The organism is Streptosporangium sp. LJ11, from assembly GCF_051918945.1.
Lineage (GTDB): Bacteria > Actinomycetota > Actinomycetes > Streptosporangiales > Streptosporangiaceae > Streptosporangium.
In genome coordinates this window covers 346,030-459,024 of record NZ_JBPXMB010000003.1, presented here as the reverse complement: position 1 = coordinate 459,024, position 112,995 = coordinate 346,030, and the positions used below count along the sequence as shown (strand labels likewise).

Annotated in this window: 100 protein-coding genes, 8 tRNA genes, 4 pseudogenes and 1 riboswitch (2 of these 113 cut by a window edge); of the genes and pseudogenes, 52 read left to right on the top strand and 60 right to left on the bottom strand. The window is 71.6% G+C overall.

Going from position 1 to position 112,995, the window contains the following annotated elements:
* Positions 1-1,373, top strand: partial view of a tetratricopeptide repeat protein gene (locus tag ACTOQ3_RS06805; RefSeq protein WP_440082547.1) — the 3' portion only. The gene continues 469 nt to the left of window position 1, outside the view; the window shows 1,373 of its 1,842 coding nt (coding positions 470-1,842); its start codon lies off the left edge, out of view; the stop codon is at positions 1,371-1,373.
* A 330-nt stretch (positions 1,374-1,703) separates the two neighbouring features.
* Here the strand turns inward: ACTOQ3_RS06805 and ACTOQ3_RS06800 are convergent, their stop codons facing one another.
* Entirely contained in the window at positions 1,704-2,705 is a 1,002-nt protein-coding gene (locus tag ACTOQ3_RS06800) for a phosphotransferase enzyme family protein (RefSeq protein WP_440082546.1), read from the bottom strand.
* A gap of 34 nt (positions 2,706-2,739) precedes the next feature.
* Positions 2,740-3,735: a class I SAM-dependent DNA methyltransferase gene (locus ACTOQ3_RS06795; protein WP_440082545.1), complete on the bottom strand. Its 996-nt coding sequence runs from the start codon at positions 3,733-3,735 to the stop codon at positions 2,740-2,742.
* A gap of 280 nt (positions 3,736-4,015) precedes the next feature.
* Here ACTOQ3_RS06795 and ACTOQ3_RS06790 point away from each other — a divergent pair, with 280 nt between their 5' ends.
* The 4 genes from ACTOQ3_RS06790 (at position 4,016) to ACTOQ3_RS06775 (ending at position 5,449) form a co-directional block, all read left to right on the top strand.
* Positions 4,016-4,435 (top strand): GlcG/HbpS family heme-binding protein, encoded by a 420-nt coding sequence (locus tag ACTOQ3_RS06790; protein ID WP_440082544.1) that lies wholly within the window; start codon positions 4,016-4,018, stop codon positions 4,433-4,435.
* 145 nt (positions 4,436-4,580) lie between these two features.
* Entirely contained in the window at positions 4,581-4,724 is a 144-nt protein-coding gene (locus tag ACTOQ3_RS06785) for a hypothetical protein (RefSeq protein WP_329083413.1), read from the top strand.
* A gap of 34 nt (positions 4,725-4,758) precedes the next feature.
* Complete coding sequence (locus tag ACTOQ3_RS06780) at positions 4,759-4,974, top strand: hypothetical protein (RefSeq protein WP_440082543.1); 216 nt, start codon at positions 4,759-4,761, stop codon at positions 4,972-4,974.
* A gap of 310 nt (positions 4,975-5,284) precedes the next feature.
* Positions 5,285-5,449: a hypothetical protein gene (locus tag ACTOQ3_RS06775; RefSeq protein WP_440082542.1), complete on the top strand. Its 165-nt coding sequence runs from the start codon at positions 5,285-5,287 to the stop codon at positions 5,447-5,449.
* Positions 5,450-5,503: 54 nt separating this feature from the next.
* On the opposite strand, the gene rbsK is transcribed toward ACTOQ3_RS06775, so the two are convergent.
* The 3 genes from rbsK to ACTOQ3_RS06760 form a co-directional block, all read right to left on the bottom strand.
* Positions 5,504-6,400 (bottom strand): ribokinase, encoded by an 897-nt coding sequence (gene rbsK, locus ACTOQ3_RS06770; protein ID WP_440082541.1) that lies wholly within the window; start codon positions 6,398-6,400, stop codon positions 5,504-5,506.
* A gap of 69 nt (positions 6,401-6,469) precedes the next feature.
* Positions 6,470-7,117 (bottom strand): response regulator transcription factor, encoded by a 648-nt coding sequence (locus tag ACTOQ3_RS06765; RefSeq protein ID WP_350966815.1) that lies wholly within the window; start codon positions 7,115-7,117, stop codon positions 6,470-6,472.
* Positions 7,108-8,358, bottom strand: coding sequence for a sensor histidine kinase (locus ACTOQ3_RS06760; protein WP_440082540.1), 1,251 nt, complete (start codon positions 8,356-8,358; stop codon positions 7,108-7,110). Before ACTOQ3_RS06760 ends, ACTOQ3_RS06765 begins: the two co-directional genes overlap by 10 nt.
* Before the next feature lie 303 nt (positions 8,359-8,661).
* Between ACTOQ3_RS06760 and ACTOQ3_RS06755 the strand changes: the two genes are divergently transcribed.
* The 4 genes from ACTOQ3_RS06755 to ACTOQ3_RS06740 all read left to right on the top strand — a co-directional run bounded on the left by ACTOQ3_RS06755 (position 8,662) and on the right by ACTOQ3_RS06740 (position 14,015).
* The gene (locus ACTOQ3_RS06755) at positions 8,662-10,002 is read left to right on the top strand and encodes an acyltransferase family protein (RefSeq protein ID WP_440082539.1); all 1,341 of its coding nucleotides are present in this window, start codon (positions 8,662-8,664) and stop codon (positions 10,000-10,002) included.
* 73 nt (positions 10,003-10,075) lie between these two features.
* Positions 10,076-10,816, top strand: a complete 741-nt coding sequence (locus tag ACTOQ3_RS06750; protein ID WP_440082538.1) for an SDR family oxidoreductase — start codon at positions 10,076-10,078, stop codon at positions 10,814-10,816.
* A 127-nt stretch (positions 10,817-10,943) separates the two neighbouring features.
* A complete protein-coding gene (locus ACTOQ3_RS06745; protein ID WP_440082537.1) occupies positions 10,944-13,436 on the top strand; it encodes a DEAD/DEAH box helicase in 2,493 nt (830 codons plus the stop codon).
* 60 nt (positions 13,437-13,496) lie between these two features.
* A complete protein-coding gene (locus ACTOQ3_RS06740) occupies positions 13,497-14,015 on the top strand; it encodes a DUF2087 domain-containing protein (protein WP_440082536.1) in 519 nt (172 codons plus the stop codon).
* Here the strand turns inward: ACTOQ3_RS06740 and ACTOQ3_RS06735 are convergent.
* Complete coding sequence (locus ACTOQ3_RS06735; protein ID WP_440082569.1) at positions 13,982-14,944, bottom strand: helix-turn-helix transcriptional regulator; 963 nt, start codon at positions 14,942-14,944, stop codon at positions 13,982-13,984. The two genes, ACTOQ3_RS06740 and ACTOQ3_RS06735, sit on opposite strands and share 34 nt — an antisense overlap.
* Positions 14,945-15,007: 63 nt before the next feature.
* Here ACTOQ3_RS06735 and ACTOQ3_RS06730 point away from each other — a divergent pair, with 63 nt between their 5' ends.
* Positions 15,008-17,260 carry an excinuclease ABC subunit UvrA gene (locus tag ACTOQ3_RS06730; RefSeq protein ID WP_440082535.1) on the top strand — a complete coding sequence of 751 codons (2,253 nt, stop codon included), beginning with the start codon at positions 15,008-15,010 and terminating at the stop codon, positions 17,258-17,260.
* A gap of 48 nt (positions 17,261-17,308) precedes the next feature.
* Here the strand turns inward: ACTOQ3_RS06730 and ACTOQ3_RS06725 are convergent, their stop codons facing one another.
* From ACTOQ3_RS06725 to dusB, 4 genes are all read right to left on the bottom strand, one after another.
* Entirely contained in the window at positions 17,309-18,394 is a 1,086-nt protein-coding gene (locus ACTOQ3_RS06725) for a sulfite oxidase (protein WP_440082534.1), read from the bottom strand.
* A gap of 231 nt (positions 18,395-18,625) precedes the next feature.
* The gene (locus ACTOQ3_RS06720; RefSeq protein ID WP_440082533.1) at positions 18,626-19,597 is read right to left on the bottom strand and encodes a TAXI family TRAP transporter solute-binding subunit; all 972 of its coding nucleotides are present in this window, start codon (positions 19,595-19,597) and stop codon (positions 18,626-18,628) included.
* Entirely contained in the window at positions 19,594-21,564 is a 1,971-nt protein-coding gene (locus tag ACTOQ3_RS06715; protein ID WP_440082532.1) for a TRAP transporter permease, read from the bottom strand. The genes ACTOQ3_RS06720 and ACTOQ3_RS06715 overlap by 4 nt, the downstream gene beginning before the upstream one ends.
* 200 nt (positions 21,565-21,764) lie before the next feature.
* Complete coding sequence (gene dusB, locus ACTOQ3_RS06710; RefSeq protein WP_440082531.1) at positions 21,765-22,886, bottom strand: tRNA dihydrouridine synthase DusB; 1,122 nt, start codon at positions 22,884-22,886, stop codon at positions 21,765-21,767.
* 91 nt (positions 22,887-22,977) lie between these two features.
* Between dusB and ACTOQ3_RS06705 the strand changes: the two genes are divergently transcribed.
* The 4 genes from ACTOQ3_RS06705 (at position 22,978) to ACTOQ3_RS06690 (ending at position 24,055) form a co-directional block, all read left to right on the top strand.
* Positions 22,978-23,640 (top strand): amino acid-binding protein, encoded by a 663-nt coding sequence (locus tag ACTOQ3_RS06705; RefSeq protein WP_440082530.1) that lies wholly within the window; start codon positions 22,978-22,980, stop codon positions 23,638-23,640.
* A 155-nt stretch (positions 23,641-23,795) separates the two neighbouring features.
* A tRNA-Gly gene (locus tag ACTOQ3_RS06700) sits at positions 23,796-23,867 on the top strand.
* Between the two features lie 25 nt (positions 23,868-23,892).
* Positions 23,893-23,963: transfer RNA gene (locus ACTOQ3_RS06695), tRNA-Cys, on the top strand.
* Between the two features lie 17 nt (positions 23,964-23,980).
* A tRNA-Val gene (locus ACTOQ3_RS06690) sits at positions 23,981-24,055 on the top strand.
* Between the two features lie 266 nt (positions 24,056-24,321).
* On the opposite strand, the pseudogene ACTOQ3_RS06685 reads toward ACTOQ3_RS06690, so the two are convergent.
* The 5 genes and pseudogenes from ACTOQ3_RS06685 to ACTOQ3_RS06665 all read right to left on the bottom strand — a co-directional run.
* Positions 24,322-24,549 (bottom strand): annotated as a pseudogene (locus ACTOQ3_RS06685) (hypothetical protein); the annotation flags it as partial.
* A 477-nt stretch (positions 24,550-25,026) separates the two neighbouring features.
* The gene (locus ACTOQ3_RS06680; protein ID WP_440082529.1) at positions 25,027-25,656 is read right to left on the bottom strand and encodes a spore germination protein GerW family protein; all 630 of its coding nucleotides are present in this window, start codon (positions 25,654-25,656) and stop codon (positions 25,027-25,029) included.
* A gap of 99 nt (positions 25,657-25,755) precedes the next feature.
* Positions 25,756-26,616, bottom strand: coding sequence for a universal stress protein (locus ACTOQ3_RS06675; RefSeq protein WP_440082528.1), 861 nt, complete (start codon positions 26,614-26,616; stop codon positions 25,756-25,758).
* 83 nt (positions 26,617-26,699) lie between these two features.
* A pseudogene (locus tag ACTOQ3_RS06670) lies at positions 26,700-26,900 on the bottom strand (universal stress protein); the annotation flags it as partial.
* A 96-nt stretch (positions 26,901-26,996) separates the two neighbouring features.
* Positions 26,997-27,290 (bottom strand): annotated as a pseudogene (locus tag ACTOQ3_RS06665) (hypothetical protein); the annotation flags it as partial.
* A gap of 113 nt (positions 27,291-27,403) precedes the next feature.
* Here ACTOQ3_RS06665 and ACTOQ3_RS06660 point away from each other — a divergent pair.
* The 3 genes and pseudogenes from ACTOQ3_RS06660 to ACTOQ3_RS06650 form a co-directional block, all read left to right on the top strand.
* Positions 27,404-27,712 (top strand): annotated as a pseudogene (locus ACTOQ3_RS06660) (PEP/pyruvate-binding domain-containing protein); the annotation flags it as partial.
* A gap of 189 nt (positions 27,713-27,901) precedes the next feature.
* Positions 27,902-29,155 carry an alkyl sulfatase dimerization domain-containing protein gene (locus ACTOQ3_RS06655; protein ID WP_440082527.1) on the top strand — a complete coding sequence of 418 codons (1,254 nt, stop codon included), beginning with the start codon at positions 27,902-27,904 and terminating at the stop codon, positions 29,153-29,155.
* Between the two features lie 183 nt (positions 29,156-29,338).
* Positions 29,339-30,979, top strand: a complete 1,641-nt coding sequence (locus ACTOQ3_RS06650; protein ID WP_440082526.1) for a DUF885 domain-containing protein — start codon at positions 29,339-29,341, stop codon at positions 30,977-30,979.
* An 87-nt stretch (positions 30,980-31,066) separates the two neighbouring features.
* On the opposite strand, the gene ACTOQ3_RS06645 is transcribed toward ACTOQ3_RS06650, so the two are convergent.
* Both ACTOQ3_RS06645 and ACTOQ3_RS06640 read right to left on the bottom strand, forming a co-directional pair.
* Positions 31,067-34,201: an AfsR/SARP family transcriptional regulator gene (locus ACTOQ3_RS06645; RefSeq protein WP_440082525.1), complete on the bottom strand. Its 3,135-nt coding sequence runs from the start codon at positions 34,199-34,201 to the stop codon at positions 31,067-31,069.
* Between the two features lie 357 nt (positions 34,202-34,558).
* The gene (locus ACTOQ3_RS06640) at positions 34,559-34,708 is read right to left on the bottom strand and encodes a hypothetical protein (protein WP_440082524.1); all 150 of its coding nucleotides are present in this window, start codon (positions 34,706-34,708) and stop codon (positions 34,559-34,561) included.
* A gap of 250 nt (positions 34,709-34,958) precedes the next feature.
* On the opposite strand from ACTOQ3_RS06640, the gene ACTOQ3_RS06635 reads away from it, so the two are divergent.
* The 3 genes from ACTOQ3_RS06635 to ACTOQ3_RS06625 are packed head-to-tail and all read left to right on the top strand — an operon-like array spanning position 34,959 to position 36,840.
* On the top strand, positions 34,959-35,297 hold the full coding sequence (locus ACTOQ3_RS06635) for a hydroxyisourate hydrolase (protein WP_440082523.1): 339 nt from the start codon (positions 34,959-34,961) through the stop codon (positions 35,295-35,297).
* Positions 35,298-35,338: 41 nt separating this feature from the next.
* Entirely contained in the window at positions 35,339-36,178 is an 840-nt protein-coding gene (locus tag ACTOQ3_RS06630) for an AfsR/SARP family transcriptional regulator (RefSeq protein ID WP_440082522.1), read from the top strand.
* A complete protein-coding gene (locus ACTOQ3_RS06625) occupies positions 36,175-36,840 on the top strand; it encodes a hypothetical protein (RefSeq protein ID WP_440082521.1) in 666 nt (221 codons plus the stop codon). The genes ACTOQ3_RS06630 and ACTOQ3_RS06625 overlap by 4 nt, the downstream gene beginning before the upstream one ends.
* Before the next feature lie 126 nt (positions 36,841-36,966).
* Here ACTOQ3_RS06625 and ACTOQ3_RS06620 read toward each other — a convergent pair whose 3' ends face one another.
* The 13 genes from ACTOQ3_RS06620 to ACTOQ3_RS06560 form a co-directional block, all read right to left on the bottom strand.
* Positions 36,967-38,013 (bottom strand): FAD-dependent oxidoreductase, encoded by a 1,047-nt coding sequence (locus ACTOQ3_RS06620; RefSeq protein ID WP_440082520.1) that lies wholly within the window; start codon positions 38,011-38,013, stop codon positions 36,967-36,969.
* Between the two features lie 13 nt (positions 38,014-38,026).
* Entirely contained in the window at positions 38,027-39,334 is a 1,308-nt protein-coding gene (locus ACTOQ3_RS06615; RefSeq protein ID WP_440082519.1) for an MFS transporter, read from the bottom strand.
* Positions 39,331-40,569 carry an ATP-grasp domain-containing protein gene (locus ACTOQ3_RS06610; RefSeq protein ID WP_440082518.1) on the bottom strand — a complete coding sequence of 413 codons (1,239 nt, stop codon included), beginning with the start codon at positions 40,567-40,569 and terminating at the stop codon, positions 39,331-39,333. Before ACTOQ3_RS06610 ends, ACTOQ3_RS06615 begins: the two co-directional genes overlap by 4 nt.
* 1 nt (position 40,570) lies before the next feature.
* Entirely contained in the window at positions 40,571-41,938 is a 1,368-nt protein-coding gene (locus ACTOQ3_RS06605; protein WP_440082517.1) for a cation:proton antiporter, read from the bottom strand.
* Between the two features lie 5 nt (positions 41,939-41,943).
* Positions 41,944-43,749, bottom strand: coding sequence for an ABC transporter substrate-binding protein (locus ACTOQ3_RS06600; RefSeq protein ID WP_440082516.1), 1,806 nt, complete (start codon positions 43,747-43,749; stop codon positions 41,944-41,946).
* A complete protein-coding gene (locus ACTOQ3_RS06595) occupies positions 43,746-44,123 on the bottom strand; it encodes a hypothetical protein (protein ID WP_440082515.1) in 378 nt (125 codons plus the stop codon). The genes ACTOQ3_RS06600 and ACTOQ3_RS06595 overlap by 4 nt, the downstream gene beginning before the upstream one ends.
* Positions 44,120-44,968, bottom strand: coding sequence for a dimethylargininase (ddaH, locus tag ACTOQ3_RS06590; RefSeq protein WP_440082514.1), 849 nt, complete (start codon positions 44,966-44,968; stop codon positions 44,120-44,122). Before ddaH ends, ACTOQ3_RS06595 begins: the two co-directional genes overlap by 4 nt.
* A complete protein-coding gene (locus ACTOQ3_RS06585; protein ID WP_440082513.1) occupies positions 44,965-46,209 on the bottom strand; it encodes an ATP-grasp domain-containing protein in 1,245 nt (414 codons plus the stop codon). Before ACTOQ3_RS06585 ends, ddaH begins: the two co-directional genes overlap by 4 nt.
* 11 nt (positions 46,210-46,220) lie before the next feature.
* Positions 46,221-47,756 carry a class I tRNA ligase family protein gene (locus ACTOQ3_RS06580; RefSeq protein WP_440082512.1) on the bottom strand — a complete coding sequence of 512 codons (1,536 nt, stop codon included), beginning with the start codon at positions 47,754-47,756 and terminating at the stop codon, positions 46,221-46,223.
* Complete coding sequence (locus tag ACTOQ3_RS06575) at positions 47,753-48,118, bottom strand: cupin domain-containing protein (protein WP_440082511.1); 366 nt, start codon at positions 48,116-48,118, stop codon at positions 47,753-47,755. The genes ACTOQ3_RS06580 and ACTOQ3_RS06575 overlap by 4 nt, the downstream gene beginning before the upstream one ends.
* A gap of 30 nt (positions 48,119-48,148) precedes the next feature.
* Positions 48,149-49,447, bottom strand: a complete 1,299-nt coding sequence (locus ACTOQ3_RS06570; protein ID WP_440082510.1) for a SidA/IucD/PvdA family monooxygenase — start codon at positions 49,445-49,447, stop codon at positions 48,149-48,151.
* Between the two features lie 74 nt (positions 49,448-49,521).
* A complete protein-coding gene (locus ACTOQ3_RS06565) occupies positions 49,522-49,680 on the bottom strand; it encodes a hypothetical protein (RefSeq protein ID WP_440082509.1) in 159 nt (52 codons plus the stop codon).
* Between the two features lie 150 nt (positions 49,681-49,830).
* On the bottom strand, positions 49,831-50,199 hold the full coding sequence (locus ACTOQ3_RS06560) for a hypothetical protein (protein ID WP_440082508.1): 369 nt from the start codon (positions 50,197-50,199) through the stop codon (positions 49,831-49,833).
* A 284-nt stretch (positions 50,200-50,483) separates the two neighbouring features.
* On the opposite strand from ACTOQ3_RS06560, the gene ACTOQ3_RS06555 reads away from it, so the two are divergent.
* Positions 50,484-51,473: a LuxR C-terminal-related transcriptional regulator gene (locus ACTOQ3_RS06555; protein WP_440082568.1), complete on the top strand. Its 990-nt coding sequence runs from the start codon at positions 50,484-50,486 to the stop codon at positions 51,471-51,473.
* Between the two features lie 78 nt (positions 51,474-51,551).
* Here ACTOQ3_RS06555 and ACTOQ3_RS06550 read toward each other — a convergent pair whose 3' ends face one another.
* Positions 51,552-52,058, bottom strand: coding sequence for a hypothetical protein (locus ACTOQ3_RS06550; protein WP_440082507.1), 507 nt, complete (start codon positions 52,056-52,058; stop codon positions 51,552-51,554).
* A 295-nt stretch (positions 52,059-52,353) separates the two neighbouring features.
* On the opposite strand from ACTOQ3_RS06550, the gene ACTOQ3_RS06545 reads away from it, so the two are divergent.
* From ACTOQ3_RS06545 to ACTOQ3_RS06535, 3 genes are all read left to right on the top strand, one after another.
* Complete coding sequence (locus ACTOQ3_RS06545; RefSeq protein ID WP_440082506.1) at positions 52,354-54,027, top strand: fibronectin type III domain-containing protein; 1,674 nt, start codon at positions 52,354-52,356, stop codon at positions 54,025-54,027.
* 165 nt (positions 54,028-54,192) lie between these two features.
* Positions 54,193-54,846, top strand: coding sequence for a hypothetical protein (locus tag ACTOQ3_RS06540; protein ID WP_440082505.1), 654 nt, complete (start codon positions 54,193-54,195; stop codon positions 54,844-54,846).
* The gene (locus ACTOQ3_RS06535) at positions 54,813-55,625 is read left to right on the top strand and encodes a nickel/cobalt transporter (protein WP_440082504.1); all 813 of its coding nucleotides are present in this window, start codon (positions 54,813-54,815) and stop codon (positions 55,623-55,625) included. The genes ACTOQ3_RS06540 and ACTOQ3_RS06535 overlap by 34 nt, the downstream gene beginning before the upstream one ends.
* A gap of 73 nt (positions 55,626-55,698) precedes the next feature.
* Here the strand turns inward: ACTOQ3_RS06535 and ACTOQ3_RS06530 are convergent, their stop codons facing one another.
* The 3 genes from ACTOQ3_RS06530 to ACTOQ3_RS06520 form a co-directional block, all read right to left on the bottom strand.
* Positions 55,699-56,850, bottom strand: coding sequence for a CU044_5270 family protein (locus tag ACTOQ3_RS06530; protein WP_440082503.1), 1,152 nt, complete (start codon positions 56,848-56,850; stop codon positions 55,699-55,701).
* Entirely contained in the window at positions 56,847-57,386 is a 540-nt protein-coding gene (locus ACTOQ3_RS06525) for an RNA polymerase sigma factor (protein ID WP_440082502.1), read from the bottom strand. The genes ACTOQ3_RS06530 and ACTOQ3_RS06525 overlap by 4 nt, the downstream gene beginning before the upstream one ends.
* Before the next feature lie 155 nt (positions 57,387-57,541).
* A complete protein-coding gene (locus ACTOQ3_RS06520) occupies positions 57,542-58,111 on the bottom strand; it encodes a methyltransferase family protein (protein WP_440082501.1) in 570 nt (189 codons plus the stop codon).
* 250 nt (positions 58,112-58,361) lie between these two features.
* Between ACTOQ3_RS06520 and ACTOQ3_RS06515 the strand changes: the two genes are divergently transcribed.
* From ACTOQ3_RS06515 to ACTOQ3_RS06505, 3 genes are read left to right on the top strand one after another with little or no spacing between them, the layout of a single operon-like run.
* The gene (locus ACTOQ3_RS06515) at positions 58,362-62,486 is read left to right on the top strand and encodes a Pls/PosA family non-ribosomal peptide synthetase (protein WP_440082500.1); all 4,125 of its coding nucleotides are present in this window, start codon (positions 58,362-58,364) and stop codon (positions 62,484-62,486) included.
* A 25-nt stretch (positions 62,487-62,511) separates the two neighbouring features.
* Positions 62,512-63,804 carry a M1 family metallopeptidase gene (locus ACTOQ3_RS06510; protein ID WP_440082499.1) on the top strand — a complete coding sequence of 431 codons (1,293 nt, stop codon included), beginning with the start codon at positions 62,512-62,514 and terminating at the stop codon, positions 63,802-63,804.
* Between the two features lie 54 nt (positions 63,805-63,858).
* Positions 63,859-64,173, top strand: coding sequence for an L-rhamnose mutarotase (locus tag ACTOQ3_RS06505; protein WP_440082498.1), 315 nt, complete (start codon positions 63,859-63,861; stop codon positions 64,171-64,173).
* A 137-nt stretch (positions 64,174-64,310) separates the two neighbouring features.
* Here ACTOQ3_RS06505 and ACTOQ3_RS06500 read toward each other — a convergent pair whose 3' ends face one another.
* On the bottom strand, positions 64,311-64,742 hold the full coding sequence (locus ACTOQ3_RS06500; RefSeq protein ID WP_440082497.1) for an ester cyclase: 432 nt from the start codon (positions 64,740-64,742) through the stop codon (positions 64,311-64,313).
* 540 nt (positions 64,743-65,282) lie between these two features.
* Here ACTOQ3_RS06500 and ACTOQ3_RS06495 point away from each other — a divergent pair.
* The 4 genes from ACTOQ3_RS06495 (at position 65,283) to ACTOQ3_RS06480 (ending at position 68,538) form a co-directional block, all read left to right on the top strand.
* Positions 65,283-65,927 (top strand): SRPBCC family protein, encoded by a 645-nt coding sequence (locus ACTOQ3_RS06495; protein WP_440082496.1) that lies wholly within the window; start codon positions 65,283-65,285, stop codon positions 65,925-65,927.
* Positions 65,928-65,950: 23 nt separating this feature from the next.
* Entirely contained in the window at positions 65,951-67,120 is a 1,170-nt protein-coding gene (locus tag ACTOQ3_RS06490) for a zinc-dependent alcohol dehydrogenase (RefSeq protein ID WP_440082495.1), read from the top strand.
* 140 nt (positions 67,121-67,260) lie between these two features.
* On the top strand, positions 67,261-67,695 hold the full coding sequence (locus tag ACTOQ3_RS06485) for a DUF2809 domain-containing protein (protein ID WP_440082494.1): 435 nt from the start codon (positions 67,261-67,263) through the stop codon (positions 67,693-67,695).
* A 33-nt stretch (positions 67,696-67,728) separates the two neighbouring features.
* Positions 67,729-68,538 carry an Fpg/Nei family DNA glycosylase gene (locus ACTOQ3_RS06480; RefSeq protein ID WP_440082493.1) on the top strand — a complete coding sequence of 270 codons (810 nt, stop codon included), beginning with the start codon at positions 67,729-67,731 and terminating at the stop codon, positions 68,536-68,538.
* A gap of 76 nt (positions 68,539-68,614) precedes the next feature.
* Here ACTOQ3_RS06480 and ACTOQ3_RS06475 read toward each other — a convergent pair whose 3' ends face one another.
* Entirely contained in the window at positions 68,615-69,469 is an 855-nt protein-coding gene (locus ACTOQ3_RS06475; RefSeq protein WP_440063507.1) for a tryptophan 2,3-dioxygenase, read from the bottom strand.
* A gap of 149 nt (positions 69,470-69,618) precedes the next feature.
* Between ACTOQ3_RS06475 and ACTOQ3_RS06470 the strand changes: the two genes are divergently transcribed.
* A complete protein-coding gene (locus ACTOQ3_RS06470) occupies positions 69,619-70,044 on the top strand; it encodes an Lrp/AsnC family transcriptional regulator (RefSeq protein ID WP_440064739.1) in 426 nt (141 codons plus the stop codon).
* Positions 70,045-70,138: 94 nt separating this feature from the next.
* Here ACTOQ3_RS06470 and ACTOQ3_RS06465 read toward each other — a convergent pair whose 3' ends face one another.
* Together ACTOQ3_RS06465 and ACTOQ3_RS06460 are read right to left on the bottom strand one after the other, a co-directional pair.
* Entirely contained in the window at positions 70,139-71,419 is a 1,281-nt protein-coding gene (locus ACTOQ3_RS06465; protein WP_440082492.1) for an alpha/beta hydrolase, read from the bottom strand.
* A 28-nt stretch (positions 71,420-71,447) separates the two neighbouring features.
* Positions 71,448-72,134 carry a GntR family transcriptional regulator gene (locus tag ACTOQ3_RS06460; protein WP_440082491.1) on the bottom strand — a complete coding sequence of 229 codons (687 nt, stop codon included), beginning with the start codon at positions 72,132-72,134 and terminating at the stop codon, positions 71,448-71,450.
* 134 nt (positions 72,135-72,268) lie between these two features.
* Here ACTOQ3_RS06460 and ACTOQ3_RS06455 point away from each other — a divergent pair, with 134 nt between their 5' ends.
* From ACTOQ3_RS06455 to ACTOQ3_RS06435, 5 genes are all read left to right on the top strand, one after another.
* The gene (locus tag ACTOQ3_RS06455) at positions 72,269-73,642 is read left to right on the top strand and encodes an MFS transporter (RefSeq protein ID WP_440082490.1); all 1,374 of its coding nucleotides are present in this window, start codon (positions 72,269-72,271) and stop codon (positions 73,640-73,642) included.
* A gap of 234 nt (positions 73,643-73,876) precedes the next feature.
* A complete protein-coding gene (locus ACTOQ3_RS06450) occupies positions 73,877-74,896 on the top strand; it encodes an SPFH domain-containing protein (protein WP_440082489.1) in 1,020 nt (339 codons plus the stop codon).
* Between the two features lie 235 nt (positions 74,897-75,131).
* A complete protein-coding gene (locus ACTOQ3_RS06445; RefSeq protein WP_440082488.1) occupies positions 75,132-75,689 on the top strand; it encodes a GNAT family N-acetyltransferase in 558 nt (185 codons plus the stop codon).
* Between the two features lie 236 nt (positions 75,690-75,925).
* A complete protein-coding gene (locus tag ACTOQ3_RS06440) occupies positions 75,926-76,741 on the top strand; it encodes a sirohydrochlorin chelatase (protein ID WP_440082487.1) in 816 nt (271 codons plus the stop codon).
* A 66-nt stretch (positions 76,742-76,807) separates the two neighbouring features.
* Positions 76,808-77,215 carry a nitroreductase family deazaflavin-dependent oxidoreductase gene (locus ACTOQ3_RS06435; RefSeq protein WP_440082486.1) on the top strand — a complete coding sequence of 136 codons (408 nt, stop codon included), beginning with the start codon at positions 76,808-76,810 and terminating at the stop codon, positions 77,213-77,215.
* Between the two features lie 78 nt (positions 77,216-77,293).
* Here the strand turns inward: ACTOQ3_RS06435 and pgeF are convergent, their stop codons facing one another.
* The gene (gene pgeF, locus ACTOQ3_RS06430; RefSeq protein WP_362843411.1) at positions 77,294-77,980 is read right to left on the bottom strand and encodes a peptidoglycan editing factor PgeF; all 687 of its coding nucleotides are present in this window, start codon (positions 77,978-77,980) and stop codon (positions 77,294-77,296) included.
* 96 nt (positions 77,981-78,076) lie between these two features.
* Here pgeF and ACTOQ3_RS06425 point away from each other — a divergent pair, with 96 nt between their 5' ends.
* Entirely contained in the window at positions 78,077-78,442 is a 366-nt protein-coding gene (locus ACTOQ3_RS06425; RefSeq protein ID WP_440082485.1) for a PH domain-containing protein, read from the top strand.
* Positions 78,443-78,490: 48 nt separating this feature from the next.
* Here the strand turns inward: ACTOQ3_RS06425 and glgA are convergent, their stop codons facing one another.
* A complete protein-coding gene (gene glgA / locus ACTOQ3_RS06420) occupies positions 78,491-79,687 on the bottom strand; it encodes a glycogen synthase (protein WP_440082484.1) in 1,197 nt (398 codons plus the stop codon).
* A 48-nt stretch (positions 79,688-79,735) separates the two neighbouring features.
* On the opposite strand from glgA, the gene glgC reads away from it, so the two are divergent.
* Positions 79,736-80,962, top strand: a complete 1,227-nt coding sequence (glgC, locus tag ACTOQ3_RS06415; protein WP_350966885.1) for a glucose-1-phosphate adenylyltransferase — start codon at positions 79,736-79,738, stop codon at positions 80,960-80,962.
* Positions 80,963-81,105: 143 nt separating this feature from the next.
* Here the strand turns inward: glgC and ACTOQ3_RS06410 are convergent, their stop codons facing one another.
* Together ACTOQ3_RS06410 and ACTOQ3_RS06405 are read right to left on the bottom strand one after the other, a co-directional pair.
* A complete protein-coding gene (locus ACTOQ3_RS06410; protein WP_440082483.1) occupies positions 81,106-81,792 on the bottom strand; it encodes a CGNR zinc finger domain-containing protein in 687 nt (228 codons plus the stop codon).
* A 64-nt stretch (positions 81,793-81,856) separates the two neighbouring features.
* Entirely contained in the window at positions 81,857-83,074 is a 1,218-nt protein-coding gene (locus ACTOQ3_RS06405) for an MFS transporter (protein ID WP_440082482.1), read from the bottom strand.
* A 452-nt stretch (positions 83,075-83,526) separates the two neighbouring features.
* Here ACTOQ3_RS06405 and ACTOQ3_RS06400 point away from each other — a divergent pair, with 452 nt between their 5' ends.
* The gene (locus ACTOQ3_RS06400; RefSeq protein ID WP_440082481.1) at positions 83,527-83,874 is read left to right on the top strand and encodes a class I SAM-dependent methyltransferase; all 348 of its coding nucleotides are present in this window, start codon (positions 83,527-83,529) and stop codon (positions 83,872-83,874) included.
* 130 nt (positions 83,875-84,004) lie between these two features.
* On the top strand, positions 84,005-85,171 hold the full coding sequence (locus tag ACTOQ3_RS06395; protein WP_440082480.1) for a DUF5685 family protein: 1,167 nt from the start codon (positions 84,005-84,007) through the stop codon (positions 85,169-85,171).
* 79 nt (positions 85,172-85,250) lie between these two features.
* On the opposite strand, the gene ACTOQ3_RS06390 is transcribed toward ACTOQ3_RS06395, so the two are convergent.
* The 6 genes from ACTOQ3_RS06390 to ACTOQ3_RS06365 all read right to left on the bottom strand — a co-directional run bounded on the left by ACTOQ3_RS06390 (position 85,251) and on the right by ACTOQ3_RS06365 (position 93,433).
* Complete coding sequence (locus ACTOQ3_RS06390) at positions 85,251-86,369, bottom strand: mechanosensitive ion channel family protein (RefSeq protein ID WP_440082479.1); 1,119 nt, start codon at positions 86,367-86,369, stop codon at positions 85,251-85,253.
* 91 nt (positions 86,370-86,460) lie between these two features.
* Complete coding sequence (locus ACTOQ3_RS06385; protein WP_440082478.1) at positions 86,461-87,456, bottom strand: ribonucleotide-diphosphate reductase subunit beta; 996 nt, start codon at positions 87,454-87,456, stop codon at positions 86,461-86,463.
* A gap of 42 nt (positions 87,457-87,498) precedes the next feature.
* Entirely contained in the window at positions 87,499-89,709 is a 2,211-nt protein-coding gene (locus ACTOQ3_RS06380; protein WP_440082477.1) for a ribonucleoside-diphosphate reductase subunit alpha, read from the bottom strand.
* A 116-nt stretch (positions 89,710-89,825) separates the two neighbouring features.
* Positions 89,826-90,026, bottom strand: a riboswitch (cobalamin riboswitch).
* Between the two features lie 4 nt (positions 90,027-90,030).
* Positions 90,031-91,050 (bottom strand): tripartite tricarboxylate transporter substrate-binding protein, encoded by a 1,020-nt coding sequence (locus tag ACTOQ3_RS06375; RefSeq protein WP_440082476.1) that lies wholly within the window; start codon positions 91,048-91,050, stop codon positions 90,031-90,033.
* A gap of 243 nt (positions 91,051-91,293) precedes the next feature.
* On the bottom strand, positions 91,294-93,114 hold the full coding sequence (gene glmS / locus ACTOQ3_RS06370) for a glutamine--fructose-6-phosphate transaminase (isomerizing) (RefSeq protein WP_440082475.1): 1,821 nt from the start codon (positions 93,112-93,114) through the stop codon (positions 91,294-91,296).
* A gap of 43 nt (positions 93,115-93,157) precedes the next feature.
* Positions 93,158-93,433 (bottom strand): hypothetical protein, encoded by a 276-nt coding sequence (locus tag ACTOQ3_RS06365; protein WP_362843370.1) that lies wholly within the window; start codon positions 93,431-93,433, stop codon positions 93,158-93,160.
* Positions 93,434-93,586: 153 nt separating this feature from the next.
* Between ACTOQ3_RS06365 and ACTOQ3_RS06360 the strand changes: the two genes are divergently transcribed.
* From ACTOQ3_RS06360 to ACTOQ3_RS06340, 5 genes are all read left to right on the top strand, one after another.
* Complete coding sequence (locus ACTOQ3_RS06360) at positions 93,587-95,821, top strand: N-acetylmuramoyl-L-alanine amidase (RefSeq protein WP_440082474.1); 2,235 nt, start codon at positions 93,587-93,589, stop codon at positions 95,819-95,821.
* Between the two features lie 88 nt (positions 95,822-95,909).
* A tRNA-Gly gene (locus ACTOQ3_RS06355) sits at positions 95,910-95,981 on the top strand.
* 25 nt (positions 95,982-96,006) lie between these two features.
* Positions 96,007-96,077: transfer RNA gene (locus ACTOQ3_RS06350), tRNA-Cys, on the top strand.
* A 74-nt stretch (positions 96,078-96,151) separates the two neighbouring features.
* A tRNA-Gly gene (locus tag ACTOQ3_RS06345) sits at positions 96,152-96,223 on the top strand.
* A gap of 13 nt (positions 96,224-96,236) precedes the next feature.
* Positions 96,237-96,311, top strand: a tRNA-Val gene (locus ACTOQ3_RS06340).
* Between the two features lie 78 nt (positions 96,312-96,389).
* Here ACTOQ3_RS06340 and ACTOQ3_RS06335 read toward each other — a convergent pair.
* The 12 genes from ACTOQ3_RS06335 to ACTOQ3_RS06280 all read right to left on the bottom strand — a co-directional run bounded on the left by ACTOQ3_RS06335 (position 96,390) and on the right by ACTOQ3_RS06280 (position 103,859).
* Complete coding sequence (locus ACTOQ3_RS06335; RefSeq protein ID WP_440082473.1) at positions 96,390-96,902, bottom strand: hypothetical protein; 513 nt, start codon at positions 96,900-96,902, stop codon at positions 96,390-96,392.
* Positions 96,899-97,390 (bottom strand): MauE/DoxX family redox-associated membrane protein, encoded by a 492-nt coding sequence (locus ACTOQ3_RS06330; protein WP_440082472.1) that lies wholly within the window; start codon positions 97,388-97,390, stop codon positions 96,899-96,901. The genes ACTOQ3_RS06335 and ACTOQ3_RS06330 overlap by 4 nt, the downstream gene beginning before the upstream one ends.
* Positions 97,391-97,393: 3 nt before the next feature.
* Positions 97,394-97,906, bottom strand: coding sequence for a hypothetical protein (locus ACTOQ3_RS06325; RefSeq protein WP_440082471.1), 513 nt, complete (start codon positions 97,904-97,906; stop codon positions 97,394-97,396).
* Between the two features lie 48 nt (positions 97,907-97,954).
* Positions 97,955-98,107: a hypothetical protein gene (locus ACTOQ3_RS06320; RefSeq protein ID WP_440082470.1), complete on the bottom strand. Its 153-nt coding sequence runs from the start codon at positions 98,105-98,107 to the stop codon at positions 97,955-97,957.
* Positions 98,104-98,601, bottom strand: a complete 498-nt coding sequence (locus ACTOQ3_RS06315; protein WP_440082469.1) for a hypothetical protein — start codon at positions 98,599-98,601, stop codon at positions 98,104-98,106. The genes ACTOQ3_RS06320 and ACTOQ3_RS06315 overlap by 4 nt, the downstream gene beginning before the upstream one ends.
* Positions 98,602-98,606: 5 nt before the next feature.
* Positions 98,607-99,134: a hypothetical protein gene (locus tag ACTOQ3_RS06310; RefSeq protein WP_440082468.1), complete on the bottom strand. Its 528-nt coding sequence runs from the start codon at positions 99,132-99,134 to the stop codon at positions 98,607-98,609.
* On the bottom strand, positions 99,119-99,790 hold the full coding sequence (locus ACTOQ3_RS06305) for a hypothetical protein (RefSeq protein ID WP_440082467.1): 672 nt from the start codon (positions 99,788-99,790) through the stop codon (positions 99,119-99,121). The genes ACTOQ3_RS06310 and ACTOQ3_RS06305 overlap by 16 nt, the downstream gene beginning before the upstream one ends.
* A gap of 66 nt (positions 99,791-99,856) precedes the next feature.
* Complete coding sequence (locus ACTOQ3_RS06300; protein ID WP_440082466.1) at positions 99,857-100,606, bottom strand: AfsR/SARP family transcriptional regulator; 750 nt, start codon at positions 100,604-100,606, stop codon at positions 99,857-99,859.
* 23 nt (positions 100,607-100,629) lie between these two features.
* Positions 100,630-100,725: transfer RNA gene (locus ACTOQ3_RS06295), tRNA-Sec, on the bottom strand.
* Positions 100,726-100,738: 13 nt separating this feature from the next.
* Entirely contained in the window at positions 100,739-102,412 is a 1,674-nt protein-coding gene (locus tag ACTOQ3_RS06290) for a SelB domain-containing protein (RefSeq protein ID WP_440082465.1), read from the bottom strand.
* A complete protein-coding gene (selA, locus tag ACTOQ3_RS06285) occupies positions 102,403-103,689 on the bottom strand; it encodes an L-seryl-tRNA(Sec) selenium transferase (RefSeq protein ID WP_440082464.1) in 1,287 nt (428 codons plus the stop codon). Before selA ends, ACTOQ3_RS06290 begins: the two co-directional genes overlap by 10 nt.
* Complete coding sequence (locus ACTOQ3_RS06280) at positions 103,686-103,859, bottom strand: hypothetical protein (RefSeq protein WP_440082463.1); 174 nt, start codon at positions 103,857-103,859, stop codon at positions 103,686-103,688. The genes selA and ACTOQ3_RS06280 overlap by 4 nt, the downstream gene beginning before the upstream one ends.
* Positions 103,860-103,929: 70 nt before the next feature.
* Between ACTOQ3_RS06280 and ACTOQ3_RS06275 the strand changes: the two genes are divergently transcribed.
* From ACTOQ3_RS06275 to ACTOQ3_RS06250, 6 genes are all read left to right on the top strand, one after another.
* On the top strand, positions 103,930-104,955 hold the full coding sequence (locus ACTOQ3_RS06275; RefSeq protein WP_440082462.1) for a LacI family DNA-binding transcriptional regulator: 1,026 nt from the start codon (positions 103,930-103,932) through the stop codon (positions 104,953-104,955).
* 1,017 nt (positions 104,956-105,972) lie between these two features.
* The gene (locus tag ACTOQ3_RS06270) at positions 105,973-107,424 is read left to right on the top strand and encodes a lectin (RefSeq protein WP_440082461.1); all 1,452 of its coding nucleotides are present in this window, start codon (positions 105,973-105,975) and stop codon (positions 107,422-107,424) included.
* Between the two features lie 285 nt (positions 107,425-107,709).
* Entirely contained in the window at positions 107,710-108,981 is a 1,272-nt protein-coding gene (locus tag ACTOQ3_RS06265) for a YibE/F family protein (protein ID WP_440082460.1), read from the top strand.
* 172 nt (positions 108,982-109,153) lie between these two features.
* Positions 109,154-110,041 carry a hypothetical protein gene (locus ACTOQ3_RS06260; protein WP_440082459.1) on the top strand — a complete coding sequence of 296 codons (888 nt, stop codon included), beginning with the start codon at positions 109,154-109,156 and terminating at the stop codon, positions 110,039-110,041.
* Positions 110,042-110,084: 43 nt separating this feature from the next.
* Positions 110,085-111,146: a hypothetical protein gene (locus tag ACTOQ3_RS06255; protein WP_440082458.1), complete on the top strand. Its 1,062-nt coding sequence runs from the start codon at positions 110,085-110,087 to the stop codon at positions 111,144-111,146.
* Positions 111,147-111,252: 106 nt separating this feature from the next.
* Positions 111,253-112,995 carry the 5' portion of an endonuclease/exonuclease/phosphatase family protein gene (locus ACTOQ3_RS06250; protein WP_440082457.1) on the top strand. It continues 111 nt past the right edge of the window, so only the first 1,743 of its 1,854 coding nucleotides appear in the window; its start codon is at positions 111,253-111,255; the stop codon falls past the right edge of the window.

Sequence of the window (112,995 nt, the reverse complement as noted above, 5' to 3'; positions counted from 1 at the left end):
AGCCGCTCGGCGCGGAACGGCACGACGCCCTCGCCGACGAGCTGGAGAGGGAGGGAACGGTCGGCGCGCGGCTTGGAGCGATCCCGTACCACCGCGAGCGCGGCGGCGACCCGTCGAAGGCGGTGCGGGCGTTCCTGTTCGCGGTGCAGTGGTGCCTGGACGAGGGTTACCACGACGCCGTGGCGGATCTCGGCGAGCGTGCTCTCCGCCTCGCCGGCCCCGAGGACGACCCCGCGACCTGGTGGCGGCTCCTGCACAGCACCGCGACCGCATTGGCCGCGCTGGGCCGCGAGGACGAGTCGGAGGCGCTGTTCGACGTGGCCAGGAGGGAGAGCCTCTCCCCCACGGTCCACGCCTCGGCCGCCTACGCCACCGGGATGCTGAAGGTACGCCACCGCGACCGTACCCGGCGCGACCCCGAGGCCGCGCTGGCGCTGGTGAACCAGGCGATCGCCATCTCCTCGCTGCTGCCCGACCCGCGCGAGCGGGCGTTCAAGATGGGGTTCGACCTCAACGGCCGGGCACTGGTGGAGGTGCGGCGTGGCCGTCCCGCCAGGGCCCTGGAACTGGTCGAGGAGGCCGTCGCCCTGGCCGACCGCGACCTGCGGCCCGGTGAGCACCCGATACACCGGCTGGTGCTGCTGGCCAACAGGGCACAGCTCGCCGTGATGCTGGGCCGCCCCGAGAAGGCGCTGGAGGACCTGGACGCGGTGATCGCGGCCGACCCCGGCTATCCCGACTACTACATCGACCGGGGCAACCTGCTGCACCGGCTGGGCCGGATGGACGCGGCGGTCGCCGACTACGAGACGGCGATGCGGGTCGGCCCGCCCTTCCCCGAGCCCTACTACAACCGGGCCGAGATCCGCTTCTCCGCGGGTGACCACCGGGGCGCGCTCGCCGACCTGGACCACGCGCTGGAGCTGGACCCGGAGTTCGTGGACGGCCTGGCCAACCGGGCGGGGCTGCTGGCCGCGCTCGGCGAGTACGCCGCGGCCAGGGCGGACGCGGAGACCGGGCTGGCGATCGATCCCGCCAACCCGTACCTGCTGTGTGCGCTGGGCCAGGTGGAGACCGCGGAGGGCCGTTACGACAGGGCGCGCACCGCCTTCGACCGGGCCCTGGAGCTCGCGCCCTCGCTGGCGGCGGCCTGGGCGAACCGGGGGCTCCTGTCGTTCGAGACCGGCGACCCCGAAGGCGCCGCCGCGGACTTCACGCGGGCCCTCGGCTCCGGGGACGACCCCGCCCTGCTGTTCAACCGGGCGATGGCGCTGCGCGCCGCCGGACGCGACGGGGAGGCGGTCGCCGATCTCACCCGCGCGCTGGAACTGGCACCGGACGACGAGGACATCAGGCGCGAGCTGAAGTCCTGACCTCCTCCCGGCCGGGGCCGGGAGGAGGTCGCCGGAAAACATTCCGGATTCGGAAGGGCGGCCGGAAAAGCCACGGCCGGTAAGGTGGCGGCTCCGTCCGAGAAAATCCTGTTATCCGAATATCCGCGGCACACACGGTGATGCGCGCGACGTCTCGTATTCGCCCTCCCCGTATCCCCGGAGCCGCAGGCGATAGGAGTGATTTCCCGATGCGCGGTCACCGTGCGCCACGCCGTCGGACACGCTCCCTACGCGAATGCCGCGCCCGCCGGGGACGGGCGGAAACAGACGGAGACGGACGGAGACAGGCTGCGGGCAGCGGCCGGAGGGTCAGCCGAGTGAGCCGGCGAGATAGCGTTCGGCCAGTTCGCAGCTGCCCTCGGTGTAGCCGGAGCCGAGTTCCGCGGCGATGTCGGCGCCGGTGTGGGTGCCGATCCAGGCGACCAGCAGCAGGCGGCGGAACAGGATGAACGTCCAGATCTCGGCCTCGTCCTCGGCCGGGAGGTCCAGGACGGTCCGGTAGCCCCGCACCCACGCGTCGACCAGCTCGGGAACCTCGGGGCGGTGCTCGACGAAGCTGACCGCCGCGGCCAGGTCGTAGAGATGCCAGCCGAAACCGCAGTCGTCGAAGTCGATGACGCCGGGCGGGTTCTCACCCTCCACGAGCAGGTTGGCGGCGCGCAGGTCGGCGTGGATCAGGCCGTATCGTTCCGGACCGCGGCCGAAGCGGTGCAGCCGCTCGCGCAACTCCTTGTCCAGCCGTCCCAGCACGGTCCGCGCCTCTGCCTCCACCCCCAGGCCGTCCTGCCAGCGGCCCCACCGCGACTCGGTGCCGAGGGCGGCCTCGTGGTCCCAGTGGAAACGGGTGAACCCGCCGGGCCGGGACCACCCGCGCGCGTGCCGGTGCATCCGCGCCGTGAGGGCACCGAGCCGTTCGAAGCCGGGCACCGGGTCGTCGTGGGAGGGCTCGGCACCGGGCAGGAACTCGAACATCACGCAGTCGCGCGGCTCGGGGCCGGGGACGGTCAGCACCCGGGAGCCGCCGGGAGCCGGGATCACCCGGGGGGTGCGGATCCCGGCCTGCTCGCGGAGCGCCTCCAGCCAGGCCAGCTCGGACAGGATCGCCGGGGTGGTGTGGTAGCCGAGCCGGTGCACCCGCAGGATGGACCGCGTCCCCGTGACCGGGTCGTCCACCCGGTAGGTGGCGTTCTCGGACACGTTGACCAGGGTGACCTCGGCGTCGGCCAGGCCGTGGATCCGGGTCGCCTCGCGGGCCACGTCGTGCACGCGGTCCAGCACGTCGCCCCCGGCGGACAGGTCGTGGGCCCGCATCGGTTCCTCCAGGTCGGTCGCGCGAAGCGCCAGACTACATCCGGGATTCCTCCGCGAGATCCGGCGCCGCCGGCCCGGCTTCGCGGCCGAGGCGCCCCTGATGCCCCGCTCCGGGCCGGACGCGGCCTCTCTCACCCCCGGAGAGGGCGTGGTCCCGCTCGATCCCGGACGGGTCGCGGTCCCGCTCGATCTCGGGCCGCCCGTGGTCCGGTACGGCCTCCGCCGGGCGGCCGGCGTCCCGCACGGCGTGGTCCCCGGCGTTCTCCCGCCCCGGGATGGTGATGCGGATCTTGGACTGCCGGTGGGGAAGCCGCTCCCAGTCGTCCATGAAGGTCGCCTGGAGCCCGCACGCGGCGGCCAGGTCGAGCAGCGTCTCGGTGCGGTAGTAGAAGTCCTCGCGCAGGACGTGGTGCTCCCTGCCCTCGGTGCGGTCGAAGGTGAAGTCGAACCAGCCTCCCGGCCTCATGATCCGGCCGACCCCGCGGAAGCACTCCTCGATCACGTGGAGCGGGGAGTGGGAGAAGACGCTGTGGGCGTGGATGACGTCGAACGCCTGGTCGGGCAGGGCGGTGAAGCGCAGGTTCCCGACCGGCAGAAGGTGCGGGAACTTGTCGCGCAGGTCGTAGGAGACCAGGGTGTCCTGGGCGGCGATCAGGATGTCCGGGGAGATGTCGATCCCGTAGTAGTTTCCGGGGTCGAGGTAGCCGATGAACAGGCGCCCGGCCCGCAGGTTGCCGCAGCCGATCTCCAGCATGCGGTGCTCGGGCCTCAGCCCGTGCCGCACGAGATAGTCGAACTGCATCTTCCCCATGGCCACCCAGCGCCGGTACGACCTGCTGCCCACGGCCCCCTGGGGACTGCGCGCGGTGTCGGACCTCATGACCGCCCGGTAGTAGGCGACGTGATCGCGGTTGCCCAAACGCAACCACAGGTCCCTGGTCAGCCGTCTCAGGTGCCCGGGCACCCGCCCCGGATGGCCGAGGGCGTACCTGAGCTGGTGGACGACGCTCGCGCGGTTATGACTGTGCATGCCTCTCCCCACGTCCGGACGACACCTCAACGATCCCGCCAGTCACGAGATCGTAGCTCTAAGAAAGAGAAACATCACTCTTGGTGAGCATCCTCGGAATGTCGCCTCACGGTGCCACTTCCCTCGCGGGACGACGGTCCCGGCTCGTACCGGTCCTCCGGAGGGCCCGCGCGGGCGTCGCATCGTTATGACATCTCGCATCACCCGGACGGCGGCGCACGCGCACCCGGCCGCCCGCGCCGAAGACCGTCGGAACGGTTTCGAAACGGTGAGGAGACCGGTGAACCTGGAACTCGCGCTGCGCATGTGTGAGGCCGCGGTGCGGCAGGCCGCGCGGGAGGGCGCGCTCATCTCGGTGGCCGTGGTCGACGCGGGCGGGCACCTGGTCGCGTTCCAGCGGATGGACGGCGCGCGCATCACCGGGCCCGTCCTCGCCCCCGGCAAGGCCTACACCGCGGTGGCCCACCGCATGCCCACCGCCGACCTCGCGCCGCTGGTCCTGCCCGGAGGCGAGCTGTACGGCCTGGCCGGTGACCGGTACGTGTGCTTCGGCGGCGGCGTCCCGCTCGGGGAGCCCGGTGACGAGCGCGGGGTGAGCGGGGTGAGCGCGGTGGCGGGAGCGGTCGGCGTCAGCGGCGGCACCGTTTCCCAGGATGTCGCCTGCGCCGAGGCCGCCGCGGCCCTCTGGGAAGGGGCATAGTCGGATATATCAGCAAAAAATAGGGTCGGCGGAAATCATCTTCCCGACGAAACAGGGGGGCGACGTGTTACCTGCGAGGGTCGCGGGGCAGTGAGGGCTTGCCCCAGACGATGATCGTCTGGGGGTGACCCCCTGGAGGATTCTCGTGGACGTTCTCGTGCTGCTCGCCCTGGTCTGTTTCCTGGCCGCCACGATCTGGTCCGCCATCAGCCGGTCCTGGCCGATCGCGCTGCTCGCCGCCGGAGCCTTCCTGCTCACGCTGTCGGAGACGTCCCTGATCAACGGCTAGACGACCCCCGTTCCCGGCGCGCCGATGCCCCTGGGTGAGGGGCATCGCGGCCGCCCGCGAACGGGAGGCCGACGTCGAGAGGCCGGGCTCGAGCGGCATCCCTGAGCCGGACGTCTCCTCGGTGGCGGCGCTGGACGCGGTGCAGACCAGGTACGCCGCCCGCGGCAAGAAGGTCACCGTCATCGGCCTCAACGAGCCCAGCGCCCGCCTGCACGACAGCCTGGCCGGGCAGCTGTCCGGCGGCCACTGACAACAAGGCCCGGCACTCCCGAAGCGGCGACATGCGCCGACCCGGCGCTCATCGCCTCGCACCGGGCCACTACCAGGCGCTGCCGGCCGGCTCGGCCGGGCCGCGGACGTTCACGCGGTTCGCGGTCGCCGACCACAGAATGCGACTGCTGTTCGCAGAACCGAACGAGCGGGCTCGGAGACACTGATGATCGGCCGGATCCCGCTGCGACGGCTGCCGGCCCACGGCCTGGGTGACGCGCTGCGGCTGGGATCGGAGTTCACCCGGCACCGGACCCACCCCGTTGGCGGTACACCGTTTCCAGAACCGGATGGCCACCTACGCCGGCGAGGCCGTGCGCACGTCGACGCAGCCGTTGCGGTGGATACACCGGCTCGCCACACCCGCGGGAACCCGGACCGCCCGGATCGCGCTGCCGGCTTTCGCCGCCGCCGCACAGCTGGGCCGTACCCTCACCGGGACCCGTGGTGCGTGAGGCGCGGCCCGGCGAGGGGGCATGGGCCGGGCCGCGAGCATCCGCGCGCCGAGGTCAGGCACCGGCTACGGAAAGGCTCCGGTCGATCTCGGCGCGGGTGGGCATCGAGGTGCTGGCACCCGCGCGCTGGACGGACAGGCCCGCGGCCGCGGTGGCGAAGCGGACGGCCCGGCCGGCGGGCTGCCGCTCGACGCGGGCCGCGGCGAGGGCGCCCACGAAGGTGTCGCCCGCGGCCGTGGTGTCCACCACGGGCACCTCGAGGGCCTCGACGCGCACGGCGGGCCCGTCGCCCGAGGCGCTGAGCGCGCCGCGCGACCCCAGCGTGATGATCACCCAGTCGACCGTGCCCCTCAGCTCCTCCAGGGCGCGCTCGTGATCGGCCTGGCCGGTGATCGCGGCGGCCTCGTGCTCGTTGGCCACCAGGACGTCCACGGCCTCCAGCAGCTCGGCGGGGAGCGGCTGGACGGGCGCGGGGGTGAGGACCACGGTGGTCCCGGCCGCGCGGGCGGCCCTGGCGGCGGCGGTGACGGCCTCGACGGGGAGCTCCAGCTGGAGCAGAAGCATGTCGGATCGGGAGATGACCTCGATCTCGGCCTCGGAGGGGGCGGTCACGGTCCCGTTGGCACCGGGGACCACGATGATCGAGTTGCCGCCGTCGCCGTCCACCACGATCTGGGCGATGCCCGAGGGACCGGGAACCGTGCGCAGGTGCGTCACGTCGACCCCCGCCTCGGCCAGCGTGCGCCGCATCTCGGTGCCGAAGGCGTCGTCACCCACGGCCCCGAGAAAGGCCACCTCGGCGCCCGCCCGCGCGGCGGCGATGGCCTGGTTGGCGCCCTTGCCGCCGGGGACCGTGCCGAAGGCGCGGCCGGTCACGGTCTCGCCGAGCGCGGGGGCGACGTCGACGTAGGCCACGAGATCCATGTTGGCACTGCCGAAGACCGAGATCACTGTTCCTCCTCGCGGTCGGGAACGTGGCTGTGAGAGCGCGGGTGCGGGAACGCGGGGTGGGAGCGCGGGTCAGGAACGCAGGTAGGCCAGGACCGCGAGGACGCGGCGGTGCTGGTCGCCGTCCTCGGCGTACAGGCCGAGCTTGGCGAAGATGCTGCGGATGTGCTTCTCCACGGCCCCGTCGCTGACCACCAGCTGGCGGCCGATGGCCGGGTTGGACCTGCCCTCGGCCATCAGGCCGAGCACCTCGCGCTCTCGCGGGGTGAGCTGGGCGAGGGGATCGTCGCGGCGGCGTCGCACCATCAGCTGTGCCACCACCTGGGGGTCGAAGACCGTACCTCCGGCCGCGACCGTGCGCAGGCCCCCCATGAAGTCGTCCACGTCCACGACGCGGTCCTTGAGCAGGTATCCCACCGCACCCCTGGCGTCGGCGAGCAGGTCGTCGGCATAGGACACCTCCACGTACTGCGACAGGATCAGCACCGGCGTGCCCGGAACCCTCCGGCGCGCCTCCACCGCCGCCCGCAGCCCCTCGTCGGTGAAGCCGGGCGGCATCCGCACGTCCACCACCGAGACGTCGGGACGGTGCTCGGCGACGGCCTCCACCAGCCCGTCGCCGTCCCCCACCGCCGCGACCACCTGGCAGCCGAACTCCTCCAGGAGCCTGATCAGGCCCTCCCTGATGAGCACCGCGTCGTCGGCCACAACTACCCGCACGGAACCTCCGCCACTATGACCGTCGGCCCTCCGGCCGGTGAGTCGACCACCAGCTCACCGTCGACCGCCTTGAGGCGATCACCGAGCCCCGACAGGCCATGCCCCTTGGCGACATGGGCGCCGCCGACCCCATCATCCCCGATCGTCAGCATGAGGAAGTCCCCCGTCCTGCTCAGCGTCACGGTACAGACCGTGGCGTGACTGTGCTTGGCGACGTTGGTGAGCGACTCGGCGACGACGAAGTAGACGGTGTTCTCCACCGCGGCGGGGAAGCGTCCCTCGACCTGGACGTCCAGCTCGACGGGGATGGTGCAGCGCCCGGCGAGCGCGGCGAGGGCGGGAGGCAGGCCGCGGTCGCTGAGGATCGGCGGGGCGATGCCGCGCGAGAGGGCGCGCAGCTCGTCCAGGGTCTCGCGGGTGGAGGTGATCGCCTGGCCGAGCATCTGCTCGACGCCCGCCGGGTCGCGCCTGAGCTGGCGCTGGGCCCGCGACAGGTCCATGGCCAGGGAGACCAGTCGCTGCTGCGGCCCGTCGTGGATGTCACGCTCCAGCCGGCGCAGCGCGTTCGCCTCGGCCGACACCGCGGCTGCCCGGCCCTCGGCCAGGTCGTCGATGCGGTCGTGCAGCTCGGCGACCCCGGTCAGCATGGCCCGGCCGAGCCCGGCCTGGACGAGCGCGGCACCCCGCACGATCACCGGGAGGGTGAGGGCGAAGAGCACGCCGATGGTGGTGTTGATGATCACTTCGACCCACAGGCTGCCGCCCAGGCCGAGGAGCATGCCGAGGCCCCCGTCGTTGCCGGGGATGGCGTAGACGATCCACCCGTAGAGCGGGTAGGTGAGGCCGGCGATCGATCCGACCCACCAGACCACCGCCAGCACGAAGGTGACGATGGAGATCGGGAAGGCCACGATGCCGTAGAGCAGGTCGAGCCACGACTGGCCGTTGGTGAACGGGTTGATCATCCTGCGGAACCATCCGGCGTTCTCCGGAGCGGGCCGGTACCTCGGCCGGGAGACGGGACGGCCGAGCACCTCGGGCAGCCAGCGCCGCTCGACGTCCGCGAAGCCCCGGGCGACCAGGAGGGTCGTCGCGAGGATGGGCAGCCCCACGAACGCGACGGCCGAACCGGCCCCCGCGGCGAAACCGGCCACCATCAGGACGAACCAGATGACGGACAGCGGGAAGCCCACGACCAGGTAGCGGGTGTCGGTGCCGATGCGGCGCAGGAGGGTTCTCATGCCGCCCACGCTACGAGGACCGGCCGCGCCGATCGACCCTGCGTGCCCGCTTACGGGGGTGGGGCCAGCACTACCCGGGATGGTGAGGGGATCGGGCGAGAAGACTGCTGCGCGCGTCACTGTGCCGCCGGGGTCCTGGAGAGAGGCTTCTCCTATCGCCATTCCCGAGATCTTCTCTCTCCCTCCCTGAGAATCGAGCTCCTTTTGACCACCGTGATCCCCGGCCCGTCGGTGCGGCCGGCAGCGACCCCGACAGTGCCCTCGACGGTGTTTCCGACAGTGTTTCCGACGGTGTTTCCGACGGTGCCCCCGACAGCCCCCCTGGCGGCGATCCCGACCCCTCGCACGGCACCGGCGCTCGCCGGGCGCGACCCGTTCATCGACGTGCTCCGGGTGTTCGGCATGGTCCTGGTGGTGCTCCAGCACTGGAGCATGCCGCTGCTCTCCTTCGCCGACGGGCGGATATCCACCGGCAACGCGCTGGCCGCCGGGAACGGGTGGATGATCACGTGGATCAGCCAGGTGATGCCGCTGGTGTTCTTCGCGGGCGGCGCGGCCAACGCGATCAGCCGGCGCGGCGCGGCACGGCGCGGTGAGGCGACTCCCGCGTGGCTCGCGGGGCGCCTGCGCCGCCTGGCCTGGCCGGTCGTCCCGCTGGCGGCGGTCTGGCTGCCCCTCCCCCATCTGCTCCTCGCGCTCGGCGTGCCGGAGCAGCCGGTGATGACCGCCTCGCGGCTGGCCGGGCAGCTGCTCTGGTTCCTGGCGATCTATCTTGTCGCGGTGGCGGCGACCACGCCGATGCTCAGGCTCAACATGGTGTACGGCTGGCGGGTGCCGGCCGTGCTGGCGGCGGGGGCCGTGGTGGTGGACGTCCTGCGCTTCACCAGCGGCCTCGACGTCGCCGGCCTCCCCAACATCGTGCTGGTCTGGCTGGCGGTGCACCAGCTCGGCTTCCTGTACGCCGACGGCCGGCTGGGCCGCCCCTGGGCCCTGGCCCTGGCCGGATACGGCCTGGGCGCGGCGCTGACGGCCCTCGGCCCCTACCCGCTCAGCATGATCGGGATGCCGGGGGCCTCCGTCTCCAACATGGCGCCGCCCACGGTCGCGCTGCTCTCGATCGGGGTGGGCCAGGTCGGGCTGGCACTGGCGCTGCGCCGGTGGATCGTCTCCTTCGCGGGGTGGCCGGGGGTCTCGCGGGCGCTGGGCTGGGCCGGCGACCGGATGATGACCCTCTACCTGTGGCACATGAGCGCGCTGTTCGTCATCGTCTCGGTGGTCGTGGTGGGCCTGGGCATCTCCACCCCCGAGCCGGGCACCTCGGCCTGGCTGTCCGGCTGGCCGCACTGGTTGCTCATGCTCGCCCTGGCGATGTGGCCGCTGCTGCGGGGGTTCGCCCGGTTCGAGACGCCGCCCGCGGCCGGACCGTACACCGGCGGGACGGCCAGGGTCCTGGTGGCCGCCGCGCTGGTGGGACTGGGCCTGCTCACGCTCACGGTGACCGGCTTCGTCCCGGGGGCGGCCCCCCTGCTCGGGGCGGGCGCGATCGTGGCGGGCCTGGCGCTCACCGGCTCCTCCCGCGACACCTCGGCCGGCTCGCCGGGGCCGGGCGGGCGCGCTGGCCGGCTCCGCGTCGCCTCTCCGTGACATATATGGACAGTATGGTCATATGCGTGTATATGTACATAGTGTACACAAGTTCGCGGAGGGAGTATCGATCATGAGCACCGCACCGGCTCGCGTCGCCATCGTCACCGGAGGTTCCCGAGGCATCGGCCGCCAGGTCGTGGAGCGGCTCGCCGCCGACGGTTACGCCGTCGTCGTCAACTACGCGAGCAACGACGCCGAGGGACAGGCCGCGGCCAAGGAGGCCTCCACGGCCGGAGGCGGGGGCCTCGCCGTGCGGGCCGACGTCAGCGACCCCGCCGCGGTCTCCGCGCTCTTCGACACGGCCGAGGAGGCCTTCGGCGGCGTCGACGTCGTCGTCAACGCCGCCGGGATCATGGGTCCGCCCGTCCCGGTCACCGACCTCGACATGGAGACGCTGGACCGCATCCTGCGCGTCAACGTACGCGGCACCTTCGCCGTCGCCCAGCAGGCCGCCAGGAGGCTGCGCAGGGGCGGCGCCCTGATCACCGTCTCCACCTCGGTCATCAAGCTCGCCCATCCCGGCTACGGCGCCTACGCGGCCTCCAAGAGCGCAGTCGAGGGCCTCACCCTCATCCTGGCCCGCGAGCTGCGCGGCAGGGACGTCACCGTCAACGCCGTCGCACCCGGCCCCACCGCCACCGCGCTCTTCCTGGACGGCAAGGACGAGGAGACCATCACCAGGATGGCCGCCCAGTCACCGTTCGAACGGCTGGGCGAGCCCTCGGAGATCGCCGAGGTCGTGGCGTTCCTCGCCGGCCCCGCCCGCTGGGTCAACGGGCAGGTGCTTCGCGTCAACGGTGGCGCCATCTGATTTGATCAGCATTTATGCCGAAAAAAGCAGCCATAACTACACAAAGTCACGCACTTTACCTGGAATGTAAGGTGATCCGTGACCGCCTCCGGTCCGACCACCTCAAGTTCTTCGGCAGTATTGAACCGTGAGCCTCGTAGACCGCCTGCCAGAAGAGATCGACGCCGACCCCGACGCCATCTTCGACGCCTTCGTCGAATGGAACTCCGAGCGGGGACTGACCCTCTACCCGGCGCAGGAGGAGGCTCTCATCGAGGTGGTGTCGGGAAACAACCTGATCCTCGCCACCCCGACCGGCTCGGGCAAGAGCCTGGTCGCCGCCGGAGCCCATTTCACCGCGCTGACCAGGGACGTTCGCACCTTCTACACCGCGCCGATCAAGGCGCTGGTGTCGGAGAAGTTCTTCGACCTGTGCGCGGTGTTCGGCACCGAGAACGTCGGGATGATGACCGGCGACGCGAGCGTGAACCCCGGGGCGCCGATCATCTGCTGCACCGCGGAGATCCTCGCCAACGTCGCGCTGCGCGACGGCGCCGCGGCCGACATCGGCCAGGTGGTGATGGACGAGTTCCACTTCTACTCCGAGCCCGACCGCGGCTGGGCCTGGCAGGTGCCGCTCCTGGAGCTGCCGAACGTCCAGTTCATCCTGATGTCGGCGACCCTGGGAGACGTCACCAGGTTCGAGGAGGACCTCACCCGGCGCACCGGCAGACCCACCGCGGTGGTGAAGAACGCCGAGCGCCCGGTCCCGCTCGTCTACTCCTACCGGCTCACCCCCCTCCACGAGACGCTGGAGGAGATGCTCACCACCAACCAGTACCCCGTCTACGTCGTCCACTTCACCCAGGCCTCGGCCATGGAGCGGGCGCAGGCGCTGATGAGCATCAACATGTCGACCAAGGCCGAGAAGGAGGCGATCGCCTCCATGATCGGCCACTTCCGGTTCACCACCCGGTTCGGCAAGGCGCTCTCCCGCCTGGTGCGGCACGGCATCGGCGTGCACCACGCCGGGATGCTCCCGAAGTACCGCCGCCTGGTGGAACGCCTCGCCCAGGCGGGCCTGCTGAAGGTCATCTGCGGCACCGACACGCTCGGCGTCGGCGTCAACGTCCCGATCAGGACCGTGCTGTTCACCGCGCTGTCGAAGTACGACGGCAACAAGGTTCGGCGGCTGCGCGCCCGCGAGTTCCACCAGATCGCCGGGCGGGCCGGCCGGGCCGGGTTCGACACCATCGGCTACGTCGTCTGCCAGGCCCCCGACCACGTCGTGGAGAACGAGAAGGCCCTGGCCAAGATCGGCGACGATCCCAAGAGACGGCGCGGGTTCGCCCGCAAGAAGCCGCCGGAGGGTTTCGTCGGCTGGAGCGAGGAGACCTTCGAGAAGCTGCAGGCCGCCGAGCCGGAGCCGCTGAACTCCCGGTTCAAGGTCAGCAACGCCATGCTCCTCGCGGTGATCAACCGGCCCGGCGACTGCTACGCGGCGATGCGCCACCTGCTCACCGACAACCACGAGGACCGCAAGTGGCAGCGGCGGCACATCAGCCAGGCCATCGCGATCTACCGGTCGCTGCTGGCCGGAGGCGTGGTGGAGAAGCTGAGCGAGCCCGACGACCACGGCCGGATGGCCCGCCTCACCGTCGACCTGCAGGAGGACTTCGCGCTGAACCAGGCGCTGTCCACCTTCGCGCTGGCCACCCTCGAACTCCTCGACATGGAGTCGCCCAACTACGCCCTGGACATGGTCTCGATCATCGAGTCCATCCTCGACGACCCCCGCCAGATCCTGTCGGCGCAGCTCAAGAAGGCGCGCGGCGAGGCGGTGGCGCTGATGAAGGCCGACGGCATCGAGTACGAGGAGCGGATGGAGCTCCTCAACGACATCACGTACCCCATGCCGCTGGCCGACATGCTGCTGGGCGCGTACGAGACCTACCGGCGCGGCCACCCCTGGGTGGGCGACTACACGGTCAGCCCCAAGAGCGTCATCCGCGACATGTACGAGCGGGCGATGACCTTCGCCGACTACGTGCAGTTCTACGAGCTGACCCGCTCCGAGGGCACCGTGCTGCGCTATCTCGCCGACGCCTACCGCACCCTGTCGCGGACCATCCCCGAGCACCTCAAGACCGAGGACCTGGTCGACCTCATCGAATGGCTCGGCGAGCTGGTCCGCCAGGTCGACTCCAGCCTCCTGGACGAGTGGGAGCAGCTGCAGAACCCGACCGGGGAGGTGGAGGCGCCCTCGCTGGAGGAGAACACCAGGCCGGTCACCGCCAACACCCGCGCGTTCCGCGTGCTGGTCCGCAACGCGATGTTCCGCCTGATCGAGCTCGCCTCCGTGGAGAACGAGCAGGAGCTGGAGCAGCTCGCCCCCGACGTCGACTGGGGCGCCGCGCTCGACGCCTACTACGACGACCACGAGGAGATCGGCACCGGCCCGGACGCCCGCGGCCCCGGCCTGCTGCGCATCGAGGAGGAGAAGGAGTTCTGGCGGGTCCGCCAGGTCGTCTCCGATCCGGCGGGCGACGGTGACTGGGGCATCGACGCCCAGGTCGACCTCGCCGCCTCCGACGAGGAGGGTCGCGCGGTGGTCCACGTCATCGGCCTGAACCGCCTCTGACGACCTCGTCCGCCATCCTCCGGTGCGGAAACATCAAACGGGACCGACAAGAATGGCGAGATGAGCGACGACGCGATCAGGCAGGTGCTGGGCCTGCTGTACCAGGAAGACACGTTGAAGGTGCTGGCCGCCCTGGTGCTGGGCGGCAAGCCGGAGGAGGAGTCCGGCCTCGACAGGGAGGCGGTCAGGCGCGCGCTGGACCGCTTGGAACGCGGCGGGCTCGCTGTGCGGGGAGAGGGCGGCGAGTGGGAGGTCCGGCGCGAGCGCTTCCGTGAGCTGCTGCACGCCACCGCCAGGCCCGCCACCCCGGTCTCCCCCGAGGAGAGGGTGCTGCAGTCCTTCCTCGTCGAGGGACGGCTGCGGGCGATCCCCACCAAGCGCGACAAGCAGCTGGTCGTGCTCGACTACGTGGTCCAGGTCTTCGAGCCCGGGGTCCGCTACTCCGAGAAGGAGGTCAACGTCGCGTTGCGCGCCTTCCACGACGACTACGCGGCGCTGCGCCGCTATCTCGTCGACGAGGGCATGCTCAGCAGGGAGAACAACGTCTACTGGCGCAGCGGCGGCTCCGTCGAGGCCTGAAGGCGGGCGGCCAGCGTCCGGATGTGGTCGATCAGCTCGGGCGGCTCCCGTACGGTGAAGTCCAGGCCGAGCTGCCCGACGGTGAGCGCCAGCCACTCCAGCGAGTCGCCGCCGGTGCGCAGCAGGCAGCTGCGCCCGTCCAGCTCCTCCAGCACCCAGTCGGGCCCGGAGAAGCGTTCGGCGACCACGGCCAGGGGCGCGTGCACGACGACCACCGCCCGGTGGCGGCTGAGGGGGGCGACGATCGACTCCTCGACGTAGCCGGGGGGCGGCTCGCGCGGCGGGAAGCGCACGCCGGTGCCCAGCGGGGAGGCCAGCCGGTCCACCCGGTAGGTCCGCCAGTCCTGCCTGCCGGTGTCCCACGCCACCAGATACCAGCGCCGTCCGGTGCAGGCCAGCCGGTACGGGTCGGCGACCCGGCCGCTCTCCCGGCCGTCACGGCTGCGGTAGCCGAAGCGGATCCGCTCTCGGTCCCGGCAGGTCTGGGCCAGCAGCGCGAGGGTGGCCGCCTCCACGGTGGGGGCCGCCCCGATCGGCGCCACCGGCTGCGTCTGCGTCTGCAGGGTGTGCACGCGCAGGCGCAGCCGGGAGGGCAGGACCTGTTCCAGCTTCGCCAGCGCGCGGGCCGAGGTCTCCCCGATCCCGGCCACCGTGCCGCTCGCCGCCGTGCGCAGGCCCACCGCGATGGCGACGGCCTCCTCGTCGTCGAGGAGCAGCGGCGGCATGGCGGTGCCCGCCTCCAGCCGGTATCCCCCGGCCGGGCCGGTGGTCGCGCGCACCGGGTAGCCCAGCTCGCGCAGGCGGTCGATGTCGCGCCTGAGCGTGCGCGGGCTGACCTCCAGCCGCTCGGCGAGCTCGGGCCCCGGCCACTCCCGGTGCGCCTGCAGCAGCGACAGCAGTCTCAGCACCCGTCCCGTGGTGTCCGCCATGCCGTCCACGATGCCACCCATCGCGGCCAGGATCTGACCTAAACCGTGGCTAACGTGCTCGGCATGAGCCACATCGAGATAACGGGCGCCCGGGAGAACAACCTCAAGAACGTCTCGTTGAGGATCCCCAAGAAGCGGATCACGGTCTTCACGGGCGTCTCGGGGTCGGGCAAGTCGTCCATCGTCTTCGACACGATCGCCGCGGAGTCGCAGCGCCAGCTCAACGAGACCTTCACCTCGTTCGCCCGCAACCGCCTGCCCCACCACGGCCGGCCGGACGCCGACGCCATCGGCAACCTCTCGGCGGCCGTCGTCGTCGGCCAGCGGCGGCTGGGCGGCAACTCGCGCTCCACCGTCGGCACCGTCACCGACATCAACCCGCTGCTGAGGCTCCTCTACTCGCGCGCCGGCACGCCGTCCGCCGGTTACTCCAACGCGTTCTCCTTCAACGACCCGGCCGGGATGTGCCCGGAGTGCGAGGGCGTGGGCCGGAAGGTCACCCTGGACGTGGACCTGGCCTTCGACCGGTCGAAGTCGCTCAACGAGGGCGCGATCCTGCTGCCGGGCTTCCGGGTCGGCAACTGGCACTGGAAGATCTACGCCCATTCGGGGCTGTTCGACAACGACAGGCCGCTGGCCGACTACACCGACGCCGAGTGGGACACGCTGCTGTACGGGAGCGAGGCCGACGTCACCTTCGAGGAGCGGGGCGGGACGGTGCCGCAGAGGTACGAGGGCGTGGCCGAGAGGTTCGACCGGCTCCACGTCAGGCGGGATGTCGAGGGCAGGGCGGGCCGGGAGGCGATGGCGGCGTTCGCCTCGGCGCGGCCCTGCCCGCTGTGCGCGGGGGCGAGGCTCAACCAGGCCGCGCTGGCCTGCCGGATCGGCGGGCGCAACATCGCCGAGCTGGCCGCGATGGAGGTCCGGCACCTGGTGGACGTGGTCGCCGGAATCGACGCCCCGGTCGCGGCGACGATGGTCCCGGCGATCCTGACCCGGCTGCGGCACCTGGTCACCATCGGCCTCGGCTATCTCAGCCTGGACCGGCCGACGCCCACCCTCTCCGGCGGGGAGTCGCAGCGGATCAAGATGGTCAGGCACCTGGGCAGCAGCCTGACCGACATGACGTACATCTTCGACGAGCCGACCGTCGGGCTGCACCCGCGCGACGTGACGCGCATGAACGAGCTGCTGCGCGAGCTGCGGGACAAGGGCAACACCGTGCTCGTCGTCGAGCACGACCGCGACGTCATCGAGATCGCCGACCACGTGGTGGACGTCGGGCCCCGCGCCGGGACGAACGGCGGCGAGATCGTCTACGAGGGCGGCGTCGAGGGCCTGCGGCGGGCCCGTACCCTCACCGGGCGGCACCTGCGCCACAACCCGCCGCTCAAGGCGTCGTTCAGGGAGCCGACCGGCGCGCTGACCGTCACCGGGGCCACCGCGCGCAACCTCAGGAACGTCACGGTGTCCTTCCCCACCGGGGTGCTCACCGTGGTCACCGGGGTCGCGGGGTCGGGCAAGAGCACCCTGGTCAACGAGGCGCTCCTGGCCCGGCACCCGGAGGCGGTGGTGATCGACCAGGCGGCGGCCGGCACCTCGATCCGGTCCAACCCGGCCACCTACACCGGGCTGATGGACGAGATCCGCGGGCTCTTCGCCGCCGCGAACGGGGTGAGGCCCGCCCTGTTCAGCTTCAACTCCAAGGGCGCCTGCCCGGAGTGCCAGGGCCTCGGGGTCATCCACACCGACCTGGCGTTCATGGACGGGATCACGTCCAGGTGCGAGGTGTGCCGGGGGCGGCGGTTCCGGCCCGAGGTCCTGCGGCACACGCTGCGCGGCAGGTCGATCTCCGACGTGCTGGAGATGACGGTCGACGAGGCCGCGGAGTTCTTCGTCGAGCCGAAACCGCTGCGCGCGCTGCGGACGCTGCGGGAGGTCGGCCTCGGTTACCTCGGCCTCGGCCAGCCGCTCAGCAGCCTGTCGGGGGGCGAGTGCCAGCGGATCAAGCTGGCGGGGGAGCTCCACGAGAAGGGCGGCGTCTACGTGATGGACGAGCCGACGACCGGGCTGCACATGTCGGACGTCGAGCACCTGATCGAGATCATGGAAAACCTGGTGGACGGCGGCAACACGGTCATCGTCATCGAGCACAACATCGACGTGATCAAGAAAGCCGACTGGATCGTCGACCTCGGCCCCGACGGCGGCGACCGGGGCGGCACCGTGGTCTTCGAGGGCACGCCGCTGCGGCTCCTCGACGCGCGGGGATCCTTCACCGCCGAGCACCTCCGCCGCGACCTGGCCCGCCCGTAGCGGGGCGGCGTCCCCTCGGCGTCCCCTCGGCGTCCCCTCGGCGTCTCCTCAGGGGACGCAGGTGACGCGGACGCGGGACCACGAGGTGTTGGCGTACCCCTTGGGATTCCACACGTGCCGGGCCGACTCCGGCTGGGTGGCCCCGCAGCTGTCCCAGGCGCGGGCGGTGATCACGGTCTCGCCCTCCCCCAGTTCGGCGGTGGTGTGCCAGTGCCGCCACGCCCAGGGGCCCGCCTGCTCGCCGAGATCCGCCTGGACCCAGCTGTCGCCCCCGTCGAGGGAGACGTCGACGCGGGAGACGGTACGGCCGTCCCCGGCGTAGGCGTAGCCGGTGACGCGCGTGAGGCCCGGCCGCGGGCGGGCGCCGTCGGCGGGGCTCAGGATGGCGGTGTTGAGGACGACGGGTCCCAGGGAGATGCCGTCACCGGGTCCCGCCTTGGCGGGGTCGGCCTCGGGGGGCAGGAGGCGGTAGGCGGTGGCCTGGAAGTAGTTGTCCGAGGGGTCCTCCCGCGCGGTGACGCGCTGGAGCCATTTGACGCTGCGGGCGCCGACCCAGCCGGGGACGACGACACGGAGCGGGGCGCCGTGGGCCGGGGGCAGCGGCCGGTCGTTCATGGCCCAGGCCAGCAGGACGTCCCCGCCGGCGGCCTTGGCCACGGGTATCGAGCCGCCGTAGGGCTGGGCCGGATCGGCGAGCCGGGAGACGTCGGGAGCGGCGAAGGCGATGTGCGCGGCCTCGGGGAGCAGTCCGGCGCGGGCGAGGACCCCGGCCAGGCCGACGCCGCTCCAGCGGGCGGTGGAGGTGGCGCCGGCCCCCCAGGGATCCTCACCGGGAATGTCGCGCACCTCGATCAGACCGGCCCGCCGGTTGCCCGCGCACTGCAGGGTCGCCACCAGGCTGATCTCGGGGAACCCGGAGCGCAGGTCCTCCAGGGACAGCGTCAGCGGGCGCTCGACCAGGCCGTCCACGGCCAGGCGCCAGGACCCCGGGTCCAGGTCGGGGACGGGACCGTGGTTGCGGCTGTAGAAGGTGTCGAGCGGGGTGAGGATCTGATCGGCCAGGGCGCCCGGCGGGGGCTCGGCGTTGTACGGATCGGTCCCGTGGACCACCATGTCATCTCTCTTGCCCCACATGTTCACACGCTTCGGAATACCCGGGGACGGGGGCCCGACACGGCCCCCGCCCGAGACGGGAGGCAAACTTGGAGCTCACGGACGCCGCGCACGGCACGACACGGCACGCACCGCACGCGGCGCCGGGCGACGCGCGAGGCCCGCCCCGGGCCGGCCGCACCGCCTCCTCGGGTCGTCTCTCCCCTGGCTCCGCCCCCGGAGGCCGTGGGGAACCGGGAAACCGGGAACCCGTCAGCCGTAGTACTTCTTCGCACCGTCGTGCAGGGGCACCGGCTCGGTCTTCTGGGCGTTGTCGCGGGTGATGTCCTTGGCCGCGGGGTGGACCTTCTCCAGATCCGCCTTGCGGTCGAAGAGCAGCTTCGTCAGGCTCCCGGCCAGGGCGGGGTCCATCTTCTCGCTCACGACGAGCAGGTTGGGCACCGAGATCGTGGACACGTCGGCCGGGGTCTCGTAGACGTCCTTGGCGATCGTGCCCGCGGCGTACACCTGGCCGTGCTCGGCCTGCATCGCGGGCAGCACCCCGTCCAGCGGGACGAAGACGACCTTGTCCTTGAGCGAGGTCAGCAGGTCGGTGAGGCCCGGTGTGGGCAGCCCGCCCGACCAGACCAGCGCGTCGAGGTCGCCGTCCTTGACGGCCTGCACGCTCTCGGGCAGGCCCAGTGACTGCCGGGTGACGTCCTTGTCCGGGTCGAGACCGGCGGCCTTCAGCAGGCGCAGCGCGATCACCTCGGTGCCGGAGTTGGGCGAGCCGGTGGAGACCCGCTTGCCCTTGAGGTCGGCGACGGACTTCACCCCGGAGCCGGCGGTGGCGACCACCTGGGTGTAGTTGTCGTACAGGCGGGCGACGGCGCGGATCGGCTGGGGCGCGGTGAACGCGCCCTTGCCCGCGACGGCGTCGGCGGCGGAGTCGGCCAGGGTGAAGGCGATGTCGGAGTCGCCCCTGACGACCCGCTGGATGTTCTCCACCGAGGCGCCGGTCGCCTCGGCCGTGGCCTGGTAGCCGGGGAGGTTCTTGCCGATCTGGTCGGCCAGCCCCCCGCCGAGGACGTAGTAGACGCCGGTGGTGTTACCGGTGGCGATCGACAGCCGCTTGCCCGCGGCGCCGCTCTGGCCCGCGCCCTGCTCGGCCGACCGGTCGCCGCCGCACCCGGCGAGGAACAGGACTCCCGCCGCCAGCAGGACGGCCACGCGTTTGACGGTCAATGAACTGCCTCTCGTTTGCGCATCACCAGATGGAGGGAGACGGCCACGATCAGGAGACCCGCCCCGGCGAGGACGGGCAGCGGCGACAGGAACAGCAGCAGCACCGCCGCCACCGCGCACAGCACCCGCTCGACGGGCCCGGCCCGGCCGAGCAGCCGCCCGCCGGTGGCGGCGGCCAGCGCGGCGACCGCGAGCGCCGAGACCCCGGTGGCCGCCAGGATCTCCCCGATCGTGCCCTGGGCCAGCAGCCCGGCTCCGCCGGGGGTCAGCACGAAGGCGAACGGCACCAGGAACGCGGGAAGCGTGTACTTCCAGGTCGCCATCATGGTCCGGTAGGCGTTGCCACCGGTGATGGCCGACGCCGCGAAGGCCGACAGCGCCGTGGGCGGGCTGACCTCCGACAGCACGGCGTAGTAGAAGATGAACATGTACGCCTCGGCCTGGCTGACGCCGAGATCCGTCAGCGCGGGCCCGATGATGACCGCCGCGATGACGAACGACGCGGTCACCGGCACGGCGAGGCCGAGCACGAGCACCGCGACCGCGCACAGCAGCGCGGTGACGGCCAGGATCCCGCCCGAGGCCCCGACGATCAGCGAGCTCGCCTTGAGGCCGAGACCGGTGAGCGTGACGACGGCGACGATGAGCCCGGCGGCGGCGCAGGTCGCCGCGACCGGCAGCACCCCGGTCGTCCCCGCCGCCAGGGCCCTCGCCGCCCTGCGCGGGGTGAGGGCGTGCTCCCTGTCGAGGAAGGAGAGCGCGGCCGCCAGCAGCGTGGCGTACACCACGGCGCGGAACGGCGACTGGCCCAGCGCCATCAGGACGACGATCACGAAGAGCGAGCTGAAGTGGTAGCCGAACCGCCTGACCAGCGGCCAGAACCTCGGCGCGTCCACCTCGACGGCCCGCGTCCCGTATGTACGGGCGTCGATCTCGATGGCGAGGAAGATGCCCAGGTAGTACAGGATCGTGGGGACGGTGGCGTAGAGCAGCACCGTGAGGTAGCTGACCCGCATGTACTCGGCGATGATGAACGCCGCCGCGCCGAGCGTGGGAGGCGACAGGATCGCCCCGATGCCCGCCGCGGCGAGCACTCCCCCGCCCTGCTCGGGCGGGTATCCCGCCCTGCGCAGGATCGGCCAGGCGACGCTGCCGACGCTCACCGTCGTCGCGACGCCGGAGCCGCTCACCGTGCCGAGCAGGAACCCGGCGAGGGTGACCGTACGGCCCGGCGCGGAGCGCGAGCGGCGGAACGCGGCCAGGGAGACGTCCACGAAGAACTTCCCCGCCCCGGAGTGGTCGAGGACCGCTCCGTAGACGGTGAACAGGATGATGTAGGTGGCCGCGACGTCGAGCGGCACCCCGTACACGCCGTCGGTGCCCATCACGAACGAGACGACGATCCGGTCGATGTCGTAGCCGCGGTGCCCGATGACCCAGTCGAAGGGCAGGTAGCCGCCGTAGTAGGCGTAGAGGGCGAACGCGACGCAGAACGCGGGCAGTATCCATCCGACGGTGCGGCGGCAGGCCTCCAGGACCAGCAGCACGATGACCGCCCCGGCCGCCACGTCGAGTGCCGTCGGCTCGAAGGCGCGCCGGATGAAGTCGTCGAAGACCACCAGCGGGTAGAGGCAGGCCACCAGCGCGAGCAGGGCCAGAACCCAGTCCACGACGCCCGGCCGGTCGGTGCCCCGCCGCCCCGGCTTGTAACAGACGAAGGTGAGCGGCAGCACGACCGCGAGGAAGATCATCCGGTACGGGAGCACGGAGGCGGGCCGGAAGGCCCGGTACAGGACGTACAGCGACAGCCCGAGGGCGACCAGCGTGACGGCCCCGGCCACCCAGCCCGACAGCCGCCGGGCGGGCCGTTCCGCGTCGAACTCCGCGATCAACTCGTCCGCCGACGCGGCGCCCGTTGTCGTGTCGCCCGCCGATCCCGCCGATCCCGCCGATGTGGTGCCTGTCAAACCGCCGTCTCCACGTGTGAGCCGCGACCTTTGACCGCACATTACATAGATCACTGACGCCCGTCCGTCAGGGCGCGGTCACATTCGCGTCACACCTGCCGTGCGGAAGGCATCGGGCCGCACGGAACGTACGAAGAGAGTGAAATGTCCAGAGAGAAAGACCGAGAACCGAGCGGCCGAGAGCGGCCGCCCCGGTGCCGTCAGCCGCCCGAGGTGTCGTTCTCGGCGTCCGCGCTGGGAACCGCGAGATCGTAGGGGTCGTCCAGCCATCCGGCGGGCAGGTGGACGCGGTCGCGCGGGTTGGTCTTGCCCCGGGGGGTGTCCACGCCGTCGGGCCACGGCTGGGCGGCGTCGAGCTCGGCGAGCCCTTCCCGCAGGACGGCCAGGCTCTCCGCGGTGGCCAGGCGGCGGCGGAGCTCGGCGCCGACGGTGAAGCCCTTGAGATACCAGCCGACGTGCTTGCGGAAGTCGACCACCGCGTGCCGCTCGCTCTCGAAGCACTCGGCCATCAGGGTGGCGTGCCGGTCCATGGTCGCGGCGACCTCGCCCAGCAGGGGACGGCTCCGCTCGTCGCCGCCCTCGCACATGGCCGCCAGGTCCGCGAACAGCCACGGGCGCCCCAGGCAGCCCCGGCCCACGACGACCCCGTCGCACCCGGTCTCGTCCATCATGCGGCGCGCGTCGGCGGCGCTCCAGATGTCGCCGTTTCCCAGCACCGGGATCTCCGTCACGCTCTCCTTGAGCCGCGCGATCGCCTCCCAGTCGGCGGTGCCGCCGTAGTGCTGGATCGCGGTGCGGCCGTGCAGCGCGATCGCGGAGACGCCCTCCTCGACGGCGATCCGCCCGGCGTCCAGGTAGGTCAGGTGGTCGTCGTCGATGCCCTTGCGCATCTTCACGGTCACCGGCAGCGTCCCCGCGTTGCGCACGGCCTCGCGCAGGATCGCCCGGAACAGGTTCCGCTTGTACGGCAGCGCGGAGCCGCCGCCCTTGCGGGTGACCTTGGGCACCGGGCAGCCGAAGTTGAGGTCGACGTGGTCGGCCAGGTCCTCCTCGGCGATCATGCGGACGGCCCTGCCGACGGTCACCGGGTCGATCCCGTACAGCTGGATGCTGCGGGGGTTCTCCTCGGGCTCGAACCTGATCATCTTGAAGGTCTTGGGATTGCGCTCCACCAGCGCCCGCGTCGTGATCATCTCGCAGACGAACAAGCCGCCGCCCTGCTCCCGGCACAGGGTACGGAACGGCGCGTTGGTGATCCCGGCCATCGGGGCGAGGACGACCGGCGGCCATACCTCCAGCGATCCCAGCTTCAACGACTCCACCTGGCTTTTCTACCGCACCGCGACGAGCAGGACGAATCATCGCTGGGTATGGTGTCTCTGGCGTAGATCAACGTGACACGGGAGGCCGCGGATGCTACTGCGACTGCGGATCGCACTGCCCGACCAGCCGGGCTCCCTGGGGAAGGTGACCCGTGTCCTCGGTGTCGCGGGCGCGGACATCACCCAGGTGGTCGTCCTCGACCGCGGCGAGGGCCGGGCGCTGGACGACATCACCGTCTACTGGCCCGACTCCGCTCCCAGGGAGAGCCTGGTCGAGGGGCTGGAGAGCGTGCCCGGGGTGACGATCGAGGGCGTCTGGGGCACGCGCGAGGCGCCGGGAACCTACCCGGAGCTGGAGATCCTCAAGTACATCACCACCGCGGGCGACCGCGCCCTGGCCACCCTGCTCGACTCCATGCCCGTACTGTTCAGCGCCGACTGGGCGGCGGCGGCGACCGAGAAGAGCCCCCGCACGCTCGTCCACTCCAGCTGGCGCGCCCCCGAGCAGGTGCCCTTCCCCGACGAGACGCCCATCCGCCCGGCGGCCTTCACCCTCGACTCCGGCCTGCACGTGATCGCCGCCCCGCTGCCCCCGCTGGCCCTGACCTTCCTGCTGGCCCGCGCCGACGGTCCCGCCTTCCACCGCATCGAGGTGCACCGCCTCACCCGCATCCTGGAGATCTTCCTCACCCTGCCCGCCGTGGAGCGCGTCGTCGCCCGCCAGCTGCGCCGCCCACCCGAGCAGGACGGCTGAACGATCACCTGGCCGGACCCTCCGCACGGACGGCCGCGGGCGGGTCCGCGCGGGCGGCCAGTGGGTCCGCCGGCTGAACGCACGGTTACGCAACCGCCGGGAAAACCCGCTAGAGTTCTCTCGTCGCCACCGGGTGGGAAACCCGGGGGAAACACGCGGAAGTGGCTCAGTGGTAGAGCATCACCTTGCCAAGGTGAGGGTCGCGGGTTCGAATCCCGTCTTCCGCTCGAAGGGTCTTCGGGCTCTCACTCCGGTGGAGTGGCCGAGAGGCGAGGCAACGGCCTGCAAAGCCGTCTACACGGGTTCAAATCCCGTCTCCACCTCTGGTCCTTCCCCATGCGGACGATTAGCTCAGCGGGAGAGCACTTCCCTGACACGGAAGGGGTCACAGGTTCAATCCCTGTATCGTCCACCACAGTTTCCCCAGGCCAGCGGCCTGGGGTTTGCTGTTTCCCGGGTTGTCGGCCATGAGATCGGGAGCACGCCGCTCCGCGATGATCGTGACCTCCACCCGCCCCGGCGGTCCGGCGGGTAGAGGTCATCCGATCGCGGGCGTCTTCGGCGCGCCGCTGGAACACGGGCTTCAGTACCGGCTGCTGATCAGGCAGGTGGCACGTGCGGCTCCGGCATCGTGCGCGAGCCGTCGGTACTCGACCGTCGAGGAGCCGATGCTCACGACGATTACGGCCACGCCCAGTCGCGGATCTCTGCCGGGTCCTCGCCGTGCTCGCGGGTGTGGGCGCGGGCGCGCAGGCGGGCGTCGGCCATGTGCTGGCGCAGGTGCGCCGAGCGCCCGGCCAGCCCGGGGACCCGGTCGACGACGTCCATCACCAGGTGGTAGCGGTCGATGTCGTTGAGCATGGCCACGTCGAACGGCGCGGTGGTGCCCTCCTCCTTGCAGCCGCGAACCAGGCCGGCCCGTCGGTCGGCGTCGATGACGGTGACCGTGCCCACGGCGTAGCGGCCCATCGCCCGCACGATCTCGCTGAACGTCGCGTCCTGGTCCACCGCGATGGCCACGTGACCCATGACGTCCTTGACTTCGATTGACATGGTTTCCTCCTCGGGTTCTGCCTGCACACTCCCGCCTGTGCGGCGGGCGCGGCAGCGGCGAACGTCACCGGCCTCGCCGGCTTAGGTCCCGACCGCGGCGGAGGAGGAGCTCTCTTCATCGAGCAAGCGGCACTCTCCGGGAAGCCGGCTCGGCGGCGCCGCAAGCAGGTGTCCGGGAAGGGTCCACGCGTCGGGGACGAGGTCGTGGCAGGCGGTGGTACCGACGTCGAGCCGCTTCGTGCTCCCGGGGGGAGAACGGCACGCCGGCCACCGGCGGGCCGCCGGGCGGCGCCGCGCCGATCGGCGCGGCGCTGCCCGGCGGCGAATCGACGATCAGGAGCGGCGGGCACGCAGGCGCGCGAACGCCCGCAGGGTGAGGAGCGCGGCGACGGCCACGACCTGCCCACCCAGGATGATCTTGTTGTAGTCGATCGCGGGCTGCCAGCGGACCTCGCCGTCCTTGACGACGAAGACCCCCGCCGCGGTCGCGCTCGCGCCGAACCCGCCACCGGAGCCCTCGCCCGGCTTCTCGCCGCCCTCCTGCCTGCCGCCACCTCCCCCGCCGCCCCCGCCGACGCGGGCCACGGGGATGACGGTCACCCCGTCCCGCGTGATCGGCTCGCCGAAGACGCGGGTGACGGTGGCGGAGTCGCGAACCTTGTCGATCATTTCGATGACGTCCATGTCTTTCCCTTCATCACGGTGACGGCCGCGGCTGCGGCCGTCGTCGCGCTTGTCCTTGAGCCCGGCCTGCTCGATGACCTCGTCGGGGACCTGCGGGTGGGGGGAGAACCCGGCGAACATCCGCACCGGTTCGGCGACGCTGAACTCCTCTTCGGACCCGGCCTCCTGCAGCACGATGCCGATGCGTTCGCGGTAGGGGCGGCCACCGGTGGCCGGATCGAAGCCGAGAACCGAGACCGAACCGCCGTCGCGTCCCCTGTGTCCTTCCAGGATCTCCACAGCGGTGGTCTTGCCCGCGCCGTTCGGCCCACACCTCGCCCTCGGCCACGGTGAAGCCGACCTCGTCCAGCGCCTGGACGGTCCCGTAGCTCTTGCGCATCAATCGGTCGTGGAGCGCACGACGGCGACGGCGCTGCCGGCGTGCAGCAGCACGGCCCGGCTCACCGAGCCGAGTATCGCCGAGCTGACGGCACCCCGGCCGTGGGAGCCCACCACGACCAGGTCGGCCTCGGCCGAGGCGCGGGTGAGGGCGTCCACCGGGTGCGCGCAGACGACCTCGTGGACCACCCTCACCTGGGGGTGGCGCTCCTGCCGGCCGCGCAGCCTGTCGGCGGCGGCCTGCTGGTGGGCCTGGCCGACCTCGTCGAGGTCGTAGGTGATCTCCGGCGCGTAGACGTGCACCGGGGCCTGCCAGGCGTGGATGGCGCGCACGGTGGCGCCGCGCAGCGCGGCCTGCGCGAAGGCGTAGGCCAGGGCCGGCTCGCAGGCCGGGGAGTCGTCGACACCGACGACGATCTGACCGTGAACGCTCTGCTGCCCGGCCCGCACGACGACCACGGCGCCGTGCGCGTGCCCGGCGACGTGGACGCTCACCGAGCCCATGACCGCTCCGGCGAAACCGCCCAGACCCCGGGCGCCGACGACGAGCTCGTCGGCGTGCTCGGCCTGAGCACGCAGCACCGACACCGCGGTGCCCTCGATCGGCTCGGTGGTCACCTCGATGCCGGGCTGCCGCTTGCGCGCGACCTCCTCGGCCTCGGCCAGCACGCGCCGGGCGCCACGCTCCAGCACGTCGCCCATGACCGGGTTGGGGAACTTGGAGATCTGGTACGGCCAGCGATCGACCGCGTAGACGATGCGCAGCGGCCGGTCGGCTCGGGCGGCGTCGTCGGCGGCCCATTCCACGGCGGCGGTCCCCGCGGCCGAGCCGTCAGCCCCCACGACGATCACGTGAGTCATGATTCCTCCTTGTTTTCCTCCATCACACGCCGCGCCCGCGAGTTGCCGAAGGGCCATAGGTCCCGAGTTCCCGGAGCCTTGGGTCACCGGTGAGGCACGCGCACGACGGCCAGGGGGCAGGTGGCGTGGTGCGGCATGGCCTGGCCGACCGAGCCCGGCACCGGACCGGCGAAGCCGCCGTGCCCGGTGGAGGCCGGCACCGGCAGGTCCGCGCCCGCCGGCGTCTCACGCGGGACTTCTGCCGGATGCCCCCGAATGACCTGCTCGATCACCTCGGCCCCGGGGCGGAGCGCCCGCCGGGGGCGCCGGGCCGAGGTGTCCGCGGGAAAGGGGAACGCGTCGACGCCCGCCCCTGCGCGGGCGGGCGTCGACGCGTCGGGTCACCTCAGGTACGGGGTGCGCCGGACGATGGGCAGGTTGCCGAGCCCGAGCGTGGTGCCCGCGTCGGCCAGCGCGAGGCCGGCCAGCACGACGGCGTAGACGATGTGGTCGTCCATGAACGGGTTGGTGGTCAGCGGCAGTTCGGCCGCCCACATCAGGACCAGCAGCAGGCCGCCGGCCACCGCGGCGATCCGCAGGCCGACGCCGAGCACGAGAGCCAGGCCGATGCCCAGCAGACCGACCATGAACAGCCAGTCCACCCACGCCTGTCCCGCCAGGCCGGAGAAGCATCCTCAGCTCGCCGTGCTGGCCACCGCCGGCGTCCCCGAGGGCGCCCGCCCCGTACCGGCGGCCGGGCCCCGGGCCCGGCCGCGACACCACCCCCACCGGATGGAGGCCACCCGCGATGCGCACGAACTACGTGTACGACTTCGCCGACGGCGACATGGACATGGACATGAAGGACCTGCTCGGCGGCAAGAGGGCCAACCCGGCCGAGATGACCCGGCTGGGGCTGCCCGTGCCGCCGGGCTTCACCATCACCACCGAGACCTGCCGCTTCTACCTGGAGCGGGAGACGACCCCGCCCGAGCTGGACGCGGAGGTGGACCCGCACCTGCGGCGGGTCGAACAGGCCATCGGACGCCGCCTCGGCGACCCCGGCGACCCGCTACTGGTACCCGACCGGCCCGTGAGCCGGGGGTCGCCCGCGGGATGCGCTCACCTCAGGTTGGATCACCCGCGGATGGTGACATATACGGTGCCGCTCGGTTGGAATGGGCCTGTTCTCCAAAGACCACATCGATCCCGGACGGCGGAACACGCGGTATCCGCCCGCCGGTTCACCCGGGCGCGGGCACCGGCCGGAGCGCGGCGGAAGACGTCGAGGAAGGGCTGACCTCCCATGAACATCACCGAGTACGCCGACACCGTGTGGCGGGGCGAGGCCCCCGACAGCATCGTGCACACCGGCCTCGCCGGGCAGGGTTTCGTGGAGATCGTCGACGGCGTGGGCTTCCGCAGCGGCTTCGGCAACGTGATCGCGCTGCGGCACGGCGGGGAGGTGACCCTCTTCGACACGGGCAACCCCTTCGACGCGGACCGGCTCCACACCGAGCTGCGGGCCTGGACCGACGACCCGGTGACCGCCGCGGTCTACTCCCACGGCCACATCGACCACGTCTCGGGCGTCGGCCCGTTCGACGCCGAGGCCGACACGGCGCGACGGCCCCGGCCGACGGTGGTGGGGCACGAGGCGGTCGCCGTCCGCTTCGAGCGCTACGTGCTGACCAACGGCTACAACGCCATCGTGAACCGGCGGCAGTTCCAGGCTCCCGGCCTGACCTGGCCCACCGAGTACCGCCACCCCGACGTGGCCTACCGCGACGTGATGTCACTCGGCCACGTCGACCTCTTCCACGCCAAGGGCGAGACCGACGACGCCAGCGTCGGCTGGGTGCCCTCGCAGCGCATCCTGCTGCCGGGCGACCTGTTCATCTGGGTGACCCCCAACTGCGGCAACCCGCAGAAGGCGCAGCGCCACCCGCGCGAGTGGGCGATCGCGCTGCGCAGGATGGCCGAGCTGCGGCCGGAGATCATGCTGCCCGGCCACGGCGCCCCGATCTTCGGCGCCGACCGGGTCGAGCAGGCGCTGACCGAGACGGCCGAGTGGCTGGAGTTCATGGTCGAGCGCACCCTGGGGATGCTCAACGAGGGCGCCAGGCTGGACGACATCGTGCGTGCCGTGCGGCCTCCCGCGCGGCTGGCGGAGCGGCCCTACCTGCGCCCGCACTACGACGAGCCGGAGTTCGTGGTGCGCAACATCTGGCGGCTTTACGGCGGCTGGTACGACGGCAACCCGGCCCACCTCAAGCCCGCGCCCGAGGCCACGCTGGCCGCGGCGGTGGCGAAGCTGGCCGGAGGCGCCGCGAGGCTGGGCGACGCCGCGCTGGAGGCGCTGGCCGCGGGAGACCAGCGGCTGGCGGGGCACCTGGCCGAGATGGCCGTGCAGGCCGCACCGGACGACACGGCACTGCACGGGGTGCGGGCCGAGGTGTTCGCCGCCAGGGCGGAGTCTGAGGCGTCGCTGATGGCCAGGGGCGTGTTCACCTGGGCGGCCGAGGAGTCGCGCAGGGTCGCGGGAGACACCCCGGCCTGACCACCGGCCTCCGGCTCGGGTCCCGGCTCGGGCTCGGGCTCCGCAGGGGCGGGCCCTCCTCGAGTGCGGGCGAGTTCTCCCCGGGTGCGGGCGTGCCCCTCGCGGCGCCGGGTTCCCGGACGTCAGGGAGACCGGATAGCGAAGGGATAGGGGGTGGATGCCGGGCCGTCCTACGGTCCGGACATGAGCACTCCGATCTTTGCGCTTTGCGACGAGTACGTCACCCGCTGGGCGGCGCTCGACCCGATCGCGGCAGGTGCCGAGGGCATCGTGTCCGACTTCGTGGCCGCCACCGACCACAGCCCGGCCGGGAGCGCCGCCCGGGCCGAGCTGATCCGTTCGACCCTGAAGCGTCTCGACGAGCTGGTCCCGACCGGCGAGCCGGACGTCAGGGCGGCCACCCATCTGCGGGAGCGGCTGGAGGCCGAGCTCGCCTGGCACGACACGGGCGAACCGCTCCGCTGGGTGGCGGCGCCGTACGGGCTGCCCTACCGGGTGCGCTCCAGCGTCGTCCTCCTCCCCCACGGCAACGACGACGAGTGGCGTGACGTCGCCGCCCGCCTGGCGGCGATCCCGGAGATGCTCGCCGGGTGGCGGGAGAGCCTGGAGGCCGGTCTGGAGATGGGCCTGCGGGGTGCCCGCAGGCAGGCGCTGGCCATGGCGGACCAGGCCGACCAGTTCGCCGGCGCCGGCGGGACTCCCCCGGCGCACGACGCCTTCGTCGCCACCTACGGCGAGGGCCCGGTCAGGGAGGAGCTGCTCAAGGCGGCCTCGGCGGCCCACGACGCCTACGCCTTCGCGGGGCGCTACCTGCGCGAGGAGTACGCGCCCCGGGCGAGCGAGACCGACGCGGTGGGCCCCGAGCGCTACGCGGTCGCCGCCAGGATCAGCCTGGGCGCCGACATCGACCTGCGCGAGGCGTACAAGTGGGGCTGGGCGGAGCTGGAGCGCATCGGGGCCGAGACTGCAGCCGAGGTCGAGCGGATCAAGCCGGGCGCGACCATCGAGGAGGCGACCGCGATCCTCAACGAGACCCAGGCGGTCGGCTCCCTGGAGGAGTACCAGGCGTGGCTGCAGGAGCGTCACGACCGGGCGGTCGAGCAGCTGAACGGCACGCACTTCGACATCCCCGAGCCGCTGCGGCTCATCGTGGCCGAGGTCGACGTGAGCTCCACGTCCGGCGCGGCCTCCTACAACGCGCCCAGCGAGGACCTGTCGCGGCCGGGCCGCACCCTGTGGCCGGTCGGGGGGCGGACCCGCTTCGCCACCTGGAGCGAGCTGACGACGATCTTCCACGAGGGGGTGCCCGGCCACCACCTGCAGTTCGGCGCGATGCGCACGGCCGGGGACACCCTGTCCAGGTTCGCCAAGGTCTCCTGGGTGGACGGTCACGGCGAGGGGTGGGGCCTGTACGCCGAGCGGCTCGCCGACGAGCTGGGCTGGTTCACCGACCCGGGCACCCGGCTGGGCATGCTCAACTGGTCGGCCCTGCGTGCCGCCCGGGTGGTCATCGACCTGGGTGTCCACCTCGACCTGCCGCTGCCCGACGGCTCGGCGTGGACCTTCGAGAAGGCCTGCGAAGTGCTGCGCGAGCAGGGCCGCTGCGAGCCGCACCGGGTCGAGGCCGAGGTGGTGCGCTACTTCGGCTGGCCCTCCCAGGCCATCTCCTACAAGCTGGGCGAACGGGCGTGGGTGCAGGCCCGCGAGGAGGCCAGGCTGCGCCTGGGTGACGCCTTCGACCTGCGTGCCTGGCACACCGCCGCGCTGGAGCTGGGACCGGTGGGCCTGTCCAGTCTCGCGGAGGCCCTGCGCCGCATCTGCTGAGCACCGGCGGCCCCGCGACCGGTGGCACGGCCGGCGACGACCGCTCGGGGAGGTCCGGCTCCCGGACCTCCCCGGACCATCCGGTCCTCAGGACGCCGGGACCTTCCCCGCCCGTCCTCGCGGTTGTTCCAGGGCGGGTGGCGGAGGAGGCTCCAGCTGGGCGCGTACCCGGGCGGCGATCGCGGGGGGCATCGTGCCGGCCAGTTCGAGGGCCTCCTCCGAGACGCTCAGCGCCGCCTCTGCCTCACCGACGGTGGTGTACGCCGCGCTGAGCATGACCAGGACGCGCATCTGGTGGAGCGGCGCGTCGATCTTGTGGAACAGGCCGAGGGCCTGGTGGAAGCGGCCGATGGCCTGTTCGGTCTGGTCGACGGCGAGCGCCAGCTCGCCGAGCGCGAGCACGACCCTGGCCTCGGCGAGCCTCTCCCCCGCGGTGGTCGCCACCTCCAGGGCGTTCTGGAGGGTGAGCTCGGCCTCCTGGAGGTCCCCCTGGCGCAGCCGCGTGACGCCCAGGCCGTGCAGGGCGTACGCCTCGCCGGTCGGGTCGCCGATGTTGCGCACGGTCGTGAGCGTCTGCTCGAAGACATCGGCCGCCGACGCGAACTCCTCCGACCTGAGGTAGGTCTCGCCCAGCCGGTGCAGGACCTGCGCCTCCACCCGGCGGCTGCCGCCGACCCTGCTGAGTTCCAGTGCCTCGCCCAGCAGACGCTTGGCCTCGTCGAGCTCGTCGCAGTCGAGCCTGATCTGGGCCATGCTGTGGAGCACGTAGGCGGAGGCGACCTGGTCGCCGGTGCCGCGGAAGATGCCCAGCGCGCGGTCATAACGTTCCACCGCGTCGTCGAGCCGTCCGCTCATCCGGTCCAGGAAGGCGATGTTGCGGATGACGAGGGCCACCCCCAGGTCGTCCCCGGCCTCCTCGAACAGCTCGGCCGCCGACTCGAAGTCGCGCCGCGCGTCCCCGAAGCGCTGCTCGGCGATGTACAGCGAGCCGATCGAGTAGAGCATCGCCGCCTGCCCCCGGCGGTCGCCTGCCTGCCGGGCGGCGGCCAGGGCGACCTGGTGGGTCTCCCGCCAGTCGTCGAAGTAGATCCTCGACTCGAACAGGGTGACCGCGCTGATCGCGAGGTCCCAGCACAGCTCGACGAACCCGGCCTGCGCCGCCTGGCGGATGCCCGAGACCAGCGTCAGCCGCTCGCGCTCGTACCAGGGAAGGGGGGCCATCACCAGTTGCTCGACCAGCCGCCCGGGCAGCGGCCAGCGCGGCGCGTCACTGTGGACCTGCACGTAGTCTCCGCCGTACTCGCGGCGGTGCGCCTCGCCGGTCAGGAAGAGCAGGCCGCCGAGCACCCTCTCCAGCGCGGCGTTGCGGTCGGCGACCGCCTCCTCGCCGGCGAGGCGCTCGCGGGCGAACACGTGGATCAGGTCGTGGAAGCGGTACTGGCTGTGCACGCCGTACCCGGCGTCGGTCGTCTCGACCAGCTGGCTGTCGGCCAGGTCGTCGAGCAGGTCCTGCGCGTCGGAGGGATGGCAGTCGAGCAGCGCGGCGGCGACCCAGCCGGAGAAGTGCCGGGACTCCAGGATGGCCAGGCGCCGGAACAGGCGGCGCGCGTCCTCGCTGACGCTCTCGTACGTCAGGGAGATGCTCGCCCTGATGCCCAGGTCGCCGTGTTTGAGCTCGTCGAGCCTGCGGGTCTCGTCCTCCAGCCGTCCCACGAGCTGGTCGATCGTCCAGTGCGGGCGGGCGGCGAGCCTGGCGCCCGCGATGCGCAGCGCCAGCGGCAGATGGCCGCAGAGGTCCGCCAGCTCGGCCGCCGACTCCCGCTCGGCCTGCACCCGCTCGACGCCGGCGATGCGGGCGAGCAGGTCCACCGACTGCCTGGAGTCGAAGAGGCCGACGTCGAGATGGGCCGCGCCCGGCAGGCCCGCGAGCCGGCTGCGGCTGGTGATTATCACCGCGGCCTCGGGATTGCCGGGCAGCAGGGGCAGCACCTGGCTCTCGCTCCTGGCGTCGTCCAGGACGATCAGCATCTTGCGCCCGGAGAGCAGCCCGCGGTACATCTCCGCCCGCTCGTCCACCCCGTCGGGTATCGCGTTGCCCGGCACGCCCAGGGCGCGCAGGAACCGTTCGAGCACCTGCCCGGAGCCGACCGGATGGGACTCCCCTCCGTGCAGGTCGGCGAAGAGCTGGCCGTCCTCGTAGCGTCCGGCGACACTGTGCGAGACGTGCACCGCGATCGTGGACTTGCCGATGCCCGGCTTGCCGACGACGGCGATGACGGGGACGGCGAGCCGCTGCCGGTCCTCCGCGGCGAACGTGAGCTGGCGGCGGATCGCCTCGACCAGCTTGATCCGGCCGGTGAAGTCGGCGATGTCGGTGGGAAGCAGGCGGGGGACCGTCCGCCGGGCGGTCGGCTCCTCCTGCGTCTCCGCGTGGCGCTGGGGCTGATGCTGGTGCTGTTGCTGCCGGCCCGGCGGGTCGAGGCTCTCGTCGGAGGTGAGGATGGCGTACTCGAGCTGCTGGAGGCTCTCGTTGGGTTCGATGCCCAGCTCGTCGATCATCGTCTGGCGGGCACGGCGATAGACCGTCAGCGCCTCGGCCTGGCGTCCCGAGCGGTAGAGCGCGATCATCAGCTGGCCGCGCAGCCGTTCCCTGAGCGGGTGTTCCTCGACGAGCTCGCTGAGCTCGCCCACCAGCTCGTGGTGCCTGCCCAGTTCCAGCTCGAGCTCGACGCAGTCCTCGTTCGCGGTGATCCGGCGCTCGCTCAGCCTGCCGACCGCCCCCTGCACGAGCCGGCTCTCCTGGCCGTCGAGGGCGGGTCCCCGCCAGAGGGCGAGCGCGTCCCGGTAGTGCCTGACGGCGTCCTCCGGACGGTGGCCCTCGCGAGCCTGGCGGGCCTGGTTCAGCAGGCTCTCGAAGGTGTGGGAGTCGAGCTCCCCCTCGGCGACCCGCAACGTGTATCCCTGGGAGTGGGTCGCGATGACGTCGGGCCCGCCGTTGGCGGCGAACAGCCGCCGCAGCGAGGAGATGCAGATCTGCACCTGCGCGCGCGAGGTGCTGGGGAGGTCCTCACCGTAGATCGCGTCTGTCAGCCGCCCGATGGTGACCATCCGGTTGGCCTCCAGCAGGAGGCAGGAGAGGACGACCTGTTGCCGAGGTGCGCCCAGATCCAGGCGCCGGGCGCCGGCGACGACCTCCAGGGGGCCGAGGATCCGATACTCCACCGAATCTCCTTACAGAGTCGCGGCCTGTCCAGAAATTCACCGCACGGTCGGTGTAAGAGAGACATCAGGGATCTAAACGCTGCCTTAAAACCAGGCAACAATAGACTCAACCCCACCCTCCTTGATCTCTGGACATATAACCCAGCGATCACGGTGGGCAATTTATATGCATGAAACGTGGTCTGCCCGGGATCATACAACGTCGCTGGTGGGAGAACCAGTGGGGTTTGTAAAGGTCTGGCCCGATTTGCGACTAACGGGCGGGTTTGAGACATGAAGAAGCGGCCGGAGCTTGGACGGCTCCGACCGCTTCGGCGAACCCCCGCCGCCGGCGACCTCTCCGGGCGGGGGTGCAGTTCAGCCCCAGGGGGTGTTGCTGGCGAGCACGGTGGTCGTCGGAGCCCCGTCGGCGACCGAGGGGACGACGGCGGCGAGACCGAGGCACCCGAGGACCGCGACGGCGGAGACGATGATCCGGAGGGTGGTGAAGCTCGCGAATTCCCGCATTTCCTGTACCTCTTCTTCGTGTCTCGCAGGCCGTTCACTGCTGTCCGCCTGTCTGCTTCAAAACGTAAATAGCCCCCCTATCCGCCCCTTATCCGATCCCTTCTGATCCGGCATCCGAGCCGTCCGGCACGAAAGAATAGGCTCGGGTAGCCGATGGATAGCGGACGGATAGCCCTCCCCTGGAACCTGATGGGACCGAGGCCGCGCGATAAGGGTCACGCGGCCCCGACCAGCAGATGGGTAACCTCACATGAGCATCGCCACGCAGGCACTTGACGGCGTTTACGGCCGGTCCGCGGCCGGTGTCCGAGCTCGCCTGGAGCGCGCCTCGGGCACCGGCTGGGAGCCGGTCTCCGAGGGCGAGACCGACACCGATGGAAACGTCAAAGAATGGACGGACGAATTCATGGAGCGCGGGCTCTATCGTCTCGTCCTCGCCACCGACCACTATTTCGCCGGGCTCGGCATGACCACCTCCTACCCGGAGATCACGGTCATGTTCCGGATGCACGACGAGCGCATGCCGTATCACGTCCAGGTCGTGCTGGCGCCACACTCGTACTCGACGTGCTTCGGCGTCCGCGGGTGAGTCCGCGAGCGGCGGAGTCCGTCCTTCCAAGGGAAGCGAACATGCCCGTTCAACAATTGGCGAAAGCCGGCCCCTGCGACCCCGGGCGGGACGAGGGCACGCCCTCGGTCATCGCCCGATGCCTGAGCAACTTCCGCCTGGAGGTCGACGGGCGGGCCGTCTCGCACTGGCGGGCCGGCAAGTCGAGGGCCTTGTTCCAGTACCTGCTGGTCAACCGTGAGCGGTTCGTCCACGGGGACCGGCTGCGCGAGGTGCTGTGGCCGGAGCGTGAGGACCACCGCTCCAGCTCGCTCAAGGTCGCCGTGCACGGCGTGCGGCGGGTGCTCAACGAGTTCGAGGACAGGGACGGCTTCACCCTGCTCCACCAGGACCACGGGTACGTGCTGCGGACGAACAGCGCGTGGGTGGACATCGAGGAGTTCCAGCGCGCCTTCGACCGGGGCCGGAGCGCGTGGGTGGCCAAGGACCACGACACCGCGATCGCGTGGTTCCAGCGGACCGCCGACCTGTACGTCGGGGACTTCCTCTCCGGCGAGACCGGCGACTGGATCAACGAGCAGCGGCAGTGGATGCGCGGGACCGCGCTGCGCGCCCTGTCCGCGCTGCGCACCGAGGCGCTGGAGCGCGAGGACTGGCCGGCCGCGATGCACTGGTGCCGCAGGGCCCTCGACGTCGATCCCCACCACGAGACCACCTACCAGACCCTGATGATGATGCACGGCGAGCTCGGCGAGCTCGGCCGCGTCCTGAGCTGGTACGAGGTGTGCCGCCACCGGTTGCGCACCGACCTCGACGTGGAGCCGAGCGAGCGCACCGAGCGGCTGCTGGCCACGCTCATGCGGGGCCGGAACCGGCCGCCCCTGACCGGTCGGCGCCCGTGACGGCGCCCGTGACGCCCCCCGGCCGGGGGCCCGATCTGGAACGCCTGCGCGCGGCGGTCGGCGAGTTCGCCCGCTACGGCGCGGCCGACAGGTCGTGGGAGCGGCTGCTGCTGGCGACCGGCCCGTGGGTCGACCCCGCACTCGCCGCCCATCGCCGGGCCCTGCTGACCTGGTTGAACGCGTGGGGGTGCCGGCTGCGCTATCCGCGCGACGGCGAGCCCGACGTCTTCGGCACGGAGACCGCGGCCTGGTGGGACCGCTGGCGGGAGCGCCTCCCCGGCCGGGACGCCACGCTCGCGGCGCTGGACGACGCGGAGATCGACGTGCTGGGCGAGTGCTACGCGGACCTGTCGGCGATGCGCGCGGCCCCCGGGGCCAGGCCCCGCTCCCTGGGGCCGACCGCCGCGACCAAGATGCTGCACGCCCTGCGCCCGGCGGCGCTGATGCCCTGGGACGCGGCCATCGCCGACGCCCTGCACGGGTCCCGTACGCCGGACGCCTACCGCGCGCACCTGCGGCTGGGCCGGGAGTGGGCGCGGCGCCTGCTGGAGGAGGCGGGTGTCGGCGAGCGGGAGCTGGCGGCGCGGCTGGGCCGCCCCGGGCGCCCGCTGGCGAAGATGCTGGACGACTACTGCTACCTGGCGTTCACCGCGGCGACCTGACCGGTCGCCGGGCTCCGCCTTCACGGCCGCGGGGACGGACGACCCGGCCGGGCTCCCTCCGCACGGCGGCGTTCGCGACCGGCGACGGTCACCGGGACGCGACCCGGACGGGTCGCGTCCCCGCGCTCATCGCAGCGACCTGACCAGGCTTCGCGCGGCCGTGCGGCTCGCGGCGAGCACGGTCTTGCCCGCGCCGCCGCTCCCCCCGGTGAAGGTGTAGACGCCCTTGGCCAGGGGACGCAGCGACAGCCCTCCCGTGGGGTGGTAGCACTCGACCGCGGTGACGGCCCTGACCGTCCCGCCGGATGGCCGGTATCCGATCCTGGCCTCGGCGACGTCGAGGATCCTGCTGGTGAGCACCGGGTCGGTCGGCGTGGGTCCAGGGGTGATGTCCCATCTGTCGGTGGGCAGCCCGAGCAGGACCCGTCCTTCGGCGTAGGACCTGCCGTACAGCCCCGACGTCTCGTCCACGAACGCGTCGGGATTCTTCCCCGCCGAGGGACCGAGCACGTACTGGATCACCTTGGTGCGCAGCCCCGCGTCCGTCAGGCCCGTACGGGCGAGAAGTCCCTGGGTCCACGCCCCGGCGGCCACCACGACGGCGTCGAACCTGGCCGGACCGCCCTCGGCCGGCCGGACCTCGGCCTCGGCGGTGATGCCGTCCACCTGCCCCTCGGTGACGAAGGCGCCCGACCTGGCGAGCTCGACCAGGAGCCGGTCGCGGAAGGCGTTCGGGGAGAGGTATCCGGCGCGCTTCTCGACGACGGCCACGCTCCCCTCCGGCAGCTCGCGGAACGTGCCGCGGGTGCTGAGCTCCGCGCCGCTGACCAGGGAGATCGAGCCGGGCAGGCGGCTGCGTACCAGCTCGACCAGGCCCTCGGTGCCCGGTCCGAGGCCGGGCAGCAGGTACACCGAGCCGGTCTCCCGGTAGGAGGCCCACTCGCGCAGCTCCCGGTTCGAGTGGAGCTCGGCCAGGCTGTCGGCGGCCTCCAGGCACAGGGCGGGGTCGGGCTCGAAGGCCCTGGTCAGGCCTCCGGAGGCGGCGCTGGCGTCGGCCCTCCTGTGCGGCTCTCCGGTGTACAGGTGGACGGCGCTCCCCCTGACGACCTCGCACAGCCGCCAGGCCAGCATGGCCCCGGCGATCCCGCCGCCCACGACGGCGATTCTGATCATGGCACTCCTCCGTTCATGTCGCCGAGGCGGTCGCGGTCCGCGACTCGTCGGCCTTGTTCGGGTCCCGCATGCCGATCAGGCCCGCCACGGTCGCGATCGCGGAGACCAGGGCCGCCCACAGCCACACCGAGCGCCCCACCTGGAACCACACCAGGGTTCCGATGACCGGCCCGATCGCGGTGCCGAGCCCGAAGACGCTCTGCATGGCGCCGATGTAGCGCCCGCGGAGCCGCTCGGGACCCGCCAGGGCGGGGTAGGCGAACGTGGTGGGCCCGCCGATGATCTCCGAGAGCGTCCAGACCAGGGTGCCGAGCATGAACCAGATCGGCAGCGGGGAGATCGCGTAGATGGCGTAGCCGACCGAGACGAGCCCGAGGCCGAGCAGCGCGGTCAGCCGGATCGGCCACTTCTGCACGACCTTCGTCATCGCCAGCTCGCAGGTGATGACGATCAGGCCGTTCAGCGACACGGCAGCGCCGTACCACCACAGGCTGATGCCGGCGGCGGAGATGTCGAGCGGGAGGGTGGCCGTGTACTGGCAGTAGACGATGGAGGTGAGCAGCATCGCGACCAGGTAGACGCTGTAGCGCCAGTCGGCGAGCACCGCGAGGTAGCCGGAGCGGCCTTCCGATGAAGACGCCGCCGACGCCTCCGACGCCTCCGCCTGCCTGGCCGCGGCGCGCGCGGCGCGCGGGGCGCGCCGGGGCAGCGCGAACATCACGATGCCGCCGAAGATCAGTGCCGCGGCGGCCTCGCCCCAGAAGAGCGCGTTGTAGGAGACGGCGAGCAGCGCGGCGCCGATCAGCGGGGCGGCGGTCATGCCGAGGTTCAGGCCGAGCCGGTACATCGCCGTGATCATCACGACCCGGTGTCGCGGTGTCAGCTCGGTGAGCATCGTCTGGGCCGCCGGCCGGTAGAACTGGCCGACCGTGCTGACCATGAAGACGGCGGCCAGGATCATGGCGTAGGACGGGGCGTAGAGGATGGACACGATCAGGAGGGCCGAGCCGCCCATGCTGATCAGGGTGACCGTCCGGGCGCCGAGCCGGTCGGAGAGCGACCCTCCGGCCAGCGAGCCCACCACCGCGCCGGCCCCGTACACGCCCAGCGCGAGCCCCGCCTGGGTGGCGGAGAAGCCCCGGTCGGTCAGGAACAGCACCAGGTAGATCTGGATGAACGCGGCCAGCCTGCTGATGAAGCCTCCGAAGAGCAGCGCCTTGACCGCGCGCGGGGACTCCCTCAGGGTGGCGAACACCCCGTCGTCCGGCTTGTCCGGGGGTGTCGAGGACAGGTTGCTCTCGTTCTCGATAACGGCGGTCATGTGGCTGCCTTCACCTTCAGGTTCGCCTCGGCCGCGTCCAGCGCGGCCCGGCACTCGTCGACGGTCGGGGATAGCGCGGTGGCGTAGGCGATACGCCCCCACAGGGTGCCCTTGGGCGGTGGTGAGACGGTCGCGCCCGCGGCGACCACCGGGACGACCCGGTCGATCTCCGGGGGCAGGCCGGTCTCGTCGAACGCGATCGACTCGATCGTGGTGTCGTCCTCGGCGACGTAGAAGAAGCGCACGCCGCCGACGAGCTTGCGCTCGGGGGCGAGGTCGGGGGTACGGCCGCAGGCCACCGCGGCGGCGGCCAGGCCGGGGTCGATCCCGGTGGTGAGCATCCCGAGGTAGGGGATCATGTCCCCGCCCAGGCGCGCGTTCACCTCGATGACGCGCAGTCCCCTGGAGGAGAGCTTGACCTCGGTGTGGGTGAAGCCGTCGGTGAACCCGAGCGCGGTGTGCGTGTCCTGCAGGACGCGGCAGAACCCGGGATCCTGCAGGAGCTCGTCCTGGGCGTCGACGAAGTGGCCTATCTCCTCGCAGTAGGGCTCGTAGCCGAGGACCTTCCTGCCGAGGAAGAGCGGGGTCACCACGCCGCCCTGGACGACGGCGTCGACGCTGACCTCGGGACCGTCGGCGAACTCCTCGACCAGGACGGGCACCTCGAACGTCGCCCCGCCGGGGACCTTCAGGTCGTGGACGAAGGCGAACCGCTCGGCCAGCTCCGCGGGGTCCTCGACCCTGATGACGCCCAGGCTGCCGCCGAGGCCGCGCGGCTTGAGGATGGCCGGGTAGCCGACCGTCTCGGCGGCGCGCAGGGCCTCGTCGAGCGTGGAGACGGCCAGCGATCTGGGCTGCGGGACGCCGAGCGCGTCGAGCGCGACGCGGGTGAGGTGCTTGTCGCGGCAGCGGCGCACCATCTCGGGGTCGCCGCCCGGCAGGCCGAGGGCCGCCGAGACGTGCGAGGCGGCCAGGATCGTGGCCTCGTCCCAGCACAGCACCCCGTGCACGGGCTCGCGGGCGGCGAGCTCCAGGGCGGCGGCCGCCATCGCGGGGCCGTCGGCCAGGTCGGCGACGACGGTCCAGCCGGTGACGTACTCCCGCTCCCAGCCGGGCTCGGCGGTCACCATGAGGTGGACGCGGTACTCGGTGGCGATGGAGCGCAGCAGGTACTCGCGGTAGTGCCGCATCCCCGTCGCGACCACCAGGATCAGCGGTCTGGTGTCGATGGTCATGTCACGCCTCCTTGGCGGTGGTCACGAGCTGCCTGTCGGTGCCGTCGGTGCCGTCGGTGCCCTGCAGGGTGTCGAAGAACTCCTCGCGGACGGCCTCGTCCTCGGTGGGGGCGATCCTGGCGGCCGCGTGGCGCAGCAGCGGCGGCGCCATCATCGAGGTCACGACCGCGACCAGGACGATGACCGTGTAGGACGCCGTGGTGAGCACGCCCAGGCGCAGCCCCACCATCGCGATGATCACTTCGATCACGCCGCGGGAGTTGAGGCCGGCGCCGAGCGCGAGGGCCTCCCAGCGGGTACGGCGGGCGATGCGGGCCCCGAGGTAGGCCCCGGCGAACTTGGCGGCGATGGCGACGGTCAGCACCACGATCCCGGCGATGAGCACGGGCGGCTTGGCCAGCTCGGTCAGGTCCATGCGCAGGCCCGCCGTCGCGAAGAAGATCGGTGCGAGCACCGCGGCGACGAGCGTCTGCAGGGGTGCCAGCCTGGCGACCTTCAGGTCCGGCGAGGAGCCGACGAGCGCCCCGCAGACGAAGGCGCCGAGGATGGCCTCGAAGCCCATCGACTGGGTGGCGGCGGCCGAGAGCAGGATCATCATCGTCACCGCGGCGATCGTGGTGGCGCTTCCGCCCCGGTCGGCGGCGCGCAGCACCCTGGCGACCACCCTGCGGCCGAGCAGGACCGACACGGCCACGAGGCCGGCGAGCAGCGCGATCGCGGTGAGCGCGGCCTGCCCGGTGCGCGCCCCGGCGGTGGCGAGCGCGGAGACCACCGAGAGCAGGAACCAGCCGACCACGTCGTCGATGACGGCGCTGCTCAGGATGAGCTGGCCGATGTCGCGGTGGAGCAGGCGCATCTCCGTCAGCACCTTGGCGATGACGGGGATGGCGCTGACGCAGAGCGCGACGCCGAGGAAGAGGGCGAAGACGGTGTGGTCGACGCCTTCGGCGATCATCTCGGAGGGGGCGAGGAATCCGAGCCCGACGCCGAGGACCAGCGGGACGACCAGCCCGGCGCCGCTGATCCAGGCGGCGCTCCTGCCCTGGCGGCGGATGAAGCCCAGGTCGAGGTGCATGCCGGTCAGGCCCACCAGCAGCAGGACGCCGACCTGGCCGACCGCGTCGATCATGTGGAATCTGGCCGGGTCGGTGGGCAGCAGCCAGGCGGAGAACTCGGGGGCGACGTTGGCGAGCAGCGAGGGCCCGACCAGGATCCCCGCGCTGAGCTCACCGAGCAGGGCCGGCAGCCCGAAGCGGACGGAGAGACGGCCCAGGACGGTGGCCAGACCCAGGAGCAGCCCGAGCTGCAGCAGGAGGATCATCAGGTCGTGGGCGGGGATGACGGCGACGGGAGCCGCGGCGATCGGCATGGGGATCAGTCACCGCTCTCGACGTAGTACCAGTTCTCCGGGCTGATCATCCCGAAGGGGTTGATCGGCTCGAAGCCGCGGAGCCTGTTGGAGACCTCGAACAGCCGCAGGGAGAAGTTCGGGATGAAGATGACGGGCACCTGCTCGGCGATGTAGTCCTGGTACTCGTAGAGGGCGGCGGGGTCGTCGCTGGTCAGGGTGCGGTCGATGAGCTCGTCGGCCCTCGGGTCGGTGTAGTGGCCGAAGTTGCCGCCGGCGTCGGTCCGAAAGAGGATCTCGCCGCTCGGGTAGTGGTAGACCCAGCCGCCGCCCCAGGTGCTCAGTTCCCACAGGCAGGGGCTGTCGGGCCCGACGACGCAGGGGGCGTCCTCGGCCACCAGGACCGAGCCGTAGACCTCCTGCAGCCGCAGTTCGATGCCGGCCTTGGCCGCGTCGTCGCGGAACTGCTCCATCAGGCGGGTGAGGGCGGGGCGTCCCTCGGCGTACCTGAGGGAGAAGCTGAGTTTCGTGCCGCCGGGGATGTCCGCGCCCGCCTGGCCGGGGCCCTCTCCGGGGTTGACGCAGACGGCGGGCGTCGTGCTGGTGTCCCAGCCGTTGGCCTCCAGCAGCTCGCGGGCCCGCCCGGCGTCGAAGGGCAGGATCGGCGCGCCCTGCAGGGTGGGCGAGACCAGGTCGCTCACCGGGTAGCGGGGCACCGGCCCGTCCTGCCGGTAGGCGTAGCCGTGGTAGATGTCGCGGGCCGCCCGGTCCTGGTCGAGCGCGTGCTGCATCGCCTGCCTGATGTAGGTCTGGGCGAGCATCTTGCCGGCGACGGTCGGGTTGTTGTAGTTGAGCGGGATGTAGCGGATGCAGAAGGCCGCCTGCGGGACCAGCGTGTAGTGCTCGCCCAGCGGGTTGGGGCCGCCCTTGGTGGGGTCGTCGGTCGGCTCGGTGCTGAAGCTCAGTGGCAGGTAGCCGACCTGGATGCCGTCGGGCCCGTCCGGTCCCTCCAGCAGTTTCCGGTACTCCTCGCCGTCGGACATGAAGGGGACCTGCCGGAACTCGTCCAGGTGCGGCTTGTTCGGCCCGGAGTAGTGCTCGTTGGGGACGAAGGTGACGACGCCCTCCATGGTGTAGCTCTTCAGCCGCCACGGGCCGCTGACCACGCTCCACACCGGGCTCGTCGCCCAGTGCACGCGGTCGGAGTTGTCCTCCTCGATGACGCCGCCGTTCTCGCCCATCAGGAAGTCGTAGACCGCGGCGACGTTCTCCAGGCCGTACGAGGCGTCGGAGGGCCCGTCGGCGGTACGGTCCCAGGCCTTGGGCATCGGGGTGATGGTGCTGAGCTGGTTCATCAGCACCCAGCGCTTGGAGTACACCTTGTCGAAGGTGAAGTAGACCTTGTCCTCGGCGAGCTTGCCGTAGGAGACAAGGTTGTCGGGGAAGCAGCCCGGGACGTACTCGCCGTAGCGCTCACCCTTGACCGCCATCATGTTCACCCAGAACAGCACGTTGTCCGCGCAGATCGTCTCGCCGTTGGACCACTTCCAGGGCTTGACGGTGACGGTGACGGTGAGGCCGTCCTCGCTCCACTGCGGGGGCTCGCCGATGCTGAGGTCGTAGTCGACCTCGGGGGTGCCGTGCGTGCCGAAGAAGTAGAGCGGCCGGTACATCAGGATCTGGAACTCGAGCAGGTTGCGGGTGCCGAAGCGCTCGGGCGGGGTGAAGGGGAAGATGATCGACGGGGGGAATCCGGGGGCGCAGGCCCAGGTCACCGTGCCGCCCTTGACGGGCTTCTCAACGTTCGGGCGGGCGATGGTGTTCAGGGTCATGGTCGGCTCTCAATCCTCTGGTGGGGCAGCGTGAAGGTGTCGGGGTCGATCTCCTCAAGGAGGGAGACGCCGCTGCTCGCGTGGGCGCCGAAGCGCTCCCACGTCTCGTGGAGCAGGACCCGGCCGTCGGGGAGCAGTTCGGGGGTGCTGCGGCAGTGGCCCGACACGACGGCTCCGGTGTCGAGGACCATGGTGTAGGCGAAGTCGAGGGTGCCGTCGGGGGCGCAGAGGCCGGTGAGGCTGCCCCGGCGGGCGTGGCCGCCGGAGAACTCGCCCCACAGCAGGTCGCCGTCCTGGCGGTACAGGGCGACCGGGTGCCTCTCCCCGGAGGGGACGCCGCCGGTGGTGAAGCGGCGCCCGTTGTAGTCGATCATGAGTGGGCCGCCCTGAGTTCGAGGGTGCAGCACTTGGCGCTGCCGCCGGACTTCAGCAGCTCGGAGAGCTCGACGCCGATGGGCTCGTAGCCGCGCTCGCGCAGCTCGCCCATGAGGTGGGTGGCCGCGGGCGGCATCAGGACGTGGCGGCCGTCGGAGACGGCGTTCAGCCCGAACACCTCGGCGTCGGCCTCGTTGGCGATGATCGCGTCGGGGTACAGGACGCGCAGCACGCCCTGGCTCTCCCTGGAGAAGGCCCCCGGGTAGTACATGATCTGGTCGCGGTCGAGCACGGCCAGCGCGGTGTCGAGGTGGTAGAAGCGCGGGTCGACCAGCCGCAGCCCCGCCACCGGGATCCCGAAGAACCTCTCCGCCTCGCGATGCGAGCGGATGTCGGTACGAAAGCCGGTGCCGGCCAGCAGGTACCTTCCGGCGTGCAGGTAGTCGCCCTCGCCCTCGTTGACGTACACCGCCTCGCGGGTCTTGTAGCCGCGGGCGCGGAACCACTCCAGATAGGCGGGCCCCTCGGCGGCCCGCTCCTCGTACCGGAACCTGGCCGACAGCACCTTGCCGTCGATGACCGTCGCGCCGTTGGCGGCGAACACCATGTCGGGGTTGCCGGGCAGCGGCTCGATGAACTCCACCTGGTGGCCCAGGGCGCGGAAGGCGCGCAGCAGGCCGTCCCACTGGAGTCTGGCCAGCGCGCCGTCGACCGGTTTGCCGGGATTCATCCAGGGGTTGATGGAGTAGACGACGTCGAAGTGGGTGGGCGGGCACATCAGGTAGCGGCGGGTGCGGGCGACGCGCAGGGTCCGCGACGGCGCCTCCTCGATCAGCTGTGTCATGACACTTCTCCGTCCTGGGCGAGCGTGACGTTGATCTTGGAGGCGTAGTCGAGCATCGTCTCCCTGGCGTCCTCCAGGGAGGTGCCGGTGGTGCCCAGGAAGCCGAGGATGCTGTTGCCCTCCGGCGGGCGCCGGACGACGTCCCCGGGGCTGGCGGTGATCTTGAGGAAGAAGACCTTGTCGGACTCGGAGACCTCGGCCGGCACGTCGATCGCGGTGATCCGGCCCGCGTCGCACATCAGGCACATCGCGGTGACGTGGACGCCGGTCGGCCGGTAGTGACGCACCCGCGGCGCGGCGCCCCTGGCCACGTCCATGACGGCGCGGATCGGGTTGTGCGCGGCGGTGATCCCGGCGATGAGGTCCAGCCCGCCGCCGCCGGGCCTGATCGCGATCTCCAGCAGGTACGGCTCGCCCCGGTGGAAGCGCACCTCGGCGTGCAGCACGCTGCGCCGCAGCCCCTGGGAGTGCGCCCCGGCCCTGACCACGCGGTGGACCGCGGCCACCTGCTCGGTGGTGAGCGAGGTCGGCCCGTGGTGCACGTCGTCGTCGAAGGTGCCCCCCTCGACGGTGATGCGGTCCACGATGGAGCCGAGGTAGACCTCGCCGTCCCAGGCCACGGCCTCGATGAGGAACTCGTCCCCGTCGAGGAAGGCCTCGACCAGCAGGCCGTGCGGGCCGAGGTCGAGGCCGTGCGCCTCCATCTCGAACCACGACATCCCCTCGATGCCGGCCAGCGCCTGGGGGAACAGCTTCGCCATCTCCTCCGCGTCGTCGATCTTGAACACGAAGTTGCTCGCGGCACCCAGGGTGGGCTTGAGGATGACCGGGTAGCCGAAGTCGGCGGCGGCGCCGAGCGCCGCGTCCAGCTCGGTGACGAAGCGGAAGTCCGGGTGCGGCGCGTCGTGCCTGCGGTGCGCCTCGCGCATCAGCAGCTTGTTGCGGCTGGTCCTGGCCGCCTCGACGCCCACGCCCGGCAGGCCGAGCGCCTCGGCGACGGCCGCGACCGTGGTCACGCCCGACTCGGAGAAGGTGATGATCCCGTCGAAGCGCTCCTGCTCGTGCCACTCCTTGGCCTCGGTGATGAGGTCGTCGATGTTCTGCGAGCCCACGACGCGGTAGTGGTCGCCTGGCCAGAAGTCCGGGGTGCCGATGCCGTTGAGCACGTAGAGCTCGGCGCCGTAGTCCTGCACCTGCTGGTAGCGGGAGCGGTAGTAGGTGGCGTTCTGTCGGGCTTCCATGGCGAGGAGTTTCATCGGGGGCTCCCGGGCAGTCGCGGTAGCGGGAAGGCGTCGATCGTCTCGGCGGAGGTGTCGAGGGTGAGCTCGACACCGGCCGCCTCGGCCTCGGCCGCGACGTCGATGAGGATGGGAGCGGCGCAGGAGAGGAAGGCGCGCACCTCCATCAGGAGGTCGCCGGGCTCGTCGCGCTCGGCGGTCAGCAGCCTCGCGAGCTGGGTGACGATGCCGTCCGCCGCCCTGGTCAGGCTGAACGAGGTGAGGTCGTAGCAGAGCCTGAACCTCTCGACGACGACCGCGGCCCGGCGGCGCCCGGCGTCGGTGACCTTGAACTCCTCCTCCGGGTCGGTGACGAGGGCGTCGAGGCGGTCGGCGAGCGCGTTCCACGGCTCGCGCAGCCTGCGGGCGGTGACCTTGTCGAGCCCCTCCCTGGTGAAGTTGGCCCGCTGGTCCTCCGGGCAGGTCAGGGCGAGGTAGAAGCGGACGAGGTCGCGCGGCACCTCGGCGACCAGGTCGGCGCCGCGGATGAGGTGGCCCCGGCTGGTGGAGAACTTCTCGTTCTCCAGCTCGTAGAACTCGTTGCAGACGTTGGCGTCGGGGGTGAGGTAGCGGTCGCCGTGGGCGAGCAGCATGACCAGGTCGACCATGCCCCAGAAGTAGACGTTGTCGAACCCGTGGAAGTAGACGAGGCTGTTGCCGCTCTCCGCGCGCCAGGCCCGGTCGACGGGGCCCTCGGGCTCGCCGGCCGCCTTCCAGGTGCTGTAGATCGAGGCGGGCATCGCCTCGACCCACGGGTAGAGGATCTGGCCGGGCGTCTCGGCGAACGGGGCGTCGATCCCCCAGCCCGGCGACGGCACCGTGATCGGGATCTCCGGGAGCGGCCGGGCCAGGATCTCGCGGATGAGCTGCCTGCTGTGTCCCCTCCAGGTGTGCTCGCGGGCGGCGTAGTAGGCGGTGAGCTCCTCCCGGTAGTTCTCGATGGGCAGGACCAGGACGGTGACCTCGCGCGAGGTCACCGGGTCGGCGGGGTCGAGGACCGAGCGCGGGTCGCCCAGGTCGTCGAAGTGGTTGGGGTGGCCGCAGCCCTCGCACGACCCGCCGCAGCTCTCGGTCAGGCAGGCCGGGCACTCGCCCTTGACCAGCCCGTCGAACAGGTAGGTGCCCGCGTTCTGCGCGTACGGCATGCGCACGGTCCGCGGCTCGAACCGGCCCCGCTCGTGGAGGGCGGTGACGAAGTCGAGCACGGTCCGGCGGTAGGTGTCGTCGATGGGCGGCATCGGGGCCAGGGAGATGCCCATCGCCTCCACCGACCGCTGGATGGCGGCGGTGGACGCCGAGCACAGCTCGGCGGGCGTGGTGCCGTGCCTGCGGGCGGTCGAGATCATGTACGACTGGCTGTCGTCGGTGCAGGTGTTGTAGTTGACGGGGCGGCCGTCGGCCCGCAGGTAGCGGGCGTAGACGTCGCCGGCGACGTAGGGGCCGGCCATGTGGCCGACGTGCAGGTCCCCGTTGGGCGTCGGCGTCGCGGCGATGACGATCGTCTCCGTCATGTCTCCTCCTGGTGACGACTCTCGAACACGCGGGTCATGTCGTGGTCCCACCAGATGCCGTACATCTCGAAGGAGGCGGTGCCGTCGTTGACGACCCGGTGGTCGGTGCCGGGCGGGAAGTAGGCGACGTCCCCGGCGGAGAAGGGGGCGCGCTCACCCTCGCTCTCCAGGACCGCCTCGCCGGAGACGGCGATGAAGATCTCGTACTCGTGGTGGGCGTGCCGGGTCGAGGCGGTGCCGGGCTCGATGACGCACCAGGCGCCCTCGAAGGGGGCGTTCAGCGTCTGCCAGGGCATCAGCCGCTTGGCGAGCAGGCCGTTGTCCCGGCGCAGGTGGGCGGGGTCATAGGTACGGAGGTCCACGGGGGTTCTCCTCGAAGGGTTCGGAGAGGATCAGGAGGCGATCGGGAGGGCGAACGGCGCCAGGAGCTCGGCGGCGGCGGCGCTGTCCCGGATGTCGTGGACGATCTCCTCCGCCCGGTTGGCCAGCGTGCTGAGCAGGGAGTCGGCGATGCCGTGCGTGTCCTCGTTGACGCCCTGCAGGTAGCAGGAGGCGCCCGAACCGGCGGGCAGGGACAGCTTGTAGAAGCGGTCGACGCCGATCTCGCCGAGACCGGCCCTGGCGGCGAGGTCGCGGATCAGCGCGGGCATCCGGCGGTCGAAGCCGGTGCCGAGCAGCAGGACGTCGCAGGGCAGCTCGTCGTAGCCGCCGCTCTTCCTGTCCTGGAGGGTGAGGACGATCTCGTCGCCCTCCAGCCTGGCCCCGGCGATCTCGGCCATCGTGATCATCTGGATCCTCTCCCGTCCGGTGAGGCGCTCCAAGTAGATCTGCCGGTAGAGGTTTTCCAGCAGGCCCGGGGACAGGCCCGCGTAGTTGGTGCGGTGCATCTCGCCGAGGAGCTGGCGCCGCGCCTCGGGGCGCGAGCGGTGGAACTCGTCGACGAAGGAGGCGTAGAAGAGCTCGTTGGTGAACTTGCTGCTCTCGTAGCCGTTGAGGCCGATGGAGCGCATGATCATCGTGCACTGGGCGTTGGGCATGCTCTGGTGGGTGGCCCACAGCATCTCGGCCGCGCTCTGCGCGCCGCCGATGACCGCGACCCGGTGCGGAGCGTCGTGGTCGAGCCCGGCGATTTTCCGGCTGTACTCGGTGCTGTGGATGATCCGCTCGCGGGGGAGGGTGTCGAACACCTCGGGGACGTGCGCGTCACGGCCCGCGCCGACCACCAGGGTGCGACAGCCGATGGTCGAGCCGTCGGCGAGCCGGACGACCCACCGCTCGACGCCGCCGTCCTCGGCCATGACCGGCTCGACCGCCACGCAGCGCCGGCCGTACTCGATGCGCACCTGGGCGAGCGACTGCGCCACCCAGAGCAGGTAATTGGAGATCTCCATTCTGTACGGGGTGAAACTGCCCAGATTGACGAATTCGCTGAGCCTTCCCACGGAGTGCAGGTGGTTCACGAAGGAGAATCTGCTCTGCGGATTTCTCAGCGTGACCAGGTCCTTGAGAAAGGAGACCTGGCTCTGGGTCCAGGGCAGCAGCATTCCGCGCTGCCAGACCACGTCCCCGTGCTGTTCTATGATCAGCGTTCTGGTGGCCAGTTCCGGAGCGAGCTCTTCGAGGGCAACGGCGAGGGCGAGGTTGGACGGCCCTGCGCCGAGGGCGAGTAACTCGACTTCCTGGTGCTTCACGGTGGTCGCCTCCCGGACGACTTCTCGGGCGCGGTGCCCGTGACGAATGGTTTGCTGGGTTTCTCCTGGTCGGCTCACTGCCAGCCGGCTCCGCCGGCCGGGGCGAGGGCCGCGACGAGGGACGCGGTGGCCGCGAGGCCGGCCCTCCCTCCGGGCACGGCCGCGGTGACGGGGACGGCGGTGAGCGAGCGGACGCCGAGGGCGGGGGCGATGGATCGGACCGTGGTGCTCATTGTTCTTCTTTCCTTTCGACCGGCGATTCTCGGCGCCCTTTTCCTGTTTCGCAGGCGTGCCCCGGATTAACTTTTCCGGACATTTCCTGCTTCGTTCTGACACTTCGATTCTTGGTCGACCCAGCCGGATTCCGGAAGCCCCGGAGCCTGTCAGCGCGCTGCAATGGCAGGACGCTGACAGGCCTCCTCGTCGAACGTCTCGAGGCGCCCGAGCGCGAGGTCGAGATCGGTTCCGCAGGCCACCAGCGACCAGCCGGAGAGCTCGGGCACGCCGTCGAGGGCGCGCAGGCACAGCCGGGCCGCCGCGCTCTCGGCCTCGTCGAGGGTGGGCCTGCGGATGAAGAGCCCGAGACGGATTCCGGCGGGATGCTCCTCGCCGTAGATGTGCTCTATCCCGTCGGCGGGCTCCGCCAGCGCCAGGAGCAGGCGCCGGAGCTCACGCGCGGGTATCCGCCCGCCGGCCGGGGCCGGGCGGCCTTCGATCTCGGGGGCGCGTAGGCGCGCGTTGATGAGATACATGAATCGACCGTGGTTCGCGCGCGGCGAATCCACCAGGTGTTTCCCCTGGCAGGTCCATGGCGTGGCAGGATCATGCCATCGCGCCGCGCTTTCGCGTCCCGGCTCCGGCCGGCCCCCTGGCGACGCCCCGCGAACCCCCGTGAACCGGTGTGCCCCAAAGGGAGCGGGGGCGGTCGCGTAACCCGGTCATCACTGCGCCCGGTTAGTTTCAGACTGCGATCGTCGTGGGCCCCGCCCATCGGATCGCGTCTCGGTCATGCTCGAACCGTGGAGGGGTCGTGCTCATGCTGCTTGGCATCGGGTCCGCCGAGGAAACCGTCTACCGCACCATCCTGGAGAACCCCTCCTACGGGGTGACCGAGCTGAGCCTGGAGCTGGGATGGCCGGTCCACCGGATCCGCGCCACCCTGGACGAGCTGGCCAGGTTGTCGCTCCTGCGCCCCTCGTGGGAGGAGCCGGACGTGCTGCGCCTGGTCCGCCCGGAGGTGGGGCTGGCCGCGCTGCTGGCCAGGGAGGAGGCCGCGCTGCTCGCCAAGCAGCAGGAGATCGAGCGGAGCCGGACGGCCGTCGCCCAGATGATCGCGGCCTACGGCGACCAGCACCCGGCACGCCAGGACGACGGCTCCGAGGCGCTCGTCGGCATCGACACGATCCGCAGCAGGATCGAGGAACTGGTCGCCGAGTGCCGGCAGGAGCTGCTCGGGTTCGAGCCCAAGAGCGCCCAGACCCCGGAGAACATCATGGCGAGCCGCCCGCTGGACGAGGCTCTGCTCGACCGCGGCGTGGCGATCCGCATCGTCTACCCCGACAGCGTCCGCAACGACCAGGCGACCACCGGATACGCGGCCTGGCTCACCGGGAACGGCGGCCAGGTCCGCACCACCCCCGGCCTTCCGCTTCGCATGCTCATCTTCGACCGGCGAGCGGCCCTGCTGCCGACGGACCCCGCCGACAGCAGCGTTGGAGCGGTCCTGCTGCGCGGGGCGGGCGTCGTCGCCGCCCTGATCGCCCTGTTCGAGCAGACCTGGGGGGCCGCCGCCCCTCTCGGCGAGGAGCGCAGGCGCGACGAGAAGGGCCTCAGCGACCAGGAACGCGAGGTGCTCCGCCTGCTCTCGACGGGGCTGACCGACGAGGCGGTGGCCCGCAGGCTCGACGTCTCGGTCCGCACCCTGCGGCGCGTCACCGCCGAGCTGATGGAACGGCTCGACGCTCGCAGCCGGTTCCAGGCCGGATACCTCGCGACCGCCAGGGGATGGCTGCCGTCCTGCCTGTGACCACGCCGCGAGAACCCTGGGCGCTCCCTCGTCCGGAGGCGACGCGGCACGAGGGACCGGCTCCGGCGTGAACGGGGCTCAGCTCGCCGCGGGAAGTGCCGAGCCGTCCATCGGGCCGTCGGGACTGTAGACCACGCACATGACGTCGCGGTCACCGCCGGCCCAGGTCTCCCGGGTCGGCAGGACCGGGTAGAAGTTCAGCCCCGAGGCCGACTCGCCGCTCCAGTGGCTGTCGAATCCCCGCCGGCAGCTCCGCCACGCGAAGGCGCCCAGCGCGGCCGGATCCCATTCGCCGTCGGGAGCGTGCACGAAGCCGTACGACTGGTTGGCCGCCCGCTCGTGGCAGGGCGTGTACAGCACGACGACCTCCGCCGCCTCCCCGGAGTACGCCGGATCGGTGAAGCACTCCCCCGCCTCGATGTGCAGGATCCCGCTCGTCCGCGCGGTGACGAAGGTCTCGTCCTTGATCGTCGGCGCCGCCGCCGGGGTCGGCGGCGGGAACAGCGTCCCGAGCGCCACGAGGCCGAGAAGCAGGGTCCGGCGGCGGGCGGGCCGCCGGGTGCCGGCCTGGCGGGTGACGGTCAACGGGGCGTCCTCTTCCTCGGGAAGCGGCTCTTCACCCGGGGAGCGATTCCGCTGTTCGACGGCTGGTCGGCCACACCATAGGCGTGATCCGCGGAACGCGCGGGCAACGGAGGGTGGCGAGCGCGCGGACTTCCGGCGACATCGGCGGTACGGCCGGGTTCACAGGTTTCCGAGAGAGCATGTTCATCCGGGCGCAATGCTCCATATGGGCATTTGATGATCTTTTCTGGATCAATACGGACGTCCACCGCACTCCCTCGGTGGAATGTGATTCCTCCCCTGAAAAGAGCTCATGATGGGCGAAGTCAACATGCCCCGGCCCGCCGGACCCCGGCGAACGAAGCTGACGGCGGCGGGCGCGGGCGTGCTGCTCCTCGGCGGCCTGGCGTTCGGCCCGGTGGCGTTCGGCGCGGCCGCGCCGCCGAAGTATCCCGCCGCCGACATCCACAAGCCCTCCCCCATGCCCGACCGGGTCATCCTGACCCCGACCACCACCCCGTCGACCAGCCAGAAGGTCACCTGGCGGGCCGTGGCCGACGCCGAGTCGGCGCAGGCGGAGATCCTCGAGGCCCCGCGGGCGCTCGGCGAGGTCGCGCCCGCCGCGGGCGCGGTCGTCAACGTCAAGGCGGCCGTCAGCACCCCGGTCAACACCACCCTGGGGTACGCCTCCACCTACCACACGGTGGAGTTCACCGGCCTGAAGCCGAACACCCGGTACACCTACCGGGTCGGCGACGGCACCAACTGGGCCGAGTGGAGCGACTTCACCACCGCGGCGGCCGACCTGCGGCCGTTCTCGTTCATCTACTACGGCGACGCGCAGAACTACATCGACTCGGCGGTGCCGCGCGTCTTCCGCCAGGCGTTCGCCGACCGCCCGCAGGCCAAGATGATCGTCAACGCCGGTGACCTCATCGACTCCGCGAACAGCGAGGAGCAGTGGGGCCAGTGGTACAAGGCCGCCGGCTTCATCGACGGCCAGGTCAACAACATCTCGATCCCCGGCAACCACGAGTACAGCGGCGGGCTGTCCACCTTCTGGCGGCCGCAGTTCCCCTATCCGGACAACGGGCCGGGTAACCCGGAGCTGAAGCAGACCGCCTACACCGTCGACTACCAGGGCGTGCGCTTCATCGGCCTGGACTCCAACGTGCAGGGCAACCCGGCCCTGATGGCCGCGCAGGCCACCTGGCTGGAGGGCCTGCTCAAGGACAACCCGAACAAGTGGACGGTGGTGACCTTCCACCACCCCGTCTACTCCACCACCGGCACCCGCAACAACCCCGTCGTACGCGCCCAGTGGGGCCCGCTGCTCGAGAAGTACGGCGTGGACCTGGTCCTGCAGGGCCACGACCACTCCTACGGCCGGGGCAACGTGGCGACCGCCCGCAAGTCGGTCACGGTCAACAACGGCGTCGCCTACGTCGTGTCCGTCTCCGGCGGCAAGATGTACGACCTCAACAACGGCGAGAACTGGACCGGCAACGGCGCCGAGGTCGTCAGCCGGAGCCAGAACACCCAGCTCTACCAGCTGATCGACGTCGAGGCCGACCGCATCACGTTCGAGGCCCGCTACGCCAACGGCGAGCACCACGACGGCTTCGTCATCCGCAAGAACAAGGCGGGCGAGCGTACGGTCAACGAGATCCGCACGCCGGAGAACACCGTCGGCGAGCAGGTCACCGTCGACAGGACCACCGTCGAGACGCGTGGCGAGCTCAAGATCTCCGCGTACGGCTACGACCCGGACGAGCGCGTGTCCGTCTTCCTGAGGGAGGCCGGCGACCGCGACAGGGGGAACGGGCACGACAGGGACGACTCGATCGGCGTCCGGACCGCGGACGAGCTGGGCCGCCTGACCTACACCTTCAGGCTGCCGGGCAAGGCGAAGAAGGACGACACCTACGTGGTGTACCTGGACAGCGCCAACCAGAAGATCACCAGCCCGGTCATCACCGTCACCAGGTAGTGACCTCTCCGGGCGCGGGGCGGCCGTGACGGCGGCCCCGCGCCCGGAGGTACCGGCGCCACGCCAAGCCACGCCGGCGCCAGGTCGGCGCCAGGTCGGCGCCAGGTCGGCGCCGCGCCGAAGTCGTGCCGGAGCCGTGCCGAAGTCGTGCGAACAGGAGATCCGTTGAGAATCCACACCCGCGTGCTGGCGGGCGCGCTGCTCGTCTGCGCCCTGGGCGGCTGGGCCGCACCGGCCGCCGCCCACCCCTTCGGGCCGCCGTCCACCGCGCGGATCGGGGCCGACGGCTCGCGCGTGACCATCTCGTGGTTCGCGGCCGAGGACGACTGGGTCGCCCTCGGCCAGTCGATCGGGGCGTTCGAGGACCCGGCCGGCGGTGCCGTGTCGACGGAGCTGACCGGTGAGCAGAAACTCGAGCGGTCGCCGGCCCTGCGTGACTACCTGCTGGACCGGGTCACGGTCGCCCAGGGCGGCCGGCGGTGCGAGAGCCGGCTGGAGGAACTCCGGGCACTGGTCACCGACGGCGCCCGCTTCGTCTTCGACTGCCGGAGCCCGATCACGCAGGTGGACGTCACCGTCGCCGCCCTGACCGACCTCAACAAGGCGTACCGGACGATGCTCGTCGCCGAGACCCCCGCGACCCCCGGGCGGACGCTTCTCACCGAGGCCGAGAGCACCCGGCGCCTGACCTTCTCCGGCGCGGCCGGCGGTGGCATGCCCCCGGGGACGGCCGTCGTCGTCTGGGCCGCCGTACTGCTGGCCGGAGCGGGGGTGTTCGCCGCGCTGTGGAGGCGACGCGGGACGGGCGGGCGGTCGTGACGGAGTTCGGCGGCTTCGAGAGCCGGTTCGTCTCGCTCTTCGACGACAGGGGCGTCTTCTGGGCGGTCCTCGCCGTCGCGCTCGTCGCCGGAGCCCTGCACGCCGTCGCCCCCGGCCACGGAAAGAGCGTCACGGCGGCCTATCTGGTCGGTACCCGGGGCGGTTACCGCGACGCGCTGCGCCTGGGGGTCATCGTGGCGCTGATGCACACCTTCTCGGTGTTGGTGCTGGCGTTCGCCTGGGTGGGGCTGAGCGGCGCCGCGAGTTTCGGCACGAAGAACGTCACCGCCTGGATGCAGGTCGCGGCCGGACTGGTCACGATCGGCGTCGGAGCCCATCTCACCTACCGCCACCTGCGGGAACGGAACCGGCACCGGCCGCGGATCCACCACGGCCATGGACACGGGCACGGGCACGGGCACGGGCACCAGGTCGAGGCCGGGACGGATCCCTGGTCGCGCCGGGGCCTCCTCGCGCTCGCCCTCTCCGGCGGGTTGCTGCCCTCGCCGTCCGCCTTCGTCGTCCTGATGAGCGGGCTGCTCACCGGCCGGGCCCTCGACGCCGTCGTGCTCGTCGCCGCCTTCGGCCTGGGAATGGCCCTCACCCTGACCGGCGTGGGCGTCGCGACGATCCGGGGGTACGCGCTGCTGACCCGGAGGACCCTCGGCCGGTCCCGGGCCTCCACGGCGCTGGCCTGGGCTCCGGCCGCCGCCGGGGTCGTGGTCTCCTTCGCCGGCGGCCTCTATCTCGTCGCGGCGCTCGGCGCCGTGACCGGCTGACCGGAGAGACGGCGGCACCCCCCGAGGGGCGGACCCCGGCCGCGCGTCCGTCACCGCCGGGGTCCGCGCTCTTTCACCGGCCCTCCTTCTTGCACCCCTTCGGGGGGGAAGGCGGCGGCCCGGTCCATCCCGACTCGGGGCCGTCGGCGCTGTAGTTCACGACCTCGCCCTTGGTCACCCCCGAAGCCGTGCGGGACGCGTAGGTGACGGAGGAGAGCGTCCTTCCCGTCCCCGGGTCGAGGATCTGCCTGTAGTAGGCCGGCAACTTGCCGTAGTCTCCCCTCTCCCCGAAGTCCACGGACAGGCCCTTTCTGCCCAGCGGATCCGTCACCGTGCCCACGACCTTGACGGTCGGCAGGCCGGCCAGGACGCGGATGACGGCGGCGCGCTGGGCGGGGCTGAGCGACATGCCCAGGAGGTACCTAGTGGTGATGGGCAGGGACTTCTCGAAAGGCTGCTCCATCAGACCAGGGCCTTTCCGGCTCTCGTGGTAGGCGCGAAGCCGCTCCACGAGCCCGGCCGGATCGGTGGGGAGCGCCGCCAGATCCGCCATGGTGAGCATGCCGGCTTTTTTCTCGGGGTGAACATCCTTGGAATCCACCTTCAAGGAATACTGGCAGCCCTTCGGCTCGTCGACGATCGGAATCCAGCTGCACCTTCCGCCGTTCTGGCAGAAGGCCTTGACCCGGGTGGGAGCTCCCGCCGCCCGCCAGGCGCGCTCGTCCCTGGCCGTGGCCGGACGGGCACCTGGCTCCCACAGCTTCGTGAGCACCGGATCGGCGGGGTCGCGCGGCTGCCAGATCTCGATGCGTTCGACCAGCATGATCCCGTAGCCGTCGCTGGACACGTGGCCGCCGCGGATCGTCACCTCTCGCCAGTAGGCGCCGCTCTCCGCGGGGAGCTTCCCGATCCTGTCGGCCAGGTCGAACAGTTCCTGGTTGGTCCTCGGCGGATCGAGCACGGCGGGGGCCGATGCCAGGTTCGTCACCAGCGTGAAGACCAGGGCCACGATCGCCGCCGTGGCCAGCGGCGCCCACAGCGCCCACAGCCGGGGCCGGGGCCGCGACGGGGTCGGCCCCGGGCGCGACGGCCCGCGCGAGGATTCTCCTGGCGCCTCGGCTGTGGCCATGAGCAGTATGTCGTCGGCGGAGACGCGTGATCCGCGGTCCAGCGAAGCCGGGCGGGCCATGGCGAGCAGGTCCATCGCGTCGGGCTTGCGGCTCATCGCAGCTTCCTTCCTGGAACGGTCACGGATTTCTGGAATGTGCCGGTACCGGTGGCTTCGATCGCCGACCGCAGCCGACGACGCGCTCGATGCAGGCGGACGAAGAAGACGGCCTTGGTACAGCCGAGCACCTTGGCCGCTTCCACGGTGGACAGGCCATGCCAGGCGGTCAGGGTCAGGAGCTCCTTGTCGGCTTCGGACAAGCCGGCCAGGGCACGGAGGACGGCGACGCGCTCGGTGGCGTGTTCGCCCGCGTCGGCGACGGCCTCCTCCACCCACGTCCTCAGTTCGGTTTCCAGGGTTTCGCGCCGGGCGGCCCGCCGGAAGTTGTCGCGCAGGATGTTGCGGGCGACGCGGAGGAGCCATGGCAACTGCGCGTGGTCGGGAATGCCGTCCAGACGCCGCCAGGCCACCAGGAAGGTCTCACTGACCACTTCCTCCGCGAGTTGATGTCCGGCGCGACTTGCCGCATAGCCGTACACCCGCGCTTGGTAGGTGTTGTAGAGCGCGGTGAAGCGCTCATGGGGGGTTGGCACGCCGGTTCCTTCGGTCGGGGACAAACGTTCATAGAGCAAGTGGTCCGAAGGAAGGCTTACTTACATCTCGATTCCGCATTTTTTCCACCGGTCGGCTTCGGGCCCCTACCGGGGCCCACCCCCGAGCGGGCCGACCTGCCGACACCGCGTCCCGTCTACGGGCCCTCCGGGGCCTTGCCACCTTGCGGCCGGTGGCACGGACCCGAGCGCGGGGCCTCGTAGGCGCGCGGGCGGGGCCACCAGCCGGGCACCGCCGCGCGGTATCTCTCGTAGTCGGCGCCGAACGTGCGGCGCAGGGTCGGCTCCTCGTACCAGCGGACGAACGCGACGACCGGCACGGCCACGGCGACGGCGTACAGCAGGAGGACCGGGCGGCCCAGCAGGAGCACCTGCCCGACGATGATCGCGAGGACCGCCACGTACATCGGGTTGCGGACGTGCCCGTACAGCCCGCCGACGACCAGGTGCTCGGTGGGGGCGATCGGGGCGGGGGTGCCGAGGCCCTCCACGACGAACCGGACGAACGCCCTGACCAGCACCGCGGTCCCGGCGAGGGCGAGTGCCGCGCCGACGAGGCGCAGTGACACCGTGATCCAGGAGGGTGCCGCGGGCAGGAGGTCCCCCGCCTCCCAGCGGGTGATCCACCAGGGCAGGAGCCCGGCGACGGTGCCCGGCGCCAGTGCGAAGAAGATCGTGGTCCCGACGGCGGCGGGCGTCCTGCGCATCGCGTCACACTCCCCTGTCGTGGCCGCCGGAGGCGTACGGCCGTCACCGGAGACGATTAATTCATTGTGCGTTGAGTTTAGGTTCGAGCCGGAGGGGCGTCAACGGCGTGACGCCCCCGCCTGGCCATCCGGGTGAAAGGTGCCCGAAAGGGAAGGTTCATGGGGGTATGACGGCATGGGTGAATCGCGTTAACCCCGTGCACGTAGGCTGTCCCGGGCTCACAGGGGCGCCGTACACATGGGGGAGACAGTGATTCCGTTACCAGCCGACACCGGCACACCGTCGCGAGCACTCCTGCCGGGAGGTCCCGCGCCGCAGGCCAGGACGTTGCTGGACATTCTCGATCAGACCACGCGACGTCATCCTCACGCACTCGCCCTGGACGACGGGCGGACCCGTCTCGACTACACCGGACTGCGGGCCGAGGCGGGCCGGATGGCCCTGGAGCTGCGAGCGGCCGGGGTCGGGCGCGGCGACCGGGTCGGGGTGCGGATCCCCTCGGGCACCGTCGGCCTGTACGTCGCGATCGTCGCCGTGCTCACCGCCGGGGCCGCCTACGTCCCGGTGGACGCCGACGACCCCGACGAGCGGGCCGAGCTGGTCTTCGGCGAGGCACGGGTCCGCGCCGTCATCGGTGACGGCGGGAAGATCGCCCCCTACGGCGACCCGTACGAGCGTCTGGGCGCCTCCTCTCCCGGCGACGACGCGGCACGCGGGACCGGCCACGGCGGGCATCCCGGCGATCACGCCGCCGAATGTGAGATTCACCACCCCGGCACCCCGGACTCCGGCCCCGGGCGCCCCGTTTCGAAGCCCCCGTCCACCGGCGGGTCGGAACTCGACTACGCGGCGGAGCTGCACGGCGCGGGCCCGCGCGACGGGCGCGGCGGCGGCGCCCCCTGGAGCACCTTCGCGGCGGTCTCCCCCACGGCCCGCGGCGGGGAGGTCAGGGACAGGGAGCGGGAGCGGAACCGGGGCAGCGGCCGGCCGGGTCCCGAGGACGACGCGTGGATCATCTTCACCTCCGGGTCCACCGGCAGGCCCAAGGGCGTCGCGGTGACCCACCGCAACGCGGCGGCGTTCGTGGACGCCGAGGCGCGGCTGTTCCTCACCGGGGAGCCCATCGGGCCCGGAGACCGGGTGCTGGCGGGGCTGTCGGTGGCGTTCGACGCCTCCTGCGAGGAGATGTGGCTGGCCTGGCGGCACGGCGGCTGCCTGGTGGCGGCGCCGCGCGCGCTGGTGCGCACCGGCATGGACCTGGGGCCGTGGCTGCTGGACATGGGCATCACGGTCGTGTCGACCGTGCCGACCCTGGCGGCGCTCTGGCCGGTCGAGACGCTCGACGACGTACGGCTGCTGATCTTCGGCGGCGAGGCGTGCCCGCCGGAGCTGGCCGAGCGGCTGGCCGTGCCGGGGCGCGAGGTGTGGAACACCTACGGCCCGACCGAGGCGACGGTGGTGGCGTGCGCGGCGCCGCTGACCGGGGAGGGCCCGGTGCGGATCGGGCTGCCGCTGGCGGGCTGGGACCTGGCCGTCGTCGGCAAGGACGGCGAGCCGGTGGCCATGGGTGAGACCGGCGAGCTGGTCATCGGCGGGGTCGGGCTCGCCAGGTACCTGGACCCGGTCAAGGACGCCGAGAAGTACGCGCCGCTCGGCTCGCTCGGCTGGGAGCGCGCCTACCGCAGCGGTGACCTGGTGCGGGCGGAACCCGAAGGGTTGATCTTCGTCGGGCGGGCCGACGAGCAGATCAAGCTCGGCGGGCGCAGGATCGAGCTGGGCGAGGTGGACGCGGCGCTGCGGGCGCTGCCGGGGGTCGCCGGGGCGGCGGCGGCGGTCCGCACGACCGGCGGCGGGCACCAGCTGCTCGTCGGCTACGTCGTGCCCGGTGAGGGGTTCGACCAGGAGGACGCCAGGGACCGTCTTCGCCACTCCCTGCCCGCCGCGCTGGTCCCCAGGATCGCCCTGGTGGACGAGCTTCCGACGCGCACCTCCGGGAAGATCGACAGGGACGCCCTGCCCTGGCCGCTGCCCAAGAAGGCCGGGACGCCCGACACCGGGGTGCCGGACGTCGACCCGTGGGTGGCCGAGTGCTGGACGGACGTCCTGGGCGGCACCGAGGGTGACTTCTTCGCCGAGGGCGGCACCAGCCTCGCGGCGGCCCGGCTGGTCTCGGCGCTGCGGACCCGCTACCCGGCGGTCACCGTCGGCGACGTCTACGACAACCCGACGCTGCCTCAACTGGGCAGGCACCTGTCGGCGCTCGACGCGCCGGAGGTCGTGACCACCGACCGGATCGTCACGCCGATGCCGCGCCGCGCCGCGATCGCGCAGGCGGCGCTCACCGTGCCGCTGCTCAGCGTCGGCGCGCTGCGCTGGGTGGTGGCGTTGGCCGCGCTGAACAACCTGGTGGGCCTGCCCTGGGCCCCGGTCGTCTCGTGGTGGTGGGTGCTCGCGGGCGCGCTGCTGTTCGTCAGTCCGGCGGGGCGGATCGCGCTGGCCGCGGGCGGCGCCCGGCTGCTGCTGCGCGGCCTGAGACCGGGCACGTACCCCAGGGGCGGCGGCACGCACCTGCGGCTGTGGTTCGCCGAGCAGCTCTCCGAGCGGCTCGGGGTGGGCGAGGTGTCCACCGCCCCGTGGCTCACCCACTACGCGCGGGCGCTCGGCGCCCAGGTCGGCGACGACACGGACCTGCACTCGATGCCGCCGATCACCGGGATGCTCAAGCTGGGCCGGTACGCGGCCGTCGAGCCCGAGGTCGACCTGAACGGCTACTGGATCGACGGCGACCAGGTGCGCGTCGGCGAGATCAAGATCGGTGCCTCCGCCACGGTCGGCGCCAGGACGACCCTCTTCCCCGGCGCGAAGATCGGCAAGAACGCCCAGGTCGCGCCCGGTTCGGCGGTGGCGGGCTCGGTGCCGTCCGGGGAGCGCTGGGCGGGCGTGCCCGCGAGCCGGATGGGCAAGGCCCGTCCGCCGTCGGCCGGCCGCCCGCCGCGCTCGTGGCACTGGGCGACGGCCTACGGGCTGTCCGCGCTGGTCCTGAGCGCCTTCCCGGTGATCGCCGCGCTGCCCGGCCTCGCCGTCCTGCTGCGCGGCGGCGCGCCCTCCCTGACGTCCGTCCTGTACGGGGTGCCGGCGGCCACCGTCGCCTCGACGGCCACCCTCGCCCTGCTGACCGTGATCTCGGTTCGGCTGCTGTCCGCCGGCCTGCACGCCGGGCAGCACCCGGTGCACAGCCGCCAGGCCTGGCAGGCGTGGGCGACGGGCCTGCTGATGTCGATGGCGCGGGTCTGGCTGTTCCCGCTGTACGCGAGCATGGTCACCCCCGCCTGGCTGCGCGCCCTGGGCATGAAGGTCGGCCGGGACGTGGAGCTGTCGACGGTGCTGGCGCTGCCGTCGATGACCTCGGTCGGCGACGGCGCCTTCCTCGCCGACGACACGATGGTCGCGCCGTACGAGCTGGAGGGCGGGCGGCTGCGGGTCGACCACGTGCGGATCGGCAAGCGCGCGTTCCTCGGCAACTCGGGAATGACCGCGCCGGGGCGCAAGGTGCCCAAGGACGGGCTGGTCGCGGTGCTGTCGGCGGCGCCGAAGAAGGCCAAGGCGGGCTCGTCGTACCTGGGGATGCCTCCGGTGGAGCTGCGCAGGGCCGCCGAGGAGGGCGACCGGAGCCGCACCTACGACCCGCCGCCGAGGCTGAGGTTCGCCCGCGCCGCGGTCGAGGTGTGCCGCGTGGTGCCGGTGATGTGCACGGTCGCGGTGGCCGTGCTCGTCGCGGCGGCCCTGGAGTGGCTGGCGGGGGCGTACGGCTTCGCGGCGGCGGCGGCCCTGTCGGGCGTGGCGGTGCTGGGCGGCGGGGTGCTCGCCGCGGCGACGGCGACCGTGGCCAAGTGGGTCCTGGTGGGCCGGATCGCGGTGGGCGACCGGCCGCTGTGGAGCTCGTTCGTGTGGCGCAACGAGCTGGCCGACACCTTCGTGGAGGTGCTGGCCGCGCCCTGGTTCGCCCAGCGCTGGCTGGGGACCGCGCCGCTGAACCTGTGGCTGCGCTCCCTGGGGGCCCGCGTGGGCCGGGGGGTGTGGTGCGAGACCTACTGGCTGCCGGAGGTCGACCTGGTCAGCCTGGGCGACGGGGCGACGGTGAACCGGGGATGCGTGTTGCAGACCCACCTGTTCCACGACCGTGTGATGAGCATCGATACTGTCGTCATGCGGGACGGCTCCACCCTCGGACCCCACGGGGTGGTCCTGCCCGCGGCGACGATCGGGGAGAACACCACGGTCGGACCGGCGTCCCTGGTGATGCGCGGCGAGTCCGTGCCCGCCGGGACCCGCTGGTTCGGCAACCCGATCGCGGCGTGGGCCCGGCGGGGATAGCGCACGAAGAACAGAGGAAGCCGGTGTGACCCTGAGCACGACCTCCATCCCTCAGCTGTACTTCCCCATGCACGGCGACGACGGCTACCGGGTGGAGCACTACGACCTGACCCTCGACTACCGGGTGACCCCCAACCGCCTGGGCGGGGTGGCCAGGATCTCCGCGGTCGCGCTGCGGCGGCTCACCCGGGTCGCCTTCGACCTCGGCGCCCTCCGGGTGAGCGGCGTGCTGGTCGACGGCGCGCCGGTGCGCTTCACCCATCGCGGGGGCAAGCTGCACCTGTCGCCGCCGGGGCTGCGGCCCGGCCGGTTCACCGTCGAGATCCGCTACTCGGGCACCCCCCAGCCGGTGAGCAGCCACTGGGGCGGGCTCGGTTGGGAGCAGCTCACCGACGGCGTGATCGTGGCCAGCCAGCCGATCGGGGCGCCCTCGTGGTTCCCGTGCAACGACCGGCCCGACGACAAGGCCACCTACCGGATCTCGGTCACCACCGCCTCCGCGTACCACGTGGTCGCCAACGGGGAGCTGACCTCCAAACGGCGGGCGGCCTCGACGACCACGTGGGTGTACGAGCAGGCCGAGCCGATGGCCTCCTACCTGGCGAGCGTGCAGATCGGCCGCTACCAGCAGGCCGAGCCGAGCCCGGGGATGCGGCTGGTCTTCCCCACCAGGTTCGCCTCGCGGGTGCGCCACGACTTCGAGCGCCAGGGCCGGATGATGGAGGTCTTCCGCGAGCGGTTCGGCCCCTACCCGTTCGGCTCCTACACGGCGGTGGTCGTGGACGACGAGCTGGAGATCCCGGTCGAGGCGCAGGGCATGTCGATCTTCGGGGTGAACCACGTGGACGGCAGGCGGGGCGAGGAGCGCCTGGTCGCCCACGAGCTGGCCCACCAGTGGTTCGGCAACAGCCTGACGGTGGCCGACTGGAGCGGCATCTGGCTGCACGAGGGGTTCGCCTCGTACGCGGAGTGGATCTGGTCGGAGAGTTCCGGCGGCCTGTCATCCGATGACCACGCGCAGCGCTGGCACCGCCGACTCTCCGCGCTCCCCCAGGACTTCGTGCTGGCCGACCCGGGGCCGCGACGGCTGTTCGACGACCGGGTCTACAAACGAGGCGCGCTCACCCTGCACGCGCTCCGCCGCACCGTCGGCGACGAGTCCTTCTTCGCGCTGCTCAGGGAGTGGACGGCCGGGCACCGCCACGGGACCGTCACCACCGGCGCGTTCACCGCGCTGGCCGCGGGCCGCACCACGCGGCCGCTGGACGAGCTGTTCGCCGGCTGGCTGCGGGACCGCCGCCTGCCCGCCCTCCCCTGACCTTCACACATCGGATGACTGCTATAACGGTCTACAACTTCGTGGAGGTACGGCATGCGCGTCGCGTTGCACACCCGGGTCAAGCCGGGCAGGGAGTCGGAGTACGACCGGGCGCACCGGGAGGTGCCCGCCGAGCTGACCGAGGCCATCAGGAGGGGCGGCGCGCACGAGTGGACGATCTGGCGCAGCGGCCAGGACCTGTTCCACGTGATCGACTGTGACGACTACGAGGCGCTGCTGTCGTCGCTGGCGGACCTGCCGGTGAACATCACCTGGCAGGCCAGGATGGCCGAGCTGCTGGAGGTCGTGCACGACTACTCCGGGGAGGGCGCGGGCAAGGGCCTCCCGGCGGTGTGGCGGCTGCCCTGACGCCTTTCCGGAAAGCCCGAGGCCTCCCCTCGGGAAGGCCGGAGGCGCCCCGGGACCCCTCCGGATCTCCGGAAGGACCTGAGGCCTGTCCGGTCCGGATTCCCGGGAGGACCTGAGCCCCTGTCAGGGAAACGAGGTCACGCCGGCTCGGTCGCGAGACAGAAGCCCAGCTGGTTGTACAGCTCCAGCTGGTCGTAGTAATCCCGGTGAGTGACGACCTTGTCGTCCTCGATCGTGCACAGGCCGCACCCCCGAAAGATGATCTTACGGCCGGTTCCCTCCGCCACGTGACCGTCGGGCAGGAGGAAGGACCCCGTGTGGGTGCCCGTGAACGTCCACTCGGTGACGGCGGGGTCGCTGCAGTGCACCTTGTACCAGGGGGTGACGTGCATGTCCGGGAAACCTTCCAGCAAATGCTGGTAGTACCAGAAGATCTGTTCACGACCTTCGGCGATGCCCGCCGGTGTGACGAAGACGGCGTCCTCGCTGTAGAAATCCATCAGCTTGTCGATTTTATGCTCGTTGAGCGCGTCGAACAGCCTGTCTTTGATATCGCGAGCATCGGGCATGCCGTACCTCCCTGGCCGTCAGAACCACGGTATAACCGATTTTTTGGCAGCGGAAGGGTGGCGGCGGCATCCGCCACGAAGCCAGGGCACACGCACTGAGCAGCGACGATGTGAAGCACTTCGGAGGATCGCGGCGGGCTACGATACCCCTGAAGCCCGGAACCTTTCAAGGCACGGTCATCCCAGAATCGGCAAACACATACCCCTCGAACCGGCGGCGGATTTCCAGAGAATCCCTCATCGGCCACATCGGGCGGGCAGCGCGACGGTCTTTCATTGAATTCGCCTGAGGTGATCGTAGAACGATGTTTTGACGATGATGGCCGGCCGGTGACCCGGGCTGATCGGGCGGCACGGAACTTGAACAGATATCTCCCCCCGCCTCTTTTCCGTGCCCGGCATTGATGACAGCCTGAAAAGGCCGGATTTCTCACCGCACGCCGGGCATGGTCGCGGCGGGCCGAACGCCGGAGAGGCCCCGGGCGACCGGAACGGCCCCGGCGGGTGGGGCCGAGGGGCGGCCAACCCTACGGAGGCGAAATGAGCGGAAAGAACGATCGCACGACCAACCGGCTCGCCCGCGCGCTGGGCTGGGCAGGTCTGGGGCTGGGGCTGGGATACGCCGCGGTACGGATGAACCGGCACCGCCCGGATCGAGGGCGCGAGGGCCCGATGAGCCTGCGCGCGGCCATCACGATCAACCGTCCTCGCCCGGAGGTGTACCGGTACTGGCACGACTTCGAGAACCTTCCCCGCTTCATGACGCACCTGGACTCGGTGGAGACGACCGGCGACGGGCACTCGCACTGGAAGGCGAGGGGGCCCCTGAAGCCCGTCGAGTGGGACGCGGAGATCGTCGAGGACAGGTCCGACGAGCTGATCGCCTGGCGGTCCCTGCCGGGCGCCCTGGTCGGCAACAGCGGTTCCGTGCGCTTCGCCGACGCCCCCGGCGGGCGCGGCACGGAGGTGCGGGTGAACCTCGCGTACGACCCGCCGGGCGGCAGGGCCGGCCTGGCCTTCGCCAGGATTCTGGGCGAGCATCCCGAGCAGCAGGTGCGCGACGACCTGCGCCGGTTCAAGCAGGTCCTGGAGACCGGCGAGGTGGTCCGCTCGGAAGGCAGCCCGGAGGGCACCCGCGCGCTGCGGCAGGCCATGCAGCGTCCCGCCCAGCCCGTGCCGCTCTGAAGCCGTGACGTGAGGAGAATCCCATGAAGGCCAACTGCTGGATGGGCCGCAACACCGTCGAGGTCCGGGAGGTTCCGGATCCCAGGATCCTGAACTCCCGCGACGCCGTCGTCCGTATCACCTCGTCCGCGATCTGCGGCTCCGACCTGCACCTCTACGACGGCTACGTCCCGACCATGAAGAAGGGCGACATCCTCGGCCACGAGTTCATGGGCGAGGTGGTGGAGGTGGGCCCGAAGGTGACGACCCTGAAGGTCGGCGACCGGGTGGTCGTGCCCTTCCCGATCGCCTGCGGCAACTGCACCTCCTGCGAGCACGGCATGTTCTCGGTGTGCGAGAACTCCAACCCCAACGCGGGCATGGCCGAGAAGCTCATGGGTCACACCCCCTCGGGCATCTTCGGCTACTCCCACATGCTCGGCGGCTATCCGGGGGGCCAGGCCGAGTACGCGCGCGTGCCCTTCGCCGACGTGGGACCGATAAAGATCGAGGACGACCTGCCGGACGAGAAGGTGCTGTTCCTGTCCGACATCCTGCCCACCGGCTGGATGGGCGCGGAGATGTGCGACATCAAGCCCGGCGACACGATCGCCGTGTGGGGAGCCGGCCCCGTCGGCCAGTTCGCGGTCGCCAGCGCCTACCTGATGGGCGCCGAACGGGTCATCTGCATCGACCGCTTCCCCAACCGGCTGAGGATCGCCGAGCGCGCGGGCGCGGAGACGCTCAACTACGAGGAGGTCGACGTCCTCGACGCGCTGCGGGACATGACCGCCGGCCGCGGCCCGGACGCGTGCATCGACGCCGTGGGGATGGAGGCCCACCACCCCACCCCCGCCATGTACGCCTACGACCGGGTCAAGCAGGCGACCCGGCTGGAGACCGAACGGCCGTACGCGCTGCGCGAGGCGATCATGGCCTGCCGCAACGGCGGGATCGTGTCCGTGATCGGCGTCTACGGCGGCGTGCTCGACAAGTTCCCGATGGGCTCCCTGATGAACCGGTCACTGACCCTCAGGAGCGGTCAGTGCCACGTCCAGCGCTACCTGAAGCCCCTGCTGGCGAAGATCCGCGACGGCGACATCGACCCCAGCTTCGTGATCACCCACCGCATGCGGCTCGAGGACGCCCCGCGCGGCTACGAGATGTTCAAGAACAAGCAGAACGACTGCAACAAGATCGTCCTGACCCCGTAGCCGGCGCTCCGTCACCCCGGCCCACGGTGGGCCGGGGTGACGGAGCGGAACCGGCGGTGACGAGGGCGACGGGAGCGGGTGCTGGGTACGGGCGGCCGGGAGCACGGCTCGCGGAGCGGCGTGGTCGCTATCGTGGGCGGGTGCCTCCCGTCCCCGGTGACCACCCGCCCCGCGTCCTCCGCACCCGCCTGCTCGCCGTGCTCGCGGCGCTGGTGACCGTCGCCGCCGGGCTGACCGTCCGCGCGGTCACCGGCGGCTGGTTCGGCAAGTACGCGGGCGACGCCCTCTACACCGTGCTCGCGTACGCGCTGGTGGTGCTGGTGTGGCCCCGGGTCACCCCGGTGCGGGCCGCGGTCGGCGCGCTGGCGTTCAGCTGGGCGGTCGAGCTGGCCCAGCTGACGCCGGTTCCCGCCGCTCTCTCCGAGGCGAGCGTGGTGGCCAGGCTGGTGCTCGGCAGCACGTTCGGCGCGGCCGACCTCGTGGCGTACGCGGCCGGGGCCGTCCTCGCCGCGTCGGCCCACACCCTGGTCGGGCGCCGTTCCCGGCGGCGGGAACGGGCGTTCGCGGCGCCCTGAGCATCGCCGGGCGGATCATATGATTTTCAGACCATGCCTGAAGGACACACCATCCATCGCCTGGCCGGAGAGCACCGGCGGGCGTTCGGCGGGCGGGCCGTGCGCGCGGAGAGCCCGCAGGGGCGGTTCGCCGCCGGGGCCCTGCGGATCGACGGCCGGGTGCTCACCGAGGCCGACGCCCACGGCAAGCACCTGCTGCTGGGCTTCGACGACGAGCGCTGGCTGCACGTCCACCTCGGCATCTACGGCAGGTACACCTTCGGCCAGGCACCCGTGCCCCCGCCGACGGGGCTGGTGCGCCTGCGGCTGAGCAACGCGGGCGAGTACGCCGACCTGCGCGGCCCCAACACCTGCGAGCTGCTCGACCCGGCGGGCAAGGCGGCGCTGCACGCCAGGCTCGGGCCCGACCCGCTACGGGCTGACGCCGATCCCGAGGTCGCCTGGCGGCGGATCAGCCGCAGCCGCGTCTCGGTCGGGGTCCTGCTGATGGACCAGTCGGTCGTCGCGGGCGTGGGCAACATCTACCGGGCCGAGGCGCTGTTCCGCCAGGGGATCGACCCGTCACGGCCCGGCCGCGCCCTCACCCACGGTCAGTGGGAGGCGATCTGGGCGGATCTGGTGCTCCTGATGGCCGAGGGCGTCCGGGTGGGCCGCATCGACACGGTCAGGCCCGAGCACACGCCGGAGGCGATGGGCCGCCCGCCCCGCGTCGACGGCCACGGCGGCGAGGTCTACGTCTACCGGCGCTCCAGCATGCCCTGCTTCCTGTGCGGCACCGAGGTCCGCACGGAGGTGCTCGCCGGGCGCAACCTCTTCTGGTGCCCGGTCTGCCAGGTCGGCTGACCTCCGCGCGGGCCCGGGACATCGAAGCGAGGCGAGGTCCCCGAAACCGGCACCGGCACCGGCACCGGAGAGTGCCTCACATCAGCGTCCTGGCCGTCCAGAGCTCGGGGAAGATCTCCCGCCGCATGCTCCGCTCGAGCCAGCTCAGGCCGCTCGACCCGCCGGAGCCCGGCTTGGCGCCCATCGAGCGCCGTACCGCCATCAGGTGCCGGTAGCGCCAGTCGGAGAACTGCTCGGCCAGGTCGGTCAGCGCCTCGGCCAGCGGCGCGAACGGGCCGCCGTAGACCTCGACCCAGACCGCCTCGACCTCGGGGTCGGGCCCGTACTCGGCGGCCGGGTCGCGATCGAGCACCGAGCGGGGAACCGCGTGGCCCGCGCGGGCGAGGAAGGCCAGGACCGAGTCGTAGAGGCTCGGCCGGTGCAGCGCCTCCACGAGTTCCTCGTACGCCTCGGGGTTGCGGCGGTGCGGCCGGATGAGCGCCTCGGACTTGTTGCCGAGCAGGAACTCCACGTGGCGGTAGAAGGCCGACTGGAAGCCCGAACCCTCGCCGAGGGCGTCGCGGAAGGAGTTGAACTGCGCGGGGGTCAGCCAGCTCAGCGCGGCCCAGGCGGCGTTGAGCGCCTCGAAGTGCCGTACGGTACGCCTGATCGTCAGGGTCGCGGCGGTGACGTCGTCCGCGTCGAGCTGCCGCTGGGCGAGGCGCCACTCGGTGCGGAGCAGTCCGAAATAGAGCTCCATCACCTGGGTGGTGACCAGGAACGGCAGCTCTTCCGGGACGTCGGTGACGGTGCGCTGGAGCCCGTGCAGGGTGGCGGTGCCCACGTAGTCGTCGTAGGGCGTACCGGTTTCGAAGCCCAGCGTCGGCAGCCCCTCGTTGGCCTCGGCGCGCGCCTTACGGTCCTGCTCCGTGAGCTGCTTGATGCCGGTCATCACTCCTCCTTCGTCGGTCTACCTCCATGGTGGTCTGTATCGGTCTGTACGGAAATAATGGGAGAAAGGTAATTATTGGATTGGGCCTTCGGAACGGAAGGCATCGAGCGGATCAAGTTACGACGTGACGGAGCGTGACCGTGGACGCGATGGACTGGGCGTTGCTGGCCGAGCTGCAGGGCGATGCGCGACTGTCGTACAGCGAGCTCTCGCGCCGGGTGCACCTGTCGGCTCCGGCGGTGGCGGAGCGGGTGCGGCGGCTGGAGGAGACCGGGGTGATCACCGGCTACCACGCCCGGATCGACGCGGCGCGAGCCGGGCGCGGGGTGGCCGCCCTGATCAGGATGTCGTGCTACGGGCCCCGCTGCGTGCTCCGCGACGAGCAGGCGCTGGCCTGGCCGGAGATCCTCGAGGTGCACCGGGTGACCGGCGACGCGTGCTGCCTGCTGCGGGTGGCCGCCTCCTCGATGACGGCCTTCGAGGAGATGATCGACCGGCTCGCTCCGTACGGTCACCCGTCGAGCATGATGGTGCTGTCCAGCCCCGTCCCCTGGCGCCCGCTGTCCCCCACCTGAGAAGCCTTCCGAGAGTCCTCTGCCGGGGCCTTCGAGAGGGCCTTCGCCCGGCGAACCCGCCACCATCGGCGGAGGGCCCGCCGGCGGAGGCGGGTCAGGAGGGTCTGCGGTGCTCGGCGACCGCCCCGGCGGTGGCCCGCCAGATCGGTGACGCGGGATCGATGACGTCGAAATGATCGCCCGACATCTCGAGATACGTCACCTGGTCGCCTGACTCCTGGGCGGCTCGCGCGTAGCGGCGCCCGAAGTCGACCAGGTCCAGGTCGTCCCCGCCGCCCTGCACGATGAGCTGGGGCACCCCGAGGGGGAGCCGTTCCAGCGGCCCGGAACGCCGGTAGGCCGCGGGCGCCTCGGCGGCGGATCCGCCGAGCGCGACGGCGACCGCGCCGGAGCTCATGTGCCTGCGGTCCCCCTCGGCCAGGTCGAGTACCCCCGCCAGCGAGACGGCCAGGGTGATCCGGTGGTCGTCGGCGGCGGCGCGGAGGGCGAGTTGCCCGCCCGCCGAGTGGCCGATCACCACGAGCGGCCCCCGGGCGCTCTCCGCCGCGAGGGCGACGCCCCGGGCGACGTCCGAGGTGGTCGCGTCCCAGCCGTGCAGGTCGGGGCGGCGGTATTCGAGGTTCCAGGCGGCGAACCCGCGCTCGGCGAGGTCGACGGCGAGCGCGTCCATCAGGTCCGCCCCCCAGATGGACCGCCAGAAACCACCGTGCAGCAGCACCGCGGTGGGCGTCCGTTCCCCGGTCCCGCGCGCCGCCGTCACCGCGGGCGCCTGCCCGCCGGCCTCGTACGGCGGCGCCCCGGCGGGTGTCTCACGCGGCGGAACCGAGGCGGGCGCCTGACCGGCGGACCCGTACGGGAGGCGCACCTCCGCCCACTGGTCGGGGTGGTCGCCATAGGCGATCCGGTGCGCGGGCCGGCGCAGGCGGTGCACGGCGTGCCTGATCGCCCAGGTCAGCCCCCAGACCCCCCGCCCGTGTATGTGGGTTCCCGTCGTGCTCCTCGTGCCGCCCGTGTCCACCGCACCGCCCGGGGACCCCGCGCCACCCGCGAACGTCGCACCGCCCGCAGAGCCCGTGCCGCCCGCGCCGTCCACGGAGGCGGGAAGCGGGGCGTCGGCCTTCGTCAGGTCGAGCCAGACCGCGTCGGGACGCTCGGCGAACAGGGCGCGGGCCTCCGGATCCGGGCCGGGCAGGACGACCAGGACGTCCGGTGACTCCAGCCCCGCCCGGAAGCCGGACAGGTCCGAGGCCGCCGACACCGTCCCGCTGACGCCGAGAGCCGCGAACTCGCGATCGGCCACCTCGGTGAGCAGGCGAAGGTCCGCGACCAGCCCGGGACCGGTGAGCACCAGCACATGCGAATTCGGAGGAAACATCCGATTATTCTGCCCCATTACGCCATGTTTACGGCTCGGGGATATATGCCTGCATCAGCAGTTTCTCGGCGTCGCCCAGATAGCTCTCCAGGGCCCGTTCGGCCTCGGCCGCGCGTCCGGCCTCCATGAGCTCGACCAGCTCCAGGTTGCGGGCCACGAACGGCTCGTGGAAGGCGCGGGGGTTCTTCATGACGTGGAAGACCAGGCGGAGCTCGGCCAGCAGCTGGCGCATCGCCTCGTCCAGGCGGGGGCTGCCGTTCAGGGCGGCGAGGCTCTGGTGGAAGCGGATGTTGGCCGTGCCGACGTCCTGCCAGCGTCCCTCGACGGCGGCGCGGGACGCCTCGGCGACGGCCTCCTTGATGGCGGCCAGGGCCTCCCGGGGGGCGTGCGCGCCGTTCCGCACCGCGGCACCCTCGATCACCCGGCGCACCCGGTAGAGGTCGGCCACGTCCTCGGCCGACAGCACGCGGACGAACACCCCCCGGTTGAGCCGATGCTCCAGCAGACGTTCGTGACCGAGCAGCCGGAACGCCTCGCGCAGGGTGTTGCGCGAGACCTCCAGCGCCGCGCCGATGCTCTCCTCCGACAGGCGCTGGCCTGGGACGAAAAGCCCTTCGGCGATCCGGTCCCTGAGGATGTCGGCGACCACCTCGGCCGCGCTGCTGCGTCCGAGGCGGCCGCGGTCGCGCTGTAGCGCCGCGGTGACGTTTTCCACGGCTCCAAGAAATCATCAAACAAACCTATTGTCGAATTGTTCAACGATTCTTATGTTGATAGGGACTCACCACGAAGCTAGTCCACGGGACATCCCCCCACAAGAAGCTCACAAGAAGCTAAGGAGCGCACGCGATGGCAAGCTCCCAGACCAGGCGGGTCATTGTGGCCGGACTGGTCGGCACCTCCCTGGAGTGGTACGACTTCTTCCTCTACGGCTCGGCCGCCGCGCTGGTCTTCAACAAGCTCTTCTTCCCCACCTTCGAGCCGCTGACCGGGACTCTGCTGGCGTTCCTCACCTACGCGATCGGGTTCGTCGCGCGACCGCTCGGCGGGATCGTGTTCGGCCACTTCGGCGACCGGGTCGGCCGCAAGAACGTGCTGGTGGTGACGCTGCTGCTGATGGGCGTCGCCACCTTCCTGATCGGCCTGCTGCCCGGCTACGCCACCATCGGCGTGGCCGCCCCGCTGCTGCTCGTCACCCTGCGCTTCGTACAGGGGCTCGGCCTGGGCGGCGAGTGGGGCGGGGCGGTGCTGATGTCCATCGAGCACGGCGATCCCCGGCGGCGCGGGTTCAACGCGAGCTGGCCGCAGGTCGGGGTGCCCGCGGGAAACCTGCTGGCGGCGGGCGTGCTCGGGATCATGTCCGCGGCGCTTCCCGAGGAGGCGTTCCTGTCCTGGGGATGGCGGGTGCCGTTCCTGCTGTCGGGCGCGCTGGTGGTCGTGGGCCTGTGGATCCGCCTGCGGATCGTGGAGTCACCGCTGTTCGCCCAGGTCGAACGGGCCGGCGCGAAGGCCCGGATGCCGCTGGTGGAGGTGCTGCGCACGCACCCGCGCGCGCTGATCTCCGCGGGCTTCGCGCGCATCGGCGTGGACGTCGCCTTCTACATCTTCGTGACCTACATCCTGGCCTACGTCACCGGCCCCCTCGGGCTCGAACGCGGGGTCGCGCTGAACGCGGTGCTGATCGGCTCCGCCTTCCAGCTCTTCCTGATCCCGCTGTTCGGCGCGCTGTCGGACAGGGTCGGCCGCCGGCCGGTCTATCTGGCGGGCGTGGTCGGAGCCGCGGTCTGGGTGTTCGCCTTCTTCCCCCTGCTCGACACCGGATCCTTCCCGGTGATCGCGCTGGCCTCGATCGTGGCCCTGGCCTGCCACGCCGCGATGTACGGGCCCCAGGCGGCCTTCATCGCCGAGCTGTTCAGCACCCGCCTGCGCTACAGCGGCGCCTCGATGGGCTACCAGGTCGCCGGGATCTTCGGGGGCGCCCTCGCCCCGATCATCGCGCTGTGGCTGTTCGACCGGTTCGACAGCACCCTCGCCGTCTCGCTCTACGTGGTCGCCGCGCTGGCCGTCACCGCGGTGGGCCTGGCCATGGCCCCCGGGGCGCACGACGACGACCTGCCCGCCCCCCTCGACGGCACGCCCGGCGACGTCCCCGCCGGAGACCCCGGCGGCCTCTCCGACGGCGACCCGGGAACGCGCACGGGGACCGCTTCCCGGGACGCCTGACCTCCCGGCCGCGGTCACCGGCCCTCCCCGGTGGCCGCGGTTCTCCCCAAAGCCGGAAATCGCCTGATTTTTCGGACATTTCATCGAACTCACCGGCCCACCGGCTCGTCGAACCCGGTTGGAGCACGTGAGGAACCATCAGAGCCCGCCACGAAGGGAAGCCGGTCGGGCCGGCGGCCGGGGACGGCCATCCCCGGCCGCCGCCCTCCGGTGCCCGCCCAAAGGAGGATCGGCATGCCCATCGGAAAAAGCGTCGCCGCCGTGGTGTTCGCGGTCATCGCGGTGATCGTCCTGATCAGCGTCGGAGGTGGCTTCGCACGCACCGAACCGGGCCAGGTGGCCGTCGTCAGGGACGGCGGCCCGCTGGACGACTCCGGGATCCGGCAGGTCATCCCGCCGGACTCGGGACTCACCTGGGTCGGCCTGTGGTCGTCGGTGCACTCCTATCCCGCCCAGCAGCGGATCTACACCATCACCACCGACGCCAAGCGGGCCAGTTCCAGCGGCGTGGACGAGGTGACCGTGCCGAGCTCCGACGGGGTGAACCTCGGCATCGAGGGCACGCTCTACTTCACGCTCAACCTCGACCAGGAGATGCTCAAGCGCTTCGACGACAGGTACGGCACCCGCACCTACCTGGGCCAGGACGGCGAGTCGCGCTCCGCCTGGGACGGGGACGAGGGATGGAACGCGTTCTTCATCCAGTCCGTGCGACCGGTGATCTACAACGCCCTGCGCAGCCAGATCGGCGCCGCCGAGTGCGCCGAGCTGCTCTCCTCCTGCTCGCTGGTGCAGACGACCTCGAACAAGAAGGCCCTGCCGGCCGTCATCGACAGCAACGCCTCCATCATCCGCGCCCAGAACGGCATCAACCAGATCCTGGAGCGCGACCTGGAGCAGCTGCTCGGCGGTCGTTTCTTCACCGGCCTGCGGTTCACGCTGGTCCGGGTGACGCTGCCGTCCGAGATCCAGGCCGCGGTGAACAAGACCCAGGTCGCCCAGGCGGGGATCGCCGAGGCGAAGGCGAAGGCGTCACAGGCCGACGTCGAGGCCGAGGCGAAGATCAGGCAGGCCGAGGCGGACGCGAAGGCGTCGGTCGCGCTGGCCAAGGGTGAGGCCGAGGCGAACAGGCAGCTCCAGGAGAGCTACCGCAAGTGCCGTGCCTGCGTCGAGATCGACAAGCTGAACGCCCTCCCCGAGGGCATCACCGTCTACGCCCCGGGCAACTCCGACATCGTCGTCCCCGCGAAGTGAGCCCGGTCCTCGACGCGGCTTCTCCCCGGATCGCAGGCCCCCAGGACGGCCGGTTCGTCCCGGCGAGGTGAACCCGGCCCCCGCATGCGAGGCCGGGTTCGCCTGAGTCCGGGCACAGGCCTCTCCAGGCCTGGGCACGCACCAAGCCGTGCATATAAGATCACTAAAATGATGGTATGTCCGCTTACCGGGAAGATCTCTAGCCGTGGAACCTCCGAGACGTTAACGTCTGCGCATGCGCCACGTTGAGATCTCGGGCAAGCGACTCCGGCTCAGGGAGATCACCCTCGGCGACGTGGACGCCCTGCATGCCGTGTACGGCGACCCGACGGCCACCGAGCACCTGCCGTTCGACCCCCGCACCCGCGAGGAGGTCGAAGAGACGATCATCGAGGCGATCAAGGGTTCGGAGGTCGAGCCCCGGCGTCTCTACGTGCTGGCGGTGACCGACCTCGACGACGGCGAGGCCTTCGGCGTCGCCCGGCTGCACATCGAGGCCGACCACCCGCACAGCGCCGAGATCGGCCTCGGACTCCGTCCCGACCACTGGGGCCGGGGCATCGGTACCGACCTGATCCGGCTGATCCTGACGTTCGGCTTCCGCGACCTGCGCCTGCACCGCATCTGGGGCGCCCGCTCCCCCGCCAACACCGCCGCCCAGCTGGCGATGCTGGTCGCCGGGATGGTCGAGGAGGGCAGGATCAGGCACCACGTACGGGCCCGCGGGGCCTGGCGCGACTCCATCGTGCACTCGGCGCTGGAGGACGAGTGGGAGGGCCACCGTGACGTCTGACCCAAGGCGTCTCCCAGCCACGAACCGGCCACGAACCGGACGCGCGCCGGCCGCGAGCCAGACGAACCGACCACGAACCGGCCACGAGCCGGCCGTGAACCGCCCGCGCACCGGTCGTGAACCGGCCTCGGACGCGGGAGAATCCACCCCTGAACCTCCCCTTTTCAGAATGTTGTGACGGGAATGCTGCCGTTTCCGGTCACAGGAAGTGTCAAATGGCCCTAGAGTCCGCGCATGTGAGCGAAAGTCCCATCCTCCCCGTACGAGGGCGCCCGGTGCGACCCTCCGGAAGGCACCGCAGGCCGGTACCCTCCCAGCTCCCGCCCGAGGCACCAGCGCTGGTGCTGGCCGCGCTCGGCGACGCCTCCGGCACCGCCGCGGAGCTCGCGGCCCTCATACGGGGGGACAACCCACAGATCCAGGTCCGCCTGGCCGCCCTCGGCGAGGACGGCAAGGAGCTGACCTCCGAGCTGGAGGCGGCGGCCAGGGAACGGCCGCAGGACGCCACGGCCGCCGTCGTGGTGCCGCTGCTGACCGGCCCGCACCCGGTCGCCGACCGGCTGATCGCCGAGGCCGTGGCCTCCAGCAAGGTCTCGGTGACGGTCACCGACCCCCTGGGGCCGCATCCGCTGCTCGCCGAGGCCCTGCACATCCGCCTGTCGGAGAGAAGCCTGGCGCGGGCCGACCGGATGCGGCTGCTCAACGTCTCCAGCCCGGTCGACGCGGTCATCCTCGCCACCGTCGGCGGCGAGAACGCGGCGGTGGAGGCTCAGCCGACGGCGGTGTTGCTGGCCTCGCGGCTGACCCTGCCCGTCCTGGTCGCCTCCCTCGACAGCGCGCCCGCCGTGGCCGACGCGGCCGGGCGGCTGCGCGGCATCGGCGCCCAGCGCATCGCCCTGTCGCCCTGCGTCCTGGGTCCGGAGGCGGCCCCCGGGCTCGCGGGCGCGGCGGCCGAGGAGATCGGGGCCGAGTGCGCCGACGTCCTCGGGGCGCACGATCTGATCGCTGACCTGGCCGCCCGCGCCTACGGAAGCGTCCTGTCGGCGGACTGAGCGACCCAATGTGATCTGTCCCCTCTGACGGGTAATGACCCGAGTAGTTATCAGAGGGGATAGATCATGCTGTTCGGGAAAGAGCACGTCGACCGATACCGCGCGACCGACGGAGCCGAGGGACACGAGTGGCAGGGCACCACCGCCCTGCTCCTCACCACCACCGGCCGCAAGTCCGGCGAGCCGCGGACCACCCCGCTCATCTACCAGCGCCACGGCGACGACCTCCTCGTCGTGGCCTCCAAGGGAGGCTCCGACGAGCCGCCGCTGTGGTACCTCAACCTCCAGGAGAACCCCGAGGTCGAGGTGCAGGTGCTGGGTGACCGGTTCAGGGCGAGGGCCCGCACCGCCACGCCCGAGGAGAAGCCGGAGATGTGGTCGATCATGACCGCGGCCTGGCCCGCCTACGACGAGTACACCAAGAAGACCGAGCGGGAGATCCCCGTAGTCGTGCTGGAGCGGGTCACGTCATGATCGGCGCCATGCCGGCCGGAGGGATCCCGCCATGATCGGAAGCCGGCACGGCCGGGCCCGGCGAGCGGTGCGAGCCGGTCAGGGCTCCAGCCAGACGTAGCCCGCGAACCGGCCGGTCGTCCCCTCCCTGCGGTGGGAGAACAGGTCGGCGCTCTCGATGGTGCAGCGGGTGTCGTGGGTGATCTCCCCGACGCCCGCCTTGCCCAGCTGCGAGGTGATGGCGGCCCGCAGGTCGAGGGCCGGGGTGTCCTGGCGGGTGATCGACCAGGCCTCGGGAAGCATCACCGCGACCTCGTCACGCATCTCGGCGGGGACCTCGTAGCAGGTGCCGCAGGCCATCGGCCCGATCAGGGCGGTCATCCTCGCGGGGTCCGCGCCGCGCCCGGCCATCTCCTCGACCAGGGCCGTGACCACGCCGGACATGGTGCCGACCCGCCCCGAGTGCGCGGCACCGACCAGTCCGGCCTCCGGCTCGGCCAGCAGGACCGGCGCGCAGTCGGCGCAGAGCGCCGCCAGGCCGAGACCGGGCACGTCGGTGCAGACCCCGTCCAGCGGCGGCGGGTCGTCGCCGAACGGCTCCCTGACGTATCGGACGTCGGCGCTGTGGACCTGCCGCATGAACACGACCCGCTCCAGGCCGAACTCCGCGGCCGTCCTGGCCCTGTTCGCCGCGACCGCGTCCGGCTCGTCGCCGCACATGCCCCCGAGGTTGCGGCTGCCGTACGGATCGGCGCTGACACCACCATGACGATCGGTGATCCTCATCTGAAAGTTCACGGGCCGACCTTACCCGCCCAGGAACCCGGTCCCCCGGACGTTCGTTTCACAAGGACACAGACCCCCCTAGAGATTGCGAGCGTCATGGCGCAGGTTGTGTACGACCGCAAGGAGCAGTACCAGCAGATCGAGAGCGGCCTGATGCCCGGCGAGCAGATCATCGCCGTCTACGACGCCATCGGCGCGGGCACCGGCTTCCTGGGGCTCACCGACAGGCGCGTGATCGTGCAGGACAAGTCGTTCGTCGGGAAAAGGATCGCCATCACGAGCATCCCCTACAACAAGGTCTCGGCGGTGAGCGTGGTGAGCAACAAGTCGATCGCGGGCTCCTTCTTCTCCTCGGGCGCCATCGCCATCCACGTGGGCACCCACACGTACGAGGTGGAGTTCCGGGGCGACAACAAGGCGCACCACGTGCACAACGTGATCCTGCACTTCATCACCGCCTAGGAACTCCCTCGATCACCGCCTGGGACCCCCTTCCGGGAGCGGGAACCGTCACCCGGCGGAGATCGGCGCCTCCCCGCGGGCGACCCGCCGGTAGAGCTCCATCGTCCGCTCGGCGATGCGCTCCCAGGAGAAGTGCTCCACCGCGCGGACCCGCCCGGCCTCGCCCATCCGGGTCGCGAGGGCGGGGTCGGCCAGCAGCCGGTTGACCCGCTCGGCGAGACCGGCGGCGAAGGCCTCGGGGTCGTGCGGGGTGCCGTCGGCGGCCTGGTCGATCGGGACCAGCAGGCCGGTCGAGCCGTCGGCCACGACCTCGGGGATACCGCCGGTGGCGGTGGCCACGACGGCGGTCTCGCAGGCCATGGCCTCCAGGTTGACGATGCCCATCGGCTCGTAGACGGAGGGGCAGACGAACACGGTCGCGTGGGTGAGGATCTGGATCACCTCGGGACGGGGAAGCATCTCCGAGATCCAGACGACGCCCTCGCGGTCGAGCCCGCGCACCAGCGCGGTCACCTCGGCGGCGATCTCGGGCGTGTCGGGCGCGCCCGCGCAGAGCACCAGCTGGGCGTCGGGGTGGAAGTCGCGCGCCGCGTGGAGCAGGTGGACCAGGCCCTTCTGCCGGGTGATGCGGCCCACGAAGACGACGTACGGCCTGCTCGGGTCGATGCCGTGCCGCTCCAGGACGTCGGTGTCCCGGTCGGGGGCGTACTCGCCGGTGTCGATCCCGTTGTGGATCACCGTGACCCTCTCCGGCGAGATCTCCGGATAGCTCGCCAGCACGTCGCGGCGCATCCCCTCGGAGACCGCGATGATCGCGTCGGCGGTGGCCAGCGCGCCGCGCTCGGCCCACGATGACAGCGTGTAACCGCCGCCCAGCTGCTCCGCCTTCCACGGCCGCAGCGGCTCCAGGCTGTGGGTGGTCACCACGTGGGGCGTCCCGTACAGCATCTTGGCGACGTGGCCGGCGAAGTTGGCGTACCAGGTGTGGCTGTGGACCAGATCGGCGCCCTCGCACCCGGCGGCCATCTCCAGATCGACGCCGAGCACCTGGAGCGCGGCGTTGGCCGTCTCCAGGCCGCCGGGCACCCGGTAGGCCGCGACGCCCTCCTCCGGTCGTGACGCTCCGAAGCAGCGGACCCGGGTGTCGGCGAGCCTGCGCAGCTCCCGGGCGAGGTATTCGACGTGAACTCCCGCCCCTCCGTACACGTCGGGGGGATATTCACGGGTCAGCAGATCCACTCGCATGCGATCAGCCTAGTGTTTCATCCCTGTTCATCAGGTTAGGGTCCATCTATGAGAGTCCTCGCGATCGTGCTCGCCGGTGGAGAAGGTAAGAGGCTCATGCCTCTGACAGCTGATCGAGCAAAGCCCGCGGTGCCTTTCGGGGGGATATATCGGCTCGTCGACTTCGTACTGTCCAATCTCGCCAACGGTCACTACCTGCAGATCGTCGTGCTGACGCAGTACAAGAACCACAGTCTCGACCGGCACATCTCCCGGACATGGCGCCTGTCGGCGATGCTCGGCAACTACGTCACGCCGGTTCCCGCCCAGCAGCGCCTCGGGCCGCACTGGTTCTCCGGCTCCGCCGACGCGCTGTTCCAGAATCTGAACCTCATCTACGACGAGATGCCGGACCACGTCATCGTGTTCGGCGCCGACCACATCTACCGGATGGATCCCCGGCAGATGGTCGAGCAGCACATAGAGTCCGGGGCCGAGGTGACGGTGGCCGCGATCCGGCAGCCGCTGTCGCTCGCCGACCAGTTCGGGGTCATCGAGGCCGACCCGGCCGGGCGGCGGATCGTCGCCTTCCGCGAGAAGCCGAAGGACGCGGTGGGCCTGCCGGACGCTCCCGACCAGGTGTACGCGTCGATGGGCAACTACGTCTTCAAGACCCAGTCCATGATCGACGCGCTCAGGGAGGACGCGCTCGACCCGACGAGCAAGCACGACCTGGGCGGCAACATCATCCCGATGATGGTGAAGTCGGGCAGCGCGGAGGTCTACGACTTCGCCGACAACATCGTGCCCGGCTCCACCGAGCGCGACCGGGGCTACTGGAGGGACGTCGGGACGCTCGACGCCTACTACGAGGCCCACATGGACCTCATCTCGGCGCACCCGGTCTTCAACCTCTACAACAGCCGGTGGCCCATCTACACCGGTCACGACCCGCTTCCCCCGGCCAAGTTCGTGCACAACGACGGCGACCGGGTGGGCAGGGCGATCGACTCCCTGGTCTCCGCGGGCGCGATCGTCTCCGGCGGGCTGGCGGAGCGCTCGATCCTCTCCCCCGGCGTGGTGCTGCACTCCCACTCCCAGGTCGAGGACTCGGTCCTGATGGGCAACGTGAAGGTGGGCCGCGGCGCCATCGTCCGCAAGGCCATCATCGACAAGAACGTGATCATCCCGGACGGCGCCAGGATCGGCTTCGACCTGGAGTACGACCGCAGCCGCTTCGCGGTGACCAGCGGCGGCATCGTCGTCATCGGCAAGAACGAGATCGTCGAACGCTGACCGAGGGACCTGTCCCCGGTTCTCCGGCCCCGCCGTGACGGCGGGGCCGGGGCACCCCCCGTACCGGCCGGGCCCGAGCCTCAGTGGTCCCGCCCGGAAGTTCGTCGGGAGTCAGTAGTCGAGGTAGAGATCGCGTACGAGTCCTACGGGGTTCCGCCCCGGGCGGCGCGGCGGCGCTCGGTGAGCCGCCGGGCCTTGGCCGTGTTGCCGCAGTCGGCCATGCGGCACCAGCGGCGGGAGCCGTTGCGGCTCTGGTCGAGGAACAGCCATCCGCAGCCGCCGTCGCGTATGGGGCAGCGGCGTACCCGGGGCAGGTCGGCCGTCCGCAGGACGTCGAGTGCGGCCTCGGCGACCCGGTCGGGTATCAGCATGGCGGGTATCGTGCCGTAGGTGAGCCGCACCTGCGGCGGGTCGCCTCTGTCGAGCACCAGCGCGGCTCTGGCAGCTGCCCCGACCCATCGCTCGTGCAGCACGACCAGCGCGGCCCCGGCCGCGATCGGATCCCCCTCGCCCGCGTCGTCCGCCGGCCCGCCGTCGGCGGGCCGGATCGTTGCGAGCACCACGAGGTGCAGCCCTTCCCGGATGTCCCGTACGGTGGCCAGCCCCGCCTGCGCCGACGCGGGATCGTCGTGCCACGCCTGGCCGGCCCGATCGCGCTCCGCGTCGCTGATCAGGCCTGCCCTGGCCGCCCAGCGCAGCAATGCGGGAGCGTCGGACAGATAGTCGTGGGGCGGCCCGCCGTCGAGCGGTACCCCTCGTTCGAGCGTGTTGACCAGATCGAGCGCGGGGTGCCCGCCGACCAGGGGAAGGTGTCCCACGTCGAGTGACATGCCCTTGAGGCTACCACTCAAGGCAGGCAAGGAGGTTGCACGGTTCGGTGCGTTGAGCATCGGATCACGTGACTCGGGCGCCCTCGGGCAGGAGGTCGGCGGCCGTGGCCGGTGCGCCCTTCCGCCGGCTGGACAGGACCGGCTCGGCCAGCACGATGGCGAACGCCGCCAGGCTGAGCAGCGCCCCGGCCAGTGCCGTGCTGCGCACGCCCGGGCCAGAGAGGAGCACGCTGCCGAGGAACGCGCCCGCGGTGATGCCCACATTGAACGCCATGGAGGTAGCGGCGCTCGCCATGACCGACTCGCCCGGCGCGTACACGAGCACCCGCGATCCCAGTACGGCGGTCAGGCCTGCGAGTGTGAAGCCGGACAGGGAGATCGCGATGACGGTCCCGACCTGGGAGGCGCCGAACGCGTACTGCCCGGCGAGCGCCAACGCCTGTAGGCCTATGAGCCCCGTCATGGTGCTCCAGCCGTGGCGGTCGACGAGGTAGCCCACCACGAACACGCCGGCCAGGCCCGCGATCCCGCGTGCCAGCAGAAGCGGGCCGATCGATGACTCGGTGAAGCCGCTGACGTCGCTCAGGAACGGGCTGATGTAGGTGAACGCCGTGAACGCGCCGGTGACCGCGACCGCCGTGGTGGCCACGATCGACAGGTACCGGCCGCGGTCGGGCGCGCTGCCCCGGTCCGCCGCGCCCTGCCCGGCGGGCGTGTCGGGCAGGACGGCCGCGATCGTGGCGAGGACGAGCAGGGCCAGGCCGCTGAGCGCGAGGAACGCCACCCGCCAGTTGGTCTGCTGTCCGAGCCACGTGCCGGCCGGAATGCCGGTCAGCGCGGCGCTGGAGGCGCCGGCGTACAAAATGGACAGGGCCCGGCCGCGCACCTCGGCCCGGAAGAGGCCGGCGGCGGCCGGCGTCACGATGGCCCAGAACAGCGCCTGGCTCAGCGCGGTCACCATCCGGGCGCCCATGAGCAGCCAGTAGTTCCCCGCCATGGCTGACAGGCAGGTCGCCACGACGAAGATGCCCAACAGGACGCACAGCAGCCGCCGCCGGGGCAGCCGGCGAGTCAGTCGCGTGAGCGGCAGGGACACCAGCACGATGATCAGGCCGTATCCGGTGACCAGGAGCCCGACCGCTGACGGACTGGTGCCGAGATCCCGGGCGATCAGGGGGAGCAGGCCGATGGGCAGCGACTCGGTGGTCACGTAGATGAACACGGCCAGGGTCAGGGCGGTCAGTGCGACGATCGCCGACTTGCTTCCGAAGCGTTCTTGCACGCGGTCTCCTCGGCTGATTCACCATCGTTCGGGATGATGAAGGTAGCTTCTTCACGTCGCCTCGCGAGAATTTCCTGCTGGAAATGAATGTAGACGTGTGTGTGCTACCGGTCAATGCAATTTAGACGGTACGCTGACGGCTATGCAGGAGCCCGAGCGCGGGGCGGCTTCCGGCCATGTCATGCGCCTGGAGATTCAACAGGGTCGCAGGGGCGTGCCGGCCGGGCCGATCGAGCAGCGCACCCGGGACCTGGGGAGGAGATGCCGCCCGAGACCGAGCGCGACCGCCGGCTCGCCCCAGGAGACGACCTCCGAACCCTCCACGACCTCCCCGCCACCCGAACCACTTCGACCGGCACGCCCCCGGGGTTCGCCGGTCACCGTCCGTCATGAGGAGTCCGAAGGGGGACGGCGTGCGGATCGTTGTCGGTGGCGGGTGACATGATCCGGCGATGCCGGAAAACAGTGCTTCGATCGCGTCCTTCTGGGACGCTGTCGCCGCCTCCTTCGACGAGGAGGCCGACCACGGCCTTCGCGACCCCCGGGTCAGGGCCGCCTGGGCGGAGCGCCTGCGCTCCTGGATGCCCGCCTCTCCCGCCGACGTCCTGGATCTGGGGTGCGGCACCGGCTCGCTGTCCCTGGTGCTCGCCGAACAGGGCCACCGGCCGGTCGGGGTGGAGCTTCTCCTGGCGGCGCTGCGGCCGCTGGTCGAGACCGCCCGCGTCGAGCCTCTGCTCGATCCCGCCCTGTGGGGGCGGGCCATCGAGGACGAGAGATACGCCGTCGTCGCGTTCGCGTAACCGTCTGGACGTACCTGCCCCTCTCCGCGCGACTTCTTGATCGGTACGGGATAGATTCTCCCGATACGTTGCACGACTTCCCGGAGAGCCCCAAGGACCTCCGGACAGACCCCCAGGTACGAGAGATCACATGTTCGGCATCATTCGTCCCTGCGGCGAGCACTCCTGCCCGACGCTGCACCGGGCCTGGATGGCACACCTGTGCGGGCTGTGCCTGACCCTCAGGGACGGGCAGGGGCACGCGGCCCGGCTGGCCACCAACTACGACGGCCTGATCATCTCGGTGCTGGCCGAGGCGCAGGGGCCGGCGGGCTCCCCGCACCGGACCGCCGGCCCCTGCGCGCTGCGCGGGTTCCGGCCGGCGGACGTGGTGGACGCGCGGGCCGCGGGCGTACGGCTGGCCGCCACGGTGTCGCTGGTCCTCGCGGCGGGCAAGCTGCGCGACCACGTGGCCGACGGCGACTCCGCGCCGGGCACCGGCGTGGCGCGCAGGGTGCTGGCGGCCCGCTGGGAGGCGGCGGGGGCCCGGATGGGGGCCGGGATCGGGTTCGACACCGCCTCGCTGGCCTCGACGGCCGAACGCCAGATCGAGCTGGAGAGCGCCTCGGGAGTGACGCTGCTGGAGCTGACCGCTCCCACCGAGGAGGCCGTCGCCGCCGCGTTCGCGCACACCGCGACGCTCGCGGGCACCCCGGGCAACGCGGCGGCGCTGGCCGAGGCGGGCCGGTTCTTCGGCCGGATCGCCCACCTGCTGGACGCCGTGGAGGACCGGGCGGACGACGCCGCCCGGGGGGCGTTCAACCCGCTGACCGCCACCGGCACCTCCGTACGGGAGGCACGGCGGCTGTGCGACGACGCCGCGCACGGCCTGGAGCTGGCGCTGCTGGAGCTGGAACTGGCCGACCGGCATCTGGTGGACGTGCTGCTGGGCACCGAGGTGCGGCGGGCGGTGGACCGGACGTTCCGCCACGCCTCCGGCCCGGATCACGGTCCCGCCGGCGAGGCGTGCGCGCGGCCGCGCGGGGAGCACGACCGCGAGACGCCGCCCCACCCCGGGGAGTCGGGGCACTCCTACGAGCGGCCCGGATTCGTCCGCAAGTCCGCCGCCGGGGTGGGGACCCTGCTGACCTGCGGACTCTGGCGGCCCCGGTGGAGCTCCCGCAGGCGGAACGCCTGGGACGACCGCTGCTACCTGACACGCTGCGACGGCTGCGGCTGTGACGGGTGTGACGGCTGCTGCGACTGCTGCAAGTGCTGCACCAAGTGCGACGGGTGCTGCTGCGACTGCGGCGCCTGACGCTCCGGGGCGCGGCCCGCCGGGCGTCGCGGACCGCTCCCGAACACGCCTCACGAACCGGACGGGCGGGCCCGTCGCCTCAGACCGGATCCCGCCGGTCGCCGTCCCGATCGCGAGAACCGTCCTCACGGGAGTCGCCCCCCAGGCCCCGCGACATCAGGCCCGCGCCCATCAGCCCGGTGAGCGTCCCGGGAACGGTCGCGGACGGGGGCGGGATCTCGACCCGGAAGCGGGGCAGCGCCTCGGGGTACCTCTCTCGGATGAAGGTCACCATGTGCTCGCGCATGTCGCACTTGAGGTCCCAGGCACTGGCGGAGTCGGCGGCGCTCATCAGGGCGCGCAGCTCCAGCAGCCCGTTGGGAAGGGTGTCGGTGACCTGGAGGGTCCAGTCCTTCTGGTCCCAGAGCGGGTGCTCGCGCAGGGCCCGGTAGAGCTCGGCGCGCAACTCCTCCACCGGCACCGACCAGTCGACCCGGAACATCACGTGGCCGATCACCCGGCTGCTGTGCCGGGTCCAGTTCTCGAACGGGTTGGCCGTGAAGTAGGAGACCGGCAGGACGAGCCGCCGCTCGTCCCACAGCCGCAGCACCACGTAGGTCAGGCTGAGCTCCTCTATTCGGCCCCACTCCCCCTTCACCACGACGACGTCGTCCAGCCGGAGCGCGTCGCTGAAGGCCAGCTGGAGCCCGGCGAGCATGTTGCCCAGGGTCGACTGGGCGGCGATACCGACGACGACACCGGCGATCCCGGCCGAGGCCAGCAGCCCGGCCCCGAGCGCCCGCACCTGCGGGAAGGTGAAGAGCATCGCGCCCAGCGCGACCACGATGATCACCGCCGAGGCGACCCTGCGGACCAGGGTGATCTGGGTGCGGATGCGGCGGGCCCGGCGGTTGGCCTCGCCCTCGACGGTGATCAGGCGTTCCAGCACCACGTCGGTGACCGCGTAGGCGGCCTGGATGACCAGCCAGGTGGCGCATCCGATCATCGCCAGGCCGAGACCCTGATAGACCAGCCGGCCGACCACGGTCGCCGTCATCTGGGGCTCGTAGGCGGTGTAGGCCGTCACCACGGCGGCCGTGGCGAACCCCGGCCAGGTACAGCGGCGCATGAGCGGACCGGCGAGAACCCATTTCTCACCGATCAGCCGCGAGCGCAACACCCGTCGTACCACCTCCACCGCCACGACGGCGGCCGCCACGGAGACAATCATCATGATCCAGCCGGACACTTGAGGCGTCCTCCTCGACGTCTGTCATCCTCGTCGTGCTCTTCCCTGGATCACCAGCTAATCAGAAGGATTCGTCGAATGTGACATTCCCTTCGACGGCTATCTGGTAGGCCGAAACCCGCCGTTCGAAGAAGTTGGCCAGCTCCTGCACGTCCTGCAACTCCATGAACGCGAACGGGTTGGCCGTGCCGTAGCGGGCGGGCATCCTCAGCCTGACCAGGCGCTGGTCGGCCACGTACTCCAGGTACCGGCGCATCTGGTCCACGCTCATCCCGAGCAGGCCGTCGCCGCACAGGTCGGCCGCGAAGGCCAGCTCGGCCGCCACCGCCTCCTCGATCATCTGGGTGACCTGCTCGGCGAGCTTGTCGTCGAACAGGTCCGGCTCCTCGGCCCGTACGGTCTCCACGACGCCGAAGGCGAACTCCATGTGCATGGACTCGTCGCGGAACACCCAGTTCGTCCCGGTGGCCAGGCCGCTGAGCAGGCCCCTGGAGCGGAACCAGTAGACGTAGGCGAAGGCCCCGTAGAAGAACAGCCCCTCGATGCACGCCGCGAAGCAGATCAGGTTGAGCAGGAACGCCCGCCGGTCCTCCCGCGTCTCCAGCCGGGTCAGCCCGCCGAGCGAGTCGATCCAGCGGAAGCAGAACTCCGCCTTGTCCCGGATCGAGGGGATGTGCTCGACCGCGGCGAAGGCCTTGACCCGCTCGTCCGGATCGGGCAGGTAGGTGTCCAGCAGGGTCAGGTAGAACTGGACGTGCACCGCCTCCTCGAACAGCTGCCTGCTGAGATAGAGGCGCGCCTCGGGGGCGTTGAGGTGCTGGTAGAGGTTGAGGACGAGGTTGTTGGCCACGATCGAGTCGCCGGTGGCGAAGAACGCCACGAGGCGGTTGATCAGGTGGCGCTCCTCGGGCGTCATCCTCGCCAGGTCGGCCAGGTCGGAGGTGAGGTCCACCTCCTCGACGGTCCAGGTGTTGCGGATCGCGGCCCGGTAGCGCTCGTAGAACTCGGGGTAGCGCATCGGCCGCAGGGTGAGATCCATGCCGGGGTCGAGCAACATCGGGTGAATGCCTTTCTGAGGGCTTTCGGGGAGCCGGGGCGGCTACTGGCAGGCGTCGCAGTACTCGGGGTTCTCCAGGGAGCAGGCGACGGCTTCGGGGTCGGGCGCCGCCCGCTCCACCGGCGCCGCCACGGTGGCCTGCGCGATCCTGGTGGCCGGGCGCGAGCGCAGGTAGTAGGTGGTCTTGAGGCCCGACTTCCACGCGTAGGCGTACATCGAGGAGAGCTTGCCGATGGTCGGCGTGGCCATGAAGAGGTTCAGCGACTGCGACTGGTCGATGTACGGGGTGCGCGCGGCGGCCAGGTCGATCAGCGCCTTCTGCGGCAGCTCCCAGGCCGTCCGGTAGAGCGCCTTCAGGTCGGCGGGGATCTCCGGGATGTCCTGGACGGAGCCGTCGGCGCGCTTGATCGCGTCGCGGATCAGCGGGGTCCACAGGCCGCGGGCCTGGAGGTCGCGGACGAGATAGCGGTTGACCTGGAGGAACTCCCCCGAGAGGGTCTCGCGCTTGAAGACGTTGGAGACCTGCGGCTCGATGCACTCGTAGCAGCCCGCGATGGAGGCGATCGTGGCCGTCGGCGCGATCGCGATCATCAGCGAGTTGCGCAGGCCGGTCCCGGCGATCCGCTCCCTGAGCTCGGCCCACTCCGCGGACCCCGCCGCCTCGTAGTGGTCGGGGTGGAGCACCCCGGCGGCGGCCCTGGTCTCCTCGTACGACGGGTGACGGCCCCGCTCCACGGCCAGGTCGGAGGAGGTCCGGTAGGCGGCGAGCGCGATCTCCTCGGAGATCCTGGTGGACAGCTCCAGGGCGCGCGGCGAGTCGAACGGCAGCCGCAGCGTGAACAGCACGTCGGCCAGGCCCATCACGCCGAGCCCGATCGGGCGCCACTTCCGGTTGGCCGCCTCCGCCTCGGGGGTCGGGTAGAAGCCCAGGTCGATGGTGCGGTCGAGGAACCGCACGGCGGTACGGACGGTCGCGCGCAGCCGCGCCCAGTCGACGGCCTCCCCGGCGTCCGCCGACAGGTGGGCGGCGAGGTTGATCGAGCCGAGGTTGCAGACGGCGGTCTCCGCGTCGCCGGTGACCTCGAGGATCTCGGTGCAGAGGTTCGACAGGTGGATGACGTTCTGGGGCCTGGCCGTCTGGTTGGAGGTCCGGTTGGCGGCGTCCTTGAAGGTCATCCAGCCGTTGCCGGTCTGGGCGAGCGTGCGCATCATCCGCCCGTACAGGGTGCGGGCGGGGATCTGCCGGGTGAAGCGGCCCTCGGCCTCGGCGGCCCGGTAGGCGTCGTCGAACGCGGCGCCGTACAGGTCGGTGAGGTGCGGGACCTCCTTGGGATCGAACAGCGACCAGACGCCGTCGGCCTCGACCCGGCGCATGAACTCGTCGGGGATCCAGTTGGCCAGGTTCAGGTTGTGCGTGCGGCGGGCCTCCTCGCCGGTGTTGTCGCGCAGTTCCAGGAACTCCTCGACGTCGGCGTGCCAGGGCTCCAAGTAGACGCAGGCCGCGCCCTTGCGCCGGCCGCCCTGGTTGACCGCGGCCACGCTGGAGTCGAGCGTGCGCAGCCAGGGCACGATGCCGTTGGAGTGACCGTTGGTGCCGCGGATCAGCGAGCCCCGCGAGCGGACCCTGGTCCAGGCGATCCCGATGCCCCCCGCGTACTTCGACAGCCGCGCGACCTGCCCGTAGCGCTCGTAGATGGACTCCAGCTCGTCGCGGGGCGAGTCGAGCAGGAAGCACGAGGAGAGCTGGGGCCTGCGGGAGCCGGAGTTGAACAGCGTGGGCGAGCTGGGCAGGTAGGACAGGGTGGCCATGAGCGCGTACAGCTCGGCGGCCTCCTCGACGGTCTCGGACAGGCCGCAGGCCACCCGGAGGAAGAAGTGCTGCGGGCGCTCCAGGACCTTGCGGGTCCTCGGGTGGCGCAGCAGGTAGCGGTCGTAGACGGTACGCAGCCCGAAGTACTCGAACCTGGCGTCGGCCTCCGGATCGGCCAGCGCGTCCAGGACCCCGGCGTGGGCGGCCACGAACTCCGCGAGCCCGTCCTGGATCAACCCCGCCTCGTGGGTCGCGGCGATGGACTCGGAGAAGTCGCGGACGCCGTGCTCGGCGGCCTCGTCGGCGATCAGCTCGGCCAGCATCGCGGCGGCGACCCTGGAGTTCTCGGGATCGGTGATCACCCGGGCGGCCGCCTCGTCGATGGCCAGCCTGCGGTCGTCCGACGCGGTCCCCGCCGCGGTCTCCGCCAATGCCTGTGTCACGTAGTGCCCCTCGCTCGATCGGACTTCCCCGTACGGCTCCGCCGGATGGGCACGCGTCCGCGAGCGATCCCGGGCACGCCGGATCGCCTCGTTCCGCGGACCCTCCCACGAGGCCCTGGACGTTCACGTCACCGGCAGGTCTTCGGACTCACGGGCGCACCGCACACACCTACCGGCCGTCGCTTCCCAGGCATGGTTCACCCAGTGCTCGATAACGGCTTTCGTTCCCGTTCACCGCTGCGGGGCAGTCCCGGAATCTCACCGGGTTCCCTCTTGCCTCGCCCCTCGCGGGGCGAACCAGCAACGAGCAGGATCCTACATCTAGGGGCGCCGGACGCAACTACCCCAACAGGTTGTGTCGGAGGACTTCAACAGTCCGAGCTCGTGAAGCACGCCGCGAGTGCGGCCCGTCTCGGTGGAGAGCCACTGGCGGAACTCGTCGCCGCTGAGGTAGACCCGGCTCCAGCCGTGGGACGCGCACAGGGCACGCCAGCGCGGCGCGGCGTCGATCCTGTCACACAGGGCGATCGCGGCGTCCCGGTCCCCCGGGCTCATGCCCTTGGGACCCAGCAGGCCGCACCAGTCGCTGTACTCCAGGCGGACGTCGACCTCCATGAGCGTCGGCGCGTCGATCCCGTCGATCCGGCCGCCGGAGGAGACCACCAGGGGCCGCAGGCGGCCCGCGGCGATCTCGGGCCGCAGGGCGCGCGCCGATCCCAGCAGGGCCGCCACCCGGCCGACGTGGAGCGCCTCGGCGGCGTCCTCGGGGGCGAGGTATCCGGCGTACTCCAGCAGCCGGATGTCCACCCCCAGGCACTTGCCGATCATGCCGTAGAGCACGTGGTCGGAGCCGCCCTCCGACCGTCCGCCGACCGTCAGCCCCGCCGGGTCGTGCCGCAGCCGCGCGACGAAGTCCTCGAAGGTGCGCAGGCGGGAGCCGGAGGAGACCACCAGGACCGCCCAGTCGCCGACCAGGCGGGCGATGGGAGTGGCGGCGTTCACCACGGCCGTGGTGTTGGCGATCTCCGCGGCGGCCACCATCGGCATCGCGGTGACGAGCAGCCTGCCCTCGCGCGCGAAGGGTCCGCGGAAGGCGCCGAACGCGTCGCGCGGGGCGGAGCCCAGGGCTCCCGCCCGCTCGACGGCCATGGCGGTGCGCGCCAGTCCCGACTGGACCAGGACGGTCGCCAGCCTGCCCGCGATCCTGTCCCAGCCGTGGCCGTCGGCGGTCGGCTCGAGAAGGAACAGGCGCTTCACCGCCGGATCGGCGCCGCCGTCCGCACCGCACCCCGCGGCGACCACGGCCCCCGCCGCCAGTGCGAAAAACCCCCTACGGCGCATAAGCGCCCCTTCCCCCAAGAACCCCCTATACCATAGGTTACTTTCCCCTCACTTTCTGTGATGAAGTGGGGTATGCCGGAACTTCCGGTGATCCACGTTCGGGCACGGATCACCGGAAAACACTGGAAATCCGGATATCGAAGACGACCGTCTCGCGAGGGCTCAGGAAAACGCACCCCCGCCCCCGGCAGGCCGGGGACGGGGGTGCGAAGGCAGAGAGGTAGAAGAGAGGTGGAGAGGGTCTCACTCCACCGTGACGCTCTTGGCCAGGTTCCTGGGCTTGTCGACGTCCCTGCCCAGCGCCACGGCGGCGTGGTAGGCGAAGAGCTGGAGCGGGATCGACAGCAGGATCGGGTCCAGCTCGGTCTCGTTCTTGGGCACCACGACGCAGTCGTCGGCCAGCTTGGGGTCGGCCGTGCGGTGGCCCACCATGAGCACCCGGCCGCCCCGGGCGCGGATCTCGCCCAGCGTGGTGAGGTTCTTGTCCAGCAGTTCGTCGTCGGGGACGATCGCCACCGTCGGCATGTCCGGGCCGATCAGCGCCAGCGGCCCGTGCTTGAGCTCGCTGGCCGGGTACGCCTCGGCGTGCACGTACGAGATCTCCTTGAGCTTCTGCGCGCCCTCGCGGGCCACCGGGTAACCCCTGACCCGGCCCACGAACATCATGCTCGGCGACTCGGCGTACTTGCCCGCCAGCTCCTCGATCTGCGGCTCCAGCGCCAGGATCTCCTTGATCTGGTCCGGCAGCCTCCGCAGGCCGTCGCAGATCCTGCGGCCGTCGGCGGGAGACAGGTCACGCACCCGGCCCAGGTGCAGCGCGAGCAGCGCGAAGGCCACGGCGGTCGAGGTGAACGCCTTGGTGCTCGCCACCGAGACCTCGGGACCCGCATGCAGGTAGACGCCGCCGTCGCACTCGCGGGCGATCGCGCTGCCCACGGTGTTGACGATGCCGAGCACCCGGCCGCCCTTGCGCTTGAGCTCCTGCACGGCGGCGAGGGTGTCGTAGGTCTCCCCCGACTGGCTGATCGCCACGTACAGGGTATCGGCCTCCACCACCGGGCTGCGGTAGCGGAACTCGCTGGCCGGCTCCGCGTCGGCCGGGATGCGCGCCAGCTCCTCGATGAGCTGCGCGCCGATCTGGCCCGAGTAGTACGCGGAACCGCAGCCGATGATCTTCACCCGGCGGAACGAGCGGGTCTCCCGCGCGTCCATGTTGAGACCGCCCAGGTGGGCGATGTGGAAGCGGTCGTCCAGCCGCCCGCGCAGCGTCCTGGCCACCGTGTCGGGCTGCTCGGAGATCTCCTTGAGCAGGTAGTGCTCGTAGCCGCCGGTGTCGTAGTGCCCGGCCTCCCAGTCGACGGTCAGCGTCTCCTTGGCCGTCTCCCGCGCGTCGCTGGCGAAGGTGTTGAACCCGTCGGCCCGCAGCACGGCGATCTCGCCGTCCTCCAGGTGCACCACCTGGCGGGTGTAGCGGACCAGCGCGGCGACGTCGGACGCGGCGAACATCTCCTTCTCGCCGATGCCCAGCACGATGGGGCTGCCGTTGCGCGCCACGACCACCTCGCCGGGACGCTCGGAGTCGATCACCGCGATCCCGTACGTGCCGACGACCCGCTTGAGCGCGGTCCGCACGGCCTCCTCCAGCGAGTCGGCCTCCTTGACCGTGCGGGCGATCAGGTGCGACAGCACCTCGGTGTCGGTCTCCGACAGGAAGATCGCCCCGTCGGCCTCCAGCTTGGCGCGCAGTTCGTCGGCGTTCTCGATGATGCCGTTGTGCACGACGCCGATGCGCTCGTCGGTGGACAGGTGCGGGTGGGCGTTGACGTCGCTGGGCGCGCCGTGGGTGGCCCAGCGGGTGTGGCCGATGCCCAGGCCGCCCTTGAACCGCGCGGGCACGACCGCGGCCAGGTCGGCCACCCGGCCCTTGACCTTGCGCATCTTGAGGCCCTTGTTGGAGACCACCACCCCGGCCGAGTCGTAGCCCCGGTACTCAAGACGCTGCAGGCCCTCCAGCAGGATGGGTGCCGCGTCCTTGGGCCCTACATAGGCCACGATTCCGCACATGTAACCGCTCCTTGTCCATAAACGATCGGGGTGCCGTCGTCCGCTACCCGTAGACGATCCGGCGAAGCTGCCGCAGGGAGAGTTCGGGTGCCGCGACACGGCGTACCGCCAGCTCGGCGGCGACCCTGGGGAAGATCTTCTCGTTGACCAGCCCCCTGGCCTTGAGCTCCGCGTGGCGCCGCCGGACGAACTCGTCGACGGGCTCGGAGAAGTAGGCCAGCACATCCGCGACGACCCGCGCCGCCTCGCCCGGACCGAGCGCGCTCGTCCGGGTCAGGTGGGTGATCAGATCCTCGTGTGGATTCCGTGCCGTGGACACAGAGCAGGACCATACGCATCCGGGAGAGAACACACCAAGTTTCCTGCCCGATTCCGGGCAGAGAATCTCTTCAACATCTCAACCCCGCCGCAATGCGCGACAGTCGGTAATCTCTGATAACTCTAGGTAGTTACCAGAGGGGGAGGAACCGCTATGCGCCGCCTGCCGGGGACCACCGTCGTCGCCGCTCTCACCGTCCTGGCCTCGGTCGCCCTGGCCTCGGTCGTCCCGGCGCAGGCAGCACGTCCCGGGGACCGGCCCACCCGGCTTCAGACGCACCCGGCCCCCGCCGGGACCACCGCGCCGCCCGCCACGGCGACGGGAGCGGGGGCACGGTCCGGCAGGCAGGCCGCCTTCACCGAGGCGGCACGGAGGTACGGGGTGCCGGAGAGCGTGCTGCTCGCGGTCTCCTACCTGGAGTCCCGCTGGGAGGGCCACGACGGGCTGCCCAGCGTCTCCGCCGGGTACGGCCCGATGCACCTGATCGACGGCCGGGCCGAACCCGGGCACCCCCACGGCGCCGGGGAGGACCCGCGCGGCGACGAGACCCGGCCGCGCGTGATCGCCCTTCCCCCCATGGCGGCGGACCCGCCGGAGGACACCCTGCGGCGGGCCTCGGAGCTGACCGGCCTGTCCCCCGACCGGCTGCGCGAGGACGCCTCCGCCAACATCATGGGCGGTGCCGCGCTGCTCGCCGACTACCGGCGCCGTACCGGCGGCGAGGGCTCCGGCGACGATCCGGCGAGCTGGTACGACGCCGTCGCCCGCTACCCCGGCGCCCCGGAGGGGGGCGTGGCGGCCGAGGAGGCGGCGCCGTCCTTCGCCGACGAGGTCTACGCGACGATCCGGGCCGGTGCCGCGCGGGTGACCGGCGACGGCGAGCGGGTGATCCTCCCCGCCACGCCGGGCCTGTCCACGCCCCCCGCCCCGCCCGCCCCCGCGGCGTGGCGCCGCGCCCCCGCGCCCACCCCGGCACCCGCCACCGTACGCGCCGTACGCGCCACGGGGTCCGCCGCGAAACCCGCCACCAAGCCCACCACGAGGCCCACCACGAGGCCCACCACGAGGCCCACCACGAGGCCCGCGACGCCCGCCACCAAGCCCACCGCGGTGCCCGCCAGAGTGCCCGCCCCCACCCCGGCGCCCGTCCCCACCCCCGCCACGAAGATCGCCATGATGCTCGCCAAGCGGCCCGCTCCCGCGCCGGGACCCGACTGCCCGAAGAGCGTCTCCTGCGAGTGGCTCCCGGCCGCCTACAAGCGGCTCCCCGGCGGCGGGTACGGCAACCACGACCGCTCCGCCGGCCCCCGGAGGATCGACTACATCGTGATCCACGACGGGGAGACGAGCTACGACGCGATGACCCGCCTGGTCAAGAACCCCGCCTACCTGAGCTGGCACTTCACCATCCGCTCCGCCGACGGCCACATCGCCCAGCACCTGCGGGCCAGGGACATCGGCTGGCACGCGGGAAACTGGTACGTCAACTCCCGATCCATCGGCCTGGAGCACGAGGGCTACCTGGCCAGGGGCGGCGCCTGGTTCACCGAGGCGATGTACCGGGCGTCGGCCAGGCTGGTCCGCCACCTCGCCGCCAAGTACGACGTCCCCCTCGACCGGGCGCACATCCTGGGGCACGACAACGTGCCGGGCACCACCCCGGAGACCGTGGGCGGCATGCACGACGACCCCGGCCCCTACTGGGACTGGGCCCACTACTTCGAGCTGCTCGGCAGGCCGCTGCGCGCCTCGGGCGGCGACGACGCGCGCTCGGTGCTGATCAGGCCCGACTACGACACCAACAGCCCGGGATTCACCGGCTGCGCCGGGGGGTGCCGCGGCCTGGGCGCCGCCTCGGTCTGGCTGCGCACGCGCCCCTCCGCCACCGCGCCACTGGTCAGGGACATCGGCAAGCACCCCACCGGCGGCTCCACGTACAGCGTCTACGACCACGCCGCCCGCGCCTCCACCGGCCAGCGGTACGCGCTCGCCGAGCGCAGGGGCGACTGGACCGCGATCTGGTATCTCGGCCAGAAGGCCTGGTTCCACGATCCGGCCGGAGCTCCCACCTCCGTGCGCGCGTCCGGCCCCCTGGTGACGCCCAGACCGGGCCGCTCCCCGGTCAGGGTGTACGGCAGGGCCTACCCGAAGGCGCCCGCCTACCCGGGGGGCGTTCCCGTACAGACCCTGACCCCGCTGCAGTACTCGATACCCACCGGGCAGGCGTACAGCTCCGGCGCGACGAGGCGGGCCTCCTACCTCAGGGCGGCCGCCTTCGACCCGTCCGAGCACCATGTCGTCACAGGAAAGATCCGCTACCGGCAGATCCAGTTCGGGCACCGGATCATGTTCGTCCGGGCCTCCGACGTCCAGCCGGTCACCAGGTGAGGATCTCCGGCGGCCCGCCTGGTTGCGCACATCAGCCCTGCGGAGGCGCTAGAGTTTTCACGTGCCCCGGAACGTTTCCGGGAGTCACGCGGAAGTGGCTCAGTGGTAGAGCATCACCTTGCCAAGGTGAGGGTCGCGGGTTCGAATCCCGTCTTCCGCTCCGGCGGGTCCTCAGGGGCCCGGCCGGTGGAGTGGCCGAGAGGCGAGGCAACGGCCTGCAAAGCCGTCTACACGGGTTCAAATCCCGTCTCCACCTCAACGCACGACCATCGGACCCCCAGGGATCCGGTAAAGTAGTGCGAGCGCGGAGGGGAAACCCGAAGCGGATACGCGGAAGTGGCTCAGTGGTAGAGCATCACCTTGCCAAGGTGAGGGTCGCGGGTTCGAATCCCGTCTTCCGCTCTGGTTCACCCGAGGACGATTAGCTCAGCGGGAGAGCGCTTCCCTGACACGGAAGAGGTCACAGGTTCAATCCCTGTATCGTCCACCATATCTTCACGGTTCAGATGGGGCTTCGAAGCTCCTGCGAGGTTTGTTCACGGGTCGCCGGGAGGCGAGCCTCAGCCTTTCATCCCGCTTTCGCGGCCTGGTCGCGCGCGGCGTCGGCGATCGTCCCGAGGTCGTCCATGGCGCTGGGACCGTTGACGACGACCAGGTGGTCGTCCGTGAAATTGGCGATCTCCGTCGTGTCGCCGCGCCGCACCACGTTGGTCGGGCCGGGCCGCCCCTCGACCTTTCCCACGGAGCCGCATTCGGCGTAGAAGCGCTTGAAGGCCTGGACGGTCTCGATCCCGGAGACGACGAGCTCCGAGACCGACACCCCGTCCGCCGAGGTGAACACCCGGAACCGCACCCGGGCCTCCCCCGGGGCGATGACCCGCTTCCCGCACGGCACCAGCGCCCTGTCGAGGTCGGCCCAGCGCACCTCGCCGGTCCTCTCGGCCGTCCACGGGCCACCGGGCAGTTGCGAGGCGTCGAGCAGCACCTGCGCCGTCGGCTTGACGATGACGGGCTCCCCTTCCGCGGCGCAGGCGGACAACCCGGCCACGGCGACGGCGGCGATCAGCGTCCATCGGGTCATCTGATCCTCCTTCGAGGGGACACGGACGATACCGACGCCGCGACGACCGCCAGCAGGGTCACGAACCCGGCGACGGCCAGGTGCATGAGGCGGACGGCCACGTCTTCCGGAAGGGAGACCGTGCCCGCCGCCATCATGGCACTCGCGGCGGCCCACAGACCACCGATGACGATCTTCAGCGGGGACACGGGACTCACCCCGTCCAGGCAGCCGCACGGCACCCGGCCCCGCGCCCGCAACAGGACCACGAGATACCCGGCCAAGGCGGTGTGCCACACCGCCGCGGCCCCCCAGACGTGGCGGCCGGGGTCACCCACGACCCAGGCGGCGATCACCGCGACGCCGACCACCGGCTCGGCCAGGCCGGCGGCGCGGATCATCCAGGCGGGCAGCAGGCCGTGCCCGCGCGTGACGTCGTCCTCCCGTACGAAGCCCGCCATCACGAGGAGCAGCGCACCGGCCAGCGCGACGTCGGCGAGCAGGATCATCCTTCACCGGCCCAGGAGGAGAACCAGCAGCACGAGCAGGAAGCCGGCCGCGCACCATCGGCCCACCCGGGCCGACCGCCCCAGCAGGTGACGATCCCACCTCTGGGGGTCGCCGCTCAGCGAGCGGGTGAGCGGCATCAGCACCCGGCCCATGCCGAACCCGAGCCCGGCCAGCACCCCGGGGAGGATGCCCCCGACGAGCACGACGGTGAGGACCAGGGCGTGCGGGAGCGCGGTCGGGGTGAAGGTGCGCACCCCGGTGCCCATCTCGAAGCCGAACTGGAACGGGCCCTCGAACCGGGCGCGCGGGATGATCTCCTGTGGCACGAGCCTGCGGTTCTGGATCAGCTGGAGCGGTCGTCCGGCGAGTTCGAACACCAGCAGAACCGCCACCACCGGGACCAGTACCCAGGTCCGCCCGGCTTCGGGCACCACCGACACGAGGCCTCCGAAGGCCCCCACGACCGTCCCCGACACCAGCCCGCCCAGCACGAGCCCGGACGAGAACGCCGTCATCTGTCCCCGCCAGACCGACGAGGTGAGCAGATCCGCCGAGTTGAGGCTTCAAACCGAGCCGGACAGCGAGAACCCGGCGACGATCCCCATCAACGTCCAGGCGATGAGGTCCAGCCGGCCCGGCCATACCGCGCCGGCCACGGCCATCGCGGCGGCCACGGCGAACAGGAGCCCCGCGGTGCGGGTGGCGGCCATGGTCACGGGTTCGCCTTGGAGCAGATGTAGAACGTGCTGCCCGCGCCGTACACCACGAAGCGGCCGTCGGCGCAGCGGTAGGGGGTGCCGCTGTGCGTCCAGCGCCAGGCGTTCTTCTTCGTGACCCCGCTCGCGCCGCAGTTGACGATCGGCGTGTAGTACGAGTAGGCGTTGCCGTCGGTGCGGAACCAGCCGTCGCTGCCGCAGTAGCTGCTGGAGTACGCCGCGCCCACGCACACCCGCTGGGTGGTGCCGTCCCGGTACCCGTCGAAACTGGCGTAGCCGGAGTTGGAGCAGCCGGACCACTCCGAACCGACGGTCGCGGAGGCGCTCCTGATACGCGCGGGCGGCAGGGCGCCCACCACGTTCAGCGCCAGCGCGCCGCCGAGGACACCGACCGACTTGACCATCGTGCGCCGGGACACCCTCTGCCGTACCGAGGGGCGCGCCTCGGTCTCCTCCTCCGCCGTCGGCACGTCGGCCCAGTAGTCGCCGGTCATGTCACTCACCTCACGTTCGACGATTCGGGCTGATCCACCCCGAGGAGCCGGTCCAGGTCCGGGTCGGACCCGACCGCGCGGCGCCACTCCTCGGCGCCGTCCGGGGCGTACTTGACGAGAGAGGGGGTCGCGCCGACCGCGACCGACCCCAGCAGTTCGGCGTCGGCGACGGCGCTGACGTGCGGGACCCGCCCGATCCACGCCGCGCAGGCCTCGGTCGCGCTCAGCAGGATCAGGTGGCCGTCGATCGCACCGGGCGGGATCGCGGCCAGGTGGCCGGCGCGGTCCCGGCAGCTCAGGCAGTGCTCGGACACCACGAGCACGAAGGTCGGCCGCCCGTCGGCGGAGGCGAACCGGGCGAGGCGCCGGACCGCGGCCGGGCCGGGAGCGGGGGTGGCGAGCACCGCCTGCTGCAGCTCGCGCACGGTCCTCAGCAGGGCGGAGATGGCGAACAGCGCGACCACCATGCCGAGGAAGGCGAACACGGCCAGCGAGTTGACGACGTTCTGCACGGCCGTCAGACCAGCCCGCACGTGAGGGAGTCGACGACGGCCGCGAACCGGGGGTCGTCGGCCTCCCGCGCCATGAGGATCGCGGTCGTCGTCGCGTTGACCAGGATCGCCGAGCGGAGCACCCGCCCGTCGGCGGCCCTCTCGTCGCGTTTCCACAACGCGCCGCCGCGCACCCGCTTGCCCGAGCCACCCGGAGTGGGCAGCGACCCGGCCGGGTTCACCTGGATCGAGCAGACGCCCTCCAGGCTGTTGACGGCCAGCAGGTCGCCGAGGCGTACGCGCGCGCCGAGCCTCGGCGCCAGGACGACCCCCTCCGGGGCGTCGTGGATGTCGAAGAGGGAGAGGTATCCGATGAACACCTCGAAGGGCACGTTCGCCCCCGGGACGAACGTGTAGACCTCGTGGTGCGGCCCGATCCACAGCATCGTCGTGCCGCCGCCCTCCAGGTCCTCGTGGGAGACCAGCCGGGCCCCGTTCCAGGAGACCTCGCGGACGGTGAACCGCTCGTACTCACCGAGGTGGCGGGCGATCAGCTCGCGCGAGCCGGCCGCGCCGGTATGGAAACGCAGGGCGCCGTTGTCGCTCTGCGCCCAGATCATGTAGCTCCAGCCCATGGTGAACGGCTGGGGGCTGCCGTCGACGGTGAGGGTCCGACCATCGGGTGTTCGCGCTAACATCGCCACCGCCCCAGAGTGAGCGACCCGTCTCCACGGGCGCCATACGGGCGCCACACGACCGCCACATCACAAGCTGCCGTCCTCCATGAGGATGCGGTCGTGCAGGATCGTCAACGTGTGCGAGGGCCCGACACCGATGCGCTCGACCAGGGCCGCCCGGCAGTCGTGGTAGGCGAGCAGCGCGTCGGCCCTCCGTCCGCTCTTGTGCAGGGCCAGCATGAGCTGCGCGCGCAGGTCCTCCCGCAGCGGGGCCCAGGTGACCGCGATCCGGAGCTGGTCGATGGCCTCCTCGTACGCCCCCAGCCGGACGCACGCGCCCGCGAAGTCGCTCACCGCGGCCATCCGGCGTTCGTTGAGCTGGGTGGCCGCGTTCCGCAGCGCCTGGGAGCTGTCGGCGAGGTCCTGGAGCGCGGCGCCGCGCCACAGGTCGAGCGCGTCCCTGAGCAGGCGGGCCGCCGAGGTGTCGTCGCGCGCGCTCAGGGCGGCGGCCGCGGCCGACCGCGCCGACTCGAAGTCGGAAAGGTCGAGCCGGTCGGCGACGTCGGTCACCCGGTACCCGCCGGGCACGGTCTGGATCGAGACCCCCGAGCAGGCCAGGCCCTTACGCAGGTCCGCGACGTACGTCTGCAGGTTCCTTCGCGCCGACGGCGGGGCGTCCTCCCCCCAGAGGGCGGCGACGCAGCGGTCGGTCGAGACCGCATGCGGCGAGTCGAGCAGCAGGAGGGCGAGGAGCTGGCGATGTTTGATCCGGGTCACGGCGAGATGGCTGCCGTCCGGTCGATGGATCTCGAAGTGCCCGAGCAGGAGAAATCTCATGAAGCTCCAGCCGACTCTGGGAGTGGCGGAGACGGACGGGAATCGAACCCGCCGCGCCGAGATCCTCGGCGCCACCGGTTTTGAAGACCGGGAGGGCCACCAGGCACCTGCACGTCCCCGATGGTAACGCTATCAAATAAATGTTCTGGAGCCAGAGTTGTCCTGGCGTCTGGTGATGCCCAGCAGGTCGAGGTGTTCGAGCAGCGGGATGACGACCCGGCGGCTGGTGTTCAGCGCGATTCGCGCCTCGGCCGCGGTGAAGGGCCGGGGCAGCCGGGCGAGCGCGGTGACCGCCTCCTCCACCGCCCCCGGTGGCAGGACGACGCCGGGCGCCAGGCGGACCAGTTCACCGGCCGCCTCCGCCATCGCCAGGGCGCGCGGGTCGAGGCCCAGCTCCGCGAGCCGGCCCGCGTCCGGCGCCGCGAACGGGTTGGCCGCCCAGTCCCGCCTCAGTTCGGCGACCGCGGGTGTGGCGGCCGGGGGGACCAGCCGTCCGCGCATCCGGCGTATGGAGGTGCCTTCGGCCAAGGCGTCGACCAGTGACCGGTCCGGCAGGCCGAGCAACCGCCGGGCCGTGTCCGCCGCCATCCCCGGCCGCGCGGCGACGACCTCCGCGAGCCGTTCCCGGAGCCTCTCCCAGTACGCCGGATCGGCCACCCACTCCCCCGCGACCGGTTCCACCGCCACCGGTGTCCCCATGGCGGCCAGCTCGTCCCGCCGGGCCAGGCCGCGCCGCCGCAACTCCGCCATCCCGTCCGGCCGGCCGGACATCCCGGCGAGCTCGGCCGCCCGCGCCCTGGCCGCCCCCCTTCGCCGCAGCTCAGGCGGGCGGACGTCGAGCACCACCGCGCCCCATACCCGGCGGCTGCCGGGATCACGCAGCAGCGCCCGGTCGCCGACGCGCAACGGAAACGGGCGGGCAGGCGTCACCCGTACCGTGTCGTCGCCGAGCGAACGCAGGCGCGCGGGTTCCGCCGCGGTGCCGATGTGCCAGGTCACGCGCTCCGGTGGACGGCCCTCGCCGCGGATTCGCAGGTCGGCCACCGGCACCTCGAGCCAGCGGTCCGGTGTCAGCAGCGCGTCCCCGCGCCGGGGGTGCGCGCCTCCGCGCAGGTTCACCGCGACCCTGGCGGGGGCGCCGACCTCGGCCCGAGCCTCCTTGAGACTGTGCAGGCCCCGGACGCGCACGTGGTCCGTCCCGATCCGGAGCCGGTCCCCGACCCGGATCGCGCCCGCGCCGAGCGTCCCGGTGACCACGGTTCCCCGCCCTTCGACGGTGAAGGCGCGGTCGATCCAGAGGCGCACGTCCGCCGCCGGCGCCGCTTCGGGTGACGGGAGAGAGAACAGCAGGGCCCGAAGCTCGGGAAGGCCGCGCCCCGTGACCGCGCTCACGGCGGTCGTCGGCACGTCCGCGAGGCCGGTACCGCGAAGCCGGTCACGGCAGTCGGCCAGCACCGGCGCGGGGTCGGCAAGGTCGGAACGGGTGACGGCGAGCACGCCCCGGGTGATGCCGAGCGCGTCGATGATCTCCAGGTGCTCCTGGGACTGCACGGCCCAGCCCGCGTCGGCGGCCACCACGAACAACACCGCCGGGACCGGGCCGACCCCGGCCAGCATGTTGCCGACGAAGCGCTCGTGGCCGGGCACGTCGACGAAGGCGAGGCCGCCGGTCCACACGTACCCGAGATCGATGGTCAGCCCGCGCCGCCGCTCCTCCGCCCACCGGTCGGGCTCCATGCCGGTGAGCGCCCTCAGGAGAGTGGACTTCCCGTGGTCGACGTGCCCGGCGGTGGCGATCACGAGCACGCGGCCACCACCGCGAGGAAGAGGTCCCCGTCGCGTTCCGGCGCGACCGCCCGCAGGTCGAGCAGGCAGCGCCCGCCCTCCACCCGGCCGGCCACCGCAGGGTTCCCCGTCCGCAGGGTTCCGGCCAGGGCGGCGGCCACGGCCACCGCCGCGCTGGGCAGCACGACGCCGGGTGCTCCCCCGCCCCCGACGGCCGCCTCGGTGTCCACGGCCTCGGCCTTCACGCCCGCCTCGGCCAGCCGTGCCGCGAGGACCTCGGCACGGCGGCGCAGTACGGCCGGGTCTGCGCGCAGGGCGTCACGGGCCGGGTTGGCCGCGTGGGTGAGCGTGGCCTCCACGGCCGCCAGGGTCAGCTTGTCCACCCGCAACGCGCGGGCCAGCGGATGGCGGCGCAGCCGCTCCACCACATCGGCCCGCCCGAGCAGCAGCCCGCACTGCGGGCCGCCGAGCAGCTTGTCCCCGCTGGCCGTGACCAGGTCCGCGCCCGCGCGCAACCAGGTCGCCGCGTCGGGCTCGTCCGGCAGCAGCGGCTCCGGCTCCAGCAACCCGGAGCCGATGTCGGCGACCAACGGCACCCCCAGCCCGGCCAGGTCGCCGACGGACGGTGTCGCCGCGAAGCCCTCGATCCGGTAGTTCGAGGGGTGCACCTTGAGCACGAAGCCGGTCGCGGGCCCGATCGCGCCGGCGTAGTCGGCCACGGACGTGCGGTTGGTGGTGCCGACCTCGCGCAGCCGGGCGCCGGTGGACGCCAGCAGCTCGGGCAGCCGGAAACCGTCGCCGATCTCGACCAGCTCCCCCCGGCTGATCACGATCTCCCGCCCCTGGGCCAGCGCGGTCGCGGCCAGCACCAGCGCCGCGGCGTTGTTGTTGACCACGTGTGCCGCCTCCGCGTCCGGGACGGCCCGCGCGAGCGCGGCCAGCGCCGCCCGGCCGCGCCGCGCCCGGCGGCCGGTCTCGAGGTCGAACTCGACATCGGTGCTCCCGCCCGCGGTACGGATGGCCTCCAGGGCGGCCGCCGAGAGCGGGGCCCGGCCGAGGTTGGTGTGCAGGAGCACCCCGGTGGCGTTGATCACCTCACGGGGCCCGTCGCCCGGCAACGACCGCAACACCTCCTCAGGGACGTCCGAGGGACTGATCTCTCCGCCCCTCGCCCGTCGCTGAGCGGCCTGGACGGCCCCCTTCACTCGATCACGGCCCATGCGCGCGACGAACGGCGCGAGGCGGGGATCGTCCAGGACCGCATCGGTCCGGGGAATGTAGCGACGCGAGTCGATCACAATGAATCGGGATATCGCACTACGCCGATCCGCGCAATGATTCCGATCGTCGAATCGATTCCTCGAATCGATTCGACGAGGAGTGAGCCGGCCTCGCGGCCCGCGTCGCCGGGGCCGGTGAAGCCGCAGGGCGAGCGGGTGTTCGCCGAACCCTCGCCGGTCGTCCTCACGGCTCCTCGCGGTGAACCGATTCGATCTAATATGTGGAAGCGTCGTGGTCGGTCCATCTGAGGAGTGCCGGTGAACATCGGAGAGATCGCCAAGCGGTCCGGCGTGTCACGCAGCACGGTGTCGTACGCGCTGAGCGGCAAGCGGCCGGTGGCGGAAGGGACCCGGCAGCGCATCCAGGCGGTCATCGACGAGCTCGGCTACCGCCCCAACGCCGCGGCCAGGGCACTCAAGGAGGGCAGGACGCGCACCATCGGCCTGGTCATCCCCCCGGCCAGCCGGCGCCTCACCGACGTCCAGCTGGGCTTCGTGGCCAGCGTGGTCGACGCCGCCGCGCGCGCCGACCTCGACATCCTGCTCTCACCGTCCGGCGGCGAGCACGACCGCTCGTTCGAGCGCGTCGTCACCGGTGCCCGCGTCGACGGGGTCATCCTCATGGAGATCCGGCTGGAGGACGACCGGGTCACCCGCCTGCGGCAGACCGGACTGCCGTTCGTCGGCATCGGCCACACCAGCCGGCCCGACGAGATGACCTGGGTGGACATCGACTACGAGACCCTGATAGCCCGATGTGTCCGCCATCTCGCCGACCTGGGTCATCGTCACATCGCCCTGGTCAACCGCTCGGCCGAGCTCGTCGCCGCCGGCTACGGCCCCGGCCATCGGGCACAGCTCGGCTTCACCGACGCCGTCGCCGAGCGCGGCCTGGAGGGCGTGCAGGTCTGCTGCGCCGACGACGCCCAGGCGGGACAGACCTGCGTCGAGAAGCTGCTGGCCGCGCACCCCGAGCTGACCGCCATCGCCACCGTCAACGAAGCCGCCATCCCCGGGATGTACCGCGCGCTGACCAGCGCGCGCCTGACCGTACCCGGCGACTTCTCGATCACCGGGGTCGCGGCCCGGCACTGGGCGGAGAACCTGCACCCGCCGCTCACCGCCGCCGACATCCTGGCCGACGAGCTCGGCGCGCACGCCGTCGACCTGCTCATCCAGCGCATCGCCGATCCCGGCCTCCCGCATCGCCACCTGCTCGTCGCGCCGCCGATCTCGCTGCGGGAGACGACCGGACCGGCGCGCCCCCGAACCGGCCGCGTCTGAGCCGCGGGCACGGCGCGCGACGTGCCGTCGCGGGCCGCGTGGAGGACCGATCGGTTCGGCGTCACGGCCGGTGACGCGGCGGGCGAAGGTGGTCGCACGGTGGTTCCTTCGGGGGTGGGGGGTGGATCAGGTCACGCCCTCCTCAGGGGGTGACGCCTTCCCGAGGTGGAGACCGTCGTCGAACGGGGAGGTGTACGACGGCGGCCGGCTGCGCAGATCCGGCCACGAACGCGAAGCGCCTCCACATCCCGCTCATGTGATCCAGCCGTGGAGGCACCGGAAGGAGCACTCCCTCCCGGAACCTCGCTACCAATTACGTTCCGACTACCTGTGCTCGTCAAGGCCTTAAGCCTGCTTATTTCACAACGAGCACATCGAGATTCGGGCCGTGGTTAGCTGTTTCCCGCTTTCATCTGCGATGATGTCCGCCGTAGGCGGCCTGCACCGACCATTCCCGAATGAAACATTCACATGTGTCGTACTGATCGGGCCCGCCCGATCCGCCGTGAAGGCGACCTCGGCAACCACCGCGGCGAGATCCGGCAGCGCCTCTTCTCCTGCCCCGACCCCGGCCGGTCATCGGCCACAACGGAACCCGAACCGGTTCGCTCCCAACGCGTTCGGACGGGTCGTGAGCAGGCGAGCGGGACGGGCGAACGTTTCTTCGGGCCCCGGCTCCCGGCGAAACGCGGGCATCACCGGCGAGAGCCCACCGGAAGAGAATCCGGCAGGCAGCCGGGCGGAACTGAGTCTTGACAAGCGGTCCGACCGTCGTATGTGCTTCGCTGTACACCACCGCCTCCTCCTCTCCCGGTGGATTCAGAACCCTATCGAATCGATTCGCATTCGTAGTGGCGACCGGCTTCCCGACGAGCCCTGTGGTCTTCCGAGCGCGTCTGTCTCCGCCAGGCCCTACTCCCAAGGAGCACGACAATGCAGGTTCCCCCCATTCCCTTACCGGGCCGCATGGCGCGTGGACGGCGCTCTCGAACGGCCGTCATCGCGTCTGTCGTAGCGGTGCTGACGGCCCTCCTGGCCACCGGCCTGACCTGGTGGGCGCCGGCCTCGGCGGCGACCACGCCGCTGATAGGCACGGCGTCGGGCCGGTGCCTGGACGTCTCCGGCGCCTCGCAGGCCAACGGCGCCGCGGTGAACATCTGGGACTGCAACGGGCGGCCCAACCAGCAGTGGACCTCGACCGCATCGGGTGAGCTGCGGGTGTACGGCAACAAGTGCCTGGACGTGAACGGAGGCGGGACCGCCGACGGCGCCGCGGTGATCATCTGGGACTGCAACGGCCAGAACAACCAGAAGTGGCGCCTGAACGCCGACAACAGCATCACCGCGGTCGGCAGCGGCAAGTGCCTGGACGTCTCCGGCTACGGCACCGCCAACGGCACCAAGGTGCACATCTGGACCTGTCACGGCGGCACCAACCAGAAATGGAGCACCGGAGCCCAGCCCAGCCCGACGCCGACCGTGACCCCGACGCCGCCTCCGCCCGGCGCGCGCCCGTGTGACATCTACGCCTCGGGCGGCACGCCGTGCGTGGCCGCGCACAGCACGACACGGGCGCTCTACGGCGCCTACGCCGGCAACCTTTACCAGGTCAGGCGCTCCTCCGACAGCACGACCCGGAACATCGGCGTCCTGACCGCGGGCGGCGTCGCCAACGCCGCGGCGCAGGACTCGTTCTGCACCGGCACCACATGCGTCATCACGGTCCTGTACGACCAGTCCGGGCGGGGCAACGACCTGTGGTACCAGGGATCCAGCGTGGTCCCCGGCTCCCCCCAGAGCAGGCCCGCGACCGCGACCACCGAGTCGCTCACCGTCGGCGGCAACAAGGCCTACTCCCTCTACATCAACCCCGGCAACAGCTACTGGCGGGACGGCCACCTGACCGGCGTCCCCACGGGCAGCGCGCCCGAGGGCATGTACATGGTGACCAGCGGCACCCACGTCAACAGCGGCTGCTGCTTCGACTACGGCAACAGCGAGACCACCAGGAAGGCCGACGCCGCCGGTGCCATGGACGCCATCAACTTCAGTACCCAGTGCTGGTTCGGCGGCTGCTCCGGGACCGGCCCCTGGGTCCAGGCCGACCTGGAATGGGGTCTGTTCCCCGGCGGCAGCCAGGCGTGGAACCCCAACCAGCGGGCCTTCCCCCACAAGTTCGTCACCGCCACGCTGAAGAACAACGGCACGACCCGGTTCGCGATCAAGGGCAGCAACGCCCAGTCCGGAAGCCTGTACACCCTGTACGACGGCCAGCTCCCCAACGGCTACAGCCCGATGAAGAAGCAGGGGGCGATCATCTTGGGCAGCGGCGGCGACTGCTGCAAGCCCGACGGCGGCGCCAACCTCAGCGCGGGCACCTTCTACGAAGGTGCCATGGTCGCCGGCTACCCCACCGACGCCACCGAGAACGCCGTCCAGGCCAACGTGATCACCGCCGGCTACCGCTGACCCGTCCCAGGAAGAGACCCTCACCCGGCCCGCACGCCGGCCCCCTCCCCAGCGGTGGCGGGGTGGCCGGCGTGCGGCGCTCAACCTCACCCGCGCCCCACCCACGATGCCGGAGTGCGAGGCGAACGGCAGTGGTCGGCCGCCGGCCCGGACGGATGCCCCTCGACACGCCATCGGGGTGTCGCCGGTGTGACGGGGATCCCCGTCACACCGGCGTACGGCCGCACGATCACCTTCGCGGTGCGGTACTTTCTCCTTCACCGTCCGAGGAGAGCTCTTTCGACCATGGGTGCCAACCACTCACACGGCCCGGCCGCCCCCAGTTCCCGTGGCACGGTGTGGGCGACACTGGCCGTCATCGTTCCCCTGGCGCTGGCCACGCTGACCGCCCTGATCTGGCTGTGGCCCCCTGAACTCACCTCCGCCGGCGGGCCGCCGGCCGGCCTGCAGCGGGTGACCGGGACGATCACCGCCGTCACCCTCACCCCGTGCCCGCAGGAGCCGCCCGCGGACGGGCAACCCCCCGGCCGGCAGCCGCCGGCCGACCCCGCCACCTGTGGCGACGCCAAGGTCGAGCTGACCAGCGGGCCACAGACCGGCCATTTCATCACCAGTGGCCTGCCCAGCGGGCCCGGCTCGCAGAAGTTCGCCGCGGGTGACGACGTGATCCTGGTCCACACCCCCGGCGGCGAGCTGGAGGTGCCGCCCTACCAGATCTCCGACCACGACCGGTCCTCCCCGCTGTGGCTGGCCGGTGTCGCGTTCGCGGCGGCGGTGATCGCCTTCGGCCGCTGGCGCGGGGTGATGGCGCTGGCCGGGCTGGCCATCACGTTCGTGCTGCTTCTCCTGTTCGTCATCCCGGCGATCCTGACCGGGCAGCAGCCGCTGCTGGTCGCCATCGTCGGCGCCGCGGCGATCATGCTCGCGGTGCTCTACCTCACCCACGGCTTCACCGTCCCCACCTCGATGGCCGTGATCGGCACCCTGATCAGCCTCAGCCTGACCGGCGTGCTCTCGTACGCGGCCATCGGCATCGCCCAGCTCAACGGGATCACCGACGAGAGCTCGTTCTACCTGGACGTCAGCTACCGGATCAACACCGAGGGCCTGCTGCTGGCCAGCATCATCATCGGCTCGCTCGGCGTGCTGGACGACGTCACCGTCACCCAGGCCGTCACCGTCACCGAACTCGCGCACGCCAATCCCGGCTACACCTTCGCCCAGCTGTACCGGGCCGCCGCCCGGGTCGGCCGCGCCCACATCGCCTCGGTGATCAACACGATCATCCTCGCCTACGCGGGCGCGTCCCTGCCGCTGCTCCTGCTGGTCAGCGTCGGCGACCAGCCCATCGGCGAGGTGGTGACCAATCCGGTCATCGCCACCGAGATCGTCCGCAGCGTCGTGGGGACGCTGGGGCTCATCGCGGCCGTCCCGATCACCACCGCCCTGGCCGCGCTGGCCAGCGCCCGGCGGGCCACCCCCGACCACCAGCCACTCGCCACGGCGCGCCACCGGCGGCGGACGGACCCCTTGACCGACTCCGTCACCCGTTCGTAGCGGCCGGCCTCCGGAGCCCACCCCCCTCCCACCTGGGACGATCTCCGGGCAATCATCGGGATCATCTTTTTGGCACGCGATACTCGATGATGGAGAGGCACCATGTAAGGACGCATGACCCGAAACATGGTTAATCGCTATGCTCGTGAAACACGGCAAAGGGGGCGAGCCTGTGCAGCGCGTGGTGGTCGATCCTGAGGTGCCCAGGGATGTCGCCGAGCTCTTCCGCCGGAACGGTCCGCTGCTCTACCGCCTCCGCACCGGACGCCCGCCCAGGGACCAGGACGACCCCAGGATCCCCGGAGTGCTCATAGGGGTCTTCAGCGGGACGGTGGCTCTCGCGGCGGGTGGCCTCTTCGCCCTCGGCGCCCCGCTCTCGGCGGCCGTCCTGCTGCTCACCCCGCTGATCGGCCTGTACCTCTTCATCCTCGGGGTGGTCTACCTCGTGAGGAAGCCCTCGCCCGCCGACTCCGTCGAACGGGTCCTGTACGCGCACGCGCGGCACTGGCAGGGGCGCTTCCTGATCCTGGAGGACTTCGACCACAACGCCAGGCACCTGCTCGGCCGGGTCCAGCGGGCGATCGACTTCGTCGTGCACTCACGGGTCAACGCGATGGGCATGCTCGACAGCGTGCGCAACTCGGTGATGCTCCCCGCCGAGGAGTGGGAGATCGCCCGGCTGCTGACCAAGCTCTCCGCGCTGCGGGCCAAGCACCACAGCCTCGCCAGGGGAGGCAGGAGCCCCGAGGTGGTCGCGGCCATGGCGCCGCTGGAGCGGGCGCTGGCCGCCAGCGAGGCCGCCGTCCTCGCCAGGGTGGAGGCCCTGGAACGCTACGCGGGTCACGTGGCCGACGCCGAGCGGGCACTGCGCGCCCAGGGACAGATCGAGGTCCTGCGAGCGCACCTGCCCGAGTACGAGCAGCTCGTCGCCGAGACGGGCGCCGCCAGATTCTCCGGACCGGAGATCGGGCATCTCAGCGACGACGCCGACATGCTTCGGCGAGCGCTCCGCGAGAGCGTACGCTCGGCGCACGAGGCGTTCCGCCATCTCGACGGCTGACGTGAATGTGATCGAACGGAGGGCCGAGCCTGTGCGGCGAGTGGTGGTCGATCCTGAAGTCCCTCCCAAGACCGCCGACCTGTTCCGCCGGCACGCGTCGATGTTGTCACGCATCCGCGCCGGTTGGAGCCCCGAGCCTCCGCCGCCCAACTCGCGCCTGCCCGGACGGTTCCTGAACGTCGGCGGAGGGGTGGCCGCGCTCTTCCTGGTGTGCCTGATGTTCCTCGCCGATGTCGGGCAGCTGCTGTTCTTCATGCTCGCGCTGCTCGTCTTCGTGGTCTTCGTCGGCCTGCTGGCCGCCCGCGAGCCGGCGGAGCCGGAGACCATCGAGCACGAGCTCTACCGCGAGGCCCGCTGGTACGAGGGCCGCTACCTGCTTCCCGCCGAGGACTTCGACTACAACGCCGGGCAGCTGCTCGACCGGACCCAGCAGGCGATCGACTACATCCTGCGCTCGCGGGTCAACGCGATGGGCATGCTCGACAGCGTGCGCAACTCGGTGATGCTCCCCACCCAGGAGTGGGAGATCGCCCGGCTGCTGACCAAGCTCTCCGCGCTGCGCAACGAGCACCACGAGTTCGTGTACGGCGGCAGCACGCCCGAGGTGGCCGCGGCCATGGCGCCGCTGGAGCGGGCGCTGGCCGCCAGCGAGGCCGCCGTCCTCGCCAGGGTGGAGGCCCTGGAACGCTACGCGGGTCACGTGGCCGACGCCGAGCGGGCACTGCGCGCCCACGAACAGATCGAGGCGCTTCGCGCGCGGCTTCCCCGCTACGAGGAACTGCTGGCGGAGTCCGGGGCGGACGCCTTCGCCGTACCGGAGATAGGGAGGCTGGCCGAGGACGCCGGTCACCTCGAGCAGGCGCTGCGCGACAGCGTCCGCTCGGCGCACGAGGCGTTCCGCCACCTCGACGGCCCTGCCGCCACTCCCCCCGGCGGTCCCGCGCCCTTCGCGAGCGGGTTCCCCACCCCCTCCGACCGGCCTCAGGGCCGGGGGGACGGATCTCCCGCCCCCTCCCCCCGCGGGCCCGCCGATCCTTCCGGCGCGCCTCCGTCCCCCGGAGATCCGTCTTCTCCCGGAGACGTGGCGGAACCCCCGGGCCGCTGAGACACCGCGGTGGGGCCTTTCGGGGCCCGGCGCCGGTCCGGGCGGGCCTCGCCCTTGTCATGGATCGCGAAGAAGGCGAGGATAGCTCGCGTTCTTTGGAGGTAGCATGCGGATCCGCCTGGATGTGGCCCTCGGCGTGGTCGTGCTCGTCGACGTGCTCCGGGTCTTCCTGCCGTCGCTGATCACACTCTTCGGCCGGGCGGGAAGCACCCCCGCGGAGATGATGGGCCTGTACGCCGTCTCCTGGTTCGTGCTGGCCTTCCTCGCCGTCCCGCTCGCCAGGTCCGTCCGGCCGCCGCTGATCGCCCTCGGCGCCGCGGGCCTGCTGCTCCTGTCCAGGCTCGCGCTCCAGCTGACCGGCGGCGGGGACCCGCAGCTGTACGTGGCCAGCCTGGGCCTGCTGGCCGGGCTGGTCTGGCTGGTGGCGATCGCGATGAGCGGCATCGACGCCCGGCCGGTGATGGGCGGGTTGATCGTCGGCCTGGCCGCCTCCACGGTGATCCACGCGGCGCTGGACGGCATCGACCTGATGTGGCGGCCTGGAGCGGTCCCGTGGATGCTGCTGCTGGTGGAGCTCCTGCTCTTCTGCGCGTTCACGGTCCGGGCCGAACCCCCCGACGAGGAGTACTCCGGGGCTCCCCGCGCCTGGCTGGCGGTCGGACCCGCCCTGCTGCTCTGGGGTCTCTACACCGGCAACACCGCGCACGCCCAGGCGGCGACCGACTCCGCCCAGCAGGCCGCCACCGTGATCGTGGCGGCGTTCGCGGTGGTGTCGGCGGCGCCCGCCGCGCTGCCGGTGCTGCGCCGCCCGCTCCTGCCCGCGGTCGCCCTGGTGGCCTCGGCGGTGGCGTTCACGCTGGGCAGGGCCACCGTGGACGGTGTCCACGGTGTGGCGCCCGGCTGGACGATCGTCGCGCAGATCGTCGGCCAGGTCGCGCTGGGAGCCTGCCTGGCGCACGCCGCGGCGACCTTCGGCCGGGACCGGCCGGCCCGGCGAGGGCTGGCGGCGGCCGGGGGGATGCTGCTGTTCGTCGTGTTCGTCTTCGGCTACTACGCCGCCTACGACCTCTACCTGCCCAACGGGTGGGTGCCGGTCTGCGCGGCGCTCGTCGTCGCGCTCCTGGGCGTGGCGGGCAGCGCGGGCCTGCCGCGCCGTTCCTACGACCGGCGGTTCGCGGCGTCCGCCGTGGCCGCGGTCGCGCTGGTGGCGGCCGTTCCCCTGTGGCAGGGCACCCCGCCCCGCTGGGAGGCGCCGGGCGACGGGCTTCGGATCGCGGCGTACAACATCAGGATGGGCTACGGCGAGTCCGGCAGGCTCTCCCTGGAGCGGCAGGCCGACGCGATCAGGGAGCTGCGGCCGCACGTGGTGGTGCTGAGCGAGGCCGACAGGGGCTGGCTGCTCAACGGCGGCCACGACGGGGTACGGCTGATCGCCGAGCGGCTGGACATGCACTACATCTGGGCCCCGGCGACCGACGAGGTCTGGGGCGACGCCCTGCTCACCACGCTGCCGATCACCACGGTGAGGAACCACGTGCTGGTCCAGGGCGGCCCGACCGGCGCCCAGGCGCTGGAGGTCGGGCTGCGGTGGCAGGGCCGGGACATCACCGTGATCGGCACCCACCTGCAGCCTCCGCCGGGGTGGCGCGAGCTCGACCAGGTCGAGCAGCTCGGGGGGATCGTCAGGAACGCCGCGAAAGGCGGCACCCCGGTGGTCGTGGCCGGTGATCTCAACCTCCAGCCCGGTGACCCCGCCTGGCGGGCGCTGACCGGTGCGGGCCTGACCGACCCCTTCGCCCCGGTGAGGCCGTTCAACACCATCCCGTCCCTGAGCGGTCCGGCCGAGCAG

Excerpts from the sequence above, each read along its gene's own strand:
- ACTOQ3_RS06800 (WP_440082546.1), bottom strand. The coding sequence starts at position 2,705 with ATGCGGGCCCACGACCTGTCCGCCGGGGGCGACGTGCTGGACCGCGTG.
- ACTOQ3_RS06795 (WP_440082545.1), bottom strand. The coding sequence starts at position 3,735 with ATGCACAGTCATAACCGCGCGAGCGTCGTCCACCAGCTCAGGTACGCC.
- ACTOQ3_RS06775 (WP_440082542.1), top strand. The coding sequence starts at position 5,285 with ATGGCCACCTACGCCGGCGAGGCCGTGCGCACGTCGACGCAGCCGTTG.
- ACTOQ3_RS06760 (WP_440082540.1), bottom strand. The coding sequence starts at position 8,358 with ATGAGAACCCTCCTGCGCCGCATCGGCACCGACACCCGCTACCTGGTC.
- ACTOQ3_RS06750 (WP_440082538.1), top strand. The coding sequence starts at position 10,076 with ATGAGCACCGCACCGGCTCGCGTCGCCATCGTCACCGGAGGTTCCCGA.
- ACTOQ3_RS06740 (WP_440082536.1), top strand. The coding sequence starts at position 13,497 with ATGAGCGACGACGCGATCAGGCAGGTGCTGGGCCTGCTGTACCAGGAA.
- ACTOQ3_RS06735 (WP_440082569.1), bottom strand. The coding sequence starts at position 14,944 with ATGGCGGACACCACGGGACGGGTGCTGAGACTGCTGTCGCTGCTGCAG.
- ACTOQ3_RS06730 (WP_440082535.1), top strand. The coding sequence starts at position 15,008 with ATGAGCCACATCGAGATAACGGGCGCCCGGGAGAACAACCTCAAGAAC.
- ACTOQ3_RS06725 (WP_440082534.1), bottom strand. The coding sequence starts at position 18,394 with ATGTGGGGCAAGAGAGATGACATGGTGGTCCACGGGACCGATCCGTAC.
- ACTOQ3_RS06705 (WP_440082530.1), top strand. The coding sequence starts at position 22,978 with ATGCTACTGCGACTGCGGATCGCACTGCCCGACCAGCCGGGCTCCCTG.
- ACTOQ3_RS06675 (WP_440082528.1), bottom strand. The coding sequence starts at position 26,616 with ATGACTCACGTGATCGTCGTGGGGGCTGACGGCTCGGCCGCGGGGACC.
- ACTOQ3_RS06655 (WP_440082527.1), top strand. The coding sequence starts at position 27,902 with ATGAACATCACCGAGTACGCCGACACCGTGTGGCGGGGCGAGGCCCCC.
- ACTOQ3_RS06650 (WP_440082526.1), top strand. The coding sequence starts at position 29,339 with ATGAGCACTCCGATCTTTGCGCTTTGCGACGAGTACGTCACCCGCTGG.
- ACTOQ3_RS06640 (WP_440082524.1), bottom strand. The coding sequence starts at position 34,708 with ATGCGGGAATTCGCGAGCTTCACCACCCTCCGGATCATCGTCTCCGCC.
- ACTOQ3_RS06635 (WP_440082523.1), top strand. The coding sequence starts at position 34,959 with ATGAGCATCGCCACGCAGGCACTTGACGGCGTTTACGGCCGGTCCGCG.
- ACTOQ3_RS06630 (WP_440082522.1), top strand. The coding sequence starts at position 35,339 with ATGCCCGTTCAACAATTGGCGAAAGCCGGCCCCTGCGACCCCGGGCGG.
- ACTOQ3_RS06620 (WP_440082520.1), bottom strand. The coding sequence starts at position 38,013 with ATGATCAGAATCGCCGTCGTGGGCGGCGGGATCGCCGGGGCCATGCTG.
- ACTOQ3_RS06615 (WP_440082519.1), bottom strand. The coding sequence starts at position 39,334 with ATGACCGCCGTTATCGAGAACGAGAGCAACCTGTCCTCGACACCCCCG.
- ACTOQ3_RS06610 (WP_440082518.1), bottom strand. The coding sequence starts at position 40,569 with ATGACCATCGACACCAGACCGCTGATCCTGGTGGTCGCGACGGGGATG.
- ACTOQ3_RS06605 (WP_440082517.1), bottom strand. The coding sequence starts at position 41,938 with ATGCCGATCGCCGCGGCTCCCGTCGCCGTCATCCCCGCCCACGACCTG.
- ACTOQ3_RS06600 (WP_440082516.1), bottom strand. The coding sequence starts at position 43,749 with ATGACCCTGAACACCATCGCCCGCCCGAACGTTGAGAAGCCCGTCAAG.
- ACTOQ3_RS06595 (WP_440082515.1), bottom strand. The coding sequence starts at position 44,123 with ATGATCGACTACAACGGGCGCCGCTTCACCACCGGCGGCGTCCCCTCC.
- ddaH (WP_440082514.1), bottom strand. The coding sequence starts at position 44,968 with ATGACACAGCTGATCGAGGAGGCGCCGTCGCGGACCCTGCGCGTCGCC.
- ACTOQ3_RS06585 (WP_440082513.1), bottom strand. The coding sequence starts at position 46,209 with ATGGAAGCCCGACAGAACGCCACCTACTACCGCTCCCGCTACCAGCAG.
- ACTOQ3_RS06580 (WP_440082512.1), bottom strand. The coding sequence starts at position 47,756 with ATGACGGAGACGATCGTCATCGCCGCGACGCCGACGCCCAACGGGGAC.
- ACTOQ3_RS06565 (WP_440082509.1), bottom strand. The coding sequence starts at position 49,680 with ATGAGCACCACGGTCCGATCCATCGCCCCCGCCCTCGGCGTCCGCTCG.
- ACTOQ3_RS06560 (WP_440082508.1), bottom strand. The coding sequence starts at position 50,199 with ATGTATCTCATCAACGCGCGCCTACGCGCCCCCGAGATCGAAGGCCGC.
- ACTOQ3_RS06555 (WP_440082568.1), top strand. The coding sequence starts at position 50,484 with ATGCTGCTTGGCATCGGGTCCGCCGAGGAAACCGTCTACCGCACCATC.
- ACTOQ3_RS06545 (WP_440082506.1), top strand. The coding sequence starts at position 52,354 with ATGGGCGAAGTCAACATGCCCCGGCCCGCCGGACCCCGGCGAACGAAG.
- ACTOQ3_RS06530 (WP_440082503.1), bottom strand. The coding sequence starts at position 56,850 with ATGAGCCGCAAGCCCGACGCGATGGACCTGCTCGCCATGGCCCGCCCG.
- ACTOQ3_RS06520 (WP_440082501.1), bottom strand. The coding sequence starts at position 58,111 with ATGCGCAGGACGCCCGCCGCCGTCGGGACCACGATCTTCTTCGCACTG.
- ACTOQ3_RS06505 (WP_440082498.1), top strand. The coding sequence starts at position 63,859 with ATGCGCGTCGCGTTGCACACCCGGGTCAAGCCGGGCAGGGAGTCGGAG.
- ACTOQ3_RS06500 (WP_440082497.1), bottom strand. The coding sequence starts at position 64,742 with ATGCCCGATGCTCGCGATATCAAAGACAGGCTGTTCGACGCGCTCAAC.
- ACTOQ3_RS06495 (WP_440082496.1), top strand. The coding sequence starts at position 65,283 with ATGAGCGGAAAGAACGATCGCACGACCAACCGGCTCGCCCGCGCGCTG.
- ACTOQ3_RS06490 (WP_440082495.1), top strand. The coding sequence starts at position 65,951 with ATGAAGGCCAACTGCTGGATGGGCCGCAACACCGTCGAGGTCCGGGAG.
- ACTOQ3_RS06480 (WP_440082493.1), top strand. The coding sequence starts at position 67,729 with ATGCCTGAAGGACACACCATCCATCGCCTGGCCGGAGAGCACCGGCGG.
- ACTOQ3_RS06475 (WP_440063507.1), bottom strand. The coding sequence starts at position 69,469 with ATGACCGGCATCAAGCAGCTCACGGAGCAGGACCGTAAGGCGCGCGCC.
- ACTOQ3_RS06470 (WP_440064739.1), top strand. The coding sequence starts at position 69,619 with ATGGACTGGGCGTTGCTGGCCGAGCTGCAGGGCGATGCGCGACTGTCG.
- ACTOQ3_RS06465 (WP_440082492.1), bottom strand. The coding sequence starts at position 71,419 with ATGTTTCCTCCGAATTCGCATGTGCTGGTGCTCACCGGTCCCGGGCTG.
- ACTOQ3_RS06455 (WP_440082490.1), top strand. The coding sequence starts at position 72,269 with ATGGCAAGCTCCCAGACCAGGCGGGTCATTGTGGCCGGACTGGTCGGC.
- ACTOQ3_RS06450 (WP_440082489.1), top strand. The coding sequence starts at position 73,877 with ATGCCCATCGGAAAAAGCGTCGCCGCCGTGGTGTTCGCGGTCATCGCG.
- ACTOQ3_RS06445 (WP_440082488.1), top strand. The coding sequence starts at position 75,132 with ATGCGCCACGTTGAGATCTCGGGCAAGCGACTCCGGCTCAGGGAGATC.
- ACTOQ3_RS06435 (WP_440082486.1), top strand. The coding sequence starts at position 76,808 with ATGCTGTTCGGGAAAGAGCACGTCGACCGATACCGCGCGACCGACGGA.
- pgeF (WP_362843411.1), bottom strand. The coding sequence starts at position 77,980 with ATGAGGATCACCGATCGTCATGGTGGTGTCAGCGCCGATCCGTACGGC.
- ACTOQ3_RS06425 (WP_440082485.1), top strand. The coding sequence starts at position 78,077 with ATGGCGCAGGTTGTGTACGACCGCAAGGAGCAGTACCAGCAGATCGAG.
- glgA (WP_440082484.1), bottom strand. The coding sequence starts at position 79,687 with ATGCGAGTGGATCTGCTGACCCGTGAATATCCCCCCGACGTGTACGGA.
- glgC (WP_350966885.1), top strand. The coding sequence starts at position 79,736 with ATGAGAGTCCTCGCGATCGTGCTCGCCGGTGGAGAAGGTAAGAGGCTC.
- ACTOQ3_RS06410 (WP_440082483.1), bottom strand. The coding sequence starts at position 81,792 with ATGTCACTCGACGTGGGACACCTTCCCCTGGTCGGCGGGCACCCCGCG.
- ACTOQ3_RS06400 (WP_440082481.1), top strand. The coding sequence starts at position 83,527 with ATGCCGGAAAACAGTGCTTCGATCGCGTCCTTCTGGGACGCTGTCGCC.
- ACTOQ3_RS06395 (WP_440082480.1), top strand. The coding sequence starts at position 84,005 with ATGTTCGGCATCATTCGTCCCTGCGGCGAGCACTCCTGCCCGACGCTG.
- ACTOQ3_RS06385 (WP_440082478.1), bottom strand. The coding sequence starts at position 87,456 with ATGTTGCTCGACCCCGGCATGGATCTCACCCTGCGGCCGATGCGCTAC.
- ACTOQ3_RS06375 (WP_440082476.1), bottom strand. The coding sequence starts at position 91,050 with ATGCGCCGTAGGGGGTTTTTCGCACTGGCGGCGGGGGCCGTGGTCGCC.
- glmS (WP_440082475.1), bottom strand. The coding sequence starts at position 93,114 with ATGTGCGGAATCGTGGCCTATGTAGGGCCCAAGGACGCGGCACCCATC.
- ACTOQ3_RS06360 (WP_440082474.1), top strand. The coding sequence starts at position 93,587 with ATGCGCCGCCTGCCGGGGACCACCGTCGTCGCCGCTCTCACCGTCCTG.
- ACTOQ3_RS06335 (WP_440082473.1), bottom strand. The coding sequence starts at position 96,902 with ATGACCCGATGGACGCTGATCGCCGCCGTCGCCGTGGCCGGGTTGTCC.
- ACTOQ3_RS06330 (WP_440082472.1), bottom strand. The coding sequence starts at position 97,390 with ATGATCCTGCTCGCCGACGTCGCGCTGGCCGGTGCGCTGCTCCTCGTG.
- ACTOQ3_RS06325 (WP_440082471.1), bottom strand. The coding sequence starts at position 97,906 with ATGACGGCGTTCTCGTCCGGGCTCGTGCTGGGCGGGCTGGTGTCGGGG.
- ACTOQ3_RS06315 (WP_440082469.1), bottom strand. The coding sequence starts at position 98,601 with ATGACCGGCGACTACTGGGCCGACGTGCCGACGGCGGAGGAGGAGACC.
- ACTOQ3_RS06305 (WP_440082467.1), bottom strand. The coding sequence starts at position 99,790 with ATGTTAGCGCGAACACCCGATGGTCGGACCCTCACCGTCGACGGCAGC.
- ACTOQ3_RS06300 (WP_440082466.1), bottom strand. The coding sequence starts at position 100,606 with ATGAGATTTCTCCTGCTCGGGCACTTCGAGATCCATCGACCGGACGGC.
- ACTOQ3_RS06265 (WP_440082460.1), top strand. The coding sequence starts at position 107,710 with ATGGGTGCCAACCACTCACACGGCCCGGCCGCCCCCAGTTCCCGTGGC.